102 protein-coding genes and 3 pseudogenes (1 of these 105 cut by a window edge) are annotated in these 114615 nt (G+C 64.1%); 42 read left to right on the top strand and 63 right to left on the bottom strand.

Annotated elements, in window-relative coordinates; translation table 11 throughout:
* Positions 1–104 precede the first annotated feature (104 nt).
* Together ACVWYP_RS19575 and ACVWYP_RS19570 are read right to left on the bottom strand one after the other, a co-directional pair.
* Positions 105–1481, bottom strand: a complete 1377-nt coding sequence (locus ACVWYP_RS19575; RefSeq protein WP_304499458.1) for a sensor histidine kinase — start codon at positions 1479–1481, stop codon at positions 105–107.
* Positions 1482–1697: 216 nt separating this feature from the next.
* Positions 1698–2360 carry a response regulator transcription factor gene (locus ACVWYP_RS19570; RefSeq protein WP_016841655.1) on the bottom strand — a complete coding sequence of 221 codons (663 nt, stop codon included), beginning with the start codon at positions 2358–2360 and terminating at the stop codon, positions 1698–1700.
* Positions 2361–2770: 410 nt separating this feature from the next.
* On the opposite strand from ACVWYP_RS19570, the gene ACVWYP_RS19565 reads away from it, so the two are divergent.
* Positions 2771–3130, top strand: coding sequence for a VanZ family protein (locus tag ACVWYP_RS19565; RefSeq protein WP_179077249.1), 360 nt, complete (start codon positions 2771–2773; stop codon positions 3128–3130).
* Between the two features lie 18 nt (positions 3131–3148).
* On the opposite strand, the gene ACVWYP_RS19560 is transcribed toward ACVWYP_RS19565, so the two are convergent.
* Together ACVWYP_RS19560 and ACVWYP_RS19555 are read right to left on the bottom strand one after the other, a co-directional pair.
* Positions 3149–3382 (bottom strand): hypothetical protein, encoded by a 234-nt coding sequence (locus tag ACVWYP_RS19560; protein ID WP_304499457.1) that lies wholly within the window; start codon positions 3380–3382, stop codon positions 3149–3151.
* Positions 3379–4533, bottom strand: coding sequence for a hypothetical protein (locus tag ACVWYP_RS19555; protein WP_456684131.1), 1155 nt, complete (start codon positions 4531–4533; stop codon positions 3379–3381). The genes ACVWYP_RS19560 and ACVWYP_RS19555 overlap by 4 nt, the downstream gene beginning before the upstream one ends.
* Positions 4534–4659: 126 nt before the next feature.
* Here ACVWYP_RS19555 and ACVWYP_RS19550 point away from each other — a divergent pair, with 126 nt between their 5' ends.
* Together ACVWYP_RS19550 and ACVWYP_RS19545 are read left to right on the top strand one after the other, a co-directional pair.
* On the top strand, positions 4660–6240 hold the full coding sequence (locus ACVWYP_RS19550) for a hypothetical protein (RefSeq protein ID WP_304499455.1): 1581 nt from the start codon (positions 4660–4662) through the stop codon (positions 6238–6240).
* A gap of 35 nt (positions 6241–6275) precedes the next feature.
* Positions 6276–7262, top strand: a complete 987-nt coding sequence (locus tag ACVWYP_RS19545) for a UbiA family prenyltransferase (RefSeq protein ID WP_304499454.1) — start codon at positions 6276–6278, stop codon at positions 7260–7262.
* 79 nt (positions 7263–7341) lie between these two features.
* Here ACVWYP_RS19545 and galE read toward each other — a convergent pair whose 3' ends face one another.
* The 5 genes from galE to ACVWYP_RS19520 form a co-directional block, all read right to left on the bottom strand.
* Positions 7342–8337, bottom strand: coding sequence for a UDP-glucose 4-epimerase GalE (galE, locus tag ACVWYP_RS19540; protein WP_304499453.1), 996 nt, complete (start codon positions 8335–8337; stop codon positions 7342–7344).
* 139 nt (positions 8338–8476) lie between these two features.
* Complete coding sequence (locus ACVWYP_RS19535; protein WP_069279265.1) at positions 8477–8734, bottom strand: hypothetical protein; 258 nt, start codon at positions 8732–8734, stop codon at positions 8477–8479.
* A 155-nt stretch (positions 8735–8889) separates the two neighbouring features.
* A complete protein-coding gene (locus tag ACVWYP_RS19530; RefSeq protein WP_304499452.1) occupies positions 8890–9519 on the bottom strand; it encodes a transglutaminase-like cysteine peptidase in 630 nt (209 codons plus the stop codon).
* A gap of 220 nt (positions 9520–9739) precedes the next feature.
* Positions 9740–10402: a ParA family protein gene (locus ACVWYP_RS19525; protein WP_304499451.1), complete on the bottom strand. Its 663-nt coding sequence runs from the start codon at positions 10400–10402 to the stop codon at positions 9740–9742.
* 15 nt (positions 10403–10417) lie between these two features.
* Positions 10418–11653: a glycosyltransferase family 4 protein gene (locus tag ACVWYP_RS19520; RefSeq protein ID WP_304499450.1), complete on the bottom strand. Its 1236-nt coding sequence runs from the start codon at positions 11651–11653 to the stop codon at positions 10418–10420.
* A 193-nt stretch (positions 11654–11846) separates the two neighbouring features.
* Here ACVWYP_RS19520 and ACVWYP_RS19515 point away from each other — a divergent pair, with 193 nt between their 5' ends.
* Together ACVWYP_RS19515 and ACVWYP_RS19510 are read left to right on the top strand one after the other, a co-directional pair.
* A complete protein-coding gene (locus tag ACVWYP_RS19515) occupies positions 11847–12770 on the top strand; it encodes a hypothetical protein (RefSeq protein ID WP_304499449.1) in 924 nt (307 codons plus the stop codon).
* A 25-nt stretch (positions 12771–12795) separates the two neighbouring features.
* Positions 12796–15351 (top strand): glycosyltransferase, encoded by a 2556-nt coding sequence (locus ACVWYP_RS19510; protein WP_453946078.1) that lies wholly within the window; start codon positions 12796–12798, stop codon positions 15349–15351.
* Here ACVWYP_RS19510 and ACVWYP_RS19505 read toward each other — a convergent pair.
* On the bottom strand, positions 15292–17640 hold the full coding sequence (locus ACVWYP_RS19505; protein WP_304499448.1) for a glycosyltransferase family 2 protein: 2349 nt from the start codon (positions 17638–17640) through the stop codon (positions 15292–15294). The two genes, ACVWYP_RS19510 and ACVWYP_RS19505, sit on opposite strands and share 60 nt — an antisense overlap.
* A 227-nt stretch (positions 17641–17867) precedes the next feature.
* Here ACVWYP_RS19505 and ACVWYP_RS19500 point away from each other — a divergent pair, with 227 nt between their 5' ends.
* Positions 17868–19175, top strand: coding sequence for a UDP-glucose dehydrogenase family protein (locus tag ACVWYP_RS19500; RefSeq protein ID WP_304499447.1), 1308 nt, complete (start codon positions 17868–17870; stop codon positions 19173–19175).
* Between the two features lie 237 nt (positions 19176–19412).
* Here ACVWYP_RS19500 and rfbD read toward each other — a convergent pair whose 3' ends face one another.
* Both rfbD and rfbC read right to left on the bottom strand, forming a co-directional pair.
* Positions 19413–20324, bottom strand: a complete 912-nt coding sequence (gene rfbD / locus ACVWYP_RS19495; protein ID WP_304499446.1) for a dTDP-4-dehydrorhamnose reductase — start codon at positions 20322–20324, stop codon at positions 19413–19415.
* A complete protein-coding gene (gene rfbC, locus ACVWYP_RS19490) occupies positions 20324–20878 on the bottom strand; it encodes a dTDP-4-dehydrorhamnose 3,5-epimerase (protein ID WP_016841672.1) in 555 nt (184 codons plus the stop codon). Before rfbC ends, rfbD begins: the two co-directional genes overlap by 1 nt.
* Before the next feature lie 109 nt (positions 20879–20987).
* Between rfbC and rfbA the strand changes: the two genes are divergently transcribed.
* From rfbA to ACVWYP_RS19475, 3 genes are all read left to right on the top strand, one after another.
* A complete protein-coding gene (gene rfbA / locus ACVWYP_RS19485) occupies positions 20988–21899 on the top strand; it encodes a glucose-1-phosphate thymidylyltransferase RfbA (RefSeq protein ID WP_028345286.1) in 912 nt (303 codons plus the stop codon).
* Positions 21889–22956 carry a dTDP-glucose 4,6-dehydratase gene (gene rfbB / locus ACVWYP_RS19480; RefSeq protein WP_304499445.1) on the top strand — a complete coding sequence of 356 codons (1068 nt, stop codon included), beginning with the start codon at positions 21889–21891 and terminating at the stop codon, positions 22954–22956. Before rfbA ends, rfbB begins: the two co-directional genes overlap by 11 nt.
* Positions 22957–23232: 276 nt before the next feature.
* Positions 23233–23781 (top strand): hypothetical protein, encoded by a 549-nt coding sequence (locus ACVWYP_RS19475; protein WP_304499444.1) that lies wholly within the window; start codon positions 23233–23235, stop codon positions 23779–23781.
* A 102-nt stretch (positions 23782–23883) separates the two neighbouring features.
* Here the strand turns inward: ACVWYP_RS19475 and ACVWYP_RS19470 are convergent, their stop codons facing one another.
* Entirely contained in the window at positions 23884–24852 is a 969-nt protein-coding gene (locus tag ACVWYP_RS19470) for a hypothetical protein (protein WP_304499443.1), read from the bottom strand.
* Positions 24853–25021: 169 nt separating this feature from the next.
* Here ACVWYP_RS19470 and ACVWYP_RS19465 point away from each other — a divergent pair, with 169 nt between their 5' ends.
* On the top strand, positions 25022–26182 hold the full coding sequence (locus tag ACVWYP_RS19465; RefSeq protein WP_304499442.1) for a glycoside hydrolase family 71/99 protein: 1161 nt from the start codon (positions 25022–25024) through the stop codon (positions 26180–26182).
* Between the two features lie 93 nt (positions 26183–26275).
* Here ACVWYP_RS19465 and ACVWYP_RS19460 read toward each other — a convergent pair whose 3' ends face one another.
* From ACVWYP_RS19460 to ACVWYP_RS19405, 12 genes are all read right to left on the bottom strand, one after another.
* Entirely contained in the window at positions 26276–27199 is a 924-nt protein-coding gene (locus tag ACVWYP_RS19460; protein WP_304499441.1) for a glycosyltransferase family 2 protein, read from the bottom strand.
* A gap of 12 nt (positions 27200–27211) precedes the next feature.
* Positions 27212–29422, bottom strand: a complete 2211-nt coding sequence (locus ACVWYP_RS19455) for a glycosyltransferase WbsX family protein (RefSeq protein WP_038387935.1) — start codon at positions 29420–29422, stop codon at positions 27212–27214.
* A gap of 318 nt (positions 29423–29740) precedes the next feature.
* The gene (locus tag ACVWYP_RS19450; RefSeq protein ID WP_439711197.1) at positions 29741–31774 is read right to left on the bottom strand and encodes an SEL1-like repeat protein; all 2034 of its coding nucleotides are present in this window, start codon (positions 31772–31774) and stop codon (positions 29741–29743) included.
* Positions 31774–33120, bottom strand: coding sequence for an HlyD family type I secretion periplasmic adaptor subunit (locus ACVWYP_RS19445; RefSeq protein WP_026192529.1), 1347 nt, complete (start codon positions 33118–33120; stop codon positions 31774–31776). Before ACVWYP_RS19445 ends, ACVWYP_RS19450 begins: the two co-directional genes overlap by 1 nt.
* Entirely contained in the window at positions 33110–35347 is a 2238-nt protein-coding gene (locus ACVWYP_RS19440) for a peptidase domain-containing ABC transporter (RefSeq protein ID WP_038387938.1), read from the bottom strand. Before ACVWYP_RS19440 ends, ACVWYP_RS19445 begins: the two co-directional genes overlap by 11 nt.
* A 196-nt stretch (positions 35348–35543) precedes the next feature.
* Positions 35544–36158 carry a class I SAM-dependent methyltransferase gene (locus tag ACVWYP_RS19435; protein ID WP_212055416.1) on the bottom strand — a complete coding sequence of 205 codons (615 nt, stop codon included), beginning with the start codon at positions 36156–36158 and terminating at the stop codon, positions 35544–35546.
* A 552-nt stretch (positions 36159–36710) separates the two neighbouring features.
* The gene (locus ACVWYP_RS19430) at positions 36711–37982 is read right to left on the bottom strand and encodes a calcium-binding protein (RefSeq protein ID WP_304499438.1); all 1272 of its coding nucleotides are present in this window, start codon (positions 37980–37982) and stop codon (positions 36711–36713) included.
* Positions 37983–38311: 329 nt separating this feature from the next.
* Complete coding sequence (locus ACVWYP_RS19425) at positions 38312–38506, bottom strand: hypothetical protein (protein ID WP_304499437.1); 195 nt, start codon at positions 38504–38506, stop codon at positions 38312–38314.
* A gap of 146 nt (positions 38507–38652) precedes the next feature.
* Entirely contained in the window at positions 38653–39807 is a 1155-nt protein-coding gene (locus ACVWYP_RS19420; protein WP_304499436.1) for a glycosyltransferase, read from the bottom strand.
* Positions 39804–41792 (bottom strand): heparinase II/III family protein, encoded by a 1989-nt coding sequence (locus tag ACVWYP_RS19415; protein ID WP_304499435.1) that lies wholly within the window; start codon positions 41790–41792, stop codon positions 39804–39806. Before ACVWYP_RS19415 ends, ACVWYP_RS19420 begins: the two co-directional genes overlap by 4 nt.
* The gene (locus ACVWYP_RS19410; RefSeq protein ID WP_304499434.1) at positions 41789–43975 is read right to left on the bottom strand and encodes a bi-domain-containing oxidoreductase; all 2187 of its coding nucleotides are present in this window, start codon (positions 43973–43975) and stop codon (positions 41789–41791) included. Before ACVWYP_RS19410 ends, ACVWYP_RS19415 begins: the two co-directional genes overlap by 4 nt.
* Before the next feature lie 112 nt (positions 43976–44087).
* Positions 44088–45326: a glycosyl hydrolase gene (locus tag ACVWYP_RS19405; protein ID WP_304499433.1), complete on the bottom strand. Its 1239-nt coding sequence runs from the start codon at positions 45324–45326 to the stop codon at positions 44088–44090.
* Positions 45327–45443: 117 nt separating this feature from the next.
* Between ACVWYP_RS19405 and ACVWYP_RS19400 the strand changes: the two genes are divergently transcribed.
* From ACVWYP_RS19400 to ACVWYP_RS19390, 3 genes are all read left to right on the top strand, one after another.
* Positions 45444–46736: a glycosyltransferase family 4 protein gene (locus ACVWYP_RS19400; protein WP_304499432.1), complete on the top strand. Its 1293-nt coding sequence runs from the start codon at positions 45444–45446 to the stop codon at positions 46734–46736.
* A gap of 78 nt (positions 46737–46814) precedes the next feature.
* Positions 46815–48125 (top strand): nucleotide sugar dehydrogenase, encoded by a 1311-nt coding sequence (locus ACVWYP_RS19395; RefSeq protein ID WP_018270697.1) that lies wholly within the window; start codon positions 46815–46817, stop codon positions 48123–48125.
* 8 nt (positions 48126–48133) lie between these two features.
* Positions 48134–48853, top strand: a complete 720-nt coding sequence (locus tag ACVWYP_RS19390) for a class I SAM-dependent methyltransferase (RefSeq protein WP_304499431.1) — start codon at positions 48134–48136, stop codon at positions 48851–48853.
* 21 nt (positions 48854–48874) lie between these two features.
* On the opposite strand, the gene ACVWYP_RS19385 is transcribed toward ACVWYP_RS19390, so the two are convergent.
* From ACVWYP_RS19385 to ACVWYP_RS19335, 11 genes are all read right to left on the bottom strand, one after another.
* Positions 48875–49546, bottom strand: coding sequence for a class I SAM-dependent methyltransferase (locus ACVWYP_RS19385; protein ID WP_304499430.1), 672 nt, complete (start codon positions 49544–49546; stop codon positions 48875–48877).
* A gap of 85 nt (positions 49547–49631) precedes the next feature.
* Positions 49632–50258 carry a class I SAM-dependent methyltransferase gene (locus tag ACVWYP_RS19380; RefSeq protein ID WP_304499429.1) on the bottom strand — a complete coding sequence of 209 codons (627 nt, stop codon included), beginning with the start codon at positions 50256–50258 and terminating at the stop codon, positions 49632–49634.
* Positions 50255–51574 carry an MATE family efflux transporter gene (locus ACVWYP_RS19375; protein ID WP_304499428.1) on the bottom strand — a complete coding sequence of 440 codons (1320 nt, stop codon included), beginning with the start codon at positions 51572–51574 and terminating at the stop codon, positions 50255–50257. The genes ACVWYP_RS19380 and ACVWYP_RS19375 overlap by 4 nt, the downstream gene beginning before the upstream one ends.
* Positions 51571–52863: an O-antigen ligase family protein gene (locus ACVWYP_RS19370; RefSeq protein ID WP_304499427.1), complete on the bottom strand. Its 1293-nt coding sequence runs from the start codon at positions 52861–52863 to the stop codon at positions 51571–51573. Before ACVWYP_RS19370 ends, ACVWYP_RS19375 begins: the two co-directional genes overlap by 4 nt.
* On the bottom strand, positions 52860–53975 hold the full coding sequence (locus tag ACVWYP_RS19365; RefSeq protein WP_304499426.1) for a glycosyltransferase family 4 protein: 1116 nt from the start codon (positions 53973–53975) through the stop codon (positions 52860–52862). The genes ACVWYP_RS19370 and ACVWYP_RS19365 overlap by 4 nt, the downstream gene beginning before the upstream one ends.
* 3 nt (positions 53976–53978) lie before the next feature.
* Positions 53979–54731 carry a class I SAM-dependent methyltransferase gene (locus tag ACVWYP_RS19360; protein ID WP_304499425.1) on the bottom strand — a complete coding sequence of 251 codons (753 nt, stop codon included), beginning with the start codon at positions 54729–54731 and terminating at the stop codon, positions 53979–53981.
* A complete protein-coding gene (locus ACVWYP_RS19355) occupies positions 54728–55540 on the bottom strand; it encodes a hypothetical protein (protein ID WP_028345310.1) in 813 nt (270 codons plus the stop codon). Before ACVWYP_RS19355 ends, ACVWYP_RS19360 begins: the two co-directional genes overlap by 4 nt.
* 13 nt (positions 55541–55553) lie before the next feature.
* A complete protein-coding gene (locus ACVWYP_RS19350; RefSeq protein ID WP_304499424.1) occupies positions 55554–57827 on the bottom strand; it encodes a polysaccharide biosynthesis tyrosine autokinase in 2274 nt (757 codons plus the stop codon).
* A 129-nt stretch (positions 57828–57956) separates the two neighbouring features.
* On the bottom strand, positions 57957–58562 hold the full coding sequence (locus ACVWYP_RS19345) for a hypothetical protein (RefSeq protein ID WP_276552926.1): 606 nt from the start codon (positions 58560–58562) through the stop codon (positions 57957–57959).
* 118 nt (positions 58563–58680) lie between these two features.
* Complete coding sequence (locus ACVWYP_RS19340) at positions 58681–60195, bottom strand: O-antigen ligase family protein (protein ID WP_304499423.1); 1515 nt, start codon at positions 60193–60195, stop codon at positions 58681–58683.
* Positions 60196–60226: 31 nt separating this feature from the next.
* Positions 60227–61339 carry a polysaccharide biosynthesis/export family protein gene (locus ACVWYP_RS19335; protein ID WP_018270685.1) on the bottom strand — a complete coding sequence of 371 codons (1113 nt, stop codon included), beginning with the start codon at positions 61337–61339 and terminating at the stop codon, positions 60227–60229.
* 297 nt (positions 61340–61636) lie between these two features.
* Between ACVWYP_RS19335 and ACVWYP_RS19330 the strand changes: the two genes are divergently transcribed.
* The 5 genes from ACVWYP_RS19330 (at position 61637) to ACVWYP_RS19310 (ending at position 65104) form a co-directional block, all read left to right on the top strand.
* Complete coding sequence (locus ACVWYP_RS19330; protein WP_304499421.1) at positions 61637–61942, top strand: hypothetical protein; 306 nt, start codon at positions 61637–61639, stop codon at positions 61940–61942.
* Positions 61943–62041: 99 nt separating this feature from the next.
* On the top strand, positions 62042–62326 hold the full coding sequence (locus ACVWYP_RS19325; protein ID WP_304499420.1) for a hypothetical protein: 285 nt from the start codon (positions 62042–62044) through the stop codon (positions 62324–62326).
* Between the two features lie 109 nt (positions 62327–62435).
* A complete protein-coding gene (locus tag ACVWYP_RS19320; RefSeq protein WP_304499419.1) occupies positions 62436–63719 on the top strand; it encodes a hypothetical protein in 1284 nt (427 codons plus the stop codon).
* A 7-nt stretch (positions 63720–63726) separates the two neighbouring features.
* Positions 63727–64503, top strand: a complete 777-nt coding sequence (locus ACVWYP_RS19315) for a metallophosphoesterase family protein (RefSeq protein WP_304499418.1) — start codon at positions 63727–63729, stop codon at positions 64501–64503.
* Complete coding sequence (locus ACVWYP_RS19310; RefSeq protein WP_304499417.1) at positions 64496–65104, top strand: hypothetical protein; 609 nt, start codon at positions 64496–64498, stop codon at positions 65102–65104. Before ACVWYP_RS19315 ends, ACVWYP_RS19310 begins: the two co-directional genes overlap by 8 nt.
* A gap of 29 nt (positions 65105–65133) precedes the next feature.
* Here ACVWYP_RS19310 and ACVWYP_RS19305 read toward each other — a convergent pair whose 3' ends face one another.
* The gene (locus ACVWYP_RS19305; protein WP_304499416.1) at positions 65134–66576 is read right to left on the bottom strand and encodes an undecaprenyl-phosphate glucose phosphotransferase; all 1443 of its coding nucleotides are present in this window, start codon (positions 66574–66576) and stop codon (positions 65134–65136) included.
* 95 nt (positions 66577–66671) lie between these two features.
* Here ACVWYP_RS19305 and ACVWYP_RS19300 point away from each other — a divergent pair, with 95 nt between their 5' ends.
* Complete coding sequence (locus tag ACVWYP_RS19300) at positions 66672–66977, top strand: hypothetical protein (RefSeq protein ID WP_304499415.1); 306 nt, start codon at positions 66672–66674, stop codon at positions 66975–66977.
* A gap of 13 nt (positions 66978–66990) precedes the next feature.
* On the opposite strand, the gene ACVWYP_RS19295 is transcribed toward ACVWYP_RS19300, so the two are convergent.
* Complete coding sequence (locus ACVWYP_RS19295) at positions 66991–67365, bottom strand: helix-turn-helix domain-containing protein (RefSeq protein ID WP_212055227.1); 375 nt, start codon at positions 67363–67365, stop codon at positions 66991–66993.
* Between the two features lie 660 nt (positions 67366–68025).
* Between ACVWYP_RS19295 and ACVWYP_RS19290 the strand changes: the two genes are divergently transcribed.
* On the top strand, positions 68026–68214 hold the full coding sequence (locus ACVWYP_RS19290) for a hypothetical protein (RefSeq protein ID WP_038387966.1): 189 nt from the start codon (positions 68026–68028) through the stop codon (positions 68212–68214).
* Positions 68215–68400: 186 nt separating this feature from the next.
* Here ACVWYP_RS19290 and ACVWYP_RS19285 read toward each other — a convergent pair whose 3' ends face one another.
* The 7 genes from ACVWYP_RS19285 to ACVWYP_RS19255 all read right to left on the bottom strand — a co-directional run bounded on the left by ACVWYP_RS19285 (position 68401) and on the right by ACVWYP_RS19255 (position 72375).
* Positions 68401–68610, bottom strand: coding sequence for a hypothetical protein (locus ACVWYP_RS19285; protein ID WP_016841790.1), 210 nt, complete (start codon positions 68608–68610; stop codon positions 68401–68403).
* A 770-nt stretch (positions 68611–69380) separates the two neighbouring features.
* A complete protein-coding gene (locus ACVWYP_RS19280) occupies positions 69381–69638 on the bottom strand; it encodes a hypothetical protein (protein ID WP_304499414.1) in 258 nt (85 codons plus the stop codon).
* Positions 69639–69813: 175 nt separating this feature from the next.
* Positions 69814–70842, bottom strand: coding sequence for an NAD-dependent epimerase (locus tag ACVWYP_RS19275; protein ID WP_439711169.1), 1029 nt, complete (start codon positions 70840–70842; stop codon positions 69814–69816).
* 94 nt (positions 70843–70936) lie between these two features.
* Positions 70937–71353: a hypothetical protein gene (locus ACVWYP_RS19270; protein WP_304499413.1), complete on the bottom strand. Its 417-nt coding sequence runs from the start codon at positions 71351–71353 to the stop codon at positions 70937–70939.
* A gap of 56 nt (positions 71354–71409) precedes the next feature.
* Complete coding sequence (locus ACVWYP_RS19265) at positions 71410–71688, bottom strand: hypothetical protein (protein ID WP_304499412.1); 279 nt, start codon at positions 71686–71688, stop codon at positions 71410–71412.
* A gap of 169 nt (positions 71689–71857) precedes the next feature.
* A complete protein-coding gene (locus ACVWYP_RS19260) occupies positions 71858–72172 on the bottom strand; it encodes a hypothetical protein (RefSeq protein ID WP_304499411.1) in 315 nt (104 codons plus the stop codon).
* Positions 72173–72216: 44 nt separating this feature from the next.
* Positions 72217–72375, bottom strand: coding sequence for a hypothetical protein (locus ACVWYP_RS19255; protein WP_016841796.1), 159 nt, complete (start codon positions 72373–72375; stop codon positions 72217–72219).
* Positions 72376–73207: 832 nt separating this feature from the next.
* Here ACVWYP_RS19255 and ku point away from each other — a divergent pair.
* Together ku and ACVWYP_RS19245 are read left to right on the top strand one after the other, a co-directional pair.
* Positions 73208–74185, top strand: a complete 978-nt coding sequence (ku, locus tag ACVWYP_RS19250; protein ID WP_026192523.1) for a non-homologous end joining protein Ku — start codon at positions 73208–73210, stop codon at positions 74183–74185.
* A 54-nt stretch (positions 74186–74239) separates the two neighbouring features.
* Positions 74240–74467, top strand: coding sequence for a hypothetical protein (locus tag ACVWYP_RS19245; protein ID WP_016841800.1), 228 nt, complete (start codon positions 74240–74242; stop codon positions 74465–74467).
* 30 nt (positions 74468–74497) lie between these two features.
* Here ACVWYP_RS19245 and ACVWYP_RS19240 read toward each other — a convergent pair whose 3' ends face one another.
* Complete coding sequence (locus ACVWYP_RS19240; protein WP_016841801.1) at positions 74498–74662, bottom strand: Flp family type IVb pilin; 165 nt, start codon at positions 74660–74662, stop codon at positions 74498–74500.
* Between the two features lie 425 nt (positions 74663–75087).
* Here ACVWYP_RS19240 and ACVWYP_RS19235 point away from each other — a divergent pair, with 425 nt between their 5' ends.
* Entirely contained in the window at positions 75088–76722 is a 1635-nt protein-coding gene (locus tag ACVWYP_RS19235; protein ID WP_028345329.1) for a thiamine pyrophosphate-requiring protein, read from the top strand.
* Positions 76723–76805: 83 nt separating this feature from the next.
* Positions 76806–78020 (top strand): NAD(P)/FAD-dependent oxidoreductase, encoded by a 1215-nt coding sequence (locus tag ACVWYP_RS19230; protein WP_304499410.1) that lies wholly within the window; start codon positions 76806–76808, stop codon positions 78018–78020.
* 119 nt (positions 78021–78139) lie between these two features.
* Here ACVWYP_RS19230 and ACVWYP_RS19225 read toward each other — a convergent pair whose 3' ends face one another.
* The 7 genes and pseudogenes from ACVWYP_RS19225 to ACVWYP_RS19195 form a co-directional block, all read right to left on the bottom strand.
* Entirely contained in the window at positions 78140–79384 is a 1245-nt protein-coding gene (locus ACVWYP_RS19225) for an ABC transporter substrate-binding protein (RefSeq protein WP_016841804.1), read from the bottom strand.
* A 41-nt stretch (positions 79385–79425) separates the two neighbouring features.
* A complete protein-coding gene (locus tag ACVWYP_RS19220; protein WP_028331621.1) occupies positions 79426–80904 on the bottom strand; it encodes an ATP-binding cassette domain-containing protein in 1479 nt (492 codons plus the stop codon).
* Positions 80905–81832: pseudogene (locus tag ACVWYP_RS19215) on the bottom strand (branched-chain amino acid ABC transporter permease).
* Position 81833: 1 nt separating this feature from the next.
* Positions 81834–82709, bottom strand: coding sequence for a branched-chain amino acid ABC transporter permease (locus ACVWYP_RS19210; RefSeq protein ID WP_018270667.1), 876 nt, complete (start codon positions 82707–82709; stop codon positions 81834–81836).
* 94 nt (positions 82710–82803) lie between these two features.
* The gene (locus ACVWYP_RS19205) at positions 82804–84024 is read right to left on the bottom strand and encodes an ABC transporter substrate-binding protein (RefSeq protein ID WP_051448222.1); all 1221 of its coding nucleotides are present in this window, start codon (positions 84022–84024) and stop codon (positions 82804–82806) included.
* Between the two features lie 502 nt (positions 84025–84526).
* On the bottom strand, positions 84527–86119 hold the full coding sequence (locus ACVWYP_RS19200; RefSeq protein WP_028345333.1) for an MDR family MFS transporter: 1593 nt from the start codon (positions 86117–86119) through the stop codon (positions 84527–84529).
* Positions 86120–86278: 159 nt separating this feature from the next.
* On the bottom strand, positions 86279–86815 hold the full coding sequence (locus ACVWYP_RS19195) for a YcgN family cysteine cluster protein (RefSeq protein ID WP_028345334.1): 537 nt from the start codon (positions 86813–86815) through the stop codon (positions 86279–86281).
* A 288-nt stretch (positions 86816–87103) separates the two neighbouring features.
* On the opposite strand from ACVWYP_RS19195, the gene ACVWYP_RS19190 reads away from it, so the two are divergent.
* The 3 genes from ACVWYP_RS19190 to ACVWYP_RS19180 are packed head-to-tail and all read left to right on the top strand — an operon-like array spanning position 87104 to position 90574.
* Positions 87104–89377 carry a transglycosylase domain-containing protein gene (locus ACVWYP_RS19190; protein WP_456684130.1) on the top strand — a complete coding sequence of 758 codons (2274 nt, stop codon included), beginning with the start codon at positions 87104–87106 and terminating at the stop codon, positions 89375–89377.
* Between the two features lies 1 nt (position 89378).
* Complete coding sequence (locus ACVWYP_RS19185; protein WP_016841830.1) at positions 89379–89957, top strand: DUF1214 domain-containing protein; 579 nt, start codon at positions 89379–89381, stop codon at positions 89955–89957.
* Positions 89954–90574, top strand: a complete 621-nt coding sequence (locus ACVWYP_RS19180) for a DUF1254 domain-containing protein (protein WP_028345337.1) — start codon at positions 89954–89956, stop codon at positions 90572–90574. The genes ACVWYP_RS19185 and ACVWYP_RS19180 overlap by 4 nt, the downstream gene beginning before the upstream one ends.
* Here the strand turns inward: ACVWYP_RS19180 and ACVWYP_RS19175 are convergent.
* On the bottom strand, positions 90571–91413 hold the full coding sequence (locus ACVWYP_RS19175) for an MBL fold metallo-hydrolase (protein WP_304499409.1): 843 nt from the start codon (positions 91411–91413) through the stop codon (positions 90571–90573). The two genes, ACVWYP_RS19180 and ACVWYP_RS19175, sit on opposite strands and share 4 nt — an antisense overlap.
* Before the next feature lie 91 nt (positions 91414–91504).
* Here ACVWYP_RS19175 and ACVWYP_RS19170 point away from each other — a divergent pair, with 91 nt between their 5' ends.
* Positions 91505–92365, top strand: coding sequence for a LysR family transcriptional regulator (locus ACVWYP_RS19170; protein ID WP_304499408.1), 861 nt, complete (start codon positions 91505–91507; stop codon positions 92363–92365).
* Between the two features lie 157 nt (positions 92366–92522).
* Here the strand turns inward: ACVWYP_RS19170 and ACVWYP_RS19165 are convergent, their stop codons facing one another.
* Positions 92523–93287 (bottom strand): hypothetical protein, encoded by a 765-nt coding sequence (locus ACVWYP_RS19165; RefSeq protein WP_304499407.1) that lies wholly within the window; start codon positions 93285–93287, stop codon positions 92523–92525.
* A 16-nt stretch (positions 93288–93303) separates the two neighbouring features.
* On the bottom strand, positions 93304–93498 hold the full coding sequence (locus ACVWYP_RS19160) for a hypothetical protein (protein WP_304499406.1): 195 nt from the start codon (positions 93496–93498) through the stop codon (positions 93304–93306).
* 295 nt (positions 93499–93793) lie between these two features.
* On the opposite strand from ACVWYP_RS19160, the gene ACVWYP_RS19155 reads away from it, so the two are divergent.
* Complete coding sequence (locus ACVWYP_RS19155) at positions 93794–94726, top strand: DUF2336 domain-containing protein (protein WP_304499405.1); 933 nt, start codon at positions 93794–93796, stop codon at positions 94724–94726.
* On the opposite strand, the gene ACVWYP_RS19150 is transcribed toward ACVWYP_RS19155, so the two are convergent.
* Entirely contained in the window at positions 94723–95067 is a 345-nt protein-coding gene (locus ACVWYP_RS19150; protein ID WP_304499404.1) for a DUF1491 family protein, read from the bottom strand. The two genes, ACVWYP_RS19155 and ACVWYP_RS19150, sit on opposite strands and share 4 nt — an antisense overlap.
* Positions 95068–95292: 225 nt before the next feature.
* Here ACVWYP_RS19150 and ACVWYP_RS19145 point away from each other — a divergent pair, with 225 nt between their 5' ends.
* Positions 95293–96936 carry an ankyrin repeat domain-containing protein gene (locus ACVWYP_RS19145; RefSeq protein ID WP_304499403.1) on the top strand — a complete coding sequence of 548 codons (1644 nt, stop codon included), beginning with the start codon at positions 95293–95295 and terminating at the stop codon, positions 96934–96936.
* Positions 96937–97013: 77 nt separating this feature from the next.
* Here ACVWYP_RS19145 and ACVWYP_RS19140 read toward each other — a convergent pair whose 3' ends face one another.
* Positions 97014–97739, bottom strand: a complete 726-nt coding sequence (locus ACVWYP_RS19140) for a peptidoglycan-binding domain-containing protein (protein ID WP_304499402.1) — start codon at positions 97737–97739, stop codon at positions 97014–97016.
* Between the two features lie 7 nt (positions 97740–97746).
* The gene (locus ACVWYP_RS19135; protein ID WP_304499401.1) at positions 97747–99558 is read right to left on the bottom strand and encodes a PAS domain-containing sensor histidine kinase; all 1812 of its coding nucleotides are present in this window, start codon (positions 99556–99558) and stop codon (positions 97747–97749) included.
* 433 nt (positions 99559–99991) lie between these two features.
* On the opposite strand from ACVWYP_RS19135, the gene ACVWYP_RS19130 reads away from it, so the two are divergent.
* On the top strand, positions 99992–100372 hold the full coding sequence (locus ACVWYP_RS19130) for a DUF5330 domain-containing protein (RefSeq protein ID WP_028345346.1): 381 nt from the start codon (positions 99992–99994) through the stop codon (positions 100370–100372).
* Positions 100373–100517: 145 nt separating this feature from the next.
* Positions 100518–100949: a SufE family protein gene (locus ACVWYP_RS19125; protein ID WP_304499400.1), complete on the top strand. Its 432-nt coding sequence runs from the start codon at positions 100518–100520 to the stop codon at positions 100947–100949.
* A gap of 4 nt (positions 100950–100953) precedes the next feature.
* Here the strand turns inward: ACVWYP_RS19125 and ACVWYP_RS19120 are convergent, their stop codons facing one another.
* The gene (locus ACVWYP_RS19120) at positions 100954–101367 is read right to left on the bottom strand and encodes a MucR family transcriptional regulator (RefSeq protein ID WP_018270656.1); all 414 of its coding nucleotides are present in this window, start codon (positions 101365–101367) and stop codon (positions 100954–100956) included.
* Positions 101368–101627: 260 nt separating this feature from the next.
* Between ACVWYP_RS19120 and ACVWYP_RS19115 the strand changes: the two genes are divergently transcribed.
* On the top strand, positions 101628–102467 hold the full coding sequence (locus tag ACVWYP_RS19115; protein WP_168859419.1) for an IS5 family transposase: 840 nt from the start codon (positions 101628–101630) through the stop codon (positions 102465–102467).
* Between the two features lie 15 nt (positions 102468–102482).
* Here the strand turns inward: ACVWYP_RS19115 and ACVWYP_RS19110 are convergent, their stop codons facing one another.
* Complete coding sequence (locus ACVWYP_RS19110) at positions 102483–103376, bottom strand: DUF308 domain-containing protein (RefSeq protein WP_304499399.1); 894 nt, start codon at positions 103374–103376, stop codon at positions 102483–102485.
* Between the two features lie 338 nt (positions 103377–103714).
* Here ACVWYP_RS19110 and ACVWYP_RS19105 point away from each other — a divergent pair, with 338 nt between their 5' ends.
* Together ACVWYP_RS19105 and ACVWYP_RS19100 are read left to right on the top strand one after the other, a co-directional pair.
* Positions 103715–105364 (top strand): glycosyltransferase family 39 protein, encoded by a 1650-nt coding sequence (locus tag ACVWYP_RS19105; RefSeq protein ID WP_137476441.1) that lies wholly within the window; start codon positions 103715–103717, stop codon positions 105362–105364.
* Positions 105365–105510: 146 nt separating this feature from the next.
* Complete coding sequence (locus ACVWYP_RS19100; RefSeq protein WP_028345351.1) at positions 105511–106290, top strand: class II aldolase/adducin family protein; 780 nt, start codon at positions 105511–105513, stop codon at positions 106288–106290.
* 105 nt (positions 106291–106395) lie between these two features.
* Here ACVWYP_RS19100 and ACVWYP_RS19095 read toward each other — a convergent pair whose 3' ends face one another.
* Positions 106396–107796, bottom strand: coding sequence for a M20/M25/M40 family metallo-hydrolase (locus tag ACVWYP_RS19095; protein ID WP_304499398.1), 1401 nt, complete (start codon positions 107794–107796; stop codon positions 106396–106398).
* 95 nt (positions 107797–107891) lie between these two features.
* Positions 107892–109515, bottom strand: a pseudogene (locus ACVWYP_RS19090) (helicase HerA-like domain-containing protein).
* 339 nt (positions 109516–109854) lie between these two features.
* On the opposite strand from ACVWYP_RS19090, the gene ACVWYP_RS19085 reads away from it, so the two are divergent.
* The 7 genes and pseudogenes from ACVWYP_RS19085 to ACVWYP_RS19055 all read left to right on the top strand — a co-directional run.
* Positions 109855–110220: a hypothetical protein gene (locus tag ACVWYP_RS19085; protein WP_016841849.1), complete on the top strand. Its 366-nt coding sequence runs from the start codon at positions 109855–109857 to the stop codon at positions 110218–110220.
* A gap of 57 nt (positions 110221–110277) precedes the next feature.
* The gene (locus ACVWYP_RS19080) at positions 110278–110685 is read left to right on the top strand and encodes a DUF4332 domain-containing protein (RefSeq protein WP_018270650.1); all 408 of its coding nucleotides are present in this window, start codon (positions 110278–110280) and stop codon (positions 110683–110685) included.
* Positions 110686–110775: 90 nt separating this feature from the next.
* On the top strand, positions 110776–111630 hold the full coding sequence (gene folP, locus ACVWYP_RS19075) for a dihydropteroate synthase (RefSeq protein ID WP_439711196.1): 855 nt from the start codon (positions 110776–110778) through the stop codon (positions 111628–111630).
* A complete protein-coding gene (folB, locus tag ACVWYP_RS19070; RefSeq protein ID WP_016842351.1) occupies positions 111627–112007 on the top strand; it encodes a dihydroneopterin aldolase in 381 nt (126 codons plus the stop codon). The genes folP and folB overlap by 4 nt, the downstream gene beginning before the upstream one ends.
* Before the next feature lie 6 nt (positions 112008–112013).
* Positions 112014–112505 carry a 2-amino-4-hydroxy-6-hydroxymethyldihydropteridine diphosphokinase gene (gene folK, locus ACVWYP_RS19065; RefSeq protein ID WP_304499395.1) on the top strand — a complete coding sequence of 164 codons (492 nt, stop codon included), beginning with the start codon at positions 112014–112016 and terminating at the stop codon, positions 112503–112505.
* Between the two features lie 105 nt (positions 112506–112610).
* Positions 112611–114486, top strand: a pseudogene (locus ACVWYP_RS19060) (methylmalonyl-CoA mutase family protein).
* On the top strand, positions 114483–114615 hold the 5' portion of the coding sequence (locus ACVWYP_RS19055; protein ID WP_304499393.1) for a GFA family protein. Its footprint extends 338 nt past the window's final position; only the first 133 of its 471 coding nucleotides appear in the window; the start codon lies at positions 114483–114485; its stop codon lies off the right edge, out of view. Before ACVWYP_RS19060 ends, ACVWYP_RS19055 begins: the two are co-directional and overlap by 4 nt.

The following is a 114615-nucleotide window of genomic DNA, read 5'->3' as shown; positions in this document are numbered from 1 at the left end:
GTCGCGGACCGTACAGTGGGATGCGCAACTTGCCCCGCCATGGGGACAGGGTGCCAACCGGTCGCACGCCCATCCATCGGCTCGCGCCTGCGCAGTCCGCAGGACTAGACTGCCGGCAGCACGAGTTCGGCCCGCAGGCCGCCGATCGGTGCGCTGTTCAGGGTGAGATTGCCGCCATAGAGGCCGGCGAGATCAGTCACGATCGACAGGCCGAGCCCGGAGCCGGGTTTCGACTCGTCGAGCCGCTGGCCGCGCCGCGACACCTGGGCACGCTCGGCTTCCGACAGGCCGCGCCCATCGTCGTCGACCACAATGCGCAGCCTCGGCCCGGCGCCCGAGGCCTCGGGCGGGACCACGGTCACCTCGACGAACACCTGCGAAGCCGCCCATTTGCAGGCGTTGTCGACGAGATTGCCGACCATCTCCTCCAGATCCTGCCGCTCGCCGCGAAACCGTGCCGCCGGATCGGCCTTCGCCTCGATCGAGAGGTCGCGATCGCGATGGATCTTTTCCATGGTCCGGCGCAGCGCCTCGATCACAGGTGCGACGTCGGTGATGGTGCTGACGATGGTGGCACGGGCGGCGATCCGCGCGCGCTCGAGATGGTGCGCAACCTGGTCCCGCATCAGATCGGCCTGCTCCAGCACCTTGCTGGCGAAAGGATCGGCGGTATGCGCCGCCGCCTCGTTCACGATCACCGAGAGCGGCGTCTTGATCGCATGGGCGAGATTGCCGACATGGGTGCGCGAGCGCTCGACGATCTCCCGGTTGGCATCGATCAGCGCATTGGTCTCGCGCGCCAGCGGCGCGATCTCGACCGGAAACCGGCCTTCCAGCCGCTCGGCGCGGCCGGAGCGGATATCGGCAATCGCATCCGAAATGCGCTTGAGCGGCGCGAGGCCATAGCGCACCTGGAAGATCGTGGTCAGCAGCAGCACGATGCCGAGCGCGGCGAAGGTGCCGCCGAGATAATAGTCGAAGCTGCGCGTCTCATCGAAGATCTCGGTGGCATCGCCGGCGACGCTGACCAGGAACTTGCCGTCGGCGCCGAGATCGACCGGCCGCTCCACCACGCGCAGGCTCTGGCCTTCGGGCCCGTCGACATAGCCGAGCCGGACACCGGCGGCGGTCAGCTCGGCGCCGTGCTCCTCGAGCTTGGGCAGCTTCTTGTCCCACAGCGAGCGCGAGGCGCGGGTCTCGCCCTTTTCGGTATCGGTCCGGGTGATCTGCCAGTACCAGCCCGACAAGGGCAGGTCGAACAGCGGCTCGCCGAGCGACTGGAACTGGCGGTCCGCGGGCTCGTCCGGCGTCGCCACTTCGGCGATCAGGGTGCGCAGATAGAGATTGAGCCGCCGGTCGAAGGCGCGCTCGGTCGCGTCGCGATAGACCGACGACAGGATGACGCCCGTGATCGCCAGGATCACCACCACCCAGGCGGTCGCCGAGACGAACAGGCGTGTCGCGAGCGAGCTGCCGCCCATCAAGGCACGAGCTCGAACATCGCGTCAGCGGGCCGCGACAAGGCGAGTTCAGACATGGCGAATCCAGTCCTCCTGGCGCGGATCATGCCAATGCCCGCATCGCGATCAAGCACCTTAAGAGCATGATCCGATTGAATAGGACATGCTCTTATCCCGTTGTTTGGTCCGCGCTTTCTTCACGCGAACGAACCGGCATCCATTTCGCTCGAAATTGGTTTAGGTCGGCGGCGATAGCATGTAGCCGAGGCCGCGAACGGTCTGGATGATATCGACTTCCAGCTTCTTGCGAATGCGCCCGACGAACACCTCGATCGTGTTGGAGTCGCGGTCGAAGTCCTGGTCGTAGAGATGCTCGACCAGTTCGGTGCGCGAGACCACCCGCCCGGTGTGGTGCATCAGATAGTCGAGCAGATTGTACTCGTGCGAGGTCAGCTTGATCGGATTGCCGTTGACGGTGACACGCTTGGTGCGGGTATTCAGCGCCACCGGCCCGCAGTTCAATTCGACCTGGGCATGCCCGGTCGCGCGGCGCAGCAGCGCGCGGATCCGCGCCAGCACCTCCTCGAGGTGGAAGGGCTTGGCGACATAGTCGTCGGCGCCGGCGTCGAAGCCCTGAACCTTGTCGCTCCAGCGATCGCGTGCGGTGAGGATCAGCACCGGCATCACCCGCTTGTTCCGCCGCCAGGCCTCGAGCACCGAGATACCGTCCATTTTGGGCAGGCCAATATCCAGCACGACCGCGTCATAGGGCTCGCTGTCGCCAAGGAAATGCCCCTCCTCGCCGTCGAACGCGCGATCGACCACATAGCCGGCGTCCGTCAGCGCGGTGGTGAGCTGGCGGTTCAGATCCGGGTCATCCTCAACGACGAGCAGACGCACTTTGGCCTCCGAGAGTGAGCATTACGATATTCCGGCACCAAATGAGGCTTCCGGCCGTGAACGGCTTATGAATGGACCCGCAAGGCGCCGCTAATTTTTTCGTCAGGTGCACCATCCCGGGAACCCGCGCAAGCACCTCTGGTTCCCTCCATGAGATGCGCGCGAAGTGAGATCGGGTTTCGATTGAAGGTATTTTTGTACCTTAAATTCAAAGGCAATTGTTGCTGGCAACCTTCCGCGGACCAAGGCATCGAGACATGTCGGGTCATTTACAGTCGACCGGCAAGTTAACCTTCGACGACCATTTTCATGTCGCTGACACGAGCGATGCGCTAATTCAACGGCGGCGCGCCGAGCGCACATGGACCGGGAAGAACGCGTTGCTTGTTTCAAAAATACGGAGGTTCGGCGTGATTGCAGGCTGGCTTGCGCTTGCCTTCATCGCCTTCGTGACACTGTCCCCGATCCAGGACCGTCCCTCGCTTTTCCATCCGCAGATCGAGCATTTCGCAGCGTTCGCCGTGATGGCGCTGGCCTTCGTGCTGGGCTACCCGCGGCGCACCGCGCTGATCGTACTTTTTGTGATCTTCAGCGCGTTCACGCTCGAAGCGATGCAATTCCTGACACCGGACCGTCACGGCCGCCTGATCGACGCGATCGTCAAGGTGGCAGGAGGTCTCGCCGGCGTCGGCGTCGGTCGCTTCATGCTGCTCGTGCTGCGCAACCAGTTCGGCCGGCTAAGGCCGGGCGTGGAGCAGTCCGCGAGCTGAGCGGTCGGCGCATTGCGCTCAATCGCGCTTCGGCGCTTCCGCCGACTTCATGTCGTCCTGCGCCATGCATTGCTGAAAGAAGTGCAGCCGGTCGCCATTCATCGGCACGGCCCCTGGTCGCTTGTAGGGATAGACCATGTAGGCCGCGCGCAGGCAGCGCTTGGCGGTCTCGGCGGCGGGTGCGGCGACGGCGGCACTCGAGGCCAGCAGGAGTGCCAGCACGGCGCTGAACCGGACGGAAATCCCGGTCACGGTTTCTCGCATTCCGAGTAGAACACGCCATTCGCGGCTGCCAGCCGCTGCAGGCAGTGCCGCTTGTCGGTCACCGCGCCCTCGACCGTGAAATCATAGGCCTGGGCCTTCAGGATCAGCGCGTAGCGTCCCGGCGGCAGCGGCGCGTCGTCGCGCGGCAGGACCTCGAACATCTGCGGATCGTCCTTGAGCGGCGCCGCGCGGAACGGGATCGAGATGTTGCGGATCACCCAGCTGTCGTCGCCCGGCGAAACCGGCTTGCCGGTGGCGTCGAACGTGGTCTGCTGGCTCACATGCGCGATCAGGCGCACATCGATCGGATCGGAGGCGCCGCCGGCACCCTCGCGCCGGAACACGATGAAGCGGAGATGTCCGTCAGGCAGTGTGGTCTCGCTCGGCCGCGTGATCGCCGCCGAGATCGCCACCCGCGGATCCGGCGCGCGCCCCTGGATCAGTTGCAGCTCGTAGAGCTTGCCGCCGCTCTCGGCGTAAACGCCGTACGCGGTCGGCAGCGGCCGTCTCGGCGCCGGCGGCTCGGCCGCAACGGCCGGCGCCGGCACGGCTGCGACCACCGCTGGCCTTTGGGTTTCAGGCGGCGCCGATGCCAGCGTGCCGGCAATCATCGCGCGGGCCGCGGCCAATGACACGCCGCGTTGCTGCAGCAGGACAACGGCCGCGATCAGCCCAAAGAACGCCAGCATGACAACGTAACGCAGCGGCGTCGACGACGACCATCGCGGACGGCGCGACACGGCGGCAGGCTCGACGCGATCGAGGGTCACGACAAATGCCGCCTCGGCATCGATCCGGGGCGGCGCCTCGATCCGCCGCGCAGCGCCTGCCGCCTCGAGGAATGCGGGCAGCGCCCGCGCCGGCGGCACCTCGAATTTCTCGATCACATTGCTCTTCGTGTGCGCTTCGACGCCTTCGATCGCCACTTCCAGCGCCTGCATCAGACGCTGCTTCTCCGCCGGATCCTCGTGCGCGAGCTGCTGCAGCTTCTGCCGCGCGAGCTCGTAGACCGCGCTGCGCAGCTGCTGCGGGTCGGCGCTCACGGAATCGATGGTTCGCGCCAGCACCAGCGCGAACTCCACCTCGGGGTGCGCAGGAGCGATGTCCCTGACCGTTCTCTGGGCCGGCGTCGGCGTCATAAATGTTAGTCTGGTTTGCCCATAATGTTACAACATTCTATGTGGATTTTACTGTTAACACAAACCACCAGGCCGACGGATGACACCACGGCTTGACCGTTCCGATCCGAGCAGCAGCAGGATTCATTGACCCGTTCTCTGCACATCCTGGACCAGTGGTTGTTCGCGCCCAAGCGGGACCGCCGATCCTGGCCGGATATCCTGCTCCTCGCAGGATGGGTCGCGCTGGTCGGCTTCCAGATCGGCCGTCACGTGATGTGGCGCGACGAGGTCCGCGCGCTCACCATTGCCCTGAACGGCGACGATGTGTTCGCCATGCTGAGAGGGTTGCATGGCGAGGGCCACCCTGCCCTTTGGTACCTTCTGCTGCGCGGCGCGCATGCCGTATTCGATCGGGTCGAGGTGTTGCCCGCCGTCGCCTTCGTGGTCGGGCTCATCACGGTCGCACTGCTGATCTTCCGCTCGCCATTCCCGCGGCCGTTGGTCCTGCTGCTGATCACGGGCCATGCGCTGTTGTTTGAATATGTCGTGATGGCCAGGAACTACGGCATCTCGGCCCTGTTCCTGTTCGCGATCGCGGCCTGCTATCGGGCCCACCGCGATCGTGGTTTGCTGCTCGGCGCGCTGCTGTTCCTGCTCGCCAACACCAACGTCGTCGGCGCGATCTTGGCCGGCGCATTCCTGCTGTTCTGGCTGCTCGACCTGCTCGACACCCAACTCGTGAGCCATGGCTGGCGCTGGTCGCCGCCACTCGCCAATTTCGCGATCAATGCAACGATCGCGACAATTGGCGTCGTCATCTGCGCGGTGACGATGCTGCCGACCTATAATGACGCCGCGGCCCGGGACTGGTCGCACGGGTCACCGCTGGCGGCGGCAATCCTTTCCCTGGTGAACCCCGGCGCGACGTCGCTGGGCGCGCTGTTTGCCAATCTGCTGCCGGGGATCGCGGGATCGGTGCTGCTGTTCGGCGCGACGCTCGGGCTTTTGCCGCGACGACCGGCCTTTTTCGCCGCCATCGCCGCTCTGTTGCTGACGTCGTTGTTCTTCGCCGTCGCCGCCAACGGTGCCTACCGACATGCCGCGGTCTGGCTGAGCTTCCTGATCGCGCTTTACTGGATCGGCTGGAGCAATGTCACCGCGCCATCCGTCTCCCGAGCATGGCTCGACCGGCGCTTGCCGGCGATCGGACGCGTGTCGCTCCTGCTGGTGCTCGCGATCCAGACCGCCGCCGGCATCAACGATCTGCGCAACGCAGTGACCGGCGTGGTCGCGAGCCGCAGCGCCGATCTCGGCCGCCTGATCGCCTCGCGCGCCGATCTGGCCAACGCGGTGATCCTCAGCGAGCCGGAATGGCTGGTCGAGGCGCTACCCTACTACGTCAAGAACCCCGTCTATCTCGCGCGCGACCACAAATTCGGCAGCGTCGTGATCTTCTCGCGCAAGGGCAAGATGGACAGCGATCTCGGCGAGACCCTGCGCCTTGCCCGCGAGCTTCGCGACACGAGCCGCGCGCCCGTCATCGTCCTGCTGGCCTACCGCCTCGATGAGATCACGCCCGACCGGATCTACGACGAAGGCAAGGACTGGCGGACGTTCCGTGCCTCAGCGGCGCAGATCCGCGATTTCCGCGAAGCGACCACAATGCTCCGCCGCTTCGGCCCCGCCAAAACCGACGAGAGTTTCGACGTCTACCTCCTCAACTAGGCGATCGATCGACGACGACAGAAAAGGACCGCGCGATGGCGTTGATGGACAGCAAGGTCGAAGCCGGCAAGCCGCCGGCCGCAAGCATCCGGCAGTATCTCGCCATCCTGCGGCTCGATCACAGCACCAAGCACATCTTCATCGTTCCCGGGATTGTCCTCGCCTGGCTGTTGCGCGGCCCGAGAGGCGAGCATGTTGCAAGCGCGATCGTCCTCGGCCTCGTGGCCGCGATCTGCATCGCGTCGGCCAATTATGTGATCAATGAATGGTTCGACCGCGACTTCGACCGGCATCACCCGACCAAATCGCAGCGCTCCGCGGTCCAGAGCGCGATGGACGGCAAGATCATCGGAATCGAGTGGCTGCTGCTGGTCGCGCTCGGCCTCGTCTGCGCATCTGCGAGCAGCCGCCTGATGCTGTTCGCAACCGGCATCTTCGCCCTGCAGGGCATCGTCTACAATGTCCCGCCGCTGCGCAGCAAGGACAAGGCCTATTTCGACGTCATCTCGGAATCCGTCAACAATCCGCTGCGGCTGTTGATCGGCTGGGCGATGATCGACCCGACCTCGCTGCCGCCCGGCTCGGTGATCCTGTGCTACTGGTTTGGCGGCGCGTTCCTGATGGCGGCCAAGCGGCTGTCCGAATATCGCGAGATCGCCGCGTCCCATGGCAGGGAGCTGCTGGCACGCTACCGCGCGAGCTTCGCGCACTATACCGAGGTGTCGCTGACAGCCTCGTGCCTCAGCTATTCGCTGTTCTCGGTGTTCTTCCTCTCGGTGTTCCTGGTGAAGTACCGCATCGAGTATGTCCTTGCGATGCCGCTGGTGGTGATGCTGTTCACCACCTACTTCTCGATGTCGACATCGCCGGGATCGTCGGCGCAGAAACCCGAGAAGCTCTATGGCGAGCGCGGCCTGATGCTGCTCGTGCTGGCGCTGGTCGCCGTCTTCCTGGTGGCAAGCCTTGTCGACATGCCGTTCCTCGCGCGATTGGCCGAACAGCACTACATCACGCTGGATTGAGGTGCTGCGGCCGCGATCGGCGCTTTTTGTTTGAGCGTTTTCTTCGCGCGAACCGGTATCCACTTCGCTCGAAAACGCTCTAGCGCCGGCGCGGATGCGCCTTCTGATGCCAGGCCCAGGCCGAGCGAATGATGTAGCCGAGATCGGACTGGCTGGCCTTGAAGCCGAGGCCGCGCTCCGACCTGGAGGGATCGGCCACCAGGATCGGCGGATCGCCGGCCCGGCGCTCGCGCACCACGCTCGGCACCGCTTCACCGGTCTCGGCGCGGATCGCGTCGAGCACCTGGCGCACCGAATAGCCGGTGCCGGTGCCGAGATTGAACACGCCGCCGGCGTCGCCCTTCAGCAGCAGTTCGAGCGCCGCGATATGGGCGCTCGCGAGGTCATCAACATGGATGTAGTCGCGCACCGCGGTGCCATCAGGCGTGTCATAGTCTTCGCCGAAGATCGCAAAGTCCGGCACGTGCCCCAGCAGCGCCATCATCGCGCGCGGAATCAAATGCGTCTCGGGATCGCGGAGCTCGCCGATGGTCGCGGAGGCGTCGGCGCCGCAGGCGTTGAAATAGCGCAGGCAGACCGAGTTGAACCGATAGGCCGCGCGGTAGTCGGCCAGGATCTGCTCGATCATGAACTTGGAGCGGCCGTAGGGATTGACGGTCGGACCCGCGGCACTCTCGGGAATTGGATCGCGTCCGGCGTTGCCGTAGACGGCGCCGGTGCTGGAAAACACCACGCGGTCGCAGCCCGCCTCCCGCATGCCGCGCAGCAGGCCGAGCGTGCCGGCAACGTTATTGGTGAAGTATTTCTGCGGATCCGCCACGGACTCGCCGACCGCACTGAACGCAGCGAAATGCATCACGGCGAGCGCATTGTGCTCGCCGATGGTGGCGACGATCTTGTCGTGGTCGGCGACGTCGCCGATCACGAGCGGTCCCCATCGCACGAAATCACGATGACCGGTGGACAAATTGTCGTAGACGACCGGCAGAAACCCGGCCTCGGCAACCGCCTTGGCGCAATGGGATCCGATGTATCCCGCGCCACCCGTGATGAGGATCGAACCCCTGCTCGCCATTTGAGAACGTCGCCCTGCGCGAACCAATCCCGCGCCTCAACCGGCGCAGTGATCGCATCGGTACGACATTCCGTCCGAGGCGGCAAAATGACGATGGGAATAGCGTTAAGACCGAACGGATTTGCTGGTCACGCAACGCTTAGCGCGACCCCAGCGGCACGTTGGTCCGTTGACCGACCGGCGGCGCGTGCCGCGACGGTCTGCCATAGGGGTAAGCCGGTGTTGCCGGCGGGACCGGCTGGGTCGCCTGCGGCCGCGATGTCGGAACACCGCCGCCCGGTCCATCGATCGAATAGCGCGTTCCGCCCTGCGTGGTCTGCCCGGTGCCCTGTGCAAGCACCGGCGTGGCTAGGGCGACGACCAACGTCGCTGTTGTGACAAGACCGGCCAGCTGCATGTCGATGCCTCGATGGGTTGGATCAGGGTCAACCGTTGATGCCTCCAATCGTTCCGGCAATGTCGCCGCAGCGCTCCGGCGATCGTCTGATGCGAAAAATGGCGCGGCGAATTGTCCCGCCGCGCCATTTTCGATCGATGGGCTCGTTCAGAACTTCAGGCGCCGGCCTGCGCGACGCCAGCCCAGTGATCGGGGTTCGCCGGGGTCTGCATCCTGACCCAACGATAACGCGCCTGCGACCAGCTGCGGATCTGCGCATTCAGATTGTCGAGCACGATGTCTCCACCCCTGGCGCGGACCACCAGCACGAGATGATGCTCGCCGGAGGAGGTGACAACCTCGCTCAGCAGAAGGTCGCGCATCGGCCAGCCGCGCGCCAAAAGCTCGTGGCGCTTGCTGACCGCATAGTCGTTGCAATCGCCGCGCGCCGGATTGATCAGCCATTCCTCGCCGGCAAGGCCGCGTTCGTTGCGCTGCGGCGCGATGCTGCGATTGACCGAAGCGTTGACCTCGATCAGGTCGGCGATGCGCTGCTTGGTCAGGCGTGTGGCGCCGCCGCGAAACACCATCCGGGCGCGGGCTTTCGGCTTGCACTCGTCGGCATAGCGCATGCAGAACATGGTGTAGGCCATCGGCGCCAGCGTCGGCTCGCTGAAGCGGATCTTCTCGATCACGCCGCGCAGCGGCAGCGGGAAGCCGACCATTCCAGCCTGGGTGTTCCGTGCGCTTGTCCCGAGCGCAAGGACGGCCAGAACCAGGGCCATCACTCTCTTGACGTTGTACATTCTTCACTCCCCACAGTGACGGGAAGCATGTACGGGAAATGTCTTGAGCTTGGGCTCAAGCGCGCGGCAGCATTTGTTTCAAATGCGAGGGTGCGCGCGAGCAATCCGTTAACCAAGCCCCTTGTGCGGGACGCCGTCAGATCAAGCGCCGGTTGCGGCCCGAAATCTCTGGTCCCACGCCGGCATGGTCAGCCTGTCGTGAAGCCGCCGTTGCGCTCTGTTAAATCGCCACCCGCTGCCTGGGCGCGATGCCGCACCAGCTCATGACGAGGTCGGCGAGCATCTTGATCTCGAGATCCGCGGGCGTACCGCCGGCGAAATCGGCGACCGATTGCCCCAAGGCGACGGCGCGAACATAGGCCGAGCGACTGCCGATCATCGGCCCGATCTCCTCGTCGAGCGTATCGAGCTCCTCGATCAGCTGCTGGCCTTCGAGGGTACGCTGGTCGACGCGGTTGGGCACGATCATGGCACGGAGCGCCGTTCGCCGCGTGGCACGCACTTCCCGCACGATGTCGAGCGTCCGCGCGGTGGCCTCGATGTCAAGGCCGGACGGCGTGCATGGCATCAGCACGATATTGGCGACCGCGAGCACGGCGCCCAGCACCCGATCGTTCGGCGCGGAGTCCACCACGATGATCGGATGCGGAATCTGTCGCATCAGCTTGGCCCATTCGGCGACCGGCCGGGTTTCCGGATCCAGCTGGTAGACGGGGAACGACAGATTGCCGGGCTCGGCCCAGTGACACGCTGACGCCTGCGAGTCGGCGTCGACCAGTCCCACGACGCCCGTGCGCCGATCCAGTTCCGCGGCCAGCAAGACCGCAAGGGTCGTCTTTCCGACCCCGCCCTTGCGCTGGGCAACCGAGATGACAAGCGGCATCGCAAACTCCTGGCGTTATCCCCCGTACGTGCGCGGGAGGACACCTTCATCAACGAGCGTCAGCATCCGCGGCAGACAGACCCGCTTTGCGTCGTAATTGTCCCGCACGAAGCTACGCGCCTTCATCCGCATCTTCTTGAAGGCCTTGGGCCGTGACAGCACCGAGAGTACCTGATCCGACAGCGCATCAATATCAAAAAACGGCACCAGCAGGCCGTTGCCGTCCGAGATGATATCGCGAAGCGGGGCGGTGTCGGATGCCACCACCGCACATCCCGCGCTCATGGCCTCCAGCAGCGACCAGGACAGCACGAAGGGATAGGTCAGATAGACGTGCACCGAGGAAATCTGCAGCAGCTCGAGATACGGTTCCCGAGGAATCCGGCCGAGGAAATGCACCCGGCGCAGGTCGATGTCCGACTTGATCTCGTCCAGGAACATCGACTTCCAGCTCGAGCCCTTGGGTGGATTCGCGCCGTAGGATGTCCCGCTGCCGCCGACGATCACAACCTGCGCATTCGGCCGCGTGGCGAGGATCTTCGGCAGGGACCGCATGAAGATATGGAATCCGCGCACCGGCTCGAGGTTGCGCGAGACGTAGGTGATCACCTCGTCGTCCGCCGACAGCGTCGCACCGTTCGGAAGCTGAAACCGCGCGACCGGATTGGGCTTCACCTCGTCGGTGTCGACGCCTTCGTGGATCACCTCGATCTTGCTCTGAAACTCGGCGGGAAAGGTCGATCTCTGCCATGGCGTCGGCGAAACGCCCGTATCGCATTCCGTGAGCGCCAGCAGCGTGGTCGCATTCTTCAGATGGAGTGCGACATTGCCATCAAGGCCCGTCATGGGAAACTCGGGATCGAAGCCGACGTCCCTGCCCTCGGCACCGTAATAGAATTCGCAGTAGAGGATGATCCGCGCGCGCGGAAACATCGTGCGCAGCGGCAGCGTTTCGCCCCAACCGGGATGCGCGAAGATCAGGTCGGGCACGAAGCCCTGCCCCGACAGCGATGACAGCGCGTACAGAACCTCTTCGGCACGCCGCGATTCGACATCGAAGCGCCGGGCAAACGGATGGACGACGGCGGAATCCGTCTTGGTTGTCGAATATTTGAGCAGCCGGATATCCGGCGTCGTGCTGGCAGTCGATGAACCGACGGCAACGACCCTGTTGCCGGGCTGCTCTGCGAGCGCGCGCGCAATGTGGCGATACTGGGCTGGAAAGTTATTGTGGACGAACAGGACGTTCATTGGCGGGCGAGCGCGCCCCCCGGCCGCGCGGTCTTCGATTGGGGTCAGGGTCTGCATCATCACCGGCGGTGTGTCATCGATTGGCGAGAAAACAATCTTACCGGATTAACATTATGCCCCCTTCTATCACACAGATTTTTGGGGCACACTGCAGGAGACTTATCAATCCATTCCGTTAGGCTCGCAGGCGACAATGAACGAACAGATTCAGCAGAAAACCATTGATCTGGCACGGGGTCTCTTCCTGGTTCGGTACAATGGCGCAGATGATAAGGTGTCACCTCCGGTGGTGCGCGTATACGCGGATCGCGCCAGTCTTAACAATTGTAATATCATTACCGGACCGGACGTGGTCAATGGAACCCTGTTCGCGCCCGAGACCGCGCTGGTCGTGTCGGTCGCCCGGCCGAGCCGCCTGATCGTCGAGGTCACCGCAGGACGCGTCGGCGGGTCGACCGCCGCCAATATCAAGATCGAGCCGCTGACCCAGGGACAGCCGGCTGAGCAGCCGGCCAGCCAGCCATTCGACATGTTCGAGCCGGAGGCTGGCCCCGGCGAATTGAGCGACCTCAAGCTGCTCGCACATGTCGCGGGCCTGGGCGACGTGACGGTCGGCTCGAACGTCTGGATTGCCGGACCGTCCGCTCCGGCGCGGATCGAGGGAATTTCCCTCGATTGGCCCAACAAGCCGCACGATCTCCACCTGCAATATGCCGTCAAGTTCGCCAGGCCGCAGCGGGGCGACAACCAGTTCGTTCCTCTCGGAACTTTTGCCGGAACCCGGGGACGCGCATTGGCCATCACAGGGTTCTCGCTGGAGGCCACGGGTCCCGGCGCGGATCGCTACGCCATCGCGGCTGAAACCATCTTCCTGGGGGCTCCGACCCTGCGGGTCACCGGGAACCGGATCGTGGTGTCGGGCCCTTCGGGACGGGAACCGCTGGTGGGCCTCAAGCTCAACCTTGAGGAGCGCCGGGTGCAGGCAGCCCCTCTCGCGCCCCAGCAGCCGAGGCGGGTCGAGCCCGCCGCTCCGATGCCGCGCCAGGAGGAACCACGCCTCGAGGGACGGGTGCGCGTGTTCCGGAGCCGTCAGGGCGCCGTCAAGACGGCAAGCTGACCATGCGGGCAGATAAGGGCGCCACTTGACCGCCGACGCGCGCAGGATCGCCTTTACGTCCAAAACGCTCCACCACGTCGATCTCGAGCGGGCCGCTGTCGGGGCGCTCGAGGCGCGTGATTTCCGCTTGGCGTTCGCGCTCGCCGACCGCCGCTGCCGGATCCTGCCGCATCCGGGTGCCCGTGCGCATCTGCTGCGCGCGGAAGCACTGTTTCATCTCGATCTCAGGGATGCGGCGATCGCCGGCGTGGCCAGGGCGCTCGAACTCGAGCCGGACGATCTGGTCGCCGCGCGGCGAATGATGGCTTGGGGCGACGACCTTCAGCAGATCGAGGCGGCGCGAAGCGTCACGCGGCGTGATGACGATCCGGATTCGGTCAGGGGCGCCCTGCTGCTGCTCGAACAGAGCGGCCAGGACAGCTGCGCTCGCATCGACTTTCTCGATGAAGAGGTGAAGGGATGGGTGACGTGGCGCGGGCCGGACGACCCGCACCTTTCGCTGGCGCAGGCGGATCAATCCAGCACGATCCAGCTTCCCGCCGACCCACGCCACAGATTCGCGCGTGACGGGCGACATGCCGCGAGCTTCCGTCTGATACGGCCCGCGTCCGCGACCTCGCAGCGCCTGCAGATCACGCAGGCGGACCGGGTGATCGCAAGTGTTCAACTCCCGGCCAACCGCGTTCCGGATCACCGGGCCGCACCACGCCGGCCGGCTCGCCTTCGAAACGGCGAACCTCCTCCGCTCACCATCATCATCCCGGTATACCGGGATCTGGCCGCAACGCGAGCCTGCATCGACAGCGCGTTGAATGCGCTCGCCTGCACGCCGGGCTCGACCATCGTCGTCGTGGATGATGCGTCGCCCGAGCCGGACATCAAGCGCCTGCTCAACGAGCTCGCCGCCGAGTTCCGCATCCGCCTCCTGACCAATGAGCACAATCTCGGCTTTGTCGGCGCGGTCAACCGCGCGCTCGGCGAGACCGGCGCCGGCGACGTCGTGCTGCTGAACTCGGACACGATCGTGCCGAAATACGCGCTGCAACGCCTGCGAAGTGCCGTGCAATCGACGCCGCGCGTGGGCACGGCGACCCCGCTATCGAACAACGGCGAATACACCAGCTTTCCAATCCCGAACCGGTCAAATCCCCTGCCCCCGCCCGGCGAGATCGAATTGCTGGATGAACTTGCAGGCAGGGCAAATTCCGGGATTGCCATCGATATCCCCAACGGCATCGGGTTCTGCCTCTACATTACCCGCGAATGCCTCGACGCCGTGCGCGAGCTCTCCGACGACTTCTATCGCGGCTATCTCGAAGACGTCGACTTCTGCCTGCGCGCAGCCGAGGCCGGCTTCCGCAACGTGTGCATTCCTTCGGTTTTCGTCGGGCACGAGGGCTCGCGCTCGTTTCTTGGCGAGAAGCGTTCGCTCGTGATGCGGAATCTTCGCGTTCTCGAACACCGTTACCGGCGCTATGCGACGGACTGCGCCGCATTCCTGCTTGCCGATCCACTCCGCGATTGCCGGGCCGCGCTTGAGCTCAAGCTGCTCACGAACCAGCAGGTCGCCACCGGCCCATCCGTCATCCTCTGCGGCTCGTTCGCCGGCCGCGCAATTGCCATCGAACGCTGCCGGCAGCTGGCTGCAGAGGGTCAGCACGGCCTGGTCGTGCAGATCCGCTCGGAGGGACAACGCCAGCTGGCTGCGATGTTCGATCCGGATGGCGGAGCGCCGCAGTCGATCGCACTCGACGTTGCGACGCCTGAAGGCCGCGAAGCTCTTCTGACGTCTCTCGCCGATCTCGGAATCCGGTCGCTCGAGATCGCAGAGCCGAACCGCATTCCCGGCGCATGTCTGGTGCATCTCACGCAACGCTTTGCCTACGACCTCCTGATCACCGACACCGCGCTTGCAATGCGCGCGGCGGCTGGATCAGGCGTTCATCCGGATTGGACAAGCCTGGTCGCCGGGACGCGGCGCGTGACTGCGATCGGTGACGACGGCGCAGCCTTTTCGGAAGCCGTTCTCGGCCTGCAAGTCGTGAGGCTGAGCGACCCGCCCGCGCCGCCGGTGCTGTATCCCGCCGTGAGCGGCCCCGCCCGTCTCGGCCTGCTGGTCCTGCACGCCAACGCCACGGAATTTCGCTTCATACGAGCATTGAGCGATCAACTGGCCGACGCCAACGAAGACGTCGAGATGATCGTGCTGGGGAGTACCCTCGACGATCTCAAGCTGATGCAGCGCACCAATGTCATCGTCACCGGCGATATTGCCGTTGACGACGTCGCCACGCTGATCGAAGGTCACGGCATCACGAAATTGGTTCTCGACATCGGCGAACCGGCGTTTGGTCATCCATTGGTGGACGCGCTGCAGGCAACCGGGCTGCCGATCGCCGCGACGGAATGGAGTCCGACTCCACCGGGCCGTGGCCGAAGCACGGACCTGAAGCTGCAGCCAGGCCTTGATGGCGATGCAACGATTGCTGCCGTATGCGACTGGGTGGTGGAGGACGTCCTGCTACAACCCGATCGGAGGAGCGGTCGGCACCGGCGGCAGGTTGGCGCGCGGCTTCCATGATCGCGGCGGCCATGCAAGCGAGGAGAACGGCGTCGAATCCAGCCCCAGCAGCGGGCTGTAATAGGGATCGTCGAGCAGCACCTCTCCCCATTTCGCGCGCAGGATCGACAGCTCGCGCCTGAAGCGTGCCCTGCGATCCGGCGCGGAATCGCGGCCGCGGCTTGCCGACTCCAGATGAACGAGTTTCGCGTCCGGCGTGAACACGATCCGCTTTCCGAGCTGGCGCAGCTTCAGGCACAGATCGATATCGTTGAAGCTGATCGGAAAGCGGATCTCGTCCATGCCGCCGACGGCCACGAAATCGCGCTTGCGCATCAGCAGGCACGCCCCCGTCACCGCCGAACATTCGTGCGCCACCTGAAGCAGATCGCCATAGCCGGGATCGCCATCCATCCGGTCGTTGAAGGCGTGCGCGGCCGAGAAATTGGCCCCCAGCACCACTCCGCCGTGCTGCACGACGCTGCTCGGCCAGAGCAGCTTTGCACCGACGGCTCCGACGTCGGGAGCGGCGAGCCGCCACAGCATCTCCGCCAACCAGCTGTCGTCGAGCGCCTCGACGTCATTGTTGAGAAAGCAGATGTTCTCGGTATCGACGCAAGCGACGGCGGCGTTGTTGATGGATGCGAAGTTGAAGGGCCCCTCGACCGAGATGACGTCGATTTCCTGCGCGGACAGGCCATCCAGATAGTCCAGCGTTTCCGGCTCGGTTGAGCTGTTGTCGACGACAAGGATCCGGGCGTTCGTCTCATTTGCCGCCGGCATGACCGTCTCGATGCATCGCTTGAGCAGCTCGGCGCGATTTCTGGTCGGAATGATAATGGTGGTGCGCTCCTTCCAATCGACGGCGCGCTTGACCCGAACGGCCGGAAGAAGGCCTGCCTTTCGCGGCTCGACATTGGCCTCGGTGCCGGCCCTGGCAAAATACGCCTTGCTTGCGGCGACCAGTTCGGAGGTTGCGGCCGATGCATCAATCCGCGGCAATGCCGCAACCGATCCCGGAAGATGATAGGTTCGACCAGGCTCCACGCAGCAAAGGAAGATGTCGTAGAGCGACGTCGCCGAACGCAGCGCGTCCAGGGCACGTTCCCGGCGCACCGCAAAACAATACGCCCCATAGCCCTGCTCGAGCGCGCGCTCGAGATCGAATGCGGAGAACGCCAGCGGCCAGACAGCGCCGGCGCCCGCACCAACTTCGACGTCGCCATAGACCATATCGCAGCCGGGTTCGGATGCGAATAGATCGGCGAAGCGCTGCAAGGCGTCTTCCGCGAGGATCGTTCCGCTCAGACAAAACACAAAGAACGCGCTGCCGGCGGCATCGCCGTCGACAAACTCGCGCGCCGCTTTTGGATCGAATTGACTGAACGCCCGCGCCGGCAGGGACACCGCCGACCAGGCGGAGTGCCGTTGGGCTTCGAGGCTTTCGATGCTCTCGTCCACCCTGACATCGCCGATCAGGACGACTGCCGCCTCCGATGCGACGTCGGACTGTTCGGATCGTGTCGTCGGAGAGAAGCGCTCTTTCCAGCCGCGATAGGCGTGAAACGGCATCGAGGCCGGCAGCACCCGGTCGAACAGCTCTCCACGAAGCCGCTCGCTATCCCAGCGCCCGAGATCCGCGAGCGTTTGCTCCAATCCGCGATCGAAAGCGACAAAGGATATCGGCTCCGAGATCAGGCTCCGTCCCGAAATCGTCCGCGCAGATAGGCCGCGCATGCGACCGTCCGCAAAATGCTCGGGCAGATGAAAATCGATCCGGCGGCCGACGCCGAACTCGCCGCCCCGCGCGACGTTGGTCCACCCGGTCGGCTTCACGGTCATCACCGGGCGTTGCGCGATCAGGATTTCGATGTCCTCGTCGATGTCCTGAGCAAGCCAGCCTTCGAAGCGCAAACCTCCGACCCACTCGATATCGCCGATCCGGTGCCAGCGCGCTTCCGGCGCGGCGACATCGCAACGAATCGGAGCCCCGACCGGACTGCCGATATTTGCCAGCCTTGCCTCAATGATCGTGGCGTTCGCGCTGACCTGATCCTGCACGTTGAAGGTAAAGCCAAATCGCGCATCGCCGATCCCGGCGTCGGCAAGCTCCGTTACAAACTCGTCACACAATGATGACATGTATGGCTCGCCGTCGACGAGCAGATCGACGGTGTAGCGTCGGCCGAGATCGGCGCGATCATAGACGAACCCGGAAAACGTCGTGCGATCGTATCTGGAGAACTGCGTTTGCAACGACGCGTATTCAGCTCCCGAGGGCTTCTGCTTGCCAATCGTCTTCGTGCTCATGTCCACCCCTGAAACGGCGGCTCGATTGTCGGTCGATTTCAAGTTGAGAATGTGTCCATGGTGCGCCCGAGGTGACTAGCGGGCGCTCAGCTGCACCGAGGCGATCACCGTTTGCACAAAAAGCCGCCGAGCTCCAACACAAACTATACGCTATAAAACTTGGCGTTATCGGCGCCATTTGTGCTAGTGCTAACTCCTCCTCTCCACACTGATCGACGAGCGGATTCATGAAGATTGCAATGGTTGGAACGGGATATGTAGGTCTCGTGTCCGGAGCGTGTTTTGCCGATTTCGGCCATCAGGTCGTTTGCGTCGACAAGGACGCCGGCAAGATCGAAGCCCTGAAGCGCGGCAAGATCCCGATCTACGAAACTGACCTCGATAAGCTCGTCGAGACCAACGCCGCGGCCGGACGGCTGACCTTCACGACGGAGCTCGCGGGCGCCGTCGCGGACGCCGATGCCGTGTTCATCGCGGTTGGAACGCCCTCGCGGCGCGGCGACGGCCATGCGGACCTGAGCTACGTCTATGCTGCCGCCAAGGAGATCGGCGCGGCGCTCAAGAAGTTCACCGTGGTGGTGACCAAGTCGACCGTGCCCGTGGGCACCGGCGACGAGGTTGAACGGCTGATCCGCGAAACCAATCCCGACGCCGATTTCGCCGTTGCGTCGAACCCCGAATTCCTGCGCGAAGGCGCCGCAATCCAGGATTTTCGTCATCCCGACCGCATCGTCGTCGGCACCGAGGATGATCGGGCCAAGAGGGTGATGGGCGAAGTCTATCGCCCGCTCTATCTCAACCAGGCGCCGATCCTCTATACCGCGCGACGCACGGCTGAATTGATCAAGTACGCCGCAAATGCCTTCCTTGCGACCAAGATCACCTTCATCAACGAGATCGCCGATCTCTCCGAGAAGGTCGGGGCGAACGTGCAGGAGGTCGCGCGCGGCATCGGGCTCGACAACCGGATTGGAACCAAGTTTCTGCATGCCGGCGCCGGGTATGGCGGCTCCTGCTTCCCGAAGGACACCCGTGCGCTGTTCAAGACCGCGCTCGACCACGACGTCCAGCTGAAAATCGTCGAAGCCACGCTGACCGCGAACGACAACCGCAAGCGCGCGATGGCGCGCAAGGTCGCCAACGTGCTCGGCGGCGAGATGCGCGGCAAGACCATCGGCGTGCTCGGCCTGACCTTCAAGCCCGACACGGACGACATGCGCGAGGCCCCCTCGATCCCGCTGATCAACGGCCTGATCGACTTCGGCGCCAAGGTTCGCGCCTACGATCCCATCGGCATGGAGCAGGCGCGCAAGGAATTGCCGGAGATCGAGTACTGCAAGGATGCCTATGAATGCGCGCGCCAGGCGGATGCGCTGGTGATCGTGACCGAGTGGCGCCAGTTCCGCGCGCTCGATCTCAAGCGCATCAAGCAGGAGATGAAGCATCCGGTCGTCGTCGACCTGCGCAACATCTACCGTCCGGACGAGATGGCCGCGCACGGCTTCACCTACGACAGCATCGGTCGGCCGCGCTGATCGCTCGCGCCTGGCGACGATAGCCGCCGGTCGGTTCAATCCTGGAGCCTTGGTTCTGATCAAATCAGAACCAAGGCTCTCTTCTTGTCTGACACGATTTCTTCACACGCACCGGCATCCGCTTCCGAAGGCGCCCTAGAGCTTTTCCCGTTCCGATGGAATCGGAACGGGGCTCTAGATTCTTGTTTTGACGCGTTTTCTTCACGCGAACCGGCATCCACTTCGCTCGAAAACGCTCTAGGCGTGGGCGGGCGCGCCGAGCTGGACAAATGCATCCAGTTCGCGCGCCAGCGCTTCCTGCCAGGTCGGCATCGCCACGCCGAACTGCGCCTGCAGCCGCGACAAGTCCAGCCGCGAATTGCCCGGGCGCACCGCCTTGGTCGGAAAATCGGCCGCTGCGATCGGAGCGATATTCTCGACCGCCAGCGTGACGCCGCGAGACCTCAGCCCGCCGACAATGGCGGTTGCGAAGCCGTGCCAGCTGGTTTCGCCGGCGCAGACGAGATTGACGACACCACCCCTGCGCGCGAGCTGATCCTGCAACGTGGTGAGGTTCGGCAGGACGATGCCGGCGACCGCACCGGCGATCGCTGATGCCGTGGTCGGCGCACCGATCTGATCGGCCACGATCCGCAGCTCCTTACGCTCGCCGGCCAGCCGCGCGATGGTGCGCAGGAAATTCGTGCCCTTTGCGGCATAAACCCATGAGGTGCGCGCGATCAGATGCGCCCCGCCCGCCGCCTGGATCGCGACATCACCGGCAAGCTTGCTGGCGCCGTAGACCGACAGCGGTTCGGTCGGACTGTCCTCGCGCCACGGCCTGTCGCCCGAACCATTGAAGACGTAGTCCGTGGAGAAATGCACCAGCGGCACGCGGTTCGCCGCAGCCCATTTGGCGATTACTTCAGGTCCCCTCGCGTTGACCAGGAAGGCCAGCTCACGCTCGTCCTCGGCGCGATCGACGGCGGTATAGGCCGCCGGATTGATGATGAGATCGGGCTTCAGACTCTCAAGCTGGCTCGTCAACATCTCCGGCTTCGACAGATCGAACTCCGCGGTGGGCGGCGCGATGATCGTGCCGTGGCTTTCCAGCAGAGGCTTGAGCGCACTGCCAACCTGGCCGCGTGTTCCCGTCAACAAGATCCGCATCAGATTTGTCCATAGGTCGGAAGATTGCTGGCGTCGGCCAGGAGCGGCGCGTCCGCATCCTTGGCCGACAGCTGTGGCTTGTCGACGCCCCATTTGATCCCGATCGCGGGATCATTCCACCGGATCGAGAGCTCGTCCTTGGGGCTGTAGAAATCATCGCATTTGTAGAAGAAGTCGGCGGTCTCCGAGAGCACCACGAAGCCGTGGGCGAAGCCGCGCGGCACCCATAATTGCCGGCGGTTGTCCTCGCTCAATTCGACCGCGACGTGCTTGCCGAAATTCGGACTGCCGACGCGCACGTCGACGGCAACGTCCAGCACCTTGCCGCGCAGCACGGTCACGAGCTTGCCCTGGGTGAGTGGGTTTTGCAGATGCAACCCGCGCAGCACGCCATAGGCCGAGCGGGACATGTTGTCCTGCACGAAGGGACGCGTAATGCCGTGCTCGACATAACGCGGAGACTGGTAGGTCTCGAGGAAGAAGCCGCGCTGGTCGCCGAACAGCTTCGGCTCGACGATCAGGACTTCAGGAAGCTCGGTCTTGATGACGTTCATCTAACATTTGTTCCAGTTTGACGCGCTTGAAATGTTAATTTCCCTCTCATAACAAACTTGTGCAGCGCACGCTATATGTTATGTTCTGATAGTCAAATTGTGAGGGACCATGAAAGGCATTATCCTTGCCGGTGGCACCGGCTCGCGCCTCTATCCGGTGACGACAGTCGTCTCCAAGCAACTGCTGCCCGTCTTCGACAAGCCGATGATCTACTATCCGCTGTCGACGCTGATGCTGGGCGGAATCCGCGATATCCTGATCATTTCCACGCCGCAGGACAAGCCGCTGTTCCAGCGCTTGCTCGGCGACGGCAGCGAGATGGGTGTCCGGTTCGCCTATGCGACGCAGGAGACCCCGCGGGGTCTTGCCGACGCCTTCATCGTCGGACGCGACTTCATCGGCGATGACTCTGTTGCCCTTGTGTTAGGGGATAACATTTTCTACGGCCACGGCCTGCCGAGCATGCTGTCCGCCGCCTCGATCCGCAAGAAGGGCGCCACCGTGTTCGGCTACGTCGTGAACGCGCCGGAGCAGTACGGCGTGATCGAGCTGGACGGCACCGGACGGGCATTGTCGATCGAAGAGAAGCCGAAGCGGCCGAAGTCCAACGTCGCGGTCACCGGCCTCTACTTCTACGACAATGATGTGGTCGACATCGCGGCCGGCATCAGGCCATCGCCGCGCGGCGAGATCGAGATCACCGACGTCAACAAGGCCTATCTCGAGCGCGGCGACCTCTATGTCGAGGTGCTCGGCCGCGGCTTTGCCTGGCTCGACACCGGCACCCATTCCTCGCTGGTCGAAGCCAGTCACTTCGTCCAGATTCTGGAGCAGCGTCAGGGCCTGCGCATCGCCTGCCCCGAGGAGATCGCGCTGCGCCAGGGCTACATCTCGCTCGAAGCCTTCGCGAGGGTGGCACAGAAGACCGCCAAGAGCAGCTACGGCGAGTACCTGCTGTCGGTCTACCGCTCATTCCACGGCGAGCCGCGCGCGGCGGAGGTATTCAAACATGCGGTTTAAGGGATCGACGATTTTCGTCACCGGCGGCGCCGGCTTCATCGGCTCCGCCGTGGTCCGCCACTTGCTGCGCGACACCCACGCCCGCGTCGTCAACATCGACAAGCTGACCTACGCGGCAAACCTGGCCTCCCTGCCCCGTGCCGCCGAAAGCCTGAACTACACCTTCGAGAAGGCCTGCATCTGCGAGGCACAGAACCTGCGCCGGCTGTTCGAGAAATATCAGCCCGATGCGGTGATGAACCTTGCCGCGGAAAGCCATGTCGACCGCTCGATCGACGGCCCCGGCGAATTCATCCAGACCAACATCGTCGGCACCTTCACGATCCTGCAGGAGACGCTGCGTCACTGGCGTTCGCTCTCGCCCGAGAAGCGCGACCGGTTCCGCTTCCTGCATATCTCGACCGACGAGGTGTTCGGTTCGCTCGGCGACGAAGGGCTGTTCACCGAGACCACGGCGTATGCGCCGAACTCGCCCTATTCGGCCAGCAAGGCATCGTCCGATCATTTGGTGCGGGCCTGGCGCGAGACCTACGAGCTGCCGACCCTGGTGACCAACTGCTCCAACAATTACGGCCCCTATCACTTCCCGGAAAAGCTGATCCCGCACATGATCATCAAGGGGCTCGCCGGCGAGCCCCTGCCGGTCTATGGCGACGGCAAGAACATCCGCGACTGGCTGTTCGTCGAGGATCACGCCAAGGCACTGACGCTGGTGCTGGAGCGCGGCGAGGTCGGCGAGACCTACAATGTCGGCGGCCGCAACGAGCGCACCAACCTGCACGTGGTCGAGAGCATCTGCGACCTGCTCGACGAGGTCGTGCCGGCCGCAGCAGGCCCGCGCCGCCAGCTGATCAATTTCGTCGCCGACCGGCCCGGCCACGACCGCCGCTACGCCATCGACGCCACCAAGCTCGAAACCGAGCTCGGCTGGCGCGCCGAGGAGAATTTCGAGACCGGCATCGCCAAGACCGTGCGCTGGTATGTCGAGGAGCAACCCTGGTGGCGTTCCATCCTGGAGGGCGGCTACAAGGTCGAGCGCGTCGGCCTGAACCAGTAGTCGCGGATCATCAGCGACGGTGGCAGCGCCGATCATCGTGGGACTTGCGGAATATCCCTCGGCCGGAAGATGTCCGGCCGATCGGGTGCAAGGACGCAAGCCTCGACGATCATGACTTGGCGATCATGACCTAGCGTTGATGACCTGGCGTTGATGAACTGCAACGCGGCCTGAATATGCAAAGACGTGCTGGCACCAGACACGTCCAATGCCCCCGGTGAGGAGAAACTGTCCCAGGGGCTGCGAACAACGAGGAGACGTCAATTGCTACCAAGAATGTCGCGGGAAGAAGCGGAACTGTTCTTGTCGTTTGTGAGAAACAGCCGCGATTACGTCGAATTCGGCACAGGCGGAAGTACGGTCATCGCATCAAAGCACGTCACGAACTCGATATTGTCGATCGATTCCTCACAGGACTGGCTGGATCAGGTGGATCGTGCGTGCGCCTCAGCTCGTACGAAGCCTCATTTGACGTTCATCGACATCGGACGGACCGGCGATTGGGGTTTCCCGGTCGACCCATCAACAAAGCCGCGTTGGCCGGACTATCACTCGACCATCTGGGAAACGCCACAAAGCGCCGATGCTGATCTTTATCTCGTCGACGGTCGTTTCAGGGTCGCATGCTTCGCTCAGATCGTCCTGCACTGCGGCCCGTCTGCAATCATCGGCATGCACGACTTCAGCTCTCGCCCCGCCTATCACTGCGTCAGAGAGATCGCTCGCGAAATCGCGACGGCCGGCGATATGTCGTTCTTCATGCCGCTTGCGAAAAGAGAGGCTGCCCAAGCCATCCTTCAGTCGTTCAGCGGAGAGCCGTCCTGACCGGCGAGCTCTCCCGATAGCCGTCAAAGGCGACGTTGCACCATGGCTTGCCGCCTGGGCGTTAAAGGCGGCAATGCCCCGGCGAAGCGGGCAGATCCCACCTCAAGAAGGCAGTGTTTGCGCGCATAGCGCGTCAAAGGATGCGGCGAACTCGGCAAAGACGCGCTCCTCGGTGGGCGACGCAAATTCAACTTTGCCCGACTGATCAATTCGCATCGACCCGGTTCCCAAGGGAGCCGTCTCGGGACCGCGATCTTCTCGAAGAGAGAGCATCCGCTTGATCTCGGTCACGTACAGCTTCTCGTTCTCTGTCGCCCGCGATATATCCCGCTCCAATACTTTCTCAAGGGAGTCCCCGCGCTGCATGAATCCGCGGGCAATCAGCTTGTTTAGATTGGCGCGGATCCGCTGCGCGGGCGACAAGGTCGCCATATGCAGCAGGAAAAATCCAAACAACGGCGCGGGAGGCTTCTTTCCCTTGGCGATTTGGCAGTTGTGATTCACCTCTCCCGAGAAAGGCGCTGCAGCCGATCGGATCAACGGCTTGCCCCAGGTGAGGCCATTCCGGAGCGTGCCCAAATCGGTGCCGCACAACATTCTGTCGCGATAGGAAGGCGCGTTGTACAGCCAAGTCGACGGGATAAACGCACCACCGTCCTTGTCGCTCAGGTGACGCAATATTGAAGCGTCGCTCGTGAAGCGCTCGCCATCATAGAACGCCAGAAACTCGTCCGTATCCAGGAAGCAATGGAAATCGGAAGAAGCCGACAGGCTGGCGTAAAGCTCCTCGAAGTTTTTGGGATTGTGCAGATTGTTGTGAAATCCGCCGAAACTCGCGATCAGCAAGTCCGGCCCCAGCTCTTCGTAAACCGACAAGACCTTGCTGTCGGAAGATCCGTTGTCAAAAATGATCAGGTTCGCATCGCCGACGATTTTCCTGTGATGGTCCACCCAATCCGCAAGGAAAAACGGATCATCCTTGGTCTTGAGAACGATCTTGAGCGCTCCACGGCTGCTCCGGATGCGATCGCAAATCGCAGTAGATTCATTTTCCCATGCAACCAGCTGCATCAAACACGGTCCCTGTGCGTTGCAATCAACATCGACTGGTTTTAGCCAATCTAAGCTCATCGCGCAGAAAAAGTTTGGCCAATCATTAGCCGCACTGTCAGTGGATCATTAGGGCGTTTTTGAAGAGAATCAACAGGATGTTTGGGAAAACAACGGCGAGCGCTCGAAGATGCTGACACGACGATTGTTTCTGGCCCTGGGCTCAGCTGGAGCCCTTAGCTATACGGTTGAGCGCGCCCTGGCCGCCCAGCAAGTGGCTACGCGCACCGACCGGCCTCTGGTGGGCGCGCTACGGTGGGACGCCTGGTATGCGCCCGGATCAACGCCAACGAAGGCGGTTGAAACATCGCTCTCTCCGCAGCAGTACCATTGGCGGGTTCCATTCTTTGCGAAGGAGACCACTGGAAAGAGCCGCAGTGAGATTGCCTTTCCGGAGATCACGCAACAGACGATCGACAAGGAAATCAAGCAGGCCGTTTTCGCAGGCATCGACTACTGGGCGTTTGTCGCCTACGGCTCCGCCGATCCGATGTCGAGGGCTCTGAAAATCTTCAGGGAAAGCCCGATCAAGAATGAGATTTCGTACTGCATCTTTACCGAGTTCCCTCGATGGGGCTCCCACGACAAGGTCAGCCCGCTGATTGACGAACACGTCAAACTCATGGGCGACAACAACTACCTGAAAGTAGCGGGCGGAAGACCGCTGTATTTTCTCGGCTTCATACATATTGCCGACGTTGAAAAACGATGGGGTGGGTTCGAGAACCTTCGAGCCCAGATCGAGCAATTCAGAGCGCGTGTAAAAGCCGCAGGACACGGAGATCCGTACCTGGTGCTCACCGGTGACAAGAAACTGCTCAATGAACAGGGCGCTTTCCTGACTGCCGACGCGGTCAGTTCCTATGCCGGAGTATACGGGAGTGTCCGCGGTTCCTACGCAGACCTCACGCGCGGCGCGGAGCGAGACTGGAATGAACTGGCCAAGAGCCGGCTTCCCGTCATCCCCACCGTGATGACCGGTTGGGATCGCCGTCCACGCATCGAACGCCCAGTGCCTTGGGAAGCCAAGCAGCGCCCCGGCGTCGGAATGGAAAACTTCTTCATTGCGCCGACCGGGGCAGAGCTGTCGGATCACCTACATCGCTCGATCGAATGGAGGGCTGCTCAGCCGGGTGAGATGAAGTCTCCTGCGATCCTGATTTATGCCTGGAACGAAAACGACGAAGGCGGATGGCTTGTCCCCACCTTGCCCTGCAAGACCGAGCGCCTGGAGGCCTTGCGCAAGGTCCTGAAAGACCCGCAATCCAAGCAAAGGCCAAACCTTTGCTAGCTCTGACGCCCTGAGGCTGGCGCCCGCGCGCTTCTTCAGCTCCGACCTGGCGTCAGCCGTGACTTGGCGCGTGATGGCGTCAGCCGCGTTGTGCTAACGCCATTCAGCCGGGACGGTCCATTGGTTCAGCTCCACGGTCCTGTGCTCGGCAAGATAAGGTGCGTAAAGCTGCCGCATCCAGAAGCGGAAGTTCGGGTAGTTCCTGATCAGCTTGTAGAACGCCTCCCCCATGTTGAGCGGACTGAGACAGGTCCCGTTCGGTGGCTTGGACGTCATCGCGCGCAGCGAATAGCTGTGCATGCAAGCCCGCGTTTCGCTTTCGGCCACCGAACTTAGTCCGCGGAAGCTGTTGGTTGCATGCAATCGATACATGTACTGATCGGATTCCACGTATTTTGGTTCGACGATCGTGATCGCGCGCAGCGCGAATTCCCAATCGTGACAATATTTGAGGTCCGCGAACCACCCGGCCTGCCGCAACAGTTCGGCGCTCAACACAAAATTTCCCGTCGAGGCGGCGATCTGCGACTCCAGGAAGGACCACGACAGCGGACGATCGGCGCTTACCGCCTGGCTCGTTGCGTATCTGAGACGCGCCGGAAACTGAAAGCTCTTGATGGATTTCCCGTTCCCGTCGATTGGTTCAATCGCGGAGAAGCCGAAGAACAGCTTTTCAGCGCCATGGCGGCCGACAAATGTCTCGACCCGCTCTTTCGAAAACGCGTCGTCCGAGTTGAGCAGGAAGAGCATGTCGCCCTTTGCAAGCGACAGCGCGCGATTCCAGGTAAAGTGAGCTCCCATGTTGGTGGGATTCTTGAGCAGTTTGCATGATGCAAAACGCTTTGCGAACGACTTCCGCTTCAGAAGCCTTTCGGCCAGTTGGAAGCTGTTGTCCGGCGAATTGTCGTCGACAATGATCAGCTCAAGTTTGGGATAGGTCTGGTCGAAGACCGTCTCGAGACAATGCTCGAGATAGGCCTCGTGCTTGTAACAAGCAATCACCACGCTGGCTAACATAGGACTCTCAACTCAATGCCGAACGACCAGGGAATGGCTTGATCCAACCAGCAGGTTTTCTCCTTCGCCAACCTCAAGCATCGAAAGCCTGTACTCTCCGTCCGGCAGTCCCTTGAGCATGAAGCTGACCTCGAAGCCGAAGCAGCACTCGCGCGCGGTCGCCTTCATATACTCCGTGACATCCATTCGCTCGTGCCAATCGATGACGAGGCAGTACCCGCTTTTGCCGGCGTTCGTCTCTCCTTCCGGAGACAACACCAGAAACGAGATGCGGTTTCTCAGGGGCTCGAAGCCATCCTTGGCAAACACCCACCCTCGGACCAGCACTCTGTAGCGCGGGTCCACCACCACGCGCTCCTCGGTTTGCGAATTGATATTCTCGATCACAAACATGGAGCCATCCGGACTTGCGATGGCTCCCTCAATTTCGACCGGCAAGCCTTCGCGAATGCTCTGGAATCCGGTGAGCGCGACTTCATTGCGCTGCAAATTGGCGAGGACTTCGACATGAACTGCAGCACTCTTGATCGTCTGCTCGAGCTCCGATCTGCTCAAGCAGTCCAGCAGCGCGGAGTTCGAGCGCAGTTCTGCCGAGATCGACTCGCCGGCAGACACACGTCTGACGACATCGAGATAGGCACGGCCGAAACGCGAGTCCGGCTCCAGATGGGCTCCCTCGGCCCATTCGTTCCACGAATTGATGAAGACGATCGGCTGTTCGAAAGAACTCCGGCGAGCCCGCTCGGTTGCCTCACGAAGCCAGACTTCGAACGCCTCGGGGCTTGATCTGACGAACACATGCCCACGCGAGCCCTTGCGCGGCGTGTTGTCCCAGCGCGGCATCACGGTTGGAAAGAACGGAAACTCATAGACCTTGCCGAGCGTCGAGCGCATGGCTTCGAGATAGTCGTAGAGCTTGCCGGAGAACTCCGTCGGCGTCTCGACCTCCGCTCGGCTCAGCTCCCGCGCATTGACGGTATGGGGCGGGAATTCCACGGCGGCATCGCAATGGAATTCTCGTGGATCGAACTCGCCGAAAGTCATCGCATTGCAAATCAGCAGCTCGCCGATGCCGAGTTGCCTTGCACGCACACGCCAGGTCTGGAACAGGCGTTCCTTGTCCGGGATCAGCGAGGGACGGTAGATGAGAAGGATCTTGCGACCGTCAACGGTGATGTAGCGATCATCCAGGAGGATATCGGCCATATCGTCAATGAAGCGGACATCATCCTCGAGGGAGTGGTTTTGGCCGAGAAGGAGCTCGGTATCAGAACCATCCCATCGCCGTGACCAGTTTTCGTTCGCCCAACAGATGCAGAACGGGATGTTCGGCTCTCCGTCCTCCAGCAAAAGCCTCAGCGGCCGCTCCAGCAATCTTCGCCCCTGAAACCAGTAGGCGTAATAGCAAAAGCCGTGAACGCCGTAACGGCGAGCCAGGTCTGCCTGTTGCTGGCGGGTCTCGACCAATCTCATGTCATAGAAGCCGAGATCCGCGGGCAACCACGGAGACTGGTGCGTTGGAAACTGCGGACGCATCTGGGAGACGTTGGTCCATTCGGTAAAGCCAGGGCCCCACCAACGGTCGTTCTCCGCGAATGAATGGAATTGCGGCAGGTAGAAGCAGACGTAGCGCACCTCCTTCACGGAGGCGGCGCCTGCCATGGCGGCAACCAGTTTCTTGTCGTTGTTCGGAAACAGCAGATCGTCGTAATCGTCGGTCGAGAAGCCGAGCGCGACGACCACCTCGTTCGACTCGAGTTTCTCGAACAGCGGTATTTCGTAGTATTCGCCGTCGTTCAGGCTGATGCGCAGGTAGATCTGCACAGGCTTGCGTTCCAGCAGCGTATTCTTCAGGGCGCGCGCCAGACGACGGCGCACGCCCGGCGTGGATAGGTTGATGCGAAATCCGGGACGCCCGATCACAGTGTGCGGACCGACGCTGGCCGGCACGGACCGGCCCGTCCGTCCCTCTTCGACACAGTGGGAAGCAACGAAAAGCGATATCGCAACGGTCGAAGCAGGCGACTGCGCATCCACAATCCAGCCGGAGATCACTCGCCCGGAGTGCTCGAGGATCGCACCACGCAGCCTCGGTCCCGACTGGAGATCGCCGACATCGGGATCCAGGAATACGCTCTGCGATTGATCGTCCTGCTGAACCGGACTGGCAACGGGCAACATATCCTTCGTATCCCTGACGCTCCGTTCCACCATCTTGTTCATCGCTTCTCAAGCTCCTACCAACGTCTAACGTTGGTTCCAGTTTCTTTCTCAGCCGTGCGGAAGATCGATATCCCGAGATCGCGTTGCCGTTCGAACCTGCCCCGGATCGTGACCTGATGCTTATCAGTCAACTTCACACAACCACAATGAGTATTTGTTGGCGACGTCCACATTAACGCAATCTCTCTGTCGTCGATATGAAAGCCACCGTTAGTTCTGCCCAGATTGTCGCGCGAAGCTGCCTGCTTCGTTGCCTTCGCGCCTAAAAACAAAGCCGCCGCTCAGCGTCTGCGGCCGCGTGCGAAGCCCGCCTCCATCTCAGCCAACATTCTCGCCCATTGCCTGCAGACGACGTCGCGCGCCTTCGTTGTTCTGCTGTGCCGCTTGTCGATACCAGTGCAACGCCTGATCGCGGTCCTGCGCGACGCCGTCGCCGGCGCGCAGTGCATCGCCAATCGCGAGTTGGGCTTCGACCATGCCCTGCTTCGCCGCGGCCTCGAACCATTCGGCCGCCTTCGCTGCATCGGCATCGCGCCCCTGTCCCCGGCCGAGCATCACGGCAAGGTTGTATTGCGCCGTCGTGTGGCCCTGGCGCGCCGCCGCCTCGTACCACGTGACGCCCTTGGCCAGGTCCTGCTCGACACCCTGCCCGGTGCAATACATCACCGCAAGCTTGAACTGCGCCGCGGCGTTGCCGCCGTCCGCGGCCTTGACGATCCAGCCGGCGGCGGCCTGCGGATCCTTGAGGCCGCTCTTGGGATCGGAATAAAGCAGCGCCAAAGTGTGCTGGGCTTCGACGTGGCCGGCGCTTGCCGCACGCTTGAACCATTGGGCTGCGGCCGGAACATCGACGGCGCCGCCGGATCTGCCCATGTGAAGCCCGCCCAACTGAAATGCCGCAGCCGGATGGCCCGCCTCGGCAGCGTCGGTCAGCAGCGCACGTGCTTGCGCAAGACGCTCCGCGGACGGCTCGTCCTGGATAAGAAACATCGCATAGGCCGTCTTCGCGTCGGCATCGCCGCCGTTGGCCGCCTTGCTGAGCCACTCCGCGGCGCGCGCTTGATCGCGCGGCACGCCGTTGCCCGCCGAGTAGAGCCGACCGAGCTGCACGCCGGCGGCGCTGATGCCTCCCTCGGATGCGCGCTCGAACCACTTGATCGCAGTCGCGACATCGCGCGCCACGCCCCTGCCGTTGAGATAGAACACCGCAATGTTGTGGGCCGCGGTGGCGTGGCCGCCCTCCGCCGCACGCTCGAACCATTTCGCAGCCTGGCGAATGCTAGGCGGAACGCCGGTGCCGGTGGCATAGAAGCGTCCGGTCAGGAACTGCGCCTGCGTATCGCCGCGCTCGGCCGCCTTCTCGTACCAATACGCCGCCTCGCGCAGATCCGGCTCGGCGGCAGTCCCGAGCGCATAGAACTCGGCCAGCGCCTGGATCGCCGGCAGGTAGTCCTTCCGCGCCGCCTTGCGCAATGCGGTCTCGGCCCTGTCGAGATCCTTGACAGCACCCTTGCCGCTCAATCGCAACAGCGCAATGTTGTAGAGCGCGATCGTATCGTCATGCGCAGCGGCACTCTGGAACAGCCGTGCGGCCTCTTCGACATTTTCGGGAAGCCCGGTACCCTTGAGGCACATGAAAGCCAGCGCAACCTGTGCGCGAACATGTCCCTGCTCGGCGGCCTTGTGATACCAGATTGCGGCCTGCGCGAAATCGACGGGAACGCCGCGGCCCTGATAATACACATCGCCGAGTGCGAATTCGCCGGACGCCGCTTTCTGCTCGGCCGCGGCCTGATACCAGCGCAGGGCTGCAGCGTGATCCCGCTCGCATCCTTGCCCGTTGGCGTACATGTTGCCAAGAATCGATTGCGCCTCCGCCTTGCCGGCTTCCGCCGCCACCGACATCCAGAGGAATGCGGCATCGACGTCCTTGGCCACGCCCATCCCGTTCGGGAAGACCAGATCGTGGAGGTTGATCGCCTTGTCGCCGAGACGGGCGGCCGTGGATTGCCGCCACATCTCGGGCCTGTTCGGACCGAGCGTCGCCTTGACCCCGTTGAGGTAGATCAGGCCAAGCTGGAATTGCGCATCCAGATGTCCTTTCAGCGCGGCGCGTTCATACCACACGACCGCGTCCGGAATGCTGCCGATGACGCCCTCGTTCCTCGCATAGAGCAGCCCGATCCGGTAATCCGCCTCGGGGTTGCCCGCCCGCGAGGCAAGCCGCCAAAAGCGCAGGGCTTCAAGGTATCGCCCGTTCTCGTAAGCCTCCAGTCCCCGTTCAAACTGCTTTGAGTCTGAACGGGAGGAGTCGGGCCGGAACAACTCGAGCAGGGATCTCGTCGACTCCATCATGGCTCGCGCATCGCTTCCGTCATGCCACGCAGCATGTCACTGAGCAGATACATCGCCACCGAACGGGTGCCGACATTGACGTCGCCCTGCAGCGTCATGCCCGGGATGAGGCGGAAATTGTTCGGAACATTGGTGAAGTTGCTCTGGTCGACCGAGCATCGCGCCTTGTAGTAGGCATCGACGGGCTTTCCGTCGTCGTCAGTGGTGAAGGCGCCTTCGCTGATCCAGCGTATCTTGCCCGCCGCCGTGCCGTGCTCCGCAGCGTTGAAGGCATCGACCTTCAACGTGCAGGGGTCATTCGGCCGGATAAAGCCGACGTCGCGGGACAGCACCTGGATCTCCGCCTCCAGCCGCGTCTTGAGCGGCATCAGCGTGATGAAGGGATCGCCCGGCTTCAGCACGGATCCGACCGAGAGCTTGGCAAGGGTGAGGACGACCGACGGCTCGGCAGCCGTCCATCGGACCAAGTCCTGATGCTTGATGGCCTTGTCGTAGGCTGCCCGGGCCGTATCCAAATTGTTGCGCGTCGTGACCAGATCCTGGCTCAGCTGCGCGTTCCACTGCTCGATGAAGGCCTTGCGATCGGCCCTCAGCGAGTCGAGCTGGTGTTGCGCTTCCAGCAGCGTGTTGTGCGTGTTGTCGATCTGACGCAGCAACTCCAGGCGCGTATCCTGCGACAGATACAGGTTCAGCTTGGACCCGCTGCCGCTTTCGGCAAGGGTCGAGCGCATGTCCTCGATCTTGCCGGCGATCTCGGCGCGTTGACCATACCGCTCGTCGTCCTTCTTCGCCTTCGAGATCGTCGCTTCGGTCTGGCTGATCTTGGAATCGTAACTCGTCACCTGCGCGCTGTACTGGGCGACGCGCTGGTCGTAGAGCGCCTTCTGCAAGGCGTTGTACCTGGCGGCATCCGGATCCTTGGCGTTGCCATACGACAGCGGCTTTCCGGACAATTCGGCCTCGTCACGCGCAACCTGCGCATCGAGGCTCGCGATCTGCAGCTTGTACTGGGTGACATCGGCCGCGGTGAAGGTCGAGTCGAGGGTCGCGAGCAATTGTCCCGTATCGACCTGCTCGCCTTCCCGAACATCGATCGTCTTGATGATCGACGGGTCAAGGGCCTGCAGCACGTTGATCTGATCGACCGGAACGATCTTGCCGCGGACGCTGGTGATCACCCGATCGAGGCGCGTCAGGCACATGATCGCCACGATGGATACCAGCAGCGCCGACAGCACGAACAGCGTCGCACGTGCCAACATCGGCTCGGGCGCCTCGCGGATGGCGTCGGTTTCGGACTGGAACTGGCGAACGGTCGCGAGCGAAGCTTGATTAGGAGACAAGGGTCGGACTCCTGAAGTTAGGCTTATCGTTGCGGCCCGTCGGAACGAGATGCGTGTTCTGCTGGTACCAGAGCGAGCTGTAGATGTCGTTGCGCTCCAGAAGTTCCTCGTGGCGACCGATATCGTTGACCACGCCGCGATTGAGCACGAGGATCGCGTCGGCCTTCGTCAGCGACGACAGCCGATGCGAGATGATGATCAGCGTGCGGCCGTGCGCGATCCGCGAAATGTTCGCATTCACGATCGTCTCGCTCTCCGCATCGAGCGCGCTGGTCGCTTCGTCCAGGATCAGGATGGGCGGATTGACGATCAGCGCGCGCGCGATCGCGAGGCGCTGACGCTGCCCGCCGGAGAGGTTGGTTGAGCCCTCGTAGACATAGGTCTCGTAACCCCGCGGCAGCTTGTCGATGAATTCCTCGGCGCCGGCCAATCGCGCCGCCCTGACGACGTCGTCGAAAGTCGCGTCCGGCTTTGCCGCGGCAATATTCTCGCGGATCGTGCCGCTGAACAGGAAGTTCTCCTGCAGCACGACGCCGACGTTGCGCCGCAGATGGTCGACATCGTATTCCCGAACATCGATACCGTCGACCTTGATCAACCCGCCATAGTCGGAGTGCAGGCGCTGCAACAGCCGCGTGATCGTGGTCTTGCCCGAGCCGCTCTTGCCCATCACGCCGAGCGTCGTGCCGAGCGGAATCTCGAATGAGATATTGTTCAGCGCCGGCGACACCGCGCCCTTGTACTTGAACGTGACGCCGGAGAACTCGATCAGGCCCTTCAGCGGAACCCGCACGCCATGGCCGGAGCGTCCCTCCTCCGGCAGCTGATTCACCAGATTGCCGACGATGGTGACCGCGGTGCGCGCCTCGTCATACTGGTTGATGAGTTGGGCCATCTTCATCAGCGGGCCGGCAACACGCTGCGACAGCATCAGAAAGGCAAACAGCGCCCCGACATAGACCGGATCGCCGCTCGATACGGCGAGGTAGACGCCGAGTGCATAGGGAGCGCTGACCGCCAACCGTTCCAGCGGACGGACCAGCGTCTGGATCATGTTTCCGGTCATGCCTTCGGCAAGACGCGCCTTGGCGGCGCGCGCAACGAGCACATCCCACATGTGCCGCTGGCGCGTGTCGAGCGCCAGCGATTTGATGGTCCTCATGCCGTTCAGGCTCTGGATCAGGAACGCCCCCTGCGCGCCTTCGGCGGCAAGAACCGCCGAGGAGCTCCTCCGGTACACGGGCAGCATCAGGATGAGCCAGACCACGATCATTGCGGCAAAGCCCAGGACCATCAGCGTCATGATCGGGCTGAAGAAGAACATGACGGGCAGGAAGAAGATCAGCGTCGTCGAATCGAGAACCGTCCCGAACAATTGCCCGGTCAGGAAGCCGCGAATCCGGAACACCTCGCGGATGTCCCGGGAAATCAGGCCGACGGGATTCTGCTCGAAATAATCGATCGGCAGATTGAGCACCTTTTCGAACACGTAGGTCGAGAGTTTGACATCGAGGCGTGCCGTCAAGCTCTGAACGAGGTATTGCCGCAGGAACGAGAACGCCGTCTCGAACAGGATGATCACCAGCATCGCAACGCACAGCACGTAGAACGTATTGTACGCCTTGTAGAAAATGACCTTGTCCGAGAGCAGCCTCCAGAACATGATCGGTGCCAGCCCCATGAAGCCCAGGACCAGCGCCGCGATCGCGACGTCGCGCATGATGCGCCGTTCGCGGAACACCAGGGCAACGACAAAGCCGAAGCTGAACGGCTGCGTCTCGTCCGAAATCTCATAGTCGCGCTTGGCCATGACGACGTCGCCCGACCAGATGTCCTCAAAGCGCGGTTGATCGATGACGAGCAGCGCGTCCTCGCCGGCATTCGGATCCTGCAGGACCACCCGGGAGCTGTTTTCATCGCCTTCGAGGCGCAGCAGCACCATGTGGCTGCCGTCGCGCAGCCGAACGATGGCCGGCAGCGCCCTCTTGAGATGGCTCAGGCCCTTCCAGTCCAGCGTGACGGCCTTTGCCGTCATGCCCGAGGAATTCGCGCACTTCAAAAGCTCGGCCAGCGTGACTTCCTGGTCGCCCAGGAGGTTGTCGTGGATCAGCTGGGACGGGGTCAGATGCAAACCATGCTGTCTGGCCACGATGACGAGACAAGCGAGACCCGAAGGTGGCAGTGCCTCCACCGAAGGTGCGCCGACGAGCGAGAGGTGTTTGGTCATGGATGCCTCGAAGTTTCGACTGCGCAAGGTCCGGTCTCCAGCGAGATATAACTTATCACTGTTAGTTCGCTAACGCAGCATTTTCAGCGCGTCACCCGAAAAAGATATGCATCACGGCAGGCCGCGAAGCCAGTTTCGAGCGCGTTCTCGTGCGACTTAACCAGGGAACCTTATAACATTGTTTAACATCGACAAATCACGAGTCGGCGGTCACCGTCTCCTGGAAGTCGAATCCGCAGGCCTCCAGCTGCGGCCTGATCCGCTCATCCCTGGCCTCCGGCATGAGCGCCAATGCGCAGATCTCGAAATTCCCGCTCCGAACCGACACCGTCGGGAAACCGGCGCTGAGCAGCAGGTTGCCCATCCGCTCGGTCGAAAAGCCGGTCTTGTGCGCCATGTGGTGGCGCCCCTGCTCGATCGCGCCGGAATGCCCGTAGATCATGTCCAATGGCCGGATCGGACCTGCCGGCGAGACGTAAGCGATCGCACCGAGGCCGCGCGTCAACATGTGCTGAGCGACCGCCTCGAGGTCTGGCGACATGATCAGTGCGAAGCCGTCCGGTTTGAGCACTTCGCGGAACTGGACGAATGTGGGGTGAACCTCATGGGCATAGAGATGCTCCATGACATGAGAACACCAGATCGCATCGAACGAGGCCGCCGGGAACAATCGGGCAAGATCGGTAATCGACCCGACGACGTCGGGATTCACGCCGCTGTCGACGTCTAATCGAATCTCGTCCCATTCATGCGATGTCAGGAGCGGCTGGATGCGCTTGGTAACCGTCGATCCAGCGCCGGCATTCAGCATTTTCTTCGTGGCCAATTCGAGAGCTCCGCGGGTTCGTTAAGCGGCTGAGTTCTGCAGCGATCGTTCGTCTTGACCAAAGGCGCCGGGGCCGCGGATAGCGATCGGCCAGAGCTCCGTCGTGTCAAGCGAGCGGCACGGCTTTACAAAAGCTACGTGGTCCGAATGTGACGGACTAACTTCTAACATCCCTTGTCGGAAATGCCCGAGGCGGAACTTGTGATGAGTTGATGCATTTGACGCGAATCGGTCGACAGAGTTCCAATCGGGATGTGCGCATGCGCCTCCCCTTGATGCGAGCCGTCGACCTCATGGCAGGTGCGTCACGGCAGTCGATCATCCAATCACCCATCCTGACGGGCCATGCCGACGATCAAGGTCAATCCAATCGGCCCACCCGGCTTTCTTCTCACCACGCACCTCGACCGCGTTTGACCGCACCAGCACCTCGGAACGCCGCACGCCAGACAGACAGGCCAAGCAATCGATCAAAGAAAAAAGCGCCGCCTCAACCTCGGTTGGGGCGGCGCCTTCGCTTAGTGCAGACCTAGGATCTTACAGCTTGGTCGAGTTACCATCGTTGAAGATCAGGTATTCGATGTTGCTGATCTGGGTCACCTGACCATTGCTGAAGGTGATGTCCAGAGAACCGTTCGATCCAGAGCTGATGTCGCTCACGTCGGTCGAAGCGTGATCCAGGAAGGTCAGGGAGTCCTTGTTGCCGCCACCGCCATCGATGGTGTCGCTGCTGGTGGCGTTGTTCAGGTAGAAGTAGTCCTGACCGGAGCCGCCAACCATCGAGGCCGTACCGGTCTCGGAGCCGACGAACGAGTCCTTGCCGTCGCCGCCGATCAGTGTCTGCGTGCCGGAGCCGGCGACCAGCGTATCGTTGCCGGAACCGCCATACAGCGTGTCGTTGCCGGCACCGCCATAGAGCGAGTCGTTGCCGTTACCGCCATCGAGCGAGGTCGCGTGCGACGCATCGCTGCCCGAGTAGAGCACGTCCTTGCCGTTGCCGCCGAACTCGGAAGCAGTCTGAGCACCGCCGACAAGGAGATCGTTGCCGTTGCCGCCGTACAGCGTGTCGACACCGGAACCGCCATACAGCGAGTCGTTGCCGGCGCCGCCGTCCAGGCTGTCGTTGCCCGCACCAGCGTACAGCGCATCGTTGCCCTTGCCGCCATCCAGCGTGCTCGAATTGCCGGCGGTGCTGCCGGACGCCAGCACGTCGTTGCCGTTGCCGCCGCTCAGCTGCGACGAGCTGCCGCCGTAAATCGTGTCGTTGCCGGCGCCACCGTTCAGGGTGTCGGCACCGGAGCCGAACAGCAGATCGTTGCCCCAGCCGCCATCCAGCGTGCTGTGACCCGAGGCGTTGTCGACCAGCACGTCGTTGCCGGAGCCCGCATTGATCGAGTCGTGACCGGCACCGCCGAAGATCGTGTCGTTGCCGGAGCCGGTGAGAACCGTCGTGTCGCCGGTATTGTTGACGAACACCTGATCGTTGCCGTCGCCGGTCGCGACCAGCACCGGGGTGCTGCCGTTCACCGTCAGCGTGACGTCCTGATTGGTCGCCTCGATGATCGCCTTCAGGTTGGCGTCGGTGTTGACAGTGTTAACGGGGTTGGTTTCGATCAGAACATTGGCGTTCGGATCCGGGTTGGTGATCCCAGACCCCTCCTGCACCGGAATCGTCGCGCCGTTATCCGGGCTGGTGTATCCGATCCCCGCGTTGATCAGATAGTCAAGAATCTGTTGCTGGGTCGAGTGATCGATCGTTGAGTTGATCGCCGCTTTGAGGTCCGTCTGGTCTAGATTGTAAGTCGCCATCGATGTAGCCCCTGCTTGGGATACGAGGATTCAAGCCGCTCGCCCACACTTAAGTTGTTGATTCACAACTGGTTTGTTGCGATGCAACCCAAATGTGGACCCAGGTTACGAACTTGTTAAGTCCATTGTTAAGTCCACCAAGTCGGAGTGTCAATCAGCAATGTGCTGTTAACACTGGGTTCCACGAGGTTTATGTGAGACTTAGCGCCACTTCGGATGCGCTATAACATTCAGCGCAGACCAATCGCCAATGTTAGCCGCGGCGCAAAAAAGGGTAGTGATTATACGGGGTTTCACGGGAGCCCAGGATATCGCGGGCGCGCTGAATTTCACTGACGCTGTGAGCGCTTCGACGGGATTTTCTGATCTGAAAAAAATATTTCTGCATCGCGTGAGACGTTTTGCAAAAAAGCGTCAAACTTCGCAGCTGGCGCCCCACCGGCCAGTGTTATAACGCCGCCTGGCCGCAGTTTGCGGGCTCGATCCAGCGAGATCCATGGAATCACCCGCAGAATCAGCGCCATTCGACCGCACGATCAAAACCTGGCGCGACGCCGACCGGACACCGCACTGTAACAAATTAACACCAGTTTTGCCGCAATATGTTAGCGATGCCGCCGTGGAACCGGCGGGACGAGGCCCGATCGCGGGCCGCGCCGGCCAGCGGCGATCATCCACCGGCGGCGCGCGCGTAGATGGCCTCGAGCAGCCGGCGGTTCTCGTCCGGCGCGTAGCGCTCGAGATAGGCGGCCCGTGCGGCCCGTCCCCATGCAGCGGTCAGTTCGGCGGCGCCGAGCACCTCACCGATCCGCTTTCGGAGCGCGGCCGCGTCGCCCGGCGGCACCAGCGCGCCGGTCTTGCCGGCGCTCACCGCCTCGGCAAGTCCGCCGATCTCGGAGGCAATCACCGGCGCGCCTCGCGCGAAGGCCTCGACCACGACCATCGGAAATCCCTCGTACCATAGCGACGGCACCACCAATGCCTGGGCATTCGCCATTTCCCGAAGCACCTCACCGCGCGAGAGCCCGCCCAGGAACGCGACATTGCCGGGCGCCCGAGCCTCGAGCGCGACGCGCTCGGGCCCCTCGCCCACGATCCGCAAGGGCATGCCGGTCCCGGCAACGGCCTCGAGCAGCACGCCGACGCCCTTCTCGCGGCTCAGCCGTCCAACATAGAGCAGCCCGCTGCGCGGTGTGGACGGGTCCGGGGCCCCCGGATCGGCCATGAAGTTCGGTTTCACGTCGATCCGGTCTGCGTCGAAGCCGGCCTGCGTGAACAGGGTTTTGGCAAACTGCGTCAGCGCGATCAGGCGCAGCCCGGGACGCGTCCAGGTGCCGCGGCGCTGGTGCTGCGCGATCATGTAGGCCGAAGCCATCGAGCCCGGAAGCGATCCGCGGTAGCAGCGGTGCACGACGCCCCAGAGATGTCCACGGTCTAGGCACTTGTGGCAGATGCGGCCGTCGCGCAGCAGCATTCCGCCGGTGCAGATGGTGCGATAATTGTGCAGCGTCACCACCGCGGGCACGCGCTTTTGCCGGCAGAGATCGAACACCGCGGGCGACAGCAGCGGGAAGAAATTGTGGACGTGCACGACGTCGGGGCGAAAGCGGTCGATCGCCTCCGCCACGACCCGCTTTCCCTCCGCATTATCGGCGATCGACAGCGTGGTCGTGATGCGCGCGGGGAGCGAACTGATCGCCGCGTTGCTGACCGTGAGCATTTCAACGCTGTGTCCTGCGGCGCGCAGCAGGTCGACTTCCGCTTCAAACACGACGTCCTCGCCGCCGCGTCCCTGGTACCTGTTGTGAGCGACCAGGATCTTCATGATCGGGCCGGGTCTGAGAACCAGCGCAGCTCGGTCACCAGGTTTTGGCCGCCCGTGAGCGTACCGGAGCCGATCAGGGTCGTCGCCGGCACCTTGAGATCGAAGGACGGCGAATACCAGCCGGCCGGCATGGTCTCGTCACCCCGATACGGCATCCAGCTGAGTGCCGCCGGCAGATCGAGCTCGCCGCGCCCGCCCGGCCATGCGAGCTGCGCCCTATGCCCCTCGAGCCTGCATTCGACGTCGGGACCGAGATGCCAGCTGAGGCTCGCCGGCACCGCAAGCCCTTCATTGGCAAGCACGGTATCGGTGACGATGAGCCGTGCCGCCTGACGCTGCAATTGCACCGAGCGGCGATGCACGACACCTGCTTCGTCCCGATATCCCGAATGCTCCGCGACCCAGCTCGCATCCGCATCGCGATCGTCCAGGCCGCTTGCTGCGACAAGCCGGCTCTGCGCATGCCGTGTCCAGAGAAACGGCCCGCCCGACACCGACTGGTCGCGCGCGGACAGGCAGAGCGTGTTGTGCGCCAGCGTGGAGCGGAAGTAGGCCCGCCATCGCGGATCGCCATGGTAGCAATAGGTGCCGGGGTCGGCGAAGATCTCCACACCGCCGATCCTGCATTCGAGCGACAGCGCGTCCGCATGGGCGTGGGCGGCAATGCGGCCGAAGCCATGCGGGCCGTGGTCACAACGGCACCACACCGCGCTGCCGGAATCGATCAGAAAGGCCTGTCCCGCCCCTTCAAGCAAATGCGGGCGGCGCTTGGGCCGCCCAGCGATCGCACGGGCCTCGATGCCGTCGGTGAGCACAAAGCTGCGCAGATCGGGCTCCGGCGATTTGGGCCACCATGGCAGATCGCCGAACAGGCGCGCGCCGGTGGCGAGCAAACCGAGCCAGCGATTGCCGGCGTGATCGTCGAGCAGCAGGCCGATGCCGTCGTCACCGTCGCCCTGCCGCGGTGGATGACCGCGATCGTCCAGCATCGCGGCAATGACGTCGCTCATGCGGCACATCGTGGTCCAGACCGCATCGCCAAGCGGATGTCCGGACGACTGGCCCTGCACCGCCGCCGCCAGCAGCAGTTCGAGCACAAAACCATGATAGTCGGTCGCGAGCTCGCTGTTGCTGCCGCAGGCAAGCGTCTGCGCAACGGCTTCGTGTGCCAGGGTACCGGCCGATTGCTCACGCCATCGCGCACTGTCCTGGAAGAACGGAAACACGCAAGCCGCCACGAACTGCCCGGCAGCCTCCGCGATAAGGTGGTTGTTGGCCGAGGAGCCACGGCTTGGGAACTGCGACAGCCAGTATTGATGCGCATAGAGCTGCGTCAGGAAAAGATCGTTGTTTTCGAACAGCGCAGCAGCCTCGGGCCAGTTCTGCAGCAGCTGGCGTACCCAGGCCCATGAGATCAGCCGCACGCCAAGCTCGATGCCGCTGATCCAGTGCGGGCCGCGCGGGAACGGATTTTCGCGCCACCAGCTCACCAGATGCTCGGCCGCGCGCCTCGCGTAGCGCTCGTCGGAGGTCAGGTAATACGCGGCCGCGAGCACCGTAAGATGGTGGTGACGCGATGGCTCCCAGATGTATTTGATGTTTCCGACCGCGGTTTCGTCACGATAGGGAACCGCGAATGCGTGCATGCCGGCCGGCGCCCGCTTGCCGCTTCTGATATCGACGAACCAGTCGGGCCGTTCGCCGAGGGCCCCATGATCCCTGGCGAAAATCCGCCACTGCCCGGCGAGAATCCGGTCGGCGCTCTGGATCAACCGTTCGGCGGCCTGTTGCGGAGCGTGGGCGGGCAAAGGCAGCGGCTTCAGGCGCGGCCGCCCCGGGCCGGGAGCTAGCCTGGCGCTGGCGCGCCGTGCGATATCGGGCGGAGTGATCCGCCAGAGCAAATGCAGCACCTGGTCGTTCACCCGTCCCGCAAGCTCGGACGGCTCCATGCGCTGCAGCCTGCGCAGATACCAGGCCGGATTCATCTCAACGCGGTCGAGGCGCGCGCGACGCCCTGCTCCGCTGCGCCGGCCGTCAGATCGATCGGCATCCCGGCGGCCGCGCTTTCCTGCACGGCAAGCGTCGCGCGCGTGGTCGCCAGCAGCGAGTCGAGCGCAATCGGCATCGCAGCTCCCGATGCGACCGCCGCGACGAAGGCATCCAGCATCGGCCGCTGGCCCTTGTCGAGCCGCGCTGTCTTGGCCGTGCGCTGTCCGGCGTGCCAGACCTCGAAGCCCGAGAAATTGTCGAAGGCGGCAAAGCCCGTGCTTGCCGATATCTCGAGCGCTTCCTTCGGCACCCGCGGATCGCCGCCGGTGAGATAGCTGAGGCTCGCGACCGAACCGTCGGAAAAATCGAAGGTGGCGATGAGATTGTCGACGTCCTTGCCCGCCATGCTCGCGGAGACACGCACCGGCCCGGCGCCGAGCCACCAGCACAACACATCGATGAAATGGCCGCCCTCGCCGACGAAGCGGCTGCCTTCGCTCTCGGCCTGCAGATACCAGGAGGATTTCTCCAGCGGCCCGGCGATGACGCGATATTGCAGGGTCTGCGGTCCTGCCGGCGCGAACGCCGCGCGCATGCCCTGCAGCAGCGGCGAAAAGCGGCGGTTGAAGCCGACCATCAGCCGGTTGTTGCCGGTTTCCCGGATCACCTGCTCCAATCGATCGAGCGAGTCTGTATCGATCGCCAAGGGCTTTTCGACAAACACCGCCTTGTCGGCGCGCAGCGCCTGCGTCGCGAGGTCGGTATGGGAGGCATGGCGCGTTGCGATCAGCACGGCATCGATGTCGTCGGCGCCGAGCACCGAGGCCGCATCCGTCGAGGCACGCGCGAAGCCGAACTTGCGGACCGCAGTGGCGCCGCTCAGGCCAGTATTGGTGGCGACCTCGACGAGATCGACGCGCTGGTTACTCGCAAGCTGCGGCAACAGCATGCTGGAGGCATAACTTCCGGCGCCGATGACGCCGAGCCGCACCCGGCCGCTGCGCAGGGCAACCGCCGGACGATAGATCATCTGCATCGCGCGCGGAGCGGCGTCCGGATAGGCGAACACCATGCCGAGACCGACCTCGCCTCGGCTCATGCGCTCGAACGCCGACGTCGCCTGCTCCAGCGGCACCATTTCGGAAATCAGCGAGGAGAAATCGAGCCGCCCGTCGGCGAGCAGCGCGACGATCGCTTCCATATTGCGCTTCTCGGTCCAGCGCACATGACCGATCGGATAATCGATGCCGCCCTCCTCATAGAGCGGATCGTAGCGGCCGGGGCCGTAGGAGCGCGAGAAGCGCACGTCGAGCTCCTTGTCGTAGAATTCGTTCCACGGCAGGTTCAGCGTGCATTTGCCGATATCGACAATGCGTCCGCGGTCGCGCAGCAGTGCCGCCGAACGCGATGCGAGATCGGGATCGTCGCTGCCTGCGGTGATGAACACGCAATCGACGCCGTTGCCTGCGGTCAGCTGGTCGATCCGGGCGCGGAATTCGGCCGCAGCATCATCCGATGCGACGGCACAGACCGCGGCGCCCGCAGCCTCGGCCTGCCGACAGCGCGCCTCCAGCCTGTCGAGCCCGACGACCACGACACCGGCGCTGCGCAGCAGCCGCACCATGATCTGCCCGATCAGGCCAAGGCCGATCACGCAGGCGGTCTCGCCGAAACGGATTTCCGACTGGCGCATCGCCTGCAGCGCGATCGAGGCGATCGTGGTGAATGCGGCCTGGTCCAGCGCAGCGCTGTCCGGCAGCGGCACGCAGAGGTTCACCGGCACCCAATTATATTCAGCATGGGTTGCATATTGATTGCCGCCGCAGCAGACGCGCTGTCCGACCGAGAAGCCACCGACGCCCTCGCCGACCTCCACGACGGTACCCGACAGCGAGTAGCCGAGCGGCGTGTACGAATCGAGGCGGTTCATCACCTTCTGATAGGTCGCGAGCAACCCCTGCTGACGGACCGAGCCTATCACCTTGGCAACCTGGTCGGGTCGCGCGCGCGCCTTGCCGAGCAGCGACAGGCGGCCTTCGGTGAACTTCATCATCTCGGTGCCGGTCGACACCGCCGAAAACGCCGTGCGCACCAAAACCCCGCCGGGGCGGCAGCGCGGCGCCGGCACATCGATCAGCTTGAGCTCGCCGCTCTTATAGTTCTGCGCGATCTGCTTCACGGTCGGTCAATCGCCTCAAGTTAACAGCGCTCCTTGTATCGCGCCCAACGCCCGCAATGAAGCCAGGAAACATCGTCATAATTGTCTCGTTTGCCGGGACTTAACATTATTATCATTCCAGCAACAGAACCGGTTTTGGCGAGATCTCGACCTCGCCGTTGGCGACAGGTCCTTCGCCGCCGTCGAGGCCCTGGTAACGGCTAAAATGCGGGTCGACCCGATCAACGGACCGGCCCTTGGTGGTCCAAAGGATCAGACCGTTGCGGCCATCCGGCATGCGAAGCTCGACGCGCCAGGTCGACGGCGACGTCCTGCCTGCGGCCACGACGCTTGCACCGACCAACCAGGACTGGATCGTGCGATAGGCAATTCCGCTCGGCAGCAGCCCGCGCGCCGGGTCCCATAATTTTCCAAAGTCGCTGCCGCCTCCCGCAAACTCGTACCAATAGAACCGGTCGACACCGCTGATCCATTTCAGGATGTAGGCGCGCGCCAGACACCCGTCCGGATTGTCCTCATAGGACGACCAGCCGGCCTCGGTGTCCCAGATTGGTCTCGCGGACAGGTCGTGCGCGGCGAGGATCCGCTTGAAGCGCGCAATGATTCCGAGCACCGCTTCGGGTTCGCTCGTGTAGCCGTGGAAGGCGAACACATCGGCATATTGTCCGCCACCTTGCGCCATGAAGGCCTCTTGCCAGCGATACCCGTCCGGCGTGCCGTTGGACGGCGGCGTCAGCACGGTCAGCGTGGGATCGCTGGTCTTGATGATCTCGTAGGCCCGCTTCTGCAGCTGGACCATGGTCGCGATATCGCCCGAGTAATATTTGGGATCCTCGGGCTCGTTCCAGATTTCCCAGTATTTGATGCGGCCGGCGGCACGCCTGACGGCCGCGCGCACCCAGTCGTCCCATGACGCCAGATCGGCCGGCGGTGAGCTTGCGCCGGGCGTGAACGCCGGCGGCGCATCCTTCACCGACGCGGCCCAGCGCGGCGTATAGGCGAGATTGAGGACGATCTCGACGTGCTCGCGCTCCGCCGCGGCAAGGATGGCGTCGAAGCGCGCCCAATTGTAGATGCCGGGCGCCGGATTGACCTGCGCCCAGTAGATCGCGCCCCACAGCCGAACGCCGTCGAATTTGAGCTCGGGCCATGGTTGTGACTGCCCGATTGCGTTGATCGTCATGCCGAACAGCGTCGGCGGGATCACCGCATTCACGCGGCTCGCACTCAGCGCATCGCTTGACGTCGAACCATTCCACTGCAGCGGCCATTTGTAGGCCAGCGGCAGCAGCGCGCTCAAAACCAGCGCAATCAATGCCCTTTGGCCCCAATCCCTCACTCTGCCTGCCATGTCCCTGTCTCGTCGCCGTCACATCCGTGCCGGGATTGCATAGTGGAAGCCGCGCATGTTAATGCCGATGTTAATCGGATTGTGATGTTGTTAGGTCAATGGTATAGATCACCGCAGATGTCGAGAGCTGAACCATCACCGCGGCGGATCCTGATCATCGTCGAGAACCTTCCGGTTCCTTTCGATCGCAGGGTGTGGTGCGAAGCAACGTCGCTGCGCAAGGCGGGCTATGAAGTTTCGGTGATCTGCCCGAAGGGCCGCGGCCATGACGAATCCTACGAATGCCTCGAGGGCATTCACATCTACCGTCATCCGATGCCGGTGGAAGCGCGCGGGATCGCCGCCTACCTGATCGAATATCCGGTCGCGCTGTTCTGGGAAACGCTGCTTGCGATCAAGGTGGCGTGGAAGCACGGCTTCGACGTGATCCAGGGCTGCAATCCGCCCGACCTGATCTTCCTGATCGGCCTGTTGTTCAAGCTCGGCGGCAAGCGCTTCGTGTTCGATCATCACGACGTCAATCCCGAGCTCTACGAAGCCAAATTCGGCCGCAGGGACATGTTCTGGCATCTGCTGCGGCTGGTCGAATATCTCACCTTCAAGACGGCGAGCATCTCGATCGCGACCAACGAATCCTATCGCGAGATCGCGATCGCGCGCGGCGGCATGCCGTCCAACCGCGTTTTCGTGGTGCGGTCCGGCCCCAATCTCGACCGGGTGCGCTCGCGGCCGGCCGATCCGGCCTGGCGCCGTGGCCGGCGCCACAGCGTCGGCTATGTCGGCGTGATCGGCCAGTCGGAAGGCATCGATCTCTTGCTGCAGTCGATCGGCCACATCGTGCACGATCTCGGCCGCACCGACATCCAGTTCAACATCGCCGGCACCGGGCCGGAGTGGAATGCGGTGGTCAAGCTCTGCGAGGAGATGCAGCTCTTGGACTATGTGAACTTCACCGGCGCCATCGCGGATGAGGCGCTGTTCACGATGCTCTCGACCGCTGACGTCTGCGTCAATCCGGACCGCGTCACGCCGATGAACGACATCTCCACCATGAACAAGATCATGGAGTACATGGCGCTCGGACGGCCGATCGTTCAGTTCGACGTCCGCGAGGGCCGGCGTTCGGCGCTCGACGCCTCGCTCTATGCCGCGAAGAACGATCCGAGGGATTTCGCCAGCAAGATCATTACGTTGATCGACGATCCGTCATTGCGGCAGACGATGGGGGCGTTTGGCCGCAACCGCGTCGAGCGCGCGCTGTCGTGGACGCATGAGGAGCCGAAGCTGCTCGCGGCCTATGAGGCGTTGTTCGCCAGGAAGGTCCCCGCACCGCGCGCGCATGCAACCGCCGAGCGGCCAACCTCGCAACCTTCCGGCGCGAATGCAGCCTCCGGACGGGCATCGTCTTGAACGCGCAGCCGCCTCACTCACGTCAAACGCGACGCGGCTGCGGCCACGCGCACGTCCTGGATTGTTGAAGGTCGAAGCATGAACGTCAGCATTTTCGGCCTCGGCTATGTCGGAACGGTGTGCGCCGCCTGCTTCACCGAGCTCGGCCACCAGATCATCGGCGTCGACAAGAGCGTTGCGAAGGTCGACCTGATCCGCGGAGGCAGGTCGCCGGTCGTCGAACCGGGTATCTCGGACAAGGTGGCGCGCGCGGTGGCAACCGGCCAGCTGACCGCGACCACCGACGCCACCGAAGCGATCGTCAACAGCGACATATCGATGGTCTGCGTCGGCACACCCTCGTCCGGCAACGGCAATCTCGACCTGACCGCGATCCGACAGGTCGCGATCGAGATCGGCCGCGGACTGCGCGCGAAGAACGCGCCGCATACCGTGACGATCCGCTCCACCGTGCTGCCCGGCACCACCCGCGGTACCGTCGGGCCGCTGATCGAGGAGGCCTCCGGCAACAGGATCGGACGCGACTTCGACCTCGCCTTCAATCCGGAATTCCTGCGCGAGGGCAGCGCGATTGCGGATTTCAACGCGCCGTCCAAGACCGTGGTCGGCGCCTTCAACCAGGAAACCGCCGACCGCGTCATGGCGCTCTACAAGGACTTGCCCGGCGCCAAGATCACGCCGCCGGTCGAGACCGCGGAACTGGTGAAATATGTCGACAACAGTTGGCACGCGCTCAAGGTCAGCTTTGCCAACGAGATCGGCACGATCGCGAAGACGCTCGGCATCGACGGGCGCGACGTCATGAACATCTTCATGCAGGACACGCGGCTCAACATCTCGCCGGCTTACCTACGGCCGGGTTTTGCGTTCGGCGGCTCGTGCCTGCCCAAGGACGTCAAGGCGCTGAAGCACCTTGCACACAGCCGCGGACTGTCGACGCCGGTGCTCGAAAGCATCCTGCCGAGCAATGACATGATCATGTCGCGCGGCGCCGACTGGATCCTGTCGCATGAGGGCCGCCGCATCGCGTTCCTCGGCATCAGCTTCAAGGCCGGCACCGACGACGTCCGCGACAGTCCGTTCGTGAGGCTGGTGAAGAGCTTGCGCGGCGAGCGGCGCGACATCCGGATCTACGACCCCAATGTGCAGCTGTCGCAACTGATCGGCGCCAACCGGGAATTCCTGATGCGCAATCCGGAGCTGGTCGGCCTATTGAACGACGACGTGACGGCAACCATCGAGTGGGCCGACATTATCGTGCTGACGACGGCCGATCCACGCTTCGTTGCGGCGCTGACGGCGACGCGTCCCGACCAGGTCGTGCTCGAACTGTCGGAGATCGGATTGCCCGAGCAGGTGCGCGCCAAAGTGAGCGGCTTTCACTGGTAGGGACTATCATGGCCACCATGGGCCAGACCCGCGAGCGACCCGAAATCCGCTTTCACGACGAGATTTCGTCGGGATGGGAGACGCTGCATCAGAGCCGCACCTTCAAGGCGCGCACCGCCGCGATGTTCGGCCTGCTCGGGAACGCGGACCTCAATGGGCAGCGCTGGCTGGATGCAGGCTGCGGCACCGGAACGCTGTCCCGCCTGCTCGCCGCACGCGGCTGCGACGTCACCGGCGTCGACGCCTCGTCGGAGATGATTGCGGCGGCTCGCGGCCACAGCGCCGACAGCACGCTCGCCGGGCGGCTCACATTCCAGCAGATCCCGACCATCGCGAGCCTGCCGTTTCCCGATCGATCCTTCGACGGCGCGCTGTGCGCGAGCGTGCTGGAATATGTTCCCGACGTGGCGCAGTGCCTCGCCGAGATGCATCGCGTGCTGAGGCCCCGCGGGCTTTTTCTGCTCTCGATCCCCAACCGCGGATCGCTGCTGCGCCGGGGCTACAAGCTCGCGCATGCGGCCTCTTCACGCGTGTCGGCGCGGCCGCTGTTTCGCTATCTCGCGTTCTCCAAATTCGACACCTCGCCGGCGGCCATGCAGGGTCTGCTGCGACAACATGGCCTCACAATGCTGGGGAGCAGCTTTGCCGGCTCCCCGCTCCCGCCGGCGCTCGATCGCCGGGCGACGGTCGGCACGCTGATCAACATCCTGGCCCGGCGCGACGGTTGACGCCGCAGGCGGATAGCTATCTCAGGCCTTGATCGCCATCAGCGATTTGGTCATGCCGAGATAGCGTTCGCGATAGATCTTCGCGTCGGGAAAGGTTTCCGTCATCTCGCGCCAGTCGAACAGGTGCCAGTCGGGTGCGGTGCGCTTGATCCAGAAGCGATTGAATATACCGATCAGCGCGATCTGCAGCCGCCTCGGCAACAGGACGATGATGCCTGGCAGCCAGGTATGGCTCTCGATCGGAAAGTACCGGTACGGCGTCTGCACGTAGAAGGACTTCGCGACCCGCGAGATCTCGCCCGCAAAGCGGTTCTGATGCTCGCGCGCAATGCTCTGAAAGGCCGCTCCGTCCTCGATCGTGACGACATCCTGCTTCGGCCCGGTGACATGTTCGATCACCGACGAGCAGAAGCAGAAGTCGAACGCCTGATCGTCGAACGGCAGGCGCTCGGTCTCCCGCAGCAGCACCGTCTTGAAGCCGAAGCGCTCGCGCGCGGCCTTCAGATCGTCGGCCGATATGTCGCAAACCGTGATGTCGGTATGCCGCGGCAGGATCGCGCGAATGTGCCGGCCGGTGCCGCCGCCAAGATCGAGGATTTTCGCATCGAGCGGCAGGTTCACGGTGCGAACGAGGAATTCGCCGCGCCGCTGGCGCGCTGCATTGGAAAATCGGGCTTGAATCGCACCCAGCAAGGTCAATCTCCTGCTACCGGTCGGTTCGATCTAGCACGGCATGCGCGATCCTTCACGCAACGGTCCGACGATTTTCCTGTCGCGCTCACTTGATGGCCTCGAAGAAGATCGACTCGTCCGGCCGGTTGTCGAGCCGGTCGATGTCGGGACAGACGCCCTCGCGATAGGCACGGGTGTGGGTTTCCGAACAGCCGGCGTCGCGGAACAGCGCGGCGAGCGAGGCGCGGGTAAAGCCCCAGTGATGCGCGAAGGCGGCCTCCTTGCGGCGATCGATCTCGAACACGCCCTTGAGGAAGGCCTGCGGCGCCGCCGGATCGTAGAGCGCGACGATCCGCTCCATGTCGGGGACGACGATCCGACATACCCCGCCCGGCGCCAGCACCCGCGCGATCTCGCGCGCCAGCCGCTCGACCTCGTCGGGAAACAGGTGCTCGAAGACATGCGCGCTGAACACTGCCGAGAGGCTGCGATCCGCGAACGGCAGCGGCCTCGTCAGGTTCATGTGGCGCAGCCCGGCGAACCTGCCCTGGCGATGCTCGGCATAGCGGGCATCGCTCAGCAGGCCCGCGAGATGCAGCGCTTTCGCCGCGAACGGCATCCGCGCGATCCACAGGTGCATCGTGATGTCGGTATTGATCCAGCCGTCGATGCCGCAATTGAAGGCGCCGATATGCAGCTTTTCGAGCGAGCCGCCGCACGCGTCGCCGGTCATGTCCGCTCCCGCGCCGAATTGGTCAGCACAACCGTGATTACCGACGCCGCGCTGGAGGCCACCATCGCCGCAACCGCGCCCATCACCTGCCAGGTCTCCGCCGCGAACGGCAGGACGCAGCACAGCGCGACGAGGCCGGCGATCCGGCTCAGCATGAATCGCTGCGGCTTGCCGGTCGCAAACAGCGGCAGCGCGAGGCCGAGCCACACCGCGTCGAGCGCCATCGCCGCGCCCATCAAGGCGAGGCTGCCGGTGCCGATCTCATAGCTCTGTCCGTGGATGACAAGCGCCAGAATGCGCTGGCCGAGCAGCACGACCACCGTGCCGTAAGCGGCCGCGATCGACCCAAGCAGCAGGGCATTTTCGCGCGCGGCAGCGGCGACCGCGCTCCGCCGGCCGGCGCGCAGTTCGGCCGCGATTTCCGGCAGGCGAACCGAGAACATCGTCGCGCAGAACTGGCTGAGCGGTGCGAACACCAAGAGCAGGATCCGCAGCGACGCGCTCGCGTCCAGCCCGATCAGGAAGCCGCAGACCGGAATCAGCCCGATGCTGCCGATCCAGTAGGTGAGCGAGGTCGCGACGAACCAGCGACCGTTCCGAAACAGCCGCCGCAGCGAGCCGCGGAAGATTCTGGCTTGCGGCCAGGCCAGCTCGCGGGTGTGGGCCAGCAGCAGGCTGCCGGCGAGCGCGGCCGAGATCGCGATGCACGCCATCGCCGCGGCGGCGCCGGTGAGCTTGAGCGCGATCATCAGCCCAGCCGAGACGATCAGCGCCACGCAGTAGGTCAGCGAGGACGCCAGCGCGCGCGGCAGTCTGCCGTCGAGATAGCAGATCCGGCGAAACATGCTCTGCAGGCGAACCGCCGGGATCGCAAGCCCGGTTGCGATCACGAGCCCGCCGGCGTCCCCACCGGCGGCTGCGATCACAAGCCCCGCACTCACCAGCAGCAGGCCGAGCGCGCCCGAGACGAGCAGTGACGACAGATAGAGGCCGAGCCGCAGCTGCGGCCATAGCGACTTCGGGATCCGATGCGCGGTCGCCGGCAGCCCGTCGTCGAACAGGCCGCGCAGAAACACCGCCTCGATCAGGATCGAGAATGACCAGGCGACGCTAAACCTGCCGAACGAATTGATGTCGAGCAGATTGGCGAGCACGATCGTCAGCACGAAGGCAGACCCGCTCAGCAGCGCCTGGTCGATCAGGCCAAGCGCGACATTGCCCCCGGCACGCCGCAGCCGGCGAAGCAATCCGCTCATGGCACCGGCGACCCGGGTCTGAGCCGCCGCCCGGTCCAGCCTGTCGGTCAACGCACTCACGCCTCACTCACCCGTAGCCTGTTGAATGTCCGCCGCGGCGCCATTTGCAGCCTGGCCTCCGGGCCGAAATAGCACCAAAACACCAGCACGCAGCCGAAATAATTGTGCAGCAGCTGGCTGGAGTCATTGGCCGACGCGATCACGACGAACAGCAGCATCGCGAACGGCGCCATACAGTACATCCCTCTCCGCTCGAACGCGAAGACGATGCTATTCCACAATGCGAGCGCCAGCAGCAGCATATAGAGCGCACCGCCGAGCAGGCCGAACTGGAGAAAGGCGTCGAGATAGGAATTCTCGAACGAACCGAACTCGGTATTCCACGGCGCCATGCTCGTCAGCTCGTTCACGGGCGAGTTCGGCAGTTCGTTGAAGAATCCCGAAAACCCGTAGCCGAGCCAGGGGTGCTGCCAGAAGAAGTGCGGCCAGACCGACCAGAGGAACGAGCGGCCGGTCAGGTTTCCGCTGCGGCCGACCAGCCCATACAACTCGTCGCTCGGCACGGCGAACACGACAAGCGCAACAAAAGCGAGGCCGAGCCAATAGATCGAGGCAGCGCCCCTGTGCCCGAGCACCACCAGCAGAAGCCCGAAGGTCACGGCAAGCGCCGTCAACATGCTGATCAGCGGTCCTGCGGCGCCGGCCGCGGCGAGCGCGAAAAAATGACATCCCATCAGCAGCAGCGTCCAGCCGACTTGCCGCCGCGGTCCTGCCAGCATGCGCACGAAGCAGATCAGCACCATGAGGCCGAAGAACGCGCCCGCGAGGTTCTTGTGACCGAACACGCCGGCATAGGCCTGGGTTCCGAGCACCGTCGGCCGGTGCAGCGGATCGTAATCCCATTGCGAGCCGATCACCGGAAACAGCAGGACGTGAACGATCAGCACCACGATCCCGATGCGGAACAGCGTATCGACGAGGCGATCGACCGGGCAGCTGATCACGATCCACGCCGAGAACATCGTGGTCAACAGATACATCGCGAACTTGATCGACGAGCCGGCGGGGTCGGCGCTCAGCGCCAGTGATACCAGGGCGAAGGCGATAAACGTCAGATAGAGCCGCGACTGCAGCATCAGCAGGCCGAAGCGATTCCGATCGATCGCAATGTGCAGCACCAAGAGGATGTAGAGCAGCAGCCATGCGCCGCGGAACAGCGTGGATTCCCCGGCCCTTTCCGCGAACGAGATGCCCTCGATGAAATTGAACAGGAAATAGATGCAGCCGAGCACCATCACCAGATAGGCGTGCAGAAAGACATCGGTTCGCAGCCACCATCTGCCGATCATTGCGCGGCCTCCTGCCGGGCCGGCGCCCTCAAGAGATGATCGACCGCGGCGGTGAAACACGCCGCGGCGTCGGCAAGCGCATCGCGTCGCACGCTCTGCCGGGCCTGCCGCGACATCGCCTCCCAGCGCGCGGGATGTTCGAGCAAGCCGCGCGCCGCGTCGATCCAAACCCGTTCTTCCAGCGCGCAAACATAGCCATTGTCCTGGTCACGGACCAACTCGCCGCCTGCCCCGACATGGGGCGACACCAGGCAGGGAACCCCGCACTGCAGGGCCTCGTTGCACACCAGGCCCCACGGTTCCAGCAATGAGGGCAGCAGCAGCAGCCGCGAGTGCAGAAAAACGTCCGATATCGCCTGCCACGGCAGATAGCGGTCGTGGCTGACATCGATGCCGGCACCGCCGAGCCGCGCCAGCATGCGCCGCTCGGCGGCGCCCGACCCGACCACGCGCACCTTCAGCGCGGGCACGATCCGGCCAAGCGTGATCGCGACGTTCTCGAAGAAGATCGCGTTCTTGGCGTCGTCATTGAGTCGGGCGCACCAGAGCAGATGAAATGGACGGTCGTGGAATGCCGGCACAACCGCCGGCGGATCCCATGCCGGCACCAGCGGCACCACGAACAGATCGTCGGCACGAACGCCCTCGCCGCGAAAATACGTCCTGCCCTTGTCGCTGCAACACACCACTGCGTCGCACTGGCGCAGCAGCCAGGGCCGCGCCAGACGATGATAGGCGGTGTTGGGCATCGTCTCGCGCCAGCCGTCGATCGTGAGCGCGAGCGCCTTGCCGTTGGCGCTCGCCCATGCCGCGCCCGCCAGCATCGAGGGATACAGGCCGTTGACGAACAGCAGGTCGGGCGCGAGCGCATTCAAGGCGCGCCCGATCCCGATATTGACATGGGTGTGACGCGACCGCGACAGCGGGATCGATACACCCGGCACCGTGCGCGTGATGTAGCGCGGCGTGAACGAGCCGGCCCAGGAGCGATCGGCCTCCTGCGGCGTACAGGACAGCACGGCGAGATCCAGCCCGCGGCTGGCCAGCTCGTTGTAGAGACGGTTGGTGTAAGGTGTGATCATGTTGTTGAAGACGACCACGCGCGGCGCCATGGTTTAGCGGCCCTGTGGCCGCGCCGAGTCGTGCCGGCAGATCGCCCCGCAATGATAAGTCGCAAGCCGGGTCGCGACCCCTGGGCTGACCGTCAACAGCGACTTCCGCACGATGCTCTTCGCGAGCCCCTTCATCCGCGACGAATGAAAAGCATGCACCGGCAGGCTGTGGTCCCAGGTGCCGAAGTCCTTGACCTTGAGCCCCACGGTCTCCAGCAGCAGCCGAAACGTATCGGGCGTGTAGAAATTGATATGGCCGATGTCGAGCGTCGATTGCAGCGCCCGGCGACTGGTCCGCGCGTGCAATTCGCAGGGCACCTCGACATAGATGAAGTCCCGCGAGACGCGGGCGAGCTCGTAAAGCAATGCGCGCGGTTCTGGCACGTGCTCCAGGACGTGGCTGGCATAGACAAGGTCGAACGATCCGTCGGCGAACGGGATCGTCGCACCGTCATAGCTGGACCAGCGGAATGGAGCTGAAGCTGCGCCGTCGATCTCCAGATTGGTCGCGGGATCGATCACGTCGATGCCGGTGAAGTCGCGGCCGACGCCGATCGCCGACAGCCGCGCCAGCACGGCGCCGGTGCCGCAGCCGACCTCGAGCACATTGCCGACCCTCGCGGCGGCTGCACCGAGCAAACCGGCGATATGATCGGCCTTGTCGACCGCGCAGACGCGGCGCCAGTCGCGCTCCTGTGCCGAATAGATGCCCTCATAATGCGCGTTGTGCTGTCCGACGCAAAATTCTATCGTCATGGCCTAGCCCTCGCCTCCGGCGGCATTGGGGCAAGCTCGTCGAAGCGGTCGTTCGATTTGTGCTCCCAATTGCGCCGTTCCGCCGGCGAGCGGCGGTCGAGATCGTATCCAATGTCGGCCATGGTGCGGGTCAGGATGTCGACGTTCCGTTGCGGGACAGCCGCGAGGCCGGCCAGCAGCTTGCCACGGTGCGCCCAGCCCGGTCCCTTCAGGAGATCGATTGCCTCGGTGTACAGTTCGGTCTTCACGAGACGCGCGAACTCGGCAATCACGTCGGACGAAAGGTCAGGCGGCAGCGCGTCGAACATTGCGAGCGCCATCGCGCTGCGCTTGACCACGATCCAGCCCTCGTTCGGTCCGAGCCGGTACGACACCCGCAGCAGGTCGAAATTGGCGTCGCTCAAACCCTGCCTTGTATTACGAAGCCAGAACAGCACGAGCCAGAGATAAGGATCGGCCGGCGCGCAGCCGAGCGATTTGCGGACAGCGTCGTCGAGTTCGCCCATCCGGGCATCGACCTGCTCGCCGGATGCGAGCGCGTTCTCGGCGCGCCGCAGCCGGATCACCGCCGCGCTGCGATCGATGGCCGGCATGCAATCCTTTTCCGCCACGGCGCGCGACAGCAACGGACCGAGGTCATCGAGCTCGGCGTCGCTGACCGGTACGTTGCGAAGGATCAGGTCCTTTGCGCCGTCGAGCCGGGTCTGGTCGACAAAGTCCGGCAAGGTGGTCGTGCCCCAGGCGACGGACGAGCACGCGAGCGCGGCCAGCAGGCCGCGCGCAAGCCAGGCGGCTGCGCGCCCGGGCATCCCACCGTGCGTCTCAGTCGGTGTAGCCATATCGCCCATAGTGCGAGTTGTAATAGTAGTTCTTGCCGCCATAGCCGCTATAGCGGCTCATCGCGGCAATATCGGCCTTGTTGAGCACGACGCCGAGCAGGTTCTCGTTGACCGCTCGCGCGCTGCGCAGCGCGCGCTCGACCACCTGCACCTGGGTCTTGCCCCATTCCACGATGAAGACGAAGGAATCGACGAAGTGTGCGGTGATGCGGACATCGACCACCGGCGTGAGCGGCGGGAAATCGACGATCACGTAGTCATAGTGGCTGCGGGCCCCGTCGATGAAATCCCTCATCTGGTCGGAGGCCAGCACGTCGTGCGAATGCGCGATGCGCGATCGCGTGGCGCCGGGCAGGAAGGCGAGGCCGGTCTCGGGATCGCGCCATAGCGTGTCCTGCAATGTCGCATTGTTGGACAGCACGTCGAGGATGCCGCGCTCAGCAGTCGCGGCGACCTTGCGGCTGAGCGAGGGATTGCGCAGATCGCAATCGATCAGGAGCACGCGGGCCCCGCTCTGGGCAACCAGTTGCGCAAACACGAAGGCCAGCGTCGACTTGCCCTCGTTGGGAAGCGCGGAGGTCAGGCCGAGGATCTTTGACGGCTTGGTGACGTTGAGGTCGGCATTGACCTTGATCGAGCGGATCGCTTCCGAGAACCGCGAGAACGGCGAATCGATCGCCGCCCACAGCACCGGCTCGTCGCCGCGCCGGATCGTGCGCGGACCGATCGGCAGATTGGGACGACCGGCGACCGGCGCCTTGATCTGGCCCGGCGAGACGCGCGGAACGATGGCGACGCAGTCGGCCTCGAGGATCGTCTCGACCATTTCAGCGGTGCGGAACACCCGGTCATAGAGGTCGCGCAACACGCCGAGCCCGAGCCCGGCGATCAGACCGCCGAGCGCCGAGAGCGCGAGCACGACCAAGGTCTGCGGATGGCTCTTGCTGAGCGGACGCGAGGCACGGGTGATCACCCGCGCCTCGCTGACCGGGAACGACTGCTGCTGCACGTTTTCCATGTAACGCTGCAGGAAATTGTCGTAGAGCGAGCGATAGGTCTGCGCCGAGCTCTCGAGCTCGCGCAGCGTGACCTGCGCCTGGTTGGTCGACTGCGACTGCGACACCGAGTCGTTGACGGCGCGCTCGATCTCGTTCTGGCGCTGCAGGGCGATCGCATAGTCGCTCTTGTAGCTTTCGGCGAGCCGCTTCAGCTCGTCAACGATCGACGACTGGATCTCGCGCATCTGGTTGCGCAGGTTGACGGCGGCCAAGTGATTGTAGCCATAGCGCGACGACCAGTCGGCCTCGCGGTTGGCCAGCTCGAGATATTGCGAGCGCAGCTTGGTGATGACCTGGTTGTTCAGGGTATCGGCCACCGTCGCGTCGGGGACGCCCCCCTTCACCACCGCCTCGATGCGGTCGAGCTTGGCCTTGGCGTCGGTGACCTGCGACTTCACGTGGAGCAGCTGGGTGTTGAGCTCGCCGAGCTGCTGCTCGTTGAGCAGCTTGCCGCTGGAGGTGACGATGTTGTTGGTCTTCTTGTAGTCGAGCACCGCGCGCTCGGCGTTGGATGCCTGCGTGCGCAGCTCCTGGATGCGGTCCTGCAGCCAGACGCTGGCGCGGCGCGTCGCCTGATACTTGGAATCGAGCTGGTCGACGATGTAGGCGTCGGCGACGGCATTGGCGATCTGCGCCGCGCGCTCCGGATCGAGCGAGCGGAAGCTGACCTCGATCACATAGGTCATGCCGCGGCGGCGGACGTCGAGCTGCTTCTGGAAGGCGCGAACCGCGCGCCGGGTCCGGTCGAACTCGGTGGGCGGCGCGCCGCCGGCGAGCAGGCCGGACACGAAATCCAGCACAGCTCCCGCCGCGCCGGCCCTCGAGCCGACGAATTCCGGATCCTCGTTGAGCTTGAGGTCGCGGATCACCGCGAGCGCCACGTTCTCCGACTTCAGGATTTCGACCTGGCTCTCGACTGCGGCGGAATCGACCGGGGCCTCGCTCACCGGCGATTGCTGCTGGAAGGCCTGGAATTTGCGCGTGTCGATGATCATCGTGGCGAGCGCCGTATAGCTCGGCGCCGCTGTCATCAGATAGCAGATGCCGCCGAACAGGCAGAGCGCGGCGGTCCCGAGTATGACCCAGTATTGCCGGAGCAGATAGGTGACGAAGGCGTCGAAGGTTTCCGCCAGCGACGGCAGTTCAGCCGGACGATTTCTCAGATCGACAGACGGCGAGATCTGGTTGCGCTGAAGCATCTCGTCCTATCGCCGCGCCGGCAGGATGGATCCTGCCCTCGCGCCCTCCAATGATCCTGCGAAGCGTCCCGCCGCCGACACCGAAGCGCGTTGCTGCAGAGAGTTCTCCATTGGCGATCGGAAGCCCGCTCAGGGAGTTACTGTTGAAATGAGGGTGGTGCCGGTGCCCGTGGCCGTACCGGTCGTCGTGCTGCCCGAACTGCTGACCGACGAGGTGAAGCTGAAGATGCCGGTGTTCACACTGTTGCCGTCGATGGCCTCGAGCGTGCCAGCTCCGGCGCCGCTGGCGCCCAGCGCGCTGGTCTGGCCGCCGGATGCACCGGCGCTGCCCGCGCCGCCGGCACCGGTCGCGGCGGTGCCGCTGTCACCCGACGCTGCGGCAAACGCCATCACGGTGTCGAGATCCTTGGTGTCGGCAATCGCCTGCTGGATGCGCGTCGCGTAGGGCTGGTTGCTGCGCACCACGATGCGCGCGGCCTGGGCGAGACCGGCGGCGATCGCCGTCTTCTGGTCCTTGCTTGCCTTGGCAAGCAGCGCAATCAGCGGATCGAGCGATGTCGGATCGTTGAGGGCGAAATCGCGCGCCCGCGAGGTCAACTCCACGCCCGCATTCGGATATTGGGTCAGTAGCTGCTCCGGGCTGGCCTTGAAATTGGTGACCGCCTGGGACAGCTGGATCAACCCGCCAGGGGTCTCCGCCAGCGCCGCGCCACCGGGTGTCGCGAGCACCAGCATCACCACCAACGTCGCCAAGCGCGGGGCGGAAAAGCCGCCGGATCGCTCAAATGTGAACACAGCTATCTCCCTAACGAATACTAACAGTTCGTTAGCATAGTCAGAGTTATCGCGCCAATTAAATAGCCTCGCCGGCGGCGCCCCCGCTTCGGCGTGCCAAATCAGCGTTAACCGGCCGCCCGACCGTAACACCGGCGTCACGATCGGAGCCGCCATCGGAGCCGCCCCCGCCGGAGCGGAAGGATTGCGACAGGCCTGCCCCGAGCAGGGCCGCGATTACAACGGCATAGCCGGTGATCTGGAGCGAGAAATCGATCATCGAATGGAGCGCGCCGGCGGCCGACGCGCAGAGCGCCGCGAGCGGCACGATCATGTCGCGGCGACGGGTCCGCACGCCATGCGCGAGCACGCCGAACGCTGCGAGCAGCGCGATCATGGCGGCGCCGGCCATTAACATTCCGCCGTCGGACGCCAGTTCGAGCCAGCTGTTGTGCGCCCGGTTCCAGGTCCCGCGCAGCGAGATGTCGTCGGTGCGATAGGCCGGATAGACCCATTCGAAGGTCCCGAAACCATCGCCGAGCCACGGGTGATCCCAGATCATCCGCAACGTTGCGCGATAGGTCGAGAACCGTCCCTCGTCCGAGAGGCCCATCGTGCTGAAGCGCGCGCCGACACCGCCGCCGAGAAGCTGCAGCAGTGCCAGCGCGACCAGGCTGCCGACGCCGAGTGCCACGATCATGCCGTAGCGGCGCGGCACCCGGTTGCGAAAGAAGATCGCGGCGGCTGCGACCGCAGCGAGCAGCGAGATCCCGACGCCGCCGCGCGAGCCGGTCAGAAACATCGCCAGCAGGCAGGTGAGCCAGCCGAACGCATGGCCGGCGAGCCGGTGCCGCGCCGGCATATCGAGACGCGCGAGCAGCCGTGACAGGCTGGCGCGGCGCGACGGCCAATGCCGCTCGATCAGCTCGCAGCCGAACAACAGCCAGATCAGCGCACAGCAACCATAATAGATGCCGGCAGTGTTGCGATTGACGAAGGGAGATGTCAGCCACGCCAGGTGCGCCTGCTTCTCGTGCAGCAGGTAGATCCGGGTGGGATCGATCGCGAAGGTGATGATGCCGCAGATCGCATAGACCAGGCCCGCCGCGGCCACCGCCCGCAACAACCCGCGCGCCAGTCCGCGGTTGGCACCGAGCATGACGCCGATGGCGAAGCTGAGCAGGCAAACGATTCCGACGCCGATCGAATAGAACGGCTGACCGCGCGCGATCGACACGGCCGGCGGCAACTCGGCAGGCAGCAATTTGCCGGCCTGTGCCCACAACGCGTTCGGCGCCACACCTGACCAGGGGCGGAGCGCCGACTGCTCGTGCAGCACCAGCATGGCAAGCGCCGTCAATAGCGCAGTCACGGCGAGGATCATGAGCTGACTGCCGCGCAGGCGCATCGGCAACACCCCGAGCAGTGCAATCCCGAGCAGGATCGACCAGATCGCGGGCGCAACTGTGCCGACCGAGCCGAGCGGCAGCGGCGCCAAGGCGACGACGGCGCAGAACAGCCACGACGACCAGCGCACCGGCCACGGCAATGCCGTCGCCTCGCCCGAGCCGGAAGCTAGTCGCAAACGTGTCATGAAGCCGGCCGTGCCGGCTCACGCCCCAATATCAGGGCGCAAGCTTGATCGAATTACGAAGTAAGGTTGCGTTGTAGGCGGCCACGATCGGATCGTTCACCGTTGCGGTCACGAGGCGGATCTGCTGCATCACCTTGGCGTCCTCGACGGATGCCGCGTTCGACGCATAGAGCACGTCCTTGTTGCGCAACTGGAAACGCGTGGCCAGAAAATAGCCGGCCGGATCGCGGAAATTGATGTTGTAGACGACCGGGATGATCGGCCCTGAATATTTGCTGACGTCGACGCCAAGCTTCGCGGCCACTTCCGGCAGTTCGCCGCGATAGACGAACACCGAGGCCGGATCGGCCGAGGAGTCGTTCAGGCCGCCCGCTTTGGCGACCGCTTCGGCGAGCGAGATGCGCCAGGCCTCGAAATTGAACTGGCCCTGCGCGCCCGAGGCGCCGAAGGCGACGAAGGTCTGCGGCTCGCGGTAGACATAAATGGTGTCGCCGGGGTGGGCATAGATATTGCTCTTGGGCTCGTAGACCAGCTGGCCGAACGGCACCGTAGTACGCTTGCCGTCGCGCTCGAGCATGACCCATGTGTCAAAACCCTGCCCTTTCGGGCCGCCGGCGCGCGTGATGGCATCGAGCACGTGCTCACCCGCGGCGTTGGCGGGGAAGCGGTTCGGCGAATTGACCTCGCCGAGCACGGAGATCAGCGAGGTGCGCTGCTCGATCAGGGCGACCACGGCCTGCGGCTCGATCGCGCGGTTCTTCAACGCATCGACGATCGAGCGCTGCACTTCGGTCGGCGTGCGGCTCTTGGCGCGGATCGCGCCGGCATAGGGCACCGAGATGTTGCCGTCGGTATCGACGTTCTGGTTCGGCAGCGTGATGTAGTTGCCGGGGCGCACGCCGGCCTCGACCGGAATGAACAGACCGCCGGCGGCGGCCTCGAAGATCGTGACGCTGACGACGTCGCCGATGCCGAAACGGATATCCTTCGGCGGCGGGCCCTGGATGCCGCCGGCAAGTTGCGGCGCGAATGACGCCAGCACGTTCTCGATCTGCGGTGTGATCTTGACCATCGCATAGGGCAGGCTTTCGGGATCGCGCTGCCCGGCCACGACATCGGAGCTCGTCGGACCGTTGGTCGGCATGTAGTGGCAACCGCTGACCCAACAGGCGGCCGCAAGCAATAACATTATCCGAAGGAAAACCGCACGCGACATTTAAATACTCCGGCCGTGCCGTAACACGCCGACTATCACAATCACAAGGTTCCACGATATATTGCGATGCAATTGATAAATAATGTTAGCGAGGTGAGGTAATTCGGCGACACCGGCGCACCGCCGTGAGACAAAGCCCGGCGCGCCGTCACTCCGGCTTTGATTTCGTCGGATGTTCCCGTTATCTGTGAATGAGATGGTTTGAGTTAACCGATTGAGGGTTCGATGGCCCGCATGAAGCTACTGGCGATCGCGTTGGGAATGGTCGCCTTGCTGCTGGGCGGTTCTGTTGGCAGCTCGGTTTTTGCCGCAGAACTAAGCGCTTCCCCTGCGCCGCGCGCCGTGCAACGGGTCGGCGGCAACTGTCAGCGGCTGCAATATTGTCATGGCGACGTCTGCCAGTGGAAACGGGTTTGCTGGCACGGCTGTCCCGATCGCTACTCCTGCGCGCCGCTCTACGGCGCCTATGGACCATATGGCGGACGCGACTATTGGGCCGCCTATAGTTACGGCGATCTGCGCCCGTTCTGAATGTTAATCGACTAACAAAACTACTGGCCATTCGACCGGCGCCGCGCCGGCCGGCTTGCAGCGTACGGGTTAACCCCGGCTTAGGCCCGGCCCGCTACCATGCGGACGCAGGGTTTGGTTATGTTATTTGTTTTCCTTGGCAATTTGATCGGCGGCACCGTTCTCGGGCTGCGCCAGCACTGTCTGGTGCTGGCGCCGGTGGTGCTCGCGGAGCTCTCGCTGCTGGCCGCCATCGGAGTCGCGCGCCTGTCGTGGTCGGAAACCGCGCTGCTCATGATTACCGCGATCGTAGCGCTGCAAGTCGGTTATCTGGCAAGCACCTTCGCGCCGCTGTTCTGGTCTCGCAGCTCGACGCCACGTCTCGCCCTGCGCCGTTCGCAATAGCAGGGCATAACACTGCCCCCTTTGGCGTGGCCGATTTCCGTTGACCTCGCGGCAAGCCCGGGGCATCCCGCTGTCTTGCGTCTCATCCTCCGCAGGACCTCCCCCTCTCGTGTGGAACGTCACGGCTTTCATCTGCATCTTGATCGGGGCGTCGATTCCGCTGGGTCTCATCGACGCATCGCTCGCAACGGGTCCCGTCGGCGCGGCGACGTCGCTCGGGCTGCTCGGAAGTCTCGTGGCGATCCGTCCAGGTGAGCTGTCGTTCCTGAAGTCGGTCGCAGGTCCTGCTGTTGCGGCGGCGCTTCTGCCGATGCTCTGGATCATCCTGCAGATGCTGCCACTGGCTTCCTTGGCACATCCGGTGTGGAAGTTCGCCGGCGAAACACTGGGAGCACAGCTCAGCGGCAGCATCACGATCGACACCGGCGCAAGCCTCGGCGCGCTGCTGATCTGGCTGTCACTCACGTCAGTCATGATCACCGCCGCCGCGATCGCGATCGACGCCCGCCGCGCCGATGTGGTGGCCCGCATTATTGCAGCAACGGCCGCCGTCGCGGCCCTGATCCTGCTGCTATCAAGCGATCCGGTCAAAGTCTGGCTTGGCGGTGCGCGCGATGAGACGGCAAACGGATTCCTGGTCGTGGTTCTCGTTGGCGTTCCGCTCAGCCTTGCGCGCGCGCTCGACGTCGGCGGACACGCTGACGGCCGCACCGCAGCCCAATTGACGCGGCTGCGCTGGCTACTCGCCGCCGGCGCGCTGTTCTGCGCCGCCAGCGCCTGCTGGTACGGAGGGCGCGGCGCCGCGATCGCACTCGCCGCGGGCATCGCCCTCGTCCTGATGACCTTCGCCGCGCGGAAACTTCACCTGCACCGCTGGAGCAGCGCTGCTGCTGCGGCAGCGATCGCGCTGATCGCCCTGGCGACGGCAATCGCCAATCGTCATCCCGACGTGCCGCTTGCGGTCGCCTTTGCTCATGCACCGTCCGAGTTCGTGCAATCGACCCACAATCTGCTCGCCGACCTGCCCGCGCTCGGCAGCGGCGCCGGCACCACGGCAATGCTGGCGTCGACCTATATGGACTGGCAGGGCGCCACCACGCGGCCGGTGGTTGCGACCAGCGCGGCGGCCTTGATCGCCCAGTTCGGTTCCGCCATGTTCTGGACTTTAGTCGCGGCTATCATCGTCGGCATCGCAGCGTTCACGGCCGGTGCGCGCAATCGCGGCCGAGACTGGTCCTACCCTGCATCGGCCGCAGCCGTCCTGCTGACGCTGCTGCTTGCTAGCTTCACCTTGCCGGAATTGCCGGCGCTGCCCGGAGTGATCGTGTTGGGAGCCGTGATCGGAACAGGACTGGCACAGCGGATCAGCCGTTCACGGTTGCAGGCGGGCTAGGCGCCAGATGCGAAGCTTCCTCCAGCGTCTTGTCGGCCAGACCGGCGATCGCGAACATGAGGGCGACGAGACCTGCATCTACGCCGTCGGTGATATCCACGGCCACGCCGACCTGCTGCACGAGATCTGCGCCCGCATCGATGCCGACATCGGTCGGTTCCGGCCGGCGCGACCGATCCAGGTGTTCCTCGGCGACTATATCGATCGCGGACCGGATTCGCGCGATGTCATCGCCATGCTCGATCAACGCCGCCGCACCCGCAGCATGGTCTGCCTGCTCGGCAATCACGAGGCCTGCCTGCTGGAGTTTCTCGTCAATCCCGACATGCTCGCGCAATGGCGGCAGTTCGGCGGCTTGCAAACGCTGATGTCCTACGGACTGACGCCCTCGCCCAATCCCGACGCCTCCGAACGAAGGGCGCTCGCCCGGCAATTGATCCGCGAGATGCCGGCGGCTCATCTCGCCTTCCTGCGCTCGCTGCCGCTCTGTTATGTGCACAAACGCTACTTCTTCGTCCATGCCGGCGTCAGGCCCGGCGTCGCGCTCAACCAGCAGCGCAAGGAGGATCTGCTCTGGATCCGCGACGACTTCCTGATGTCGGAAGATGATTTCGGCAAGGTCGTGGTCCACGGCCATACGCCGGTGCATGAAGCCGAGCTGCTGCGCAACCGCATCAATGTCGACACCGGCGCCTATGCGACCGGCCGCCTGACCTGCGTCAAGCTCGAGGGAGCACGGCGAACCCTGCTGATGACCGGCAACCGGGCCGCGCGCCATGGCTGACACGATAGCTAACACGATGGCTGCCGCGATCGGCCGGAATGCGAGGCGCCTCTCGCCTGCCTTCGTGCCCGTCGCCGCCGCGATCGGCGCGGCGACGCTGGCCTTGTCGGCCTGGTGGCTTGCCGCCGATGCATTGCGCGGCAAACCGGCGATCGCCGCGGAAGTCGGCATGGTCCGAGGCGAGCTGTGGCTGCGCGACGGCTGGAGCGAATTGCAGACGTCGCCGGAGGCGGCCGAAACCGCGTTCACGCGCGCGCTTCGCCTCTCGCCGATGGACGCCGGCGCCTGGTTCGGCCTCGCCTCGGCAACGGGACGGTTCGATTGGCTGAACCCGACCGCGTCGAAGGCGCTGAAGATGTCCTACTACACCGGCTTCAACCGCAGCGACCTGATCGCGCCGCGCCTGATCCTGCTGGCGCAGGTCGACACCACGCGCGATGTCGAATTGGTCGATCTGCTGCAGCGGCAGATCCGCCTGATCCTCACCCGCGCGCCGGAGCTGAAGGGCGCGATCGGGCAGGCCTATCGCGTGGCTGGCGACGCCAACCGGCGCATCATCGAGGCGGAATTCAAGGACGCCAACCAGAGCATTCCGGAGTAAAGGCGCGCCTGGAGCCGGATGCCCAGCCGTCAGATACCCTTGTGACGCAGCACCGCGCCGACCGTGCGCAGCAGGATGCGCAGGTCGAGCACGAAGCTCCAGCTCTTGATGTAGATGAGGTCGTGCGCCACGCGCAGCTGCATGTCCTCGATCGCCGGCGTCGCGCCGCGCAGCCCCTGCACCTGCGCGAGACCGGTGATGCCGGGCTTGACGTGCTGGCGCTGCGCATAGCTCGCGATCAGCTTCGAATATTTGTCGTCATGCGCCAGCGCGTGCGGCCGCGGCCCGACCAGCGACATGTCGCCGCGCAACACGTTCACCAGCTGCGGCAGCTCGTCGATGCTGCGGCGGCGCAGCGTCGCGCCGATCCCGGTCAGTCGCGGATCGTTCGGGCGGGCCTGCGTGATGACATCGCCATCCTCGAGCACGTGCATCGAGCGGAATTTGAGGATGGTGAATTGCTCGCCGTCGAAGCCGTTGCGGCGCTGTCGGAACAGAACCGGCCCCCTGGAGTCGAGCTTGATCGCAATCGCCGTTCCGATCAGCAGCGGCGCGAACAGCACCAGGAGGCCGCTGGATGCCACGATGTCGAACAGCCGCTTGCCGGCGCGCTCGAGCGAGGTAAGCGGCGAGCGCTGCATTTCCAGCGTCGGGATCGGGCCGGTCGCCACCATCCGCAGCGCCAGGAATCGCTCCGCGGTCCGGTCCGGCAGCAGCCGCACCGGCAGCGGCGATGCCCGCAGCTGATCGCACACGAACTGGATGCGCGGCTCTTGCTGCCAGGGCATGGCCAGGATGATCTCGTCGGCGCCGCACTCGCGGGCTGCGCGAATGGCTGACGCGACGGCAGCCCGGTCGCCGGCGTCGTCGGACGATCCGGAGAGCTGGACCTGTCGCACCTCGCTAACGCCGAAATCGCTCAGCAGGCTCGCTTGCCGCACCCGGGACAATTCGTCCGCCATCCCGACCACGACCGCGCGGCGCGTGGCCAGCATGCCGCGGTCGATCGCGCGTTGCAGCGGCGCCTGCAGCAGCATCCGTCCGGTAACCAGCCCGAGGCCGCCGATCAGGCCAAATGACATCACCGATCCGCGCGAGACGCCGGAACCCACCTTCAAAAGGAAGATGATCAAGGTCATCAGCAGAACGACCAGCAGCCATCCGCCGAGCAGACTGCTCCAGCGCCGGTCGAGACCGGCCAGCACCTGCGCATTGTAGAGGCCCTGCGACTTCGCCACGAACATGTGAAGGATGGCGGCGAGGACCCCGATCCCTAGAAAACCCTCGAAGCTGTTGCTATAAACCGTGTGGTAGTAAAAGAGGTGATAGGCCGCGCCGCCAACGATGCTGGACAGCACGACGATTATCATCTCGAAGGCGACGGCAAACACCTCGAGAGAGGCGAAAGCGAACGAGAAGGCGCCGAAGTTAACCGGTACTTTCGCCAATCGAGCGTCCGAAAGGTCGGTCATCGGGAATTAACATTCGTGTTAACAATTCATATGTGTATTATCAGGCGGGTCGTGAGCTCGCAAGACCTGCTGCGGATATCGGATAGAGAGCGCGCATGAGTTCATCGGCTGGCGAAACCGAGGCCGCGCTGGTGGCCCTCCTCCATCTCATCCGCCTGATGGGTGCCGAACTCGTCGCAGGCCAGCACCGCGACGACGTCGAGGTGCTGGTCAAGGCGATCGAGATAAAGCTGCGCGCGGCCCGCTTCCCGGCCGACATGCCGAATCAGGACATCGTCAGAGGCCTGGACCTTGCACAGGCCAGACTGCGTCCGATCTTCGAAGAGCTGCGCGCAAGGTCGGAGAAGGCACATCTGAGCGACCAGCTGCTGCTGGCTCCCAGGCCTCCACGCATCCACTAACGGATAGGTTACGTCAGCTTTGGGCTTCACCACGGCGGGGCAAGCCGCTCCCGCCGCTTGACCTGAGCGCAAGCTTCTCCTCGATCTTCATTTTCTCGAGCAGCAAGTCGGTCACGATCCGGCGCAGCCGTTCATTTTCCAGCCGTAATTCATCAATACGGTTATGGACAGGGGGGATCCCATCTCGATCATCGGTGCGAGCGGCGAATTCGGTAACAGTACCATTCGCCTGGTGGCCACGTGCGGCCTCCTGCTTGCGCCAGCGATGAAATGTCATCACGCTAACGCCCAGCACCTTGCACGCTTGGGCCTGGGACTGCCCCCGCGCCATGAGTTCCTCGGCCTGTTTGACCTTGGAACTGATCTCCTCAGTAGAATGACGCCTCATTGGTCATCTCATTGCCCCCTAGATTAGCAATCATCGCATGGCCTATAAGCTATGTAAATGCAACAGGAAATTCAAATTGAGGGTTTCCCGGGGGCCTTTCGGGAGCCTCGAACTTGCCGGTCGGCAGCAACACATAGTGCGAAGAAACGCCGAAGCTGCAAGGTATTTACCGGAATATACGGGGAATATTCCTCCGCTGAAAGGGCCCGATAAAAAAAGTTATACGACTTTCTGTGTATGAGAGTTTGATCTGGATAACTGGCGCACTGTTTGCATTCTCAAATGAGAATATTCAATCGGTCTCTCGACAGATTGTGAGTGCGCCATGCCCCGCCGCGATAATCGCCTCATCGGTCAAGCGCAACTTTCACAAATTTCTAACAAATTAATCCCGCGACTTTCGCGTCCGACCGCTTGCGGGCGTACACGCCCAGCAGTAGTTACTAGGACGTTAGGCGTCATGAGGGTTTCAACATATTTGAGGATTATTTTCACGAGATCTAACGCTCATAACTCGATCCACGAATTATCAATTAAGCGCTTTCCCACCCAAGGCCATCAGGCGGAACCACGTCCGCCCGATAATCCACGAACCATTCTGCGCTGACGCTTGTCAGAGCCAGTCTCTGATCAACATTTTTTTTTGCGAGGATCGACACCATGGCGCGTCTCAAGGTCTTCGAGGGGAACCAACCCGCGTCCAGCGAGGCGGCCGACATCCTGGAACGCCTTGTCGCAGAGAATTGCGAGCTCCGGCATACCGCGGTCGAACTGGTCTTGCAGAATTGGATCCTGCGCGAGCGTCTGTCCGATGTCGGGGCGCACAAGTCCGTGCCGCAGGAACACTGACCGCCCCACCCCTCACGACCGCGATTGTCCGCAGCAACGTCCGCCAGCTCGCCTGAACGAGCATTGGGCCGGCGCATTCTTCAATTTAGAATTGAATTGTCCGCAGCCGCAGGCGCGCCAGCATGCTCGCCGGATTGGCGAGGATGTGGCCGCATATTTTGCCGGTGAGAAATAGGCTGACGAACTTCAGCTGTGAACCCGGCGCAGCGCGACGCGCGGGGTATTCTGCTCACGAGACATGCCGAACGAACGCGACGAGCCCGGGCGTTCCTGGATTTCACGTAACTCAGCGATATCAAGCATCAGCGCAACGACTTCGTTGCGCAGCGATTGATTGGTCGCGAGCAACGCCTCTTCGATCGGCTGATGCAAATGTTGAACTTTGTGCTGCTTCATGGCGCGCCCTCGCTCTGCGGTTAAGGGTATGAGCGATGTGATTGAAGTTTCGATGACAGGGTTATTCCGCGCACATGGAAGGCGGTTAATGGGGCAGGTTTGCGACCAACGTGGCTCCGAGTTAAATTTTCTCAATCAGGTTCCACAACCTGATCGCGAAGCGCTCGATCGGCGGCCTTTGATGTGTCGTACCGATGAGTTGGCAGCGGCAGCGATAAGGCGCGCGGCTGGACAACGCGGCTCAATGTGGGTCAGAAGCTCCACCAAGCGCATGATATTGCTTGGTGATCATTGATGGCTGCCTGTCGTGCAATGCTGAACGCGCATTGTTCGGCTATCACAATGTCGCCGTGTTACCGGGATCGCACGTAAAAGGACGCGTTCAGGTGCACACAAGATATTCCACCAAGCTGCTCCCTAGACGCAAAATCTGCTGCTGCCATGTCCATCAAGGATCGCAGAGTGTTTCGATCGGTTGCGAATATTGAAGCGGCTGACGGTGTCCTGAAGCGCTCGAGCAACCCAGCGAAATGAATTCAACGCTGGACATCGGATCAAGCGCGATTTCGCCTCCGCCGCACCCAACCGCGCTAACGCTATTCTAATTCAAATGAGCGGGACCGAGGCGTCCGGCTTGAACAGAGGGAGCGAACGCCTTTCGCGCGCTTGGTGCTCCATTCACACGCGCTTGCGCAGTCGCCACAAACAGCAGCGACAGCGAAGATTCGCCATAAGCATCGCTAATTCGCCACGCGTGTCGCGATCGCGCGCTATTTCGATTTAGGAGGCGTATCGTCGTCCACCTTGCCACCATTCGCGACGCACTTGTTGAAATAGTCCCGCTGGGCTTTCGCACCGCCCCTCGCGCTACCGGAAGCGGGATTGCCGGGCTGCAGCGGTGGAAATGCCTTTGCCACCAAAGCATCGCAGGCGCGTGCCACCTGCACGTCGATCGCATGCGCCGGAACCATTGCGCTGGAGATCATGATCACGGCTGAGGCGATCGCAAAACCCGAGATAACTCGCATTGCCACACTCCGTTCCAAGCTGAATCAGGTTTTTTCTCGTACCCGGACTCGCAAGGAGCGCACTAAAGCATGATCCGGAAAAGTGCGAAGCGGTTTTCCGCCGCAACAGGATCGCGTTTGCGCGAAGATCAAGCTCTGACCACGAGTTGAAACGCGACGACGATTCTCGCGGCGCCTAGGTCCGATCGACCTCGTGATAGGCCCGATACCAGGCGACAAACTTGGCAATGCCATCCTCGATCCGCGTCTGCGGGCGGAAGCCGATTTCACGCTCCAGATCGGAGACGTCGGCCGACGTCTCCGGTACATCTCCCGGTTGCATCGGCAGCAACTGCTTTTCGGCCTGCCGCCCGAAGCCCTGCTCGAGCAGCGCCACCACATGCATCAGTTCTTCCGGCCTGCTGTTGCCGATATTGTAGACCCGCCACGGCGCCCGGCTCGAACCCGGATCGGGATGCGCTCCCGACCAGTTGATGTCGCCTTGCGGCGCGCGGCCGATCAACCGCACCATCGCCTCGACCACGTCGTCGACATAGGTGAAGTCGCGCCGCATGTTGCCGTTGTTGAACAGCTGGATCGGCTTGCCCTTGGTGATCGCGTCGGCGAACGCATAGAGCGCCATGTCCGGCCGATACCACGTCCCATACACGGTGAAAAACCGCAGCCCGGTCGCCGGTACGCGATAGAGATGGCTGTAGGAATGGGCGATCAGCTCGTTGGCCTTCTTGGTCGCAGCGTACAGGCTGACCGGATGGTCGACATTGTCGTGGACCGAAAACGGCAACTTGGTGTTGGCGCCATAGACCGACGATGAGGACGCAAACAACAGGTGTTTGCACGCGGTGTGCCGGCAGCCCTCGAGGACGTTGAGGAAGCCCTCCAGATTGGAATCCGCATAGGCGTGCGGGTTCTGCAGCGAATAGCGCACGCCGGCCTGCGCGGCGAGATGCACCACGACCTCGAAGCGATAACGCTCGAACAGCGCCTTCATGCCGGCGCGGTCGGCGAGGTCGAGCTCCACGAAGGTGAAGCCACGGTGCTGCTTGAGCAGATCGAGGCGCGCGTGCTTGAGCGCCGGGTCGTAATAGTCGTTCAGATTGTCGAGGCCGATGACCGGCCGCCCTGCCCGCAGCAGATGCTCCGCCAGATGGAAGCCGATGAAGCCGGCGCAGCCCGTGACGAGTAGATTGCCTGCGATCACCACGTTTTGCCTGTGCCTTTCGCCTTGCGCCGGACCTTCGGGAAACGCCGTTACACGCGGCAGCCGCAGCTGCCTGCGCGTTGCGCGCCGCCAGGCGTCAGTTGCCGGCGGCCGGGGGCTTGTACTCCGGAAAGCGGCTCAGGACCGCGGCCTTCATGAACTTGAAGTGCGCAATCTCGGTCGCCAATTCCTTCAGCCGGCGCTGGCCGTTGGAGATCTCGGCGTCAAACAGGTCTTGATGATAGTTGTCAAGCGCCTCGCGTTCCAGATATTCGTCGGTGCCGTTGCCGAGGGTCACCGCGGCGCGGGCCAGAACATCATCGACACGGCGGCCAAGACCGGATTGCTCGCTTTCGGCTGCCTGCAACGCGGCCTCGATCGCGGCCATGATCGATCCGATCCGGGCGCGATCGGTCTCGGCATCGCGCTCGGCCGAGCGTGCCTTGAAACCTTCCTCGCCGCGCCGCGACCTGATCAGGTCATGCGCGCGAGACCGCAAAAACAGCTGAAACATCTGTCAGTATCCGGTTCGGGCCCATTCAGGCAGCACAGGTCAAAAATCGCCCGGTCTTAGTTAAAAAAGGGTGAATTGCCCTCATGCCCGGCTCTCAGGTCGGCTTTCCACTTGATCCAGGCCTTGTCATGCTTGTCATAGAGTTCGAGCCACCGTCCCTCACCGGCTGACGGCACCAGGCCCGTGCCCTTATCGTGCCCGTCCGCAAGTCCCGGCAGCGAGGAGTCCAGGTCCTCGAACTCCGACGTCTCCTCAAGCGTCAGCCCGACCAGCACGCGCTTGCCACTGACATCGACGACATACCGCCTTGGCGAATGCCCCCTGAGATCACTCATGACGTGAAAGTTCCCTTGCGATCCGCGGGGCTGGCGACGAGATCAGGCGCACGCTGGCGCGCAACCAACCCGCCTGCCGCAACGGACGCGGACATGATGACCGATTGCATGTTGCCAGCCAACCCCAACTCACCACGCACAGTCGCGCTACCTCGATCGAACTACTCCGCTAGAACGCGCGACGCATGTGGCCGAACGCACTGACCGGCTGTTCCCGCCTCGACGATTTCGCGGCTGATGGCGCCACATACGGTGCATAGATCCGATATTGCGCGCGGCGCTTGTGCGACCGCCACGAGCGCGCAGCGAAACCGGAGAAGAAGCCTGCGACGAACACCGCCGCGAGAATCAGAGCAGGAGAAACCATCACAATCGTCCACATTCGCCCCGATGTTATTAACATTCGAAGTTGTGACGACATCATGATTGGACGCGCCGAAAGATTGTTCAGCCGCTGGAATTTTTGTGCAATCGAACGGCGCAACAATGATCAGGCGTCAACAATGGTTGTTCTCGCGAGACAACGTCTCAGGAGAACCACCAGAGCATGAATTTCAGGAACATCGAGCTGAGAAGATAAATCCACCCCGCCATCGCCAGCACGGTCAATCCGACGAAGACACCTGAAACGCTTTTCTCCTTGAGGCGGGCCAGCAACGAGTTTTTTTCTTCTTGCGAATAGAACATCTCAGGCTCAGGACGTATCTGATTCAAATCAGCTAGCAGTCAATTTCGATGATCTCGTGACGCGTCGCCGCAGCCATTCGCCTCGCGCATCACAGATCACCGCTGCAAAACGCCGCCAAGCCGCGCGCCATCGCTCAGGAAATTCCATTCGACACGATCTGGAATTCGACGTCGGCGATCGCGGCGGCCCGCACGCCGGAATTTCCACTTCAGGTCCTGGTCCGATCAACGTCACGTCCGTACGTCAGGACGATCGTGCAGCTTGACCATGCGGTGTGGCCCGCATGCAGGATAGCCGCGCGCCGGAAGCCGGCGCGATCGACCGAACGCATTCTTTCCGGGAGCAATCTGCCCGCTTCGCCCCGCCTGTCAGTCTAACAATCAAGTCCTCGCACGCGGCCAACCAATGATCATCGCCTCACACGCGGAAAAAGGCGAACCAGACAATGCCGAGGATCAGGACAGCCAGCCCTGTCGAGGCCGTGAGCAGCGCGAGAACCGAAGGTCCAGGCTCGGCTTGGCGCGCCTCTGTCGGGGTTTCGACGATTTGACCGTGTCTTTCCGTTGCCATGGCAACCTCTTTGCTTAAGTGCCTGTAATTCCGGCGTTTGCCGCTCCCCTTCGACAGCCAACGCGTGATCGGGAGCGATGTTCCGAGCGCTTGACGGCTGCCCAACGGCAGTCCCGCCCGCCGCGTCAAACGGGCGCAGCGCGAAGCCACGGTTAACGCCGTTGCGAGATTCACCGGCCGTGTTGTTTCAAACTGGGGTTCCCGGTGTTATCCTTGACCGTTCCGTCGGTTGCGTAATCGGAGTTTCCCCGGAGTTTCCCTATGGCCCCTCGCGCCAATTGGAAGGGCTTCTTGCGCCTTTCGCTCGTGACTTGCCCGGTTGCCCTGTACCCGGCGACATCGGATACCGAAAAGGTCTCCTTCAACCAGATCAACCGCAAGACCGGCCACCGCATCAAATACGCCAAGGTCGACGCGGAGACTGGCGAGGAAGTCTCTACCGAAGACATCATGAAGGGCTACAAGGTCGACACCGACACCTATATCGAGGTCACCAAGGAAGAGCTCGACGACATCGCGCTGGATTCGACCCGCACCATCGAGATCGACGAATTCGTGCCGCGCAGCGAGATCGACAGCCGCTACCTGATCCGCCCCTACTACCTCGTTCCCGACGGCAAGGTCGGCCACGACGCCTTTGCGGTGATCCGCGAGACCATCCGCAGCCTGAACAAGGTCGCGATCGGCCGCGTGGTGCTGACCAATCGCGAGCACATCATCGCGCTCGAGCCGCTCGACAACGGGCTGATGGGCACGCTGTTGCGCTACCCGTATGAAGTGCGCAGCGAGAAGGAGTATTTCGACGACATCCAGGATGTGAAGATCACCAAGGACATGCTCGATCTCGCCAAGCACATCGTCGAGCAGAAGTCCGCCGACTTCGATCCGGAGGAGTTCGAGGACCGCTACGAGCAGGCGCTGATCGACCTGATCAACCAGAAGCGCAACGGCATCAAGGTTGCCAAGCCCGCGGCGAAGACCAGCGGCAACGTCATCAACCTGATGGACGCGCTGAAGAAGAGCCTCGCCAACGAGAAGCAGGCCGCGCCCGCCAAGGCCGAGGCAAAGGCCGCGAAGGGCAAGAAGCCGAAGAAGCGCATCGAGGGCCAGCGCGAAATGCTGCTGCCGATCTCCGGCAGCGGCAAGCGCGAGCCCAAGGAGGCGGCCAAGCCCGAGCCGAAGAAGGCCGAGAAGACAACGCGCGCCCAGGGCACCGCGGCGCGGAAGAAGGCAGGCTAGCGCAGCGACCGCAAGTTGAGCCCGGTCCGCCGCGCCTGAGATGTCCTGGTCGAGATGCCCTGGTCGACGCCGTTTGACGAACCGATCGCGCTGCATCGCGGCGGCACGCTGGTGACGCTGCAGCACGCTGCCGACTACATCATGAAGCTATCGGAAGACACCCAGCAGGAGACGCGCTGGCAGATCGCGGTCGAGCATCTGATCAATGCGGCGGAACAAGGTGCCGGCTGGTTGATGTTCGCGCGCATCGCGATGCTGCGCGCGTTGAACGGGGACGACTGAATCCGGAAAATGCCGAGCTGCCGGCAGCGCTTACTTGAATGCCGAACTGACGGCATTGAATTGGCCGCTCACACTGGTGCCGATGCCCCGGACGCCGGCGACGATCACGATGCTGATGCCACCGGCGATGATGGCGTATTCAATGGCCGTCGCCCCGACCTCATCACGCAGAAACCTTGCCATCAACGCGCGCATGAAAAGCTCCTGTCCGACGCTCGCGGCTTTTTCTCCCGCGCCGTAGTAATATGCCGGCCAAACTAGGCCACATTGGTTGACGGCCCATTGAGGGAAAGGATGAACGGTCGCTTAAAAGTTGCAGCGAATTTCCTTGCTAGTTCTGCCTGCATCGGGTTGCCGCCGGGCGAGGCACCGGGCCGCGACCGGAGCGCTTTCCAGCGAAGTGGACACCGGCTCGCGCAAAGAAAACGCGTCAAAACAAGAATTTAAGAGCTCCGCTCCGATCCTGTCTGAGCGGAAACAGCTCCAGTCGTAAACGCATATCAGGACTACCTGATCCGGCCCCGGCCGCGCTTTACCGGTGCCGCGGAATCCTGTTCCTTTATCGGACAGGCGACAACGAGGCCGGAACGAACCGGCCGCATGCAAAGGGAGTGACCGTCATGAAGCTCGGCACCGCGATCGCGGAAATCATGAAGCGCGAGGGCATCGAGATCCTCACGGGCTACCCGGTCAACCACCTGATCGAATACGCCGCCAATGCCGACATCCGCCCGGTGATGGTGCGCCAGGAGCGCATCGGCGTGCACATGGCGGACGCGATCTCCCGCGTCACCTCGGGCGAGAAGATCGGCGCCTTCTGCATGCAGCACGGCCCCGGCGCCGAGAACGCGATGGGCGGCGTCGCGCAGTGCTACGGCGAATCCGTGCCCGTCCTGGTGCTGCCGATGGGCTATGCGCGCCGGCTCGCGAATATCGACCCGAACTTCAATTCCAGCCAGGCGATGAAGGCGTTCTCGAAATCCTCGGAGCCGATCAACATCGCGGCCGAGGTCTGCAACATCTTCCGCCGCGCCTTCACCAAACTGAAGAACGGCCGCGGCGGGCCGGTCATCGTCGAAATCCCAGCCGACATGTGGAACGAGGAGGTGCCAGAGCCCTTGAACTACACGCCGGTGCTGCGCACCCGCTACGGCGCCGACCCCGTCCATGTGAAGGAAGCGGCCGCCCTGCTCGTGGGCGCCAAGCGTCCGGTAATCTATGCCGGCCAGGGTGTGCACTACGCAAAGGCCTGGCCGCAGCTGAAGCGGCTTGCCGAGCGGCTTGCGATACCGGTTACCACCAGCCTCGGCGGCAAGTCGTCCTTCCCCGAGACGCATCCGCTCTCGCTCGGCTCCGGCGGCCTCGCGGTGCCGCGCGCGGTGCCGAAATTTCTTTCCGAAGCCGACGTGATCTTCGGCATCGGCTGCTCCTTCACCGAGACGTCGTTCGGCATCGCGATGCCGAAGGGCAAGACCATCATCCATTCGACGCTCGATCCGAACCACATCAACAAGGATGTCGAGGCCAAGGTCGGCCTGGTCGGCGACGCCGGCCTGGTGCTCGACGCGCTGCTGGAGGAGATCGGCAAGACGGTGACCACAGACCGCAACGCCAGCGCGGTCGCCGAGGAGATCGCCGCCTCCCACAAGGAGTGGCTCGCCAAGTGGATGCCGAAGCTGACGCATAACGACGCGCCGCTCAATCCCTACCGCGTGCTGTGGGACCTGCAGCACACCGTCGACACCCACAACACCATCATCACCCACGACGCCGGCAGCCCGCGCGACCAGCTCTCGCCGTTCTGGAAGTCGGTCGAGCCGCTGTCCTATATCGGCTGGGGCAAGACCACGCAGCTCGGCTACGGGCTGGGCCTTGCAATGGGCGCCAAACTGGCAAAGCCGGACAAGCTCTGCATCAATGTCTGGGGCGACGCCGCGATCGGCTTTACGGGAATGGACTTCGAGACCGCGGTGCGCGAGCGGATTCCGATCATGTCGATCCTGCTCAACAATTTCTCGATGGCGATCGAATTGAAGGTGATGCCGATCTCGACCGAGAAATACCGCTCGACCGACATCTCCGGCGACTACGCCGCGATGGCCCGCGCCTTCGGCGGCTACGGCGAACGGGTGACCAAGCCCGAGGACATCATCCCCGCGATCAAGCGCGGCATCCAGAAGACCAAGGAAGGCGTGCCGGTGCTGCTGGAATTCATCACCAGCAAGGAGACCGAGGTGTCGCGGCCGGGGACGTGAGGGCACCTCACACGCCTCTCTGCCACTTGATTTGACATCGCCGGCGCAGGCAAGCTCCCTCCGGTGCAACTTCGGAGGGAGAGATGGCGCGCATCCTGGTGCTGGGGGCCGGCTTTGCCGGGCTATGGGCCGCGCTCGGCGCAGCCCGCAAGCGCGACGAGATCGGCGCTCGCGCGGCGGATACCGAAATCCTCGTCGTCGATCGCAACGCCTATCACAACATTCGGGTGCGCAATTACGAGGTCGATCTCGGCGACGTCGCGCTGCCGCTCAGCGAGCTGCTCGATCCGGTCGGCGTCAGCCACAGGGTGGCCGAGGTCGCGGCGATCGATCCGGCGACGCGCGCGGTCACGATCAAGACCGGCGCGGACGCGGAGGTTCTGAGCTACGATCGGCTGGTGCTGACCACCGGCAGCGAGCTGGTCCGCCCCGCCATCTCAGGCCTGGCCGCCCACGGCTTCGATGTCGACACCTATAAAGCAGCGATGCGGCTCGACACGCATCTGGCGGCGCTCGGCAAAGAGCCACCATCAGAGGCACGCGCGACGGTCGCGGTCGTCGGCGCAGGGTTCACCGGGATCGAGGTCGCGGCCGAGATGCCGGCCAAGCTGGCGCACGCCGGCATCACCGGCGATCATCGGGTCATCCTGATCGATCCCAATCCCGTGGTCGGCACGACCTTCGGCGCGCATGGCCGCCCGGTCATCAACGAGGCGCTGGCCACGCTCGGCGTCGAGACGCGGCTGAATGCCCGGGTCAGCGCCGTCGGCGCCGACAGCATCACGCTCAACTCCGGCGAGATCATTCCGACCAAAACCGTGGTGTGGTGCGCGGGCATGCGCGCCAGCCCCCTCGCCGCCTCGCTGCCGGCCGGGCGCGACGCGCTCGGCCGCATCAAAGTCGACCACACCATGCGCGTCGAAGGCCTGCCGGATGTCTTCGCCGCCGGCGACGTCGCCGCCTGCCTGATCGACGGCGAGCACCCGACCGTGATGTCCTGCCAGTTCGCGCGGCCGATGGGCCGCTTCGCCGGCCACAATGTGGTCGCCGATCTGTTTGGTGAAAAGCTGCTGCCGCTCAATATCGACTGGTATGTGACGGTGCTCGATCTCGGAGCCTGGGGCGCGCTCTACACCACCGGCTGGGACCGCGAGGTGCATACGTCAGGCGCCGCCGCCAAGCTCACCAAGCAGACCATCAACCAGCAGCGCATCTATCCGCCGCGCAACGGCGACCGTGCCGCGCTGCTCGCGGCAGCCGCGCCGACGATCCAGACGGCGCCGCCGACGCGCAAGTAGTTTGGGGCTCACATTCGCCGATCGTCATTGCGAGCGAAGCGAAGCAATCCACCCCTCCACGCCGGGATAGATGGATTGCTTCGTCGCTACGCTCCTCGCAATGACGGCGCGTACGTCAGCTACTGCGAGAGCTTCACAAAATTCGGAAACTTCATCTGGCCCTCGGCGATCGCCTTCGGCCAGACCGTGATCTGCTTGCCGCCCTGCCACTGGAACACGAGGCCGGTCACGGCGCCCGGACCGGACTTGATGCCGTGGGTGAACTCGTCGTTCTTGCCGTAGAACTGGATCTTGCCGATCGTACCCTCGAAGTCGGTCTTCTCGAGCTCGGTCACCATCTTGTCCGGATCGGTCGAGCCGGCGCGCTGGATTGCCTCGGCGATGATGTAGACCTCGTCATAGGCGGTGTAGCCGGTATAGGCCGGCGGCGTGCCGAACTTGGCCTTAAACGCCGCCGCGAACGGCTTGGTCTTCGGCGTGACGGCAACATCAGGCGTCGCCACCGCGAGCGAGGGCACGCCCTCGGCCGCGCCGTTGGTGTCGCCCCAGAAGGTCGGGCTCAGCGCCTGCGCGCTGATGCCGAACATCGGGATCGGCACCTGCTGGTTCTTCCACTGCACGGTCGGCTGCACGCCGACATGGGAGATGCCGGTGACGATCACGTCGGGCTTGGCGGCTTCCATCTTGTTGAAGATCGGCGTGAAGTCGGTGGTGTCGGGCGAGAAGCGAATGTGCTCGACCACCTTCAGGCCCGCTTTCGGCAGGCAGGCCTCGTAGCCGACGTCGAGCGGCTTGGTCCAGGCTGCGTCCTCGCTCATGATCGCGACCGACTTGAACTTGAGCTGGTCGACCAACAGCTCCTTGGCCGCGTCGCAGACCAGCTGCGCCTGCGCGGCCGAGGTCAGGTAGCCGTGGAAAGTGTACTTGTTCTTCTCATAGTCGTTGTGAACCGCCTTGGTGATCTCGTTCGAAGCAGCGCCGGGCGTGATCAGCGGCATCTTCAGCCGCGAGGCCCACGGCTCGAGCGCCAGCACGACCTCGCTGATATAGCTCGCGATCACGGCGGAGACCTTGTCCTCACTCACCGCGCGCTGGAAGGCGCGCACCGAGTCCGCCGACGAGCTCTTGTTGTCGTAGGTGACGATCTCGATCTTGCGGCCCATCACGCCGCCCTTGGCGTTGATCTCGTCGGCTGCGATCTGCGCGCCGCCCGGCGTCGCCGCACCCGCGATCGACTGCACTTCGGCAATGATGCCGATCTTGATCGGGTCCTTGGACTGCGCATAGGCCGGCGCCGCGAGGCAGAGCGCAAGCGCCGAGGCCAACAGGCTCACGCGGGTCGCGGTTGAATATGCTGTCATCATGATCTCCCTTGTTTTGCTTTCTTCTTTTCAAACTGCGAACGTCAGAGAAAGTCCTTGCCGGCCTCCGCGGCGAACCGGCCCGGATCGCCCTCCCAGACGATCCGCGCGTGCTCCAGCACATAGACGCGGTCGGCATGCGGAAGCGCAAACGTCACGTTCTGCTCGCCCAGCAGCACCGTGATCTTGGTGGTCTGGCGCAGCTTCTCCAGCGCCTTCGACAGCAGCTCGAGGATAACAGGCGCAAGCCCCAGCGTCGGCTCGTCCAGGATCAGGATCTGCGGCTGCATCATCAGCGCGCGGCCGATCGCCAGCATCTGCTGCTCGCCGCCGGACAGCGTCTGCGCCATCTGGCCCTGACGCTCCTTCAGGATCGGGAACAGCTCGAACAACCAGGCGAGCTGCTTGGCCCTCGCCGCATCGTCGAGATGCTGACCGCCGAGATCGAGATTTTCCCGCACCGTCATCTCGCCGAACAATTCGCGCGATTCCGGACATTGCACGAGGCCGGAGCGGGCGATCTTCGCAGGCCCCGTGCCGCGCAGTGGCTGTCCGCCGCGCAGGATCTCGCCGGTATAGGGCAGGAAACCCGAGATGGTGTTGAACAGCGTGGTCTTGCCGGCGCCGTTGAGGCCGACGACGGAGACGAATTCGCCCTCATGGACGTGGATCGAGACGTTCTCCAGCGCCTGCGCCTTGCCGTAATGCACGCTGACATTCTCGACCTGCAGCAGCGGCACCTTGTCCTTGAACGAGGTCTCGGGCCGCGCGTGGGTCTCGATCGCGCCGCCGAGATAGACCCGCCGCACGGTCTCGTTCTTCATCACGTCCTCGGCGCGGCCGGTCGTGATCTCCTCGCCGAGATACATCGCGAGCACGCGGTCGACCAGCGCCGCGACGCTCTTGACGTTGTGATCGACCAGCATCACCGCGCGGCCCTCGTCGCGGAAGCTGCGGATCAATGCGGAGAAGGTGCCGACCTCGGCGCTGGTGAGACCAGCGAAGGGCTCGTCGACCAGCACGACCTTGGGGTCGCGCGCGATCGCCTTGGCCAATTCCAGCCGGCGCAGGTCGGCGAACGGCAGCGTCGGCGGGCGGCGGTCCATCACCGCCCCCAGTCCGACGCGCTCGGCGATCCACTTGGCGCGCTCGGTCAGCGCCTTGTCGGGAAACAGCATGAACAGGCTGTCGGGCAACAGCGCGACCATGATGTTCTCCAGCACGGTCTGCCGGTTCAGGGGCCGCGAGTGCTGGAACACCATGCCGAAGCCCTTGCGCGCGATCTTGTGCGCAGGCAGCCCGGCGACGTTCTCGCCTTCGAACAGCACCTCGCCCGCGGTCGGACGCTCGATGCCCATCACGCTCTTCATCGCGGTCGACTTGCCCGAGCCGTTCGGTCCGATCAGGCCGAGGATCTCGCCGGGATGCAGGTCGAACGAGAGGTTCTTCACGGCGGTCAAGCCGCCGAATCGCTTGGTCAATCCACGGACGGTGAGCGTTGCTGTGGTCACAGTCTGATCCATTTAAGAGCGCGCCTCGCGTGACAGGGCCGCATCCGAGGAAACCGCCGGGGAAGAACAGGACGACGAGCAGCGCCACCGCCGAGACGATGAAGGTCGCAAGCTCGCCGGTCGGGCGCAGGAATTCGCCGGCGACGATCAGGAAGATCGCGCCTAACGCGGCGCCGAGCACCGTACGCCGGCCGCCGAGCACGGCGGAGACGATCACGTTCACGCCGACGGCGACGTCGACCACGGTGCCGACCGAGGCAGTGCCGAAGTAGAACACCAAGAGCGCGCCCGACAGTCCTGAGAAGAAGGCGCTGACGATGAAGGCCGCGAGCTTGTGCTTGACGATGTTGAAGCCGAGCGCACCGGCCTGCACCGGGTCCTGCCCGCTCGCCTGCAGCACGAGGCCAACCGGCGATTGCGACAGGCCATAGAGGATGGCTGCGCTCACGGTCATGAAGCCGAGCGCGATCCAGTAATTGGCGCCGGCATTGATGGTGATGACGTCAGGGATAGTGAGCCCGATCTCGCCGCCGGTGAGATCGGCGAACACGACAACGAAGTTCTGCAGCATCAAAACCGCCACCAGCGTGGTCAGGCCGAAATACGGTCCCCTCACCCGCAGCGCCGGCAGCGCCAGCACGAAGCCCGCGACGACCGACGCCAGCGCGCCGAGCAGGATGCAGACGTAGACCGACCAGCCGAACTGGTTGTTGAGGATCCCGGCGGTGTAGGCGCCGGTGCCGATCAGGAAGGTCGGCCCAAAATTGACCTCGCCGGCGAAGCCGAACAGGAGGTCCCAGGCCATCGCGAACACGCCGAAATAGAACGCGACGGTAAGCAGCCCGAGGATGTAGCCCGAGACGTAGAACGGCAGCGTCGCGGCGACCACCACGCTGACCAGCGAAATGAAGAACAGGCGCGAGGAAAAGAAGCTGGCCATCTCAGCGCCTCCCGAGCAGGCCTTGAGGCCGGATATACATCACGAACACCAGAAGCAGCAGCGCCGGAATGGTGCGATAGGCCGGCGAGATCATGTAGGCCGTGATGGTCTCGAGATAGCCGACGACGAAGGCTGCGATCAGCGAGCCCGACACGCTGCCGAGGCCGCCGAGCACGACGATCGAGAACGCGCTCGCGGTCAGCGGCCCGACGCTGTAGGAGCTGACGCCGAGGAACATGCCGAGCAGCACGCCGGCGATGCCGGCGAGAATGCCGTAGATGCCCCACACCACGATGTAGATCTGGGTGAGCTCGAGCCCGAGCAGCGTGACGCCGCGCGGGTTCATCGAGGCCGCCAGCACCGCCTTGCCGGTCCTGGTGCGGTTCACCAGGAGCCACAGCAGGCCGATCACGAGGCAGCAGACCAGCGCGGTGAAGATATTGTTGCGCGGCGTGCGGTTGCCGAAGATATCGACGACACCCTCGACGATCGGCAGCACCGTCTTGGCGTTGTTGGTGAAGAAATAGGCGATCAGCTCCTGGATCATGATGCCCCACAGCAGGGTGCCGGTGAGGACGAAGATTTCCTTCTCCTCGTTGGGGATCCGCCTCGAATTCTGGATCGGCTTGACGACCGCGAAATAGGTCGCGAACGACACGATCAGCGCGACGCCGACACCGAACAGCGCGCCGGTATAGATGTCGAGGTGCAGCACGCTGGCCGCGGCCCAGGCCGCGACCGCTGCGGCCACCATGATGGCACCGTGGGAGAGGTTGAGAACGCCGGAGACACCGAAGATCAGGGTGAAGCCGGTCGCGCCGAGTGCATAGAGCGCACTGATGGCAAAGCCATCGATCAGGATTTGTAAGGCAAGCATCTCAGATTGGCCGCGGCAGCGGGGCTGCCTGTTGTGGAGGACGCGGAACCGAAGACCGATGCTCCCGGGAGGGGCCCGGGAGCATGATCATCAACTAATTCGTGGTGACCTTGACGAAGCTCGGGAACTTGAGGTCGCTCTTGGCGACCTCCTTCGGCCAGACCGCGACCTGCTTGCCGCCCTGCCACTGCAGCATCAGTCCGGTGATCAGGCCCTTGCCGTACTTGATCGAATGGGTGAACGGATCGTTCTTGCCGTAGAACTGGACGCGTCCGATGGTGCCTTCCCAATCGGTCTTCTCCAGCGCATCGACCATCTTGTCGGCCTCGACCGAGCCGGCGCGCTTCACCGCATCCGCGATGTAGTAGACCTCGTCATAGGCGGTGTAGCCCGCGTAGGACGGATAGTTGCCGTAGCGCTTCTTGAAGCCCTCCGCGAACGGCACCGACTTCGGCGTCACCGCGACGTTCGGGCCGGAGACGCCCTGATACAGCACGCCTTCCGCCGCGTCGTTGGTGTCCTTGCCGAAGGTCTCGTTGGTCGCCTGTGAGGAAATGCCGAACATCGGAATCGGCACCTGCTGGTTCTTCCACTGCACCGTCGGCTGCACGCCGACATGCGAGATGCCGGTGATGATCACGTCGGGCTTGGAGCCTTCGACCTTGTTGAAGATCGGCGTGAAGTCGGTGGTGTCGGGCGAGAAACGGATATGGTCGACGACCTTGAGCCCGATCTTCGGCAGGCACTCCTCGTAGCCGACATCGAGCGGCTTGGTCCACGCCGCATCCTCGCTCATGATGACCGCGGTCTTCATGTGCTTCTGATCGACCAGGAGCTCCTTGGCGGCGTCGCAGACCGACAGCGCCAGCGCGGCCGAGGTCAGGTAGCCGTGGAAGGTGTACTTGTTCTTCTCGTAATCGGCGTGGACGCTCTTGCTGATCTCGTTGGAGGCGGCGCCGGGCGTGACGAACGGCGTCTTCAGGCGCGAGGCCCAGGGCTCGAGCGCCAGCACTACCTCGCTGATGTAGCTCGAAATGACGACGTTGACCTTGTCTTCGTTGACGGCGCGCTGGAACGCGCGCACCGAATCCGCCGAGGACGAGTGGTTGTCGTAGCTGACGATCTCGATCTTGCGGCCGTCGATGCCGCCCTTGGCGTTGATCTCGTCGGCGGCCAGCTGCGCCGCCTGCGGGATCGATGCACCGGCAATCGCCTGCGCTTCGGCGATCACGCCGATCTTGAGGGTGTCGGCAGCCAGCGCTCCGCTGGGCGCAGCCAACAGGCCCAAGACGGCCGCTCCTGCAAGTTTCTGCATCGCATGCACGGGGAGTCGCGATGTTCTTGTCACCCTGTTTCTCTCCTCTTTTTCTTCGGCTGCTTCGAGCTCTTGGGGCGCGACTATAGCCGCGACAAAATGCGCAGCAAGTGAAACTGCGCGCAGATCGTCATGCATGGACGGCGACTAAAGTAGTGGGTCGGCGCGGTGCGGCTGAATAAATTTGAGGCAGAGGGGGAATAAAAGGTCGTCGGGCGCCGATCTCTCAGATCGTCGTTCCCCGCTGCGCAAATTACGCAGGGCGAGCGAAGCGGAGAGAGCGGAACGTAAAGCAAGGCTCGGGCAATTCATGTCGCGAGAACGCGGATTGTTTCCCGCTGGCCGTGCGACAAGCTCAGTGTCGTCCCTGCGAAAGCAGGGACCCATACCACGAATGCTGATTGTTACGCGATGTTGGAACGACGAGTCCCATCCACAACATCGCCGCGGCGTATGGGTCCCGGCTTTCGCCGGGACGACAGCGGTGTATGGGCCACCGCCCCTACTCAGCCATCTCCGCCGGCGGGTGGGCGGCGGGACCGGCGAGCGGGCGCTCTTCCATCGTGATCATGCAGATCGAGGCGGTGGTCAGCAGCACGGCGGCGGCGCCGAACACGTAGCGGAACGCATGGATCATGTCGGCCATCGGGATCGCGCTGACGGTGCTGGCCGTGGCATGATGCTCGCCGGCGAGCGAGATGTCGGTCCCCAGCGTCATGAGCAGGATGGTGGTGAAGGCGGCGACCGTGAAGGAGGCCATCATCGCGCGGAAGAAGTTCATCGCACCGGTGACGGTGCCGACCTGCGGCCGCGCCACCGCATTCTGCAGCGACACCACGCTGATCGGGAAAGTGGTGCCGAGCCCGAGCGCGAACACGCTCATCAACAGCAACAGTCCCCACAGCGGCAGCGTCGTCACCGCCATGCCGACGGCACAGATCGCGGCCACCGAGGTGCCGACAATCGCGACACGCTTGTAGTGCTTGGCCTTCGCCATGGTCCGGCCGGCAATCGCGGCACCGAAGGTCGAGATCGCCGCGAGCGGGATCAGCGCGAGGCCGGCCTCGCTGGCGGTGAGGTGATAGACCACCTCATAATAGAGCGGCAGGTGGACGGTGAGGCCGACCATGGCGCCGAGCGCACAGCCGCCCGCCCCCATCGCGAACGGCACCACCGAGCCGCCGAGCAGCGACAGCGGCAGGAACGGCTCGTCGGCGCGGCGCGCGTGCCAGACGAAGGCGCCGGCAAGCGCGATCGAGGCGCCGATCATCGCCGTAATCGTCGGCGACAGCCAGGACAGCTTGGTGCCGCCCCAGGTCAGCACCAGCATCAGCACGACGGCCGAGGCCATCAGCAGCACGCCGCCGAGCCAGTCGACCTTGCGCTTGCGGTGGAACACCGGGATCTTGCTCATCTTCGGCAGCAGCAGCGCCAGCGCCGCCGCCGCGAGCGGCAGGTTGATCCAGAAGATCATCGACCAGTGCAGATGCTCGGCGAACACGCCGCCGACCACCGGGCCGAGAATGCCGCCGGCCATCCAGACGCTGGAGAAATAGGCCTGATAGCGGCCGCGCTCGCGCGGGCTCACCACGTCGGAGATCACGGTCTGGACCACCGGCATGATGCCGCCGCCGCCGAGCCCCTGCAGGCCGCGGGCGACGATCAGCATGGTCATGCTGGGCGCGATCGCGCACAGCACCGAGCCGACCACGAACAGGCTGAGCGAGGTGATGATCATGACGCGGCGGCCATAGATGTCGCTCAGCGTGCCGAACACCGGCGCCACCGCGGTGGAGGCGAGCAGATAGGCCGTGATCACCCAAGACAGATTGGTGACGTCGTGAAACTGGCGCCCGATCGTCGGCAGCGCGGTCGCGACGATGGTCTGGTCGAGCGCGGCCAGGAACATCGTCAGCATCAGGCTGATGACGATGGTGCGGACTTCGTCCGGATTGAGCGGTGCCGGCGGCGCCAGCGGCGGCGCGTCGCTGAGTTCGATCACCTCGCTCGGGAGATGAGACAGCTCTTCGGCAATGTCTTCAGGCAATGTGGATTGGTCGGCAGGAATCCGGCTCTGCCGTTCATACTTGTTCATTTGGGGCGTAATGCTGCTGCGCGGGCGCGTCCCGCGATGGAATCATTCTCTGCTTCGCAATTTATGCAGCAATTGAATGCTGAGGCAGGCACCCCAGCGCATGGGTGCATCCCGCCGCGATCTTCTCGCGGTGACGTGATCGCGGACGCGGCGACGACGTCACGCTTTGGTCGTCTTGCCCAGCATTTTCGGCCGCTTCTTCAATTGTGCCCGTTTCGGCAGCAGAGCCGGCCATCGCACGATATGATCCTCGAGATCGGCGTCGTTGACGTCGAGTTCAGTGCCCTCCACCCGCCCGCGCACCGAGACCCCGGCTTCGTGGACGGTGTTGGGATCGCCCGAGATGAGGGGATGCCACCAATAGAGGTCCCGCCCCTCGGCCACCAGCCGATAGCCGCAGCTCGGCGGCAGCCAGTTCAGCGTCCGGACATTTTCGGGCGTCAGGCGGACGCAATCCGGAACCTGGTCGGAACGGTTCGGGTAGTCCTTGCAGGTGCAGAGGCCGGAATCGAGCAGTTTGCAGGAAATATGGGTGAAATAGATCTTGCCGGTGTCCTCGTCCTCGAGCTTCTCCAGGCAGCAGCGTGCGCAGCCGTCACACAGGCTCTCCCATTCGGCGTTGGACATTTCTTCCAACGTCTTGGTTTTCCAGAAGAATCCCTCCTGGTCCGACGGGCGCTTGGGCGGTGTGGTCATGATATCCCTGAAATGACGGTGCAACTCTTCTTGGGATGCCGGCGCTCCCTCCGCAAGGGGGTGGTATTGCGGGGTCGAAAAAGCCGGTGGGCAGCGTTAGGGCTTTCATTAAATTCACAAGCCGCGCCATTGGTTTATGGCAGCCGCTCGGATAGAACAACGAACGAGTCCCCAACGACGCAAAAGCGCCTTGGGATTGCCGCAACATCGAAGCAAGACGCTGGCCCGTGCCCGTTTTGGGCACCCGCAGCGCTGTCGAACTGATCAAGGGTCCGGTCCTTTCAGATCATGCCGTCGCATTGGAGACAGAAGGTCCGGAACTTCTTCCTGGACCTCGATGCGCGTATCGACTCGACGCTGTTCTCGTCGGGCAAGGGCCTGCGCGAGCTCTTTGAGCGTTATTCCACCTTCATGGACCGCTTCTATGTCGGCCGCTGGAAGCGCTGGGTGTTCATCGAGCCGCTGTCGGAGGCCGCGACGCTTGGGCTCGGCGGCATGATCCTGATGCTGACGCTCGCGATCCCCGCCTTCCGCGAGACCGCCGACGAGGATTGGCTGAAGAAGTCCGACCTCGCGGTGACCTTCCTCGACCGTTACGGCAACCCGATCGGCAGCCGCGGCATCAAGCATAATGACTCGATCCCACTGGAAGATTTTCCGGACAATCTGATCAAGGCGACGCTCGCGACCGAAGACCGACGTTTCTACGACCATTTCGGCATCGACGTGCCGGGCCTCGCCCGCGCGCTCGTCACCAACGCGCAGGCCGGCGGCGTCCGCCAGGGCGGTTCGTCGATCACCCAGCAGCTCGCCAAGAACCTGTTCCTGAACAACGAGCGCACCATCGAGCGCAAGGTGAAGGAAGCCTTCCTCGCGATCTGGCTGGAGACGCGGCTCACCAAGAACGAGATCCTGAAGCTCTATCTCGACCGCGCCTATATGGGCGGCGGCACCTTCGGCGTCGACGGCGCGGCACACTTCTACTTCAACAAGTCGGTGCGCGACGTGAACCTCGCGGAGGCCGCGATGCTCGCCGGCCTGTTCAAGGCGCCGACCAAATACGCCCCGCACATCAACCTGCCCGCGGCGCGCGCCCGCGCCAACGTCGTGCTCGACAACCTCGTCGATGCCGGCTTCATGACCGAGGGCCAGGTGTTCGGCGCCCGCCGCAATCCCGCGGTCGCGGTCGACCGGCGCGACGAGAACTCGCCGAACTACTATCTCGACTACGCCTTCGACGAGATGCGCAAGCTGGTCGACACCTTCCCGAAATCCTACACCGAGCGCGTCTTCGTGGTCCGCACCGCGATCGACATGAACGTGCAGAAGGCAGCCGAGGAAGCGATCGAGAACCAGCTGCGCCAGTTCGGGCGCGACTATCACGCGACGCAGGCCGCGACCGTGGTGTCCGATCTCGACGGCGGCATCCGGGCCATGGTCGGCGGCCGCGACTACGGAGCGAGCCAGTTCAACCGCGCCACCGACGCCTATCGCCAGCCGGGCTCGTCGTTCAAGCCCTATGTCTACACCACGGCGCTGCTGAACGGCTTCACGCCGAACTCGAAGATCGTCGACGGCCCGGTCTGCATCGGCAACTGGTGCCCGCAGAACTATGGCCATTCCTATTCGGGTCAGGTCACGCTGACGCAGGCGATCACCCGCTCGATCAACGTGGTGCCGGTCAAGCTCTCGATCATGATGGGCGGCAAGGAAGGGCCGAAGGCGGGCCGCGCCAAGATCGTCGAGGTCGCGCGCCGCTTCGGCCTCAAGGCGCCGCTGCCCGATACGCCGTCGCTGCCGATCGGCTCCGACGAAGTCACGGTGCTGGAGCACGCGGTCGCCTATGCGACCTTCCCGAACCGCGGCAAGGCGGTGACGCCGCATTCGGTGCTCGAGGTGCGCACCGGCACTGGCGACCTGGTGTGGCGCTGGGACCGCGACGGTCCGAAGCCGCGGCAGGCGATTCCGCCGAACATCGCCGCCGACATGGCCGGCATGATGAGCCACGTGGTCAGCGAAGGCACCGCGCGACGCGCCGCGCTCGACGGCATTCCGACCGCGGGCAAGACCGGCACCACCAACGCCTATCGCGACGCCTGGTTCGTCGGCTACACCGGCAACTTCACCTGCGCGGTCTGGTACGGCAATGACGACTATTCGCCGACCAACCGCATGACCGGCGGTTCGCTGCCGGCGCAGACCTGGCACGACATCATGGTCGCCGCGCATCAGGGCGTGGAGGTCAAGGAGCTCGTCGGCGTCGGCATGGGCCAGAAGCTGCCGCCGCAGCCGGCGCAAGCCAATGCCCAGGCCAACGCGGCGCCGCGCGTATTGGAAACCAAGCCCGGCCCGCCGCCGGTTTTGACCAAGCGCGGCGCGGATATCCTGGTGCGGGTCGAGAAGCTGCTCGACGACGCCGCCAAGACCGCCGGCAAGACCACGCTGAACGAGCCTTCGAAGACCGGCAAGGCCGAGTCCTCGAGCGCGCTGGCGTTCCCCGAAAACTACGTTGCCGCGGCCGGGCCGGACGGCGCGACGCCGGCCGTGCCACGCAAGAACTGACGTGCGGCTCCTCCTCACCACCTTGCTGGCACTCGTCATCGCCACGGCCGTTGGCCTCGGCCTGACCTATGCGACGGCGACCCGCGGCACCGATCTCGGCACGCTGAAGATCGGCGCCTGGACCGCGCGTCCGAAGAGCGGCACCTCCGATGTCGACCCCTATTCGCGCGCCACCATCGCACGCAGCGGCGAGCTGCCGATCGGCACCGGCGACGGCATCGCGTTCTCGGCGACCACAGACGACAAGAACAAGCCGCTCGACGGCCGCTGCGACATCGTGGTCAGCGGCGTGACGCCGGCGGCGCGGTTCTGGACGCTGACGCTGTTCGACCGCAAGGGCCACCTGGTCGCCAACACGCTGCAGCGCTACGGCTTCACCAGCCAGGAGATCATGCGCGCTTCCGACGGCACGTTCGAGATCCACATCGCCTCGCGCTCGCGCGCCGGCAACTGGCTGCCGACCGGCGGCATCGAGCGCTACGCGCTGATGCTGCGCCTCTACGACACGCCGGTGGGGGTCGCGACCCGCACGCAGCGCGACGCGCCGATGCCGTCGATCGCAACGACGGGCTGCCCATGATCCGCGTGCTGCTCACCATCCTCGCAGGCGTGCTGCTCGGCGGCGTGGTGCACCTCGTCAGCGTGCTGGCGCTGCCCCGCATCGCCTCACAGGACGCCTATTCGCGGCTGACGCCGATGACCAAGCTCAACGAGGTGACGCAGCTGCCGCTGGCCGACCCGAGCCATTCGCCGATGCCGCTGATGGATCCGGCTTTCGCGGTGGCGATCTGCCGCTACGATCTCTCGACCGGACCGCTCAAGCTCACCGTGCCGGTCAGCCAAGCCTATACGTCGGTGTCGTTCTACACCCGCAACGAGGTCGCCTATTACGCGATCAACGACCGCTCGGCCGGCAAGAAGGTGATCGAGCTCGACCTGATGACGGAGGCGCAGCACAACGAGCTGCCGGAGGACGAGGAAATCACCGCTGCCGACCGGCTGATCATCGACTCGCCGACGTCAACCGGCCTGATCCTGCTGAAGGCGCTGGCGCCGGAGCCCGGCCTGATGCCGCAGGCGCAGGCCTCGCTCGCCGCCTCCTCGTGCAAGGTGCAGACCGAGCCGGTCGCGGCCAAGCAGGAGGCGCCGCCGCCGCTCCCCGCGCCGGCCCCGCCGCCCGCGGCGCGCAAGCGTTAGCTCACATCCAGTGCATGCCGGCCGCAGCGGCAGGTCTCGTAGTCGACGGGATCGTGGCTGTTGACGATCGTCACATCAGCGCCATGCGCCGCCTTCAATTGGCGCAGCCGTTCCTGGTTCTGGATGCGCGTCGCGCGATCCATGTCCGCGCGGCGCTGGAACATGCCGAGCACCAGCGGGATCCGCGGCGTGGCATCGAGCTGCGCGTGGTGGAAATAGGCGTCGCCGGCGTGCAGCAGCCATCTGTCCTTGTCGCGCACCGCGATCCCGCAATGGCCGAGCGTGTGGCCCGGCAACGGGATCATCAGGATGTCCGGCTCGCGGTCGCCGAGCGCGCGCACGCCCTTGAAGCCGAACCAGTCCTCGCCACCGGCGCCATAGAAGGTCCAGTCCGGCCCGTGCTGCCACTGCGCCGTGATGTAGCGCCCCTGCGGCGGCGTGACCTGATGCGTTACCGCCATGTCGTACTCCTTGCGATGGACGTGCACCCTGGCCTTCGGAAAGTCCGGCACGCCGCCGGCGTGATCGCGATCGAGATGCGTCAGCAGCACATGGCGCACATCGTCCGGTGAGAAGCCGAGCGCCTTGACCTGCCGCACCGCCGTCTCGGCCGGATCGAGCCGCGGCGTCGTCTGCCGCACCCATTTGCGTCCGAGCCGAGGCGAGTCGCCGATGTCGTCGAGCCCGATCCCGGTGTCGACCAGCACGAGGCCGTCATTGCTCTCGACCAGCAGGCAGTGACAGACCATCCGCGCCCGCTGGAAGATGCTGCCGCTGCCGTTCACGAGCCGCTTTCCGATCGGGCACATCGTGCCGGTGTTGAGATGGTGGATGCGCATGACAGGTCCTCCGCTGTAACAGGCGCAGACTTGCCATTGGCGTTTCCATAGGTAAAATATTGTCTTTCTATCCATGCGATAGGATATACCGATGGATATCCGCGAACTCCGCTACTTCGCCGCGGTCTACCGCGAGCGCAATCTGACCGCCGCGGCGAAGCGCTGCTTCATCTCGCAGCCGTCGATCTCGGCGGCGATCACCAATCTCGAGGCCGAGCTCGGCACCACGCTGTTCATCCGGCACAAGAAGGGCATGGCCCCGACGGCGTCCGCCGCGCAGTTTCACGGCATCGCCCGCCGGATCATCGACGAGGCGGACGCGGCGCGAAATCTCTTCCGCAAGCCCGCGACGCGGCAGGCGCTGACGCTCGGGCTGCTGCGGACGCTCGATCAGGCCCGGACCATCGCGCTGCTGAAGCCGCTGACCGGCAATAGCGATCTTGCGCTCCGGCTGGTCGGCGCCAGCGAGAAGGCCGACGCACGGATCATCGCCAAGACCATGGTCGGCGCCGGCGAGCACTTCATCCCGCTGTGGAGTGAGCGCTATGTCGCGGCACTGCCGCCCTCGCATCCCCTGACGCTGAAGGAGACGCTGCGGACCACCGACTTCGCCGGCGTTCCGATGATCGATCGTTGCCATTGCGAGCAGCAGGAATTCTTCAAGCGTGCCTCACCGCCGCGCAAGCCGGTGGCGATCGCGGAATCCGAGGAGTGGGCGATGGCGCTGGTTGCGGCCGGGGTCGGGGTCGCGATCGTCCCCGAGGGCGTGGCGCGCGGCAATCCTGACGTCGCGATGCGCGCGATCGATATCGACGTGACGCGCCAGGTCGGCCTCGCCTATCCCTCGGCCCAGCCGCCCTCCGATGCGCTGAAGGCATTCATAGCGAGCCTGCCACGGCAAGCCAACAGTCGCCGGGTCAAATCGACGGCGAAGAAAACGAAGCGCGCCTAGTGTGCTGAATGCGAAGTTCGTGCGATTTCGCGGCAACCACCTTCACGAACTTCGCATTCATAAAGCACACTAGAATCATAAGTTTGCTAGTGTCCTTATCGAATCCGAAGTTCGTCCCGAAGATGCGGCGAATGATGCGAACTTCGGATTCGGGACACTAGCCCTTCGTCACCACGGCCTGGCCTGTCACCGGCGCGGAGATGAGCGGTGCGTTGGCGGTGAGCCGGGCGAGTTCGTTGATCTGGCGTTCGGCGTCGGCGGCCATGCCGTCGGGCGCCTGGATCACCAGCCGCTCCAGCGCCCAGCGATAGGACGAGATCCGCCGCTCCAGGGCCTGCTGGACCCATTGCACGATCAGCGTGTTCTCTTCCATCCGCGCCACCGCGTCAGCGCGCTCGCGCGGCGACACATCGGCGATCATGTGGAGGCTGGCATTGCGCTTGCGATCGAGCTCGATCACCTGGATCGCGGTGGCGAAGAACGGCTCGAAGCGGGTGATGTCGTCGCGCACCTCGTCGATCAGCAGCGAATAGCGCGAGGCGAACGAGCGATGCGGCTCGTCGATCAGATTGCGGCCATAGGCGGTGCGATCGAACACGACCCTCTGCCGCCACGGCGAAGGCAGCGGCTGGTAGTCGCCGAACACGCTTTTCCACGCCGGACGCGACAGCGGCGGCTCGATGAACTGATAGGCGAGGTCGCGCAGCTGACGTTCGTGTTCGGTGAGCTGGAATTGCGAGGCGTTCTTGCCGATGCTGCCGGTCGCCTCGGCGCCGATCCAGCGATGCATGTCGTCGTTGCGGAAATCGGCGCGGGTGCGGCCGAAATCGCCGCCGCTGCAGCCGGCGAGCGCCGAGCCCGCCAGCAGGATCAGCGCCGGGAGTGACCGCCGAGCGACGGTCCGCTGCACAAGCTCCGGCATTGCCCGATGTCCGCGATCAGGAGCGGCGTCGGCGACGGCGGCCCTGCGCAGTGCCCTGCTCCGGTCCTCGACCACCGCCGGTCCCCTCCGTCGTTCGCTCGATCCGGACGACGGGAAGGATCAGTACGGTCCCCATGCCTTCGCCGGCAGCACCGGCCATGCCCGGCCGCCGTGCAGCCGCATCCGCCGGAAACTCAACGATGGTGCCCATGTTCCGCTCTCTCTGGCCCCGCACGGACATGATTTGCCCCGCGCACGCCGAGTTAAGAACGCGCATGGTTAATGACATCTTAAGCCTCGGGTACGGACGGTTACGGATATGGCGCTGTGCCTTAATAGACACGCGCAAATTCGAGCATTCACCTTCACGGCTTGTTTTCCTTAACTGCCTCTTAAAACAGCCTGCGTAGGCTCGCTGCCACAAGGTTTTCAAACCGAAGTTCACTGGCAAGTCGCGTACGCCCGAGATGAGCGCAGCTCCGCTATTTCCTGGTTTCGATGGGCTGATGACGCTCTCCCGTCGCGAGGGCGTCGACATCCGCCCGACGCTGCTGCGCGTTCTGACCGACCTCTATGTGCAGGCGAGCGCACATTCTGCCGATGAAGAGCGCCAGTTCGTCGAACTGACGACGCGCCTGATCGACGAGGTCGACGACGCAACCCGTGCCGCGGTCCGCGCGCGGCTTGCGATCTATCCGGCCACGCCCGCCCTGATTATGGACAAGCTCGGGCTGCGCCGCGTCGGTCCCGACCAGCCGACGCCGGCGGCCACGCCAATTCCCGCGCCCTCACCGTCCGCGCTGCCGGCCAAGATCCCGACCGAAGCCGAACTGCGGATGGCCGCGAGCCTCGCCATGCGGCCGAACGATGCCGCCGAAATCTCCGACATGTTCTTTGCCGCCAGCACGAAGGAGCGCGCGCAGATCCTGCACAATCTGCAGGAGACGCCGCTGAAGGCCGCCGCGCGGATCCCCGCCGCGCGCGCCGCGCGCGCGATCCATATCCTGGAGATGGCGGCGTTTGCCGAGGACCTCGATAACTTCACGCTCGAACTCGGCGAAGCGCTGATCCTGCCGTCGCGGATCGCCGCCGACGTGGTCAACGATCCCGGCGGCGAGCCGCTCGCCTGCGCGATGCGGGCGCTCGACGTGTCGAGCGCCGCATTCCAGCGGATCCTGATGTTCCTCAATCCGGAAGCCGGCTCCTCGGTCAATTACGTCTATCGGCTGTCGCGGCTCTACGATCGCCTGAGCGAGCGCTCGGCGCTGGTGATGCTGGCGGCGTGGCGCGGCTCGACCATGGCGGTGGCCCGCGCCAGGTATCGCTCGTCGCTCTATGACGATGAGCGTCATCGCGTGCGCGCGACATCCTCGCAGACGCGCCCCGCGCTGCAGCCCGGCAGTGCGCCCGCCATTCGCAACCAGAAATCCGGAAGCTAGTTTTTAGCCAGATCGAGGAAGTGCCGTCCGGCGCGATCTTCGGTCTCGACGATCCAGGCATCGGGATCGAAGCGGAGCTCCTTGGTCAAGCGCTCCTCGATTGAGGGCTCGGACACCGGCTGTGGTGCGGTCGGCACGAACAGCCGCTCGACCGGACGGCTGTCGTCATAGACCGTCTGCGGCGCGGGCGCATACAGCATCGCGTTGCCGTCCATCAGCGCCACCTTGACGAATACGGCACCGGCTTCCTCGGCGCCCTTCTTGCGGACTGCGCCGAACACGCCCTCGGTCTGGCAGCGGCGCAGATACGCCGCGACCCAAATGCTTGTTTTCAATCGCATGCGCCGACCTATAGGCCAGCGGCGCGGTCACGTCCAATTGTCACAGATGTCGTCACGCAGCGGCGGGTTGACCGAACCAATCGTCACCCATATCCTTGCATCCGCGGTGCAAGCCGCGCCCGGGTCCACGGGAAGGGTTGAACCCACTTGCACCAATTGAGCGGCCAACCAAGCCTTTGTGCAGCCGGTTTTGTGGACCATCGGCGATGATGCACGGAGGTTTCCATGGACCGATCGCCCGCGCGATTGAATCTCGAACATCTGAAGAAGCAGGCCAAGGAGCTCATTCGCCTTTACCGGCGGCAAGCGCCGGAGGCTTACGCGCGTTTCCGGCATGCGCTTCCGGCTGCGGCCGGGCGCAGCGATACTGAGATCGCTGCGCTCAATCTGCGGCTGCACGATGCGCAGTCCTGCGTGGCGCGCGATCTCGGCTTCGCCTCCTGGCCGGACCTGCGGCGCTATGTCGACGCACAATTGCCGCCCGGAAAAAGCAAGGCCGACCGCGTGCGGCGATGGCTGCAGTTGGTCTATGCCGCAGACGTCGCCGGCACCACCGACCGCGCCAATCCGCGCGTTGCGGCGCGGATGTTCACCGAGGATCCCGGCCTCATCGCCGATGATCCCCATCTCGCCTGCGCCATCGGCGACGAGGCGACGCTGCAACGCACCGCCAACGACGATCCAGCATGGGTCAATCGTCCCGGCGGTCCCTTGAAACTGCCGCCACTGGTCGCGGTCACGCATTCCAGCCTGTTGCAGATTGCGGAATTTCAGGCCCGGCTGCATCGCTGCGCACGCCTGCTGCTGCAGGCCGGCGCCGATCCCGACCAGCACATCAGCAGCCGCTGGCCGCCCGGAACGCTCGACGCACCCGATGACAGCAATCCGCTGTCAGCGCTGTACGGCGCCGCCGGCCGCAACCACGATCTCGAACTGACCAGACTGTTGCTCGAAGCGGGCGCCAATCCGAACGACAATGAATCGCTGTATCACTCGCTCGAAGGCTCGGTGACGACAGGCCTGCTGCTCGAGCATGGTGCGCGGATCGCCGGCACCAACGCGATGTACAAGGTGCTCGATGACGAGAACGTGGCGGCGCTCGACCTGCTGCTGCGGCACGGCGGCAATCCGAACGAACCCGCCGGCAACGCGCCGCTGACCGATTGCGGCTCGCCGCTGATGTGGGCGATCCGCCGGCGGCGGTCGCGGACCTGCATCGCGACACTGCTCGACGCCGGCGCAGATCCGCACGTCACGACGCCGGATGGTCTCAGCGCCTACCGCTACGCATTGCAATTCGGACTGACTGAGGTCGCCGAGTTGCTGCGCGAGCGCACCGGCGACGAGACGCTTGCCGATGATGAGCGGTTCGTCGCGGCATGCAGCAGCGGTGATGAGGGCAAGGCGCGGCGAATCCAGGCCGGCCGGCCCGATCTTCCGGGTTCACTTTCACCGCAGCAATTGCGGTTGCTTCCTGAGCTCGCCGCGGCAGGCGGCGACGATGCGGTGCGGCTGATGGTCGAACTCGGCTGGCCGATCACGGTGCGTGGCGGCGATTGGGATGCGTCGGCGCTCAATCACGCGGTGTTCCGCGGCAATGCCGCGCTGACACGATTCCTGCTCGAGCACGGCGCGGAATGGACCGAGCAGCACGGCTTTGGCGACAACGCGTCCGGAAGCTTGTCGTGGGCCTCCTGCAACGAGCCGGTCAGCGGCGGCGACTGGGTGGGCTGCGCGCAGGCCCTGCTCGATCACGGGATGCCGCGTGCCATTCCGGATCGCGACGATCCGGAATGGGTGCTGCTGGCCGGCCGCAGGAAGCTGTTCTCCGACGAGGTCAGGGACGTGCTGCTGGGCGAGACGACCTGAGCAAGCCGCAACGAAAACGCAAATGGCCGGGACATGCCCGGCCATGACGGAGATCGATTCAATTTCGCCGCAAAGAACTACTCGATCGAATGCCCGATCATCGTGCTGAGCTCGCGCACCAGGCGATCGGACATCTGCCCGGTCACCGGCAGCTTGCGGGCGCGCTCGAACTTCGCGATCGCGTGCTGGGTATCGGCGCCGATCGTGCCGGTCGGCTTGAGCTGGCCGTAGCCATACTCGGTCAGCGTACGCTGGACTGCGGCGATGCGTTTGCCGGCCGGGCTCAGATGCTGTGTCGGAATCGACGCCGGCGGACGAATGACGCTGGACGGCGTGGCGGCCGGGGACGGTGCTGCGGCCGGCGGCGCAGTGGTCGATTTCAGCACCAGATTGGCCATCGGATCGACCGGCTTGGCCTCGGCCTTGGGTTCTGCCGGCTTGGCTTCGATGGACCTGGTCTCGGCCGGCTTGGTCTCCACCGGCTTCACGTCGACGGGCTCGGCCGATCGGGCAGCCGCCTCGGCCGGACGCGGGCGCGGTATCGGGCTGGTGGCCGCGGCAACCGGGGCCGGCGGCGGCAGCGTCACCACCGAACCGCCGAACATCGGCGACGGATGACGGCCGGCCTGCAGGAACAGCGCATTGATCAGGATCGCAACAATGGCAGACGTCGCCAGCACACCGGCAACCAGATCCTTCGGACTGTGCAGCAGCAGGCGCAGGACGAGGCCACGTTCCTCCTCGGCCGCGATGGCCACTGCCTTGGCGCCGCGGCGACGGCGCGGCGTTTCGTCGTCATCCAAAGTGTGTCTAGGCACTCTTCTTCACCTGATGGGTTTGCTCTTGTAGTCCGGAACGCAGCGCGGGCTTCAGGGGCGAGACATTGCTGGACGGCTCGACGGCGGCGGGCGGGGTGAACGCCAGCGGCAGCGCGACCGACACCGTGGTGCCCTCGCCCACCTTGCTCTCCACATTGATTTCGCCGTGGTGCAGGCCGACCAGTCCCTTCACGATGGAAAGACCAAGACCAGTGCCCTCGTGGCGGCGCTGATAGGTCTTGCCGGCCTGGAAGAACGGATCGCCGATCCGCTTGAGATCATCGGCGGCGATGCCGACGCCGGTGTCCGAGACACGCAGCACCAGCCGCGATCCCTCGACGCCGGCCGACACCGTCACCTTGCCGCCGCGCTCGGTGAACTTGATGGCGTTGGAGACCAGATTGAGCACGATCTGCTTGAACGCGCGCGGATCGCCGTTCACGATCGGCAGATCGTCGGGCACGCGGGTGACGAGGTCGACGCCGCTCTCGCGCGCCTTCAACGCCACCAGATTGCAGCAATTGAGCAGCGCCGGCCGCGGCGCAAACGGCTCCGGCGAAATCTCGAAATTACCCGACTCCATCTTCGACATGTCGAGGATGCCGTTGACGACGGACAGCAGATGCTGGCCGGAATCGTTGATCAGCTGCGCGTATTCCTTGCGGCGGGCCACGTCGAGGCCGAGCACGTCTTCCTGCGCGATCATCTCGGAGAAGCCGATGATGGCGTTGAGCGGGGTGCGCAGTTCGTGGCTCATGGTGGCCAGGAAGCGCGTCTTCGATGCATCGGCCTGCTCGGCCACATTGCGCGCCTGTTCGAGCGCCTGCTCCTGCACCTTGCGATCGGTCACGTCGCGGATCACCGCAACGACCTCGGCATCGACGGCGGCCTGATCGAGCGGGCGGCAGCGCATCTCGGCCCAGATGAATTCGGCGGCGACCTCGCCCCGCGCACCGTCACGGCGCACGCGGAACTCGACGCTGCGCGAGTCACCGCGCGCGGCGTCCGACAGCGCCGTGAGATAGGCCGGGCGATCGGCGACATGAACGCGGTCGAACAGGCCGTGGCCCAACAGCCGCGATGCCGGCACGCCGAGCATGTTCTCGGCCGCGGGGGAAATGAAGCGCACGGCGCCGTTGCGGCTGTGCCGCGACAGCACGTCGCTCATGTTATGCGCGAGCAGGCGGTAGCGCTCTTCCTCGACATAGAGCAGCGCCACGCTGGTACGCGCCAACGACTCCGCGCCGAAGGCGAGTCCGGCGGCGTAGAAGATCGCCGACACGACGCCGAACCCGACGAGCGTACTGTTCGAAGCAACCGCGGGATCGACGACCGGCAGCACATGATAATGGCCGAGCACACTCAGCAGCGCCGCGCAGATCATCGCCAGCGCGAACGCAAACGCCACCACGCGCCGCGAGGCCGACAGCGCCGCCTCGATCGGAATGACGACGAGCCACACGGCGGCGAACGAGGCGATGCCGCCGGTCGTCGCCGCGATCATCATCACGAGGCCGGCGAGCGCCAGCGACGACAGCACATGCGCGCCTTCATAGCGGCCGGTGCGCGACAGGAACCACGACAGCAGGATCGGCGCGATCAGCCAGGCGAATGCCGCGACCTCGATCGCCGTCGGCGCACCGCGCATCGCAAGAAAGGCAGGGAACGAGGCAAGCGCCGCCAGGCTGCCGAGCAGCCGCGGCGCCATGAAGGCACGATGGCGCGCACGCGTCAGCGCATCATATTGCGCCGACGGATGCAGCAGCGCATCCAGGCAATCGCGGATCAGACTCAAACTACTCACAGCACTCGCGCTTCGGCTCAATCGTCAACACAGACGCGCCGCAACGCCTCCTTCGTGATTGCAGGTCAACCTGTCAGAGCGAACTTAAGCGAACGCTAAGGCTGGGCGGCCTGCCGCCAAACACCGTGCATTGGAGTGGGTTTGACCCGCTATTCACCGGCCATTTGTCGGGGATGGTGAACGGCTGGTTTCCGGATGCGACAATCTATGGTTTCGAAATGGTGGACGCGGCGGATCCTGCGCATCCGACGCGCGTCGGGCGCCATCAATCGAAAATTTACGGCGAATCAATTCAGGCGAATTTTCCGCGATTTTTCGGCGGATTTACTTCAATGCAGATACTTCCGATTTATCGACCGATGCTAACCCTCAAGACCAATAGCGGCATCGACCGCGCAAGAAGCAAGACAAGACAGACGACCGGGATCGCGCCATGTTCTTCCTGCTGCGTTTGGCATTCTGGCTCGGGCTTGTGCTCGTGCTGCTGCCGAGAGACAAAACACCCGAGGCGGACAAGACGCCGCCGATCAGCGCGTCGGATGCGGTGTCGGCCGCGACCGCGACGATCAACGACATGGGCCAGTTCTGCAAGCGCCAGCCGTCCGCCTGCGAGGTCGGCGGCCAGGCCGCGACCGCGATCGGCCAGCGCGCGACCGACGGGGCGCGCAAGCTCTACCAGATCATCACCGACAAGAAGCCGCCGGACCACACCGGCTCGATCGGCAAGGACGATACCGATTCAGCCACCGCGTTCCGCGACACGCTGACCGCGGATGACCAGTCGATCGAATTCCGCCTGCCGCCAACGCCGTGAGCGGAAACCAAAGCGCTGTCGCGCGAAGCGGATCCCGGTTCGCGTTGAAGAAAACCCGTCAAAACAACCGGGAACCGGGTCCATTTTCATCGCTTTCGCGGCCCGCCTTCCTATATAAGCCGTCAAGGACAGGACGCGGGCCACGATGACGACGATCGACGAAATCAGGGACAATTTTGCGCTGCTGGACGAGTGGGACGACCGTTACCGCTATGTCATCGAGCTCGGCCGCACGCTCGAACCGTTGTCGGAGGCGGAGCACTCGGCCGAAAACAAGGTGCAGGGCTGCGTCAGCCAGGTCTGGCTGTCGAAGCGCATCGAGCGCGGTGCCAACGGCGAACCGCGCCTGATCTATATCGGCGATAGCGACGCCCACATCGTGCGCGGCCTGGTCGCGATCGTGCTGACGCTGTTTTCCGGGCAAACGCCCAAGGAAATCCTCGGCACCGACGCACTCGCGCTGTTCGACGAATTCGGCTTCCGCGACCATCTGACGCCGCAGCGCTCCAACGGCCTGCGCTCGATGGTCGACCGCATTCGCAACGATGCGCGCGAGGCGCTGGCGTCCGCCGCGTAATCTCCTATTTCCGCTTCCGCGCCTGCTGGCCGAGGCCCATCTTCTTGGCGAGCTGCGAGCGCGCCACCGCATAGTTCGGCGCCACCATCGGATAGTCGGCCGGCAGGCCCCATTTGTCGCGATACTGCTCCGGGGTCATGTTGTACTGGGTGCGCAGATGGCGCTTCAGCGACTTGAAGCGCTTGCCGTCCTCGAGGCACACCAGATATTCGGGCGTGATCGACTTCTTCATCGACACCGCAGGCTTGGCCGGCTCGCTCGGCGTGTCGCTGCGTCCGCTCGACACCCGCAGCAAGGCGGAGTGGACCTGGCTGATCAGGTTCGGAATGTCCGAGGCCGGCGTCGGATTGTTGCTGAGGTAGGCCGAAACGATGTTGGCGGTCAGCTCGACCGGCGTTTTGCCTGACGTATCGGACATGGCTCAATCTTCCCCGTGCTATCGACAGCCCGGCGCCCACCGGACAGTATCCATGCGCAGCAATACATTAATGGAATCGCGTACTACTTTGCGAATATGCACGAATTGCAGCAAATCTGACAACAACGGCCGCGTTTCCGGCCTCGGGCCGGCCGCGCGCAAGTATTGGCCCGGATCTTAAGAGGCTGACCGGAAATTAAAGTTGGGTGATTTCAGCAGGTTGTGATTCTTCGAGGTGTTCGAAGCCATCGGAGAAGCAGATGACCTGGACCGAAATCACCCGCTGTCAGCATGACAGACGAGCGCTGCGCTATGCAAGCGATTGTACGGATGCGGAATGGGCCTTGATCGAGCTGTTGATGCCAGGGCGGAGCAAGGTGGGTCGACCGCGCAAGACCTGCATGCGATCGGTATGGGATGCGATCCAGTACATTGCGACGACGGGATGCCAATGGGCGCTTTTGCCGAAGGATTTTCCTCCCTTTACGACGGTCCAGTACTATTTTTATGGCCTGCGCGACAGCGGGGTGTTGGACTTGATCAATGACGCCTTGGTTGAAATCGCGCGCAGGCTTGCTGGACGGGAGCCGCAACCAACGGCGGCGATCATCGACAGTCAATCGGTCAAGACGACCGAGAGCGGTGGGCCGCGCGGCTTTGATGCGGGCAAGAAGATCAAAGGTCGCAAGCGTCATATCGTCACCGACACACAAGGAAATTTGCTGAGCGCCATCGTGCACCCGGCCAATGTTCAGGATCGGGACGGTGCGCCGACCGTCGTCACTTTGGCGTGTGCGAGCTACCCGACTATTGCGCACTTGTTTGCTGACGGCGGCTACGCCGGCGAAAAGCTTGAGAACGCGCTCCGGAGAATCGACGGGCCCACTATTCAAATTGTCAAACGCCCGGATGAGGCAAAAGGCTTCGTTGTTGTTGCCCGACGCTGGGTCGTCGAACGAACGTTGGCATGGCTTAACCGCTGCCGACGTCTTGCCAAGGATTGGGAGGCCTCCGTCACCTCGGCTGAAGCATGGCTCCTTATTGCGTCAACTCGACAACTGGTCCGCCGCATCGCCAGATCGGCCAACGTCAAGTCATGAATTTTGAGTCAGACTCTAAGGCCGCTGCTCCAGGTGCGACCTGAGCTCGTCGATCGAGGCAAATCGCATCATGCCCTCCGGCATCTGCGCCTCGATCGATCCGTCCGAATAGAGCGAATAGGCCATGCCGTCGACGACGCCGGATTTGAGCACGGTCACCGGCGGCTGCTCCTGGGGCGGCGGCGGATGGCCCGATGCCGGCGAGGCGGCGGCGGCCGACTGGGCCTCGCCGAAGGTCGATGGCGTGCGGGGCCCGCGTCGCGGGGCGACGTCGACCGACCGCGGCCGGTCGGCCTTCGGCCAGGCATCGTCGAAGGTTGCCGGCGCCGGTTCGGCCGAACCGCCCGGATTCGAGCGCAGTTCCGGCGACAACAGATCCGGCGTGAGCGGCTCGGCGGCACGCCCATGGCTCCGTTCGCGCTCCTTGCGCGAGGAGGAGAACAGCAGATTGCGCCGCTTGGGCGGTGCAGCACCGTCCGCGGGCGCGGCCGCTGGTGCGGACGGCGGCACCTCGCCTGATGCGCCGCGCGAGGCGATTTCATCGTGCCAGGGCGGCGGCGCCGTCGGCGCGGATGGCGGGGACGCTGGAGCCAGCGGCGGAGGCGCCGACACCTTCGGCTCAGGCGGTGGGAACACCGGATCGTCGGGAGTGCCGCGCGGGGAAGTTGCAGACGACGACCCGGACCGCAGACCCACGGCAACGACGGCATCGAGCCGGTCGCCCATGGCCTGGAGTTCGCGAAGGATGGCGGCAAGGGCCACAACAATCACGCCGGTACATGCGCCGGTCACGCCTGTTGCGATCAACGTGCCGCCGACGCTGAATTCCTTGTTTGGAATTCCGAGGCCGATCGCCGCCAAGCCCGCCACGACCAGGCCCGCGCCGACGACCAACAGACCAACCTTCATCGAACTAACCCCCGGGAGACCCGACCGAAAATCGGCGCGGGCCACCAACGCCACGATACCGTCATATTGCTCACACCGCCAACCGCCAATTGTAGACAGAGTTCCCTAAAATCCCGCTTAACCGGGCGCGATGCGCTGCTTCACCGCGGCCGCAGCGGCTGTCGGGCAGCCAGCTCCCGTAGATCTACTGGCTACGAATTGCTGCCAATTTATTGCAACGCATCTGGGAAATTACGCCACAATTACCAATTACTTGGAAACGGAACTGCGCTATGGATGCCGGGGAATGAGGCCCTAAAGCGCCAATCTGGGCCACAGGCACGCCGGTATCACTAGCTATGTCATCGATTACGACGTCTGCCCTCGAGGCGCCTGCGCGGCGCTCGGTGGAGAAGACCTGCGACGATCTCGCTGTCCTCGTCCTCGGCGTGGTCGCCGTGGTCGCCGGCTTGACGTTCCGCGATTACGGTCTGGGCTGGGACGATTACACCCACGCTGAATATGCCGACCTCCTGCTGCGCATGTACGGGTCCGGGTTCAAGGACACCGGCGCGCTGTCGTTTGCCAATCTGTATATGTACGGCGGCGGCTTCGACATGGCCGCGGCCCTGCTGCACAAGATCATTCCGCTCGAACTGTTCGAGACGCGCCGCCTGCTCGGGGCAATCGTCGGCGTCATCGGCCTTGCGGTAACCTGGCGCCTGGCGCGCCGCGTCGGCGGCCCGCTGGCAGGACTGGCGGCGCTGCTGCTGCTGGCGCTGTGCCCGACCTTCTACGGCCACATGTTCATGAATCCGAAGGATGCGCCGTTCGCCGTGGCGATGGTGGTCCTGATCATGGGCCTCGTGCGCCTGATCGAGGAATACCCGGCGCCCTCGCCGCGCACCATCCTGATCGTCGGCCTCGGGGCCGGCCTGTCGATCGGCTGCCGCGTGCTTGGCGGGCTCGCATTGATCTACGCCGTGGTCGGCTTCGTCCCGCTCCTGATCGAGGAGTTCCGCAAGCAGGGCCCGCGTGAGGCGACCCACCGCTTTGCCCATGTCGTCTATGTGCTGCTGCCGGGACTTGTGCTGGGCTATCTCGTGATGGGCCTGATCTGGCCATGGTCGATCATGGAGCCCGGACATCCGCTCGAAGCGGTGACCTATTTCTCGCACTTCTTCGAGAAACCCTGGAAGGAGATGTTCGACGGCGCGCTGGTGTCGGTGCCGGACATGCCATGGTCCTATCTGCCCACTTTGTTCGCGCTGCAGCTTCCCGAAGTGCTGCTGGTGCTGCTGGCCGCCGCCGTCGTCATCACCTTGATGTCGCTGTCGCGCTACGACGTCACTGCAAAGCGCAAGTCGATCATGCTGATGCTGACGCTGGCGGCGACGCTGCCGCTGGTCATCGCGATGGTGAAGCGGCCGGCGCTCTATAACGGCATTCGTCACTTCATCTTCGTGATTCCGCCGATGACGGTGCTGGCCGGCGTCGCATTCGCGCGCGGCATGGACTGGCTCGGCGAGAACCGCCGCGCCTGGCAGCCCGCGGCGCTCGCTGTGTTCGCGTTCGGCCTCTTGCTGCCGCTCAGCGAAATGATCCGCCTGCATCCGTATCAGTACACGCACTTCAACCACATCGCCGGCACGGTGCGTACCGCGGACAACTTCTTCATGCTGGACTATTGGGGCCTGGCGCTGAAGCAGGCATCCGACGGGCTGCGCGAGCAACTGGCGGAGCGGCAGGAAGTGCCGCCGCAGAACCGCAAGTGGAAGGTCGCGGTGTGCGGACCGCAGCGCCCCGCGCAGGTCGCGCTCGGCCCCGACTTCACGATCGGCTGGGACAGCAATGCTGCCGATTTCGCGATGACGCTCGGCGAATTCTACTGCAAGGGCCTGGCCGCGCCTGTGATGGTCGAGATCAAGCGCGACGACGTCGTGTTCGCCCGCGTCTACGACATCCGCGGCCGCAGCATCTCGAGCCTGCTGGCGATCCCGGCGCCGTAACGCATCACGCTGCCCACTGACGATCGCCGTTCGGAGCGTGGGCCGCATGCCGACATGACTGTCACGCCGTTACCCTGCCTTGCTGTGGTCCGGCGGCGGCGCTAGGCTTCGACCAAGCAATAACGTCATCAATGGAGCAATCGGCCATGTCGCCAGCGGAAGCGCGCCTGAAGGAAGTGCCGTCGGATATGAGTGCGGCAGAATGGGAGCAGCGGATCAATCTCGCCGCCTGCTACCGGCTGGTCGCGCTCTATGGCTGGGACGATTTGGTCGATACCCACATTTCCGCGCGCGTCCCCGGACCCGAGCACCACTTCCTGATCAACCCCTACGGGCTGATGTTCGACGAGATCACCGCATCGAGCCTGGTCAAGGTCGACCTCGACGGTAACCAGCTCTCGAAGAGCGACTACAGCATCAACCCGGCCGGCTTCACCATCCATTCCGCGATCCACGAGGTGCGCGAGGACGCCGGCTGCGTGCTCCATCTGCACACCGTCGACGGCACCGCGGTGTCGAGCGGCCCCGAGGGCTTGCTGCCGCTGAACCAGACCGCGCAGCTCGTCACCCACGACCTCGCCTATCACGACTATGAAGGCATCGCGCTCGATCATGACGAGCGTCCGCGCCTGCAGCGCGATCTCGGCAGCAAGAACCATATGCTGCTGCGCAATCACGGCACCCTGACGGTCGGCCGCTCGGTCGCGTCCGCGTTCGAGCGGATGTACCATCTGGAGCGCGCCTGCTCGATGCAGGTGGCGACCCGCGCGCTCGGACCGATCGCCTATCCGGTCGACCCGCACGCGATCGACAAGAACACCGAGCTGCTCTCCAACCCGGACCGCGCCGAGCTGCGCTCGACCCAGCTGGTCTGGCCGCCGCTGCTGCGCAAGCTCGACCGGGTCAATCCCGGCTATCGTGATTGAAATTTCACAATCTTCGGCTAGGCTAACGGCCGACACCCTCTGCACTATCCGAATCAAAACGCCGCCCAATTCCGGGCGGCGTTTTTACGTGCAGCGCGCCTTGCACTATTTGGCGTCGGCGAATGCCGCCAGGATCCGCGCCCAGGAGCGGATGCCCTTGTGGTAGCTCTTGAGGTCGTACTTCTCGTTCGGCGAATGGATGTTGTCGTCGTCGAGCCCGAAGCCGATCAGCACGCTGTCGAGACCGAGCGTGTGCTTGAAATCGGCGACGATCGGGATCGAGGCGCCGGAGCCGATCAAGAGCGCCTCCTTGCCCCATTCGTCGGTCAGCGCGCGGCGCGCGGCTGCCAGCGGCTTCATGTTCCAGTCGAGCGCGATCGCCGGCGCGCTGGAATGGTCGGTGAACTCGGCCTTGCAGTCGGCCGGCAGGCGCGCCTTCACATAGTCGCGGAACGCCTTTCGGATCTTCTCGGGATCCTGTCCCTCGACCAGGCGGAACGAGACCTTCGCTGACGCCTCGGCCGCGATCACCGTCTTGGAGCCCTCGCCGGTATAGCCGCCGACGATGCCGTTGATGTCGCAGGTCGGGCGCGAGGAGACCTGCTCGATCAAGAGCCGGTCCTTTTCGCCGGCGGGCACCGAGAGGCCGATCGGCTTGAGGAAGCTCTCCGGCGTCAGATTGAGCTGCTTCCATTGGGCCAGAATATCCGGCGGCAAATCCTTCACGCCGTCATAGAAACCCGGAATGGTGATGTGGCCGTTCTCGTCATGCAGGCCGCCGAGGATCCGCGTCAGCACGCGGATCGGATTCTGCGCGCCGCCGCCGAACACGCCGGAATGCAGGTCGCGATTGGCGGCCTTGATCTTGACCTCGTCATAGACCAGGCCGCGCAGCGAGGTGGTGATCGCCGGCGTATTCGGGTCCCACATGCCGGTGTCGCAGACCAGCGCGAAGTCGGCCTTGAGGTCGTCCTTGTTCGCCTCGAGGAACGGCACGAAATTCTTCGATCCGATTTCCTCCTCACCTTCGATGACGATGGTGATGTCGACCGGCAGCGATCCCGTCACCGTCTTCCAGGCACGGCACGCCTCGACGAAGGTCATCAACTGTCCCTTGTCGTCCTCGGCGCCGCGCGCGACGATGATCTTGCGCCCGTCGGCATGGTCGGTCACCACGGGCTCGAACGGCGGACGGTGCCAGAGATTCAACGGATCGACCGGCTGCACGTCGTAGTGGCCGTAGAACAGTACGTGCGGGCGTCCGTCGCTCGCGCCGTTCAGCTTGCCGACCACGGCCGGATGGCCGGCGGTCGGCCGCACTTCGGTCTTGAAGCCGAGGGTTGCGATATCCTTGGCGAGATGATCGGCAGCCGCCTTGCAGTCATCAGCGAAGGCCGGATCGGCCGAGATCGATTTGATCCGCAGCAGCGTGAACAGCCGCTCGAGACTGTTGTCGAAATCGGCGTCGATGCGATCGAGGACGGGCTGCAGCTTGGCGTTGGACATCGCGGATATCCTTGTTGTTGGACGTTGCGCCAGGTTGTAGCGCGCCGGCCGCGGGAGGCAAAGCCGGTCTCCTGCTCAAGCCGGCCGGCGCGACGCTATCTGCGCAGCAATCCACCGAGAGCGCCGCGCACCAGCGCCCCGGCCGATCGATCCGCCAACCGAACCGCCGAGCGATTTGCCGAGATCGGCGGCCACGCCACCGATCACCTTGTCGGTCACCGAGCGCGTGACGCTGCGCGCGATCACCTGCCCGGTCGACATGCGGCCGCGCTTGACGTTGGTGCCGAAGATCGTGGACGCGATCGAACCGATCTGGCCGAGGATGCCGCCACCCTCGCCGCCAGCGCTGCCGTCCGCCGGCGCCGCCGTCCCGGCGAGCCGCTTCTGGATGATCTCGTAGGCGGATTCGGCATCGACCGCGGTGTCGTATTTGCCCTTCACCGGGCTCGCATCCATGATCGCCTTGCGCTCCTCGGGCGTGATCGGCCCGATCCGCGCCGACGGCGGGCGCACCATGACGCGCTCGACCATCGACGGCGTGCCGCCGCCCTCGAGGAACGACACCAGCGCCTCGCCCTTGCCGAGCTCCATGATCACCCGCGCGGTGTCGAGCTTCGGATTGGGCCGGAAGGTCTGCGCGGCCGCGGCAACCGCCTTCTGGTCGCGCGGCGTGAAGGCGCGCAGCGCGTGCTGCACGCGGTTGCCGAGCTGCGCCAGCACCTTGTCCGGCACATCGATCGGATTCTGGGTGACGAAATAGACGCCGACGCCCTTGGAGCGGATCAGCCGCACCACCTGCTCGATCTTGTCCATCAGCGCCTTCGGCGCGTCGGTGAACAAGAGATGCGCCTCGTCGAAGAAGAACACCAGCTTCGGCTTCGGCAGGTCGCCGGCCTCCGGCAATTCCTCGAACAATTCCGAAAGCATCCAGAGCAGGAACGTGGCGTAAAGCCGCGGGCTCTGCATCAGCTTGTCAGCGACCAGGATATTGACCATGCCGCGGCCGTCGCGGTCGGTGCGCATGAAATCCTTCAGCGTCAGCGCCGGCTCGCCGAAGAACTTGGCGCCGCCCTGGTTCTCGAGCACCAGGAGCTGACGCTGGATCGTTCCGACTGTCGCCTTGGACACATTGCCGTAGCTCTGTGCCGCTTTGCGGATCGGTGCCAGCGGATCCTCCTCGTCGTCGGCAGCCTTCTTGCTGCCGTCGGGGGCGATCGCATCCAGCAGCGCCCGCAGATCCTTCATGTCGATCAGCGTGAGGCCGTTCTCGTCTGCGACACGGAAGGCAACATTGAGCACGCCCTCCTGCACGTCGTTCAGATCGAGCATCCGCGAGAGCAACAGCGGTCCCATCTCGGTGACGGTGGCGCGCACCGGATGGCCCTGCTCGCCGAACACGTCCCAGAATACGGTCGAGAACTGATCCGGCTGGAAGGTCAGGCCCATCTCCTTGGCGCGCTTCAGGATAAAGTCCTTGGCCTCGCCGACTTCGGAGATACCGGAAAGATCGCCCTTGATATCGGCTGCGAAGACCGGAACGCCGGCGCGCGCAAATCCTTCGGCCATGACCTGTAGCGTGACGGTCTTGCCGGTTCCCGTCGCACCGGTCACAAGGCCGTGGCGGTTGGCCAGCGCAAGCGTCAGCCAGGCTGTTTCCTCGCCCTTGCCGATAAAGATTTTCTCATCGGTGTCGGCCAACTTGGTGTCGGACGTCGCCATCGCTTCGCCTCTTAACGCGATTTTAAATCGGCTCGATCCATTCGAACCGATGACATCATATTGCATCTTGCAGGTCGATTGAAACCATCGGCGCGCACTGATGTATATTGTCGCTCCAGCAGTTCCTCATACTTTATTCCCGGCCAAGTGACGAAAGGCATTGCGCATTGCGACAAGATGGTGTGAATCCGCCGCTCACTCTTGCAGAGGTGCAACACTTCCGACGCGATCGAAAAAGAAAACGAACTGAAATGCGCGGATCGCTTGTATTTCGTGACACAGGCGCTCAAGATAAATCTTCAAGAATGATCCGGCAAAAACCGGTTGAGGCGGGGCAATATGGACGAATTGGTTGGGCAGCTGGCCGCGAAGGCCGGCATCGACGGTGCTGTCGCTGAAAAAACCATCGGCATCGTTCTGGGTTTCCTCCGTAACGAGGGACCTTCCGACAAAGTCCAGGCTCTGATCGACCAAATCCCCGGCGCCGAAGCGGCAATCGCCGCCTCCAACAACAGCGGTGGTCTATCGCGGTTGATGGGTGGCGGTCTGATGGCTGTCGGCACCCGGCTGATGGCGCTTGGATTGAGCATGAGTGAGATTCAGAACGTCGCGCGTGAACTTTTCAGGTTCGGCCGCGACAAAATCGGAGCGGATCAAATGGGCGAGATCATCTCGGGGACGCCGGGCCTCAGCCAGTTTGCCTGAAGCATTTTTCCCAAACGCCATTGCACGTGCGCTCCCTTCTACCTGCATACGAGTATCATGACATACCCCCTCTCCGAGATCGAAGGCCTGTCCGCCTATTGCGCCACCAAACTGAAATCGCAGGGTATCCGCACGACCGACGCACTGCTTGAAGCCGCCCGCACCGTCAAGGGACGCAAGGCGCTCGCCGCCAAGACCGGGATCAGCGAACAACAATTGCTCGAATGGGCCAACATCTCCGACTACATGCGGATTCCCGGCATGGGCAAGGCGAAGGTCGGCCTGGTCCGCGCCGCCGGCGTCACCACCGTGCGCGAGCTCGCGCACCGCAACCCGTCGCGGCTCGCGCAGAGCATGAAGGACGCCAATGTGCGGCGTAAGCTCGTCCGCGTGATGCCGTCAGAGAAGTCGGTCGAGCTGCTGATCGAAGAGGCACGCAAGCTGCCTCCAAAAATCACCTATTAGCCTGTCTTAACGGCATTCGGCCGCCGGCCGCGTCACCCGTCATCGCCACACCTTGACTTGCCGCTGCGGTCAGCGCAAAGCCACCGCATGATGGCGAGCAAGCCCATAGCATCGACGGTGACCGGCCCGGCCGTATCGGCGGTGCTGCCGGCGCTGTTGTCGCGGCCTTATCCGGCGGTGATGGGCATCCTGAACGTGACGCCGGACTCGTTCTCCGACGGCGGCCAGTTCGCCACCCCCGAAGAGGCGCTGGCACAGGCCCGCAAGCTGGTCACCGAGGGCGCCGATATCATCGACATCGGCGCGGAATCGACCCGCCCCTACGGCTCGCAGCCGGTCACCGCCGAGGCCGAGATGGCGCGGCTGAAGCCGGTGCTGGCCGACGTGATCGCGCTTGGCGTGCCGGTCTCGATCGACAGCATGAAATCGGAGGTCGTGGCCTGGGCGCTCGACCAGGGCGCGGCGATCGCCAATGACGTCTGGGGCCTGCAGCGCGATGCCGGCATGGCGCCGCTCGTCGCCGCACGCGGCGTGCCCGTGATCATCATGCACAATCGCGAGCAGGCCGATCCGGCGATCGACATCATGCAGGACATCGCCGCCTTCTTCGAGCGCTCGCTCGCGATCGCCGCGAGCGCCGGCATTTCGCCCGACCGGATCGTGCTCGATCCCGGCATCGGCTTCGGCAAGACCCCGGAGCAGAGCATGATCGCGCTGGCGCGGCTCTCCGAGCTCGACGCGTTCCGCCTGCCGCTGCTGGTCGGCGCCTCGCGCAAGCGCTTCATCAGCACGGTCGTGCCGTCGGAGCCGCAACAGCGGATCGGCGGTTCGATCGCCGCGCATCTGATCGCCGCGCAGAATGGCGCCCGTATCATCCGCGCGCATGACGTCGCCGAGACCGTTCAGGCGCTGCGCGTGGCCGCGGCAATCGAGGGACAGCAATGACCGACACGATCTTCATCACCGGGATCGTCATCCATGCCCGTCATGGCGTGATGGAACATGAGACCGAAGTCGGGCAGCGCTTCGTCATCGATCTCGAGCTCTATACCGACCTCTCGGAATCCTCGCGCACCGACCGCCTCTCCGACACGGTCTCCTATTCCAACGTGGTGGCGACCGCGACATCGGCATTCAAGAACACCAACTACAAGCTGCTGGAGCGCGCCGCCGGCGCGGTGGCCGAGGACATCCTGGCGAGCTTCCCGCGCATCCGGGCGGTCAAGGTCACGGTGCACAAGCCGCATGCGCCGATCGCCGCGATCTTCGACGATGTCGGCGTGGTGCTGACCCGCTCGCGCCATCAACCGCCCCAGGGTTGAACGCAGATGGCTGACGTCCTGATCGCCCTTGGCGGCAATGTCGGCGACGTCCGCATCACGTTTCGCAAGGCGATCGCCAATATCTGCGGCATGACCCAGGCCGCGCTCGTCGCGCGCTCGTCGGATTATTCGACGCCGCCCTGGGGCGAGCAGCAGCAGGACAGCTTCATCAACGCCTGCATCGAGATCGAGACCAGTCTCGATCCGCATGCGCTGCTGTTCACGCTGCACAAGATCGAAGCCAAATTCGGCCGCGACCGCGCCAATGAGCGGCGCTGGGGGCCGCGCACGCTCGACCTCGACCTGATCGCCTATGATGACGTCACACTGAACAAGCCGGAACTGACGCTGCCGCACCCGCGCCTGTTCGAACGCGCCTTCGTGCTGGTGCCGCTCGCCGAGATCGTTCCCGACCGCGTCATCGCCGGGCGCCGCGTCGCCGATGCGCTAGCCAAGGTCTCCGCCGACGGTATTTTCCGTCTAGCGGACCTCGATTAAAGCCAAACCACCGCAAACAACCGTTTGGCTTGGCCGCCCGCCCGTGGCAATTTCCGGCCAAATCAAGGGGCTCCTCGCGGGGCCGGTGAAGGACGATTTGGGCGGATGACGACCTCGACTGACGATTTGGCTCTGGCTTCGGATTTTCGACCTGCGACCTATGACGACTGGCGCAAGCTGGTCGACGGCGTGCTGAAAGGCGCCCCGTTCGAGAAGCTGGTCGGCAAGACCTATGACGGCCTGAAGATCGATCCGATCTACCGCCGCGCCACCAACTCAAGCCCGCTTGCCGGCCGCGCCGCGGCTGCGCCCTGGCAGATCCTGCAGCGGGTCGATCACCCCGATGCCGCACAGGCCAATGCGCAAGCGCTGCAGGATCTCGAGAACGGCGCGACCGGCCTCGAATTCGAGTTCGCCGGCGGTCCCGGTGCGCGCGGCTTCGGCCTTGCCGATGCCAGCAAGAAGACGCTGGCGCGCGCCTGCGGCGGCGTCCATCTCGATGCCGGCATCATGATCGCGCTCAACCCGGTGATCGGACGCGAGAACGCCGGCGAGACCTTTGCCGACATGGTCGAGGCCCGCAAGCTCGACCCGGCCAAGCTCGACCTGCATTTCAATTACCAGGCGCTCAGCACCATGGCCGTGCGCGGTGCTGCGGCCATCGCCTGGCCCAACTACGAAAAGTCGTTCGGCCAGGTCGTCAATGGCCTGATCAAGCGCGGCTTCAAGGGGCCGTTCGTGCTGGCCGACGGCCGGCCGGTCCATGATGCCGGCGGCTCCGAGGTGCAGGAACTCGGTTTCACGCTCGCGCTGGGCCTCGCCTATCTGCGCATGCTGGAAGGCGCCGGCATCGATCTCGATGCGGCGCGTGCGGGCATCTCGTTCCGCCTCAGCGCCGATGCCGACCAGTTCCTGACCATGGCGAAATTCCCGCGCGTTGCGGCTGCTCTGGGCACGGGTCGAGCAGGCCTGCGGCCTCGCGCCGAAGCCGATCTTCGTCAACGCGCAGACCGCCTGGCGCATGCTGACCCAGCGCGATCCCAATGTGAACATGCTGCGCGCGACGATCGCAACCTTTGCGGCCGGGCTCGGCGGCGCGAACGCGATCACGGTGCTGCCGCACACGCTGGCGCTCGGCCTGCCTGACGACTTCGCCCGGCGCGTGGCGCGCAACACCCAACTCGTGCTGCTCGATGAGTCCAACCTGGCAAAGGTCTCCGATCCCGCGGCCGGCGCCGGCGGCATCGAGACGCTGACCTCGCAACTCTGCGAAGCGGCGTGGACGCTGTTCCAGGAGATCGAGAAGGCCGGCGGCGTCTTCGCCGCACTCGAGCAAGGCCTGCTGCAAAACAAGGTTGCGGCGACGCGATTGCTGCGCGAGACCAATGTGGCGAAGCGCCGCGACGTGCTGACCGGCGCCAGCGAATTCCCGGATCTGCGCGAGGCCGCCCCCGCGGTGCTGGATGTGAAACCATCAGCGCCGGCGTCCCCCGCCGACGCCAAGGTGAAGTTCGATGCCCTCGCACCGATGCGGCTCGCCGAGCCGTTCGAGGCGCTGCGCGACAGGTCGGATGCCGCGCTCAAGGCGCATGGCGCACGGCCGAAGATCTTCCTGGCCAATCTCGGCACCGCCGCGGACTTCACGGCTCGCGCGACCTTTGCCAAGAGCTTCTTCGAAACCGGCGGGATCGAGGCCATCGACAGCGAAGGCTTTGCCGACGCGGCGGCGCTGGCCGCAGCCTTCAAGGCCTCCGGCGCCACGATGGCGTGCATTTGTTCCTCGGATAAGATCTATGCCGTCAGCGCCGCCGGGGCCGCCAGGGCCCTTCAAGGCGCCGGAGCAAGGCATATCTATCTGGCAGGGCGGCCCGCCGACCAGGAAGCGGCGCTGCGGGCGGCCGGCATCGGCGAGTTCGTCTTCGCCGGCGGTGATGCGCTGGCGACATTGCGCGAGGCCTATCGGCGGATGGAGCAGACATGAGCGCAGAGGCACCATCGACACCCGTTCTGACCGGCGGCTGCCAATGCGGCGCCGTCCGATTTGCCGTCTCGGCGGCACCGACCCGGATCAGCATCTGCCACTGCCGGATGTGCCAGAAGGCGTCCGGCG

The organism is Bradyrhizobium sp. USDA 3262 (assembly GCF_054060035.1).
The sequence above is the reverse complement of the archived record's forward strand: the minus strand, read 5'-3'. Positions and strand labels throughout refer to the sequence as shown.

Excerpts from the sequence above, each read along its gene's own strand:
- ACVWYP_RS19150 (WP_304499404.1), bottom strand. The coding sequence starts at position 95,067 with ATGCGATTGAAAACAAGCATTTGGGTCGCGGCGTATCTGCGCCGCTGC.
- ACVWYP_RS19500 (WP_304499447.1), top strand. The coding sequence starts at position 17,868 with ATGAAGATTGCAATGGTTGGAACGGGATATGTAGGTCTCGTGTCCGGA.
- ACVWYP_RS19425 (WP_304499437.1), bottom strand. The coding sequence starts at position 38,506 with ATGGCGCTGATTCTGCGGGTGATTCCATGGATCTCGCTGGATCGAGCC.
- ACVWYP_RS19365 (WP_304499426.1), bottom strand. The coding sequence starts at position 53,975 with ATGGCGCCGCGCGTGGTCGTCTTCAACAACATGATCACACCTTACACC.
- ACVWYP_RS19125 (WP_304499400.1), top strand. The coding sequence starts at position 100,518 with ATGACGACGATCGACGAAATCAGGGACAATTTTGCGCTGCTGGACGAG.
- ACVWYP_RS19200 (WP_028345333.1), bottom strand. The coding sequence starts at position 86,119 with ATGAACAAGTATGAACGGCAGAGCCGGATTCCTGCCGACCAATCCACA.
- ACVWYP_RS19515 (WP_304499449.1), top strand. The coding sequence starts at position 11,847 with ATGAACGAACAGATTCAGCAGAAAACCATTGATCTGGCACGGGGTCTC.
- ACVWYP_RS19405 (WP_304499433.1), bottom strand. The coding sequence starts at position 45,326 with ATGGCAGGCAGAGTGAGGGATTGGGGCCAAAGGGCATTGATTGCGCTG.
- ACVWYP_RS19210 (WP_018270667.1), bottom strand. The coding sequence starts at position 82,709 with ATGCTTGCCTTACAAATCCTGATCGATGGCTTTGCCATCAGTGCGCTC.
- ACVWYP_RS19175 (WP_304499409.1), bottom strand. The coding sequence starts at position 91,413 with ATGCGCATCCACCATCTCAACACCGGCACGATGTGCCCGATCGGAAAG.
- ACVWYP_RS19280 (WP_304499414.1), bottom strand. The coding sequence starts at position 69,638 with ATGCGAGTTATCTCGGGTTTTGCGATCGCCTCAGCCGTGATCATGATC.
- ACVWYP_RS19530 (WP_304499452.1), bottom strand. The coding sequence starts at position 9,519 with ATGTACAACGTCAAGAGAGTGATGGCCCTGGTTCTGGCCGTCCTTGCG.
- ku (WP_026192523.1), top strand. The coding sequence starts at position 73,208 with ATGGCCCCTCGCGCCAATTGGAAGGGCTTCTTGCGCCTTTCGCTCGTG.
- ACVWYP_RS19355 (WP_028345310.1), bottom strand. The coding sequence starts at position 55,540 with ATGCCCGGGCGCGCAGCCGCCTGGCTTGCGCGCGGCCTGCTGGCCGCG.
- ACVWYP_RS19160 (WP_304499406.1), bottom strand. The coding sequence starts at position 93,498 with ATGGGCACCATCGTTGAGTTTCCGGCGGATGCGGCTGCACGGCGGCCG.
- rfbA (WP_028345286.1), top strand. The coding sequence starts at position 20,988 with ATGAAAGGCATTATCCTTGCCGGTGGCACCGGCTCGCGCCTCTATCCG.
- ACVWYP_RS19190 (WP_456684130.1), top strand. The coding sequence starts at position 87,104 with ATGCCGTCGCATTGGAGACAGAAGGTCCGGAACTTCTTCCTGGACCTC.
- ACVWYP_RS19305 (WP_304499416.1), bottom strand. The coding sequence starts at position 66,576 with ATGACCGACCTTTCGGACGCTCGATTGGCGAAAGTACCGGTTAACTTC.
- ACVWYP_RS19095 (WP_304499398.1), bottom strand. The coding sequence starts at position 107,796 with ATGTCCAACGCCAAGCTGCAGCCCGTCCTCGATCGCATCGACGCCGAT.
- ACVWYP_RS19225 (WP_016841804.1), bottom strand. The coding sequence starts at position 79,384 with ATGATGACAGCATATTCAACCGCGACCCGCGTGAGCCTGTTGGCCTCG.
- ACVWYP_RS19235 (WP_028345329.1), top strand. The coding sequence starts at position 75,088 with ATGAAGCTCGGCACCGCGATCGCGGAAATCATGAAGCGCGAGGGCATC.
- ACVWYP_RS19420 (WP_304499436.1), bottom strand. The coding sequence starts at position 39,807 with ATGAAGATCCTGGTCGCTCACAACAGGTACCAGGGACGCGGCGGCGAG.
- ACVWYP_RS19170 (WP_304499408.1), top strand. The coding sequence starts at position 91,505 with ATGGATATCCGCGAACTCCGCTACTTCGCCGCGGTCTACCGCGAGCGC.
- ACVWYP_RS19390 (WP_304499431.1), top strand. The coding sequence starts at position 48,134 with ATGGCCACCATGGGCCAGACCCGCGAGCGACCCGAAATCCGCTTTCAC.
- ACVWYP_RS19345 (WP_276552926.1), bottom strand. The coding sequence starts at position 58,562 with ATGCTGGTGCTCGCGACACCCGGTGGCGCGGCGCTGGCGGAGACCCCT.
- ACVWYP_RS19080 (WP_018270650.1), top strand. The coding sequence starts at position 110,278 with ATGACATACCCCCTCTCCGAGATCGAAGGCCTGTCCGCCTATTGCGCC.
- ACVWYP_RS19290 (WP_038387966.1), top strand. The coding sequence starts at position 68,026 with ATGGCGCGTCTCAAGGTCTTCGAGGGGAACCAACCCGCGTCCAGCGAG.
- ACVWYP_RS19525 (WP_304499451.1), bottom strand. The coding sequence starts at position 10,402 with ATGCCGCTTGTCATCTCGGTTGCCCAGCGCAAGGGCGGGGTCGGAAAG.
- ACVWYP_RS19415 (WP_304499435.1), bottom strand. The coding sequence starts at position 41,792 with ATGAATCCGGCCTGGTATCTGCGCAGGCTGCAGCGCATGGAGCCGTCC.
- galE (WP_304499453.1), bottom strand. The coding sequence starts at position 8,337 with ATGGCGAGCAGGGGTTCGATCCTCATCACGGGTGGCGCGGGATACATC.
- ACVWYP_RS19440 (WP_038387938.1), bottom strand. The coding sequence starts at position 35,347 with ATGACCAAACACCTCTCGCTCGTCGGCGCACCTTCGGTGGAGGCACTG.
- ACVWYP_RS19435 (WP_212055416.1), bottom strand. The coding sequence starts at position 36,158 with ATGCTGAATGCCGGCGCTGGATCGACGGTTACCAAGCGCATCCAGCCG.
- ACVWYP_RS19395 (WP_018270697.1), top strand. The coding sequence starts at position 46,815 with ATGAACGTCAGCATTTTCGGCCTCGGCTATGTCGGAACGGTGTGCGCC.
- ACVWYP_RS19460 (WP_304499441.1), bottom strand. The coding sequence starts at position 27,199 with ATGTTAGCCAGCGTGGTGATTGCTTGTTACAAGCACGAGGCCTATCTC.
- ACVWYP_RS19110 (WP_304499399.1), bottom strand. The coding sequence starts at position 103,376 with ATGAAGGTTGGTCTGTTGGTCGTCGGCGCGGGCCTGGTCGTGGCGGGC.
- ACVWYP_RS19370 (WP_304499427.1), bottom strand. The coding sequence starts at position 52,863 with ATGATCGGCAGATGGTGGCTGCGAACCGATGTCTTTCTGCACGCCTAT.
- ACVWYP_RS19145 (WP_304499403.1), top strand. The coding sequence starts at position 95,293 with ATGGACCGATCGCCCGCGCGATTGAATCTCGAACATCTGAAGAAGCAG.
- ACVWYP_RS19380 (WP_304499429.1), bottom strand. The coding sequence starts at position 50,258 with ATGACCGGCGACGCGTGCGGCGGCTCGCTCGAAAAGCTGCATATCGGC.
- ACVWYP_RS19085 (WP_016841849.1), top strand. The coding sequence starts at position 109,855 with ATGGACGAATTGGTTGGGCAGCTGGCCGCGAAGGCCGGCATCGACGGT.
- ACVWYP_RS19360 (WP_304499425.1), bottom strand. The coding sequence starts at position 54,731 with ATGACGATAGAATTTTGCGTCGGACAGCACAACGCGCATTATGAGGGC.
- ACVWYP_RS19120 (WP_018270656.1), bottom strand. The coding sequence starts at position 101,367 with ATGTCCGATACGTCAGGCAAAACGCCGGTCGAGCTGACCGCCAACATC.
- ACVWYP_RS19310 (WP_304499417.1), top strand. The coding sequence starts at position 64,496 with ATGGCTGACACGATAGCTAACACGATGGCTGCCGCGATCGGCCGGAAT.
- ACVWYP_RS19245 (WP_016841800.1), top strand. The coding sequence starts at position 74,240 with ATGCCCTGGTCGACGCCGTTTGACGAACCGATCGCGCTGCATCGCGGC.
- ACVWYP_RS19340 (WP_304499423.1), bottom strand. The coding sequence starts at position 60,195 with ATGACACGTTTGCGACTAGCTTCCGGCTCGGGCGAGGCGACGGCATTG.
- ACVWYP_RS19255 (WP_016841796.1), bottom strand. The coding sequence starts at position 72,375 with ATGTTCTATTCGCAAGAAGAAAAAAACTCGTTGCTGGCCCGCCTCAAG.
- ACVWYP_RS19100 (WP_028345351.1), top strand. The coding sequence starts at position 105,511 with ATGTCGCCAGCGGAAGCGCGCCTGAAGGAAGTGCCGTCGGATATGAGT.
- ACVWYP_RS19475 (WP_304499444.1), top strand. The coding sequence starts at position 23,233 with ATGTCGCGGGAAGAAGCGGAACTGTTCTTGTCGTTTGTGAGAAACAGC.
- ACVWYP_RS19430 (WP_304499438.1), bottom strand. The coding sequence starts at position 37,982 with ATGGCGACTTACAATCTAGACCAGACGGACCTCAAAGCGGCGATCAAC.
- ACVWYP_RS19350 (WP_304499424.1), bottom strand. The coding sequence starts at position 57,827 with ATGCTTCAGCGCAACCAGATCTCGCCGTCTGTCGATCTGAGAAATCGT.
- ACVWYP_RS19330 (WP_304499421.1), top strand. The coding sequence starts at position 61,637 with ATGGCCCGCATGAAGCTACTGGCGATCGCGTTGGGAATGGTCGCCTTG.
- ACVWYP_RS19575 (WP_304499458.1), bottom strand. The coding sequence starts at position 1,481 with ATGGGCGGCAGCTCGCTCGCGACACGCCTGTTCGTCTCGGCGACCGCC.
- ACVWYP_RS19470 (WP_304499443.1), bottom strand. The coding sequence starts at position 24,852 with ATGCAGCTGGTTGCATGGGAAAATGAATCTACTGCGATTTGCGATCGC.
- ACVWYP_RS19335 (WP_018270685.1), bottom strand. The coding sequence starts at position 61,339 with ATGCCGACCAACGGTCCGACGAGCTCCGATGTCGTGGCCGGGCAGCGC.
- ACVWYP_RS19545 (WP_304499454.1), top strand. The coding sequence starts at position 6,276 with ATGGCGTTGATGGACAGCAAGGTCGAAGCCGGCAAGCCGCCGGCCGCA.
- ACVWYP_RS19535 (WP_069279265.1), bottom strand. The coding sequence starts at position 8,734 with ATGCAGCTGGCCGGTCTTGTCACAACAGCGACGTTGGTCGTCGCCCTA.
- ACVWYP_RS19230 (WP_304499410.1), top strand. The coding sequence starts at position 76,806 with ATGGCGCGCATCCTGGTGCTGGGGGCCGGCTTTGCCGGGCTATGGGCC.
- ACVWYP_RS19265 (WP_304499412.1), bottom strand. The coding sequence starts at position 71,688 with ATGAGTGATCTCAGGGGGCATTCGCCAAGGCGGTATGTCGTCGATGTC.
- ACVWYP_RS19450 (WP_439711197.1), bottom strand. The coding sequence starts at position 31,774 with ATGGAGTCGACGAGATCCCTGCTCGAGTTGTTCCGGCCCGACTCCTCC.
- ACVWYP_RS19465 (WP_304499442.1), top strand. The coding sequence starts at position 25,022 with ATGCTGACACGACGATTGTTTCTGGCCCTGGGCTCAGCTGGAGCCCTT.
- ACVWYP_RS19300 (WP_304499415.1), top strand. The coding sequence starts at position 66,672 with ATGAGTTCATCGGCTGGCGAAACCGAGGCCGCGCTGGTGGCCCTCCTC.
- rfbC (WP_016841672.1), bottom strand. The coding sequence starts at position 20,878 with ATGAACGTCATCAAGACCGAGCTTCCTGAAGTCCTGATCGTCGAGCCG.
- folK (WP_304499395.1), top strand. The coding sequence starts at position 112,014 with ATGGCTGACGTCCTGATCGCCCTTGGCGGCAATGTCGGCGACGTCCGC.
- ACVWYP_RS19195 (WP_028345334.1), bottom strand. The coding sequence starts at position 86,815 with ATGACCACACCGCCCAAGCGCCCGTCGGACCAGGAGGGATTCTTCTGG.
- ACVWYP_RS19205 (WP_051448222.1), bottom strand. The coding sequence starts at position 84,024 with ATGCAGAAACTTGCAGGAGCGGCCGTCTTGGGCCTGTTGGCTGCGCCC.
- ACVWYP_RS19165 (WP_304499407.1), bottom strand. The coding sequence starts at position 93,287 with ATGCCGGAGCTTGTGCAGCGGACCGTCGCTCGGCGGTCACTCCCGGCG.
- ACVWYP_RS19455 (WP_038387935.1), bottom strand. The coding sequence starts at position 29,422 with ATGAACAAGATGGTGGAACGGAGCGTCAGGGATACGAAGGATATGTTG.
- ACVWYP_RS19240 (WP_016841801.1), bottom strand. The coding sequence starts at position 74,662 with ATGCGCGCGTTGATGGCAAGGTTTCTGCGTGATGAGGTCGGGGCGACG.
- ACVWYP_RS19270 (WP_304499413.1), bottom strand. The coding sequence starts at position 71,353 with ATGTTTCAGCTGTTTTTGCGGTCTCGCGCGCATGACCTGATCAGGTCG.
- ACVWYP_RS19315 (WP_304499418.1), top strand. The coding sequence starts at position 63,727 with ATGCGAAGCTTCCTCCAGCGTCTTGTCGGCCAGACCGGCGATCGCGAA.
- ACVWYP_RS19325 (WP_304499420.1), top strand. The coding sequence starts at position 62,042 with ATGCGGACGCAGGGTTTGGTTATGTTATTTGTTTTCCTTGGCAATTTG.
- folB (WP_016842351.1), top strand. The coding sequence starts at position 111,627 with ATGACCGACACGATCTTCATCACCGGGATCGTCATCCATGCCCGTCAT.
- ACVWYP_RS19555 (WP_456684131.1), bottom strand. The coding sequence starts at position 4,533 with ATGACGCCGACGCCGGCCCAGAGAACGGTCAGGGACATCGCTCCTGCG.
- ACVWYP_RS19220 (WP_028331621.1), bottom strand. The coding sequence starts at position 80,904 with ATGGATCAGACTGTGACCACAGCAACGCTCACCGTCCGTGGATTGACC.
- ACVWYP_RS19520 (WP_304499450.1), bottom strand. The coding sequence starts at position 11,653 with ATGAACGTCCTGTTCGTCCACAATAACTTTCCAGCCCAGTATCGCCAC.
- folP (WP_439711196.1), top strand. The coding sequence starts at position 110,776 with ATGGCGAGCAAGCCCATAGCATCGACGGTGACCGGCCCGGCCGTATCG.
- ACVWYP_RS19155 (WP_304499405.1), top strand. The coding sequence starts at position 93,794 with ATGACGCTCTCCCGTCGCGAGGGCGTCGACATCCGCCCGACGCTGCTG.
- ACVWYP_RS19180 (WP_028345337.1), top strand. The coding sequence starts at position 89,954 with ATGATCCGCGTGCTGCTCACCATCCTCGCAGGCGTGCTGCTCGGCGGC.
- ACVWYP_RS19285 (WP_016841790.1), bottom strand. The coding sequence starts at position 68,610 with ATGAAGCAGCACAAAGTTCAACATTTGCATCAGCCGATCGAAGAGGCG.
- ACVWYP_RS19115 (WP_168859419.1), top strand. The coding sequence starts at position 101,628 with ATGACCTGGACCGAAATCACCCGCTGTCAGCATGACAGACGAGCGCTG.
- ACVWYP_RS19130 (WP_028345346.1), top strand. The coding sequence starts at position 99,992 with ATGTTCTTCCTGCTGCGTTTGGCATTCTGGCTCGGGCTTGTGCTCGTG.
- rfbD (WP_304499446.1), bottom strand. The coding sequence starts at position 20,324 with ATGCGGATCTTGTTGACGGGAACACGCGGCCAGGTTGGCAGTGCGCTC.
- ACVWYP_RS19295 (WP_212055227.1), bottom strand. The coding sequence starts at position 67,365 with ATGAGGCGTCATTCTACTGAGGAGATCAGTTCCAAGGTCAAACAGGCC.
- rfbB (WP_304499445.1), top strand. The coding sequence starts at position 21,889 with ATGCGGTTTAAGGGATCGACGATTTTCGTCACCGGCGGCGCCGGCTTC.
- ACVWYP_RS19400 (WP_304499432.1), top strand. The coding sequence starts at position 45,444 with ATGTCGAGAGCTGAACCATCACCGCGGCGGATCCTGATCATCGTCGAG.
- ACVWYP_RS19105 (WP_137476441.1), top strand. The coding sequence starts at position 103,715 with ATGTCATCGATTACGACGTCTGCCCTCGAGGCGCCTGCGCGGCGCTCG.
- ACVWYP_RS19505 (WP_304499448.1), bottom strand. The coding sequence starts at position 17,640 with ATGAGCACGAAGACGATTGGCAAGCAGAAGCCCTCGGGAGCTGAATAC.